This window comes from Gammaproteobacteria bacterium (assembly GCA_029862005.1).
Taxonomy (GTDB): Bacteria; Pseudomonadota; Gammaproteobacteria.
Genome location: JAOTYD010000002.1, coordinates 1 through 115,343, shown reverse-complemented (window position 1 = coordinate 115,343; position 115,343 = coordinate 1). Strand labels below are relative to the sequence as shown.

General features: G+C 53.7%; 107 protein-coding genes and 1 tRNA gene (1 of these 108 running past the window's edge). 48 read left to right on the top strand and 60 right to left on the bottom strand.

From position 1 onward, the window contains the following. Together OES20_02180 and OES20_02175 are read left to right on the top strand one after the other, a co-directional pair. Positions 1 to 497, top strand: partial view of a helix-turn-helix transcriptional regulator gene (locus OES20_02180; GenBank protein MDH3633489.1) — the 3' portion only. 1 nt of this gene lie to the left of the window's left edge; 497 of the gene's 498 nt are visible here — the last part of the coding sequence; the start codon is cut by the window's left edge — 2 of its three bases fall inside, at positions 1 to 2; it ends in the stop codon at positions 495 to 497. Continuing rightward, complete coding sequence (locus OES20_02175) at positions 490 to 1,161, top strand: GGDEF domain-containing protein (GenBank protein MDH3633488.1); 672 nt, start codon at positions 490 to 492, stop codon at positions 1,159 to 1,161. The genes OES20_02180 and OES20_02175 overlap by 8 nt, the downstream gene beginning before the upstream one ends. A gap of 382 nt (positions 1,162 to 1,543) precedes the next feature. On the opposite strand, the gene ppa is transcribed toward OES20_02175, so the two are convergent. The 3 genes from ppa to OES20_02160 all read right to left on the bottom strand — a co-directional run bounded on the left by ppa (position 1,544) and on the right by OES20_02160 (position 5,627). After that, the gene (gene ppa / locus OES20_02170) at positions 1,544 to 2,080 is read right to left on the bottom strand and encodes an inorganic diphosphatase (GenBank protein ID MDH3633487.1); all 537 of its coding nucleotides are present in this window, start codon (positions 2,078 to 2,080) and stop codon (positions 1,544 to 1,546) included. A gap of 93 nt (positions 2,081 to 2,173) precedes the next feature. Further along, positions 2,174 to 3,433: a 6-phosphofructokinase gene (locus OES20_02165; GenBank protein MDH3633486.1), complete on the bottom strand. Its 1,260-nt coding sequence runs from the start codon at positions 3,431 to 3,433 to the stop codon at positions 2,174 to 2,176. 187 nt (positions 3,434 to 3,620) lie between these two features. After that, entirely contained in the window at positions 3,621 to 5,627 is a 2,007-nt protein-coding gene (locus tag OES20_02160) for a sodium-translocating pyrophosphatase (GenBank protein ID MDH3633485.1), read from the bottom strand. 203 nt (positions 5,628 to 5,830) lie between these two features. Here OES20_02160 and mrdA point away from each other — a divergent pair, with 203 nt between their 5' ends. The 8 genes from mrdA to lipA all read left to right on the top strand — a co-directional run bounded on the left by mrdA (position 5,831) and on the right by lipA (position 13,760). Then, positions 5,831 to 7,678, top strand: a complete 1,848-nt coding sequence (gene mrdA, locus OES20_02155; GenBank protein MDH3633484.1) for a penicillin-binding protein 2 — start codon at positions 5,831 to 5,833, stop codon at positions 7,676 to 7,678. Then, positions 7,675 to 8,796, top strand: coding sequence for a rod shape-determining protein RodA (gene rodA, locus OES20_02150; protein MDH3633483.1), 1,122 nt, complete (start codon positions 7,675 to 7,677; stop codon positions 8,794 to 8,796). Before mrdA ends, rodA begins: the two co-directional genes overlap by 4 nt. After that, positions 8,796 to 9,791 (top strand): lytic murein transglycosylase B, encoded by a 996-nt coding sequence (gene mltB / locus OES20_02145; GenBank protein MDH3633482.1) that lies wholly within the window; start codon positions 8,796 to 8,798, stop codon positions 9,789 to 9,791. Before rodA ends, mltB begins: the two co-directional genes overlap by 1 nt. Further along, the gene (locus OES20_02140) at positions 9,788 to 10,579 is read left to right on the top strand and encodes a septal ring lytic transglycosylase RlpA family protein (GenBank protein ID MDH3633481.1); all 792 of its coding nucleotides are present in this window, start codon (positions 9,788 to 9,790) and stop codon (positions 10,577 to 10,579) included. Before mltB ends, OES20_02140 begins: the two co-directional genes overlap by 4 nt. A 71-nt stretch (positions 10,580 to 10,650) precedes the next feature. Then, on the top strand, positions 10,651 to 11,790 hold the full coding sequence (locus OES20_02135) for a D-alanyl-D-alanine carboxypeptidase (protein MDH3633480.1): 1,140 nt from the start codon (positions 10,651 to 10,653) through the stop codon (positions 11,788 to 11,790). Next, on the top strand, positions 11,790 to 12,077 hold the full coding sequence (locus tag OES20_02130) for a DUF493 domain-containing protein (GenBank protein ID MDH3633479.1): 288 nt from the start codon (positions 11,790 to 11,792) through the stop codon (positions 12,075 to 12,077). Before OES20_02135 ends, OES20_02130 begins: the two co-directional genes overlap by 1 nt. Before the next feature lie 185 nt (positions 12,078 to 12,262). After that, on the top strand, positions 12,263 to 12,838 hold the full coding sequence (gene lipB, locus OES20_02125; GenBank protein MDH3633478.1) for a lipoyl(octanoyl) transferase LipB: 576 nt from the start codon (positions 12,263 to 12,265) through the stop codon (positions 12,836 to 12,838). Beyond that, the gene (lipA, locus tag OES20_02120; GenBank protein MDH3633477.1) at positions 12,807 to 13,760 is read left to right on the top strand and encodes a lipoyl synthase; all 954 of its coding nucleotides are present in this window, start codon (positions 12,807 to 12,809) and stop codon (positions 13,758 to 13,760) included. Before lipB ends, lipA begins: the two co-directional genes overlap by 32 nt. A gap of 453 nt (positions 13,761 to 14,213) precedes the next feature. On the opposite strand, the gene nadE is transcribed toward lipA, so the two are convergent. The 3 genes from nadE to OES20_02105 are packed head-to-tail and all read right to left on the bottom strand — an operon-like array spanning position 14,214 to position 16,833. Then, on the bottom strand, positions 14,214 to 15,044 hold the full coding sequence (gene nadE, locus OES20_02115; protein ID MDH3633476.1) for an ammonia-dependent NAD(+) synthetase: 831 nt from the start codon (positions 15,042 to 15,044) through the stop codon (positions 14,214 to 14,216). A gap of 8 nt (positions 15,045 to 15,052) precedes the next feature. Further along, entirely contained in the window at positions 15,053 to 16,096 is a 1,044-nt protein-coding gene (locus tag OES20_02110; protein ID MDH3633475.1) for an aldo/keto reductase, read from the bottom strand. After that, positions 16,096 to 16,833 carry an outer membrane protein assembly factor BamD gene (locus tag OES20_02105; protein MDH3633474.1) on the bottom strand — a complete coding sequence of 246 codons (738 nt, stop codon included), beginning with the start codon at positions 16,831 to 16,833 and terminating at the stop codon, positions 16,096 to 16,098. Before OES20_02105 ends, OES20_02110 begins: the two co-directional genes overlap by 1 nt. A gap of 62 nt (positions 16,834 to 16,895) precedes the next feature. On the opposite strand from OES20_02105, the gene rluD reads away from it, so the two are divergent. The 5 genes from rluD to OES20_02080 all read left to right on the top strand — a co-directional run bounded on the left by rluD (position 16,896) and on the right by OES20_02080 (position 24,085). Further along, entirely contained in the window at positions 16,896 to 17,840 is a 945-nt protein-coding gene (rluD, locus tag OES20_02100) for a 23S rRNA pseudouridine(1911/1915/1917) synthase RluD (protein MDH3633473.1), read from the top strand. Next, positions 17,836 to 18,561, top strand: a complete 726-nt coding sequence (gene pgeF / locus OES20_02095; protein MDH3633472.1) for a peptidoglycan editing factor PgeF — start codon at positions 17,836 to 17,838, stop codon at positions 18,559 to 18,561. Before rluD ends, pgeF begins: the two co-directional genes overlap by 5 nt. An 80-nt stretch (positions 18,562 to 18,641) precedes the next feature. Then, positions 18,642 to 21,230, top strand: a complete 2,589-nt coding sequence (gene clpB, locus OES20_02090; protein ID MDH3633471.1) for an ATP-dependent chaperone ClpB — start codon at positions 18,642 to 18,644, stop codon at positions 21,228 to 21,230. 110 nt (positions 21,231 to 21,340) lie between these two features. Continuing rightward, positions 21,341 to 23,752: a protein kinase gene (locus OES20_02085; GenBank protein MDH3633470.1), complete on the top strand. Its 2,412-nt coding sequence runs from the start codon at positions 21,341 to 21,343 to the stop codon at positions 23,750 to 23,752. 18 nt (positions 23,753 to 23,770) lie between these two features. Continuing rightward, positions 23,771 to 24,085, top strand: coding sequence for a BolA/IbaG family iron-sulfur metabolism protein (locus OES20_02080; GenBank protein MDH3633469.1), 315 nt, complete (start codon positions 23,771 to 23,773; stop codon positions 24,083 to 24,085). Positions 24,086 to 24,094: 9 nt separating this feature from the next. On the opposite strand, the gene OES20_02075 is transcribed toward OES20_02080, so the two are convergent. Then, a complete protein-coding gene (locus OES20_02075; protein ID MDH3633468.1) occupies positions 24,095 to 24,874 on the bottom strand; it encodes a hypothetical protein in 780 nt (259 codons plus the stop codon). 39 nt (positions 24,875 to 24,913) lie between these two features. Here OES20_02075 and OES20_02070 point away from each other — a divergent pair, with 39 nt between their 5' ends. From OES20_02070 to OES20_02050, 5 genes are all read left to right on the top strand, one after another. Next, positions 24,914 to 25,663 carry a hypothetical protein gene (locus OES20_02070; GenBank protein ID MDH3633467.1) on the top strand — a complete coding sequence of 250 codons (750 nt, stop codon included), beginning with the start codon at positions 24,914 to 24,916 and terminating at the stop codon, positions 25,661 to 25,663. Positions 25,664 to 25,811: 148 nt separating this feature from the next. Then, positions 25,812 to 26,117, top strand: a complete 306-nt coding sequence (locus OES20_02065; GenBank protein ID MDH3633466.1) for a zinc ribbon domain-containing protein — start codon at positions 25,812 to 25,814, stop codon at positions 26,115 to 26,117. A gap of 59 nt (positions 26,118 to 26,176) precedes the next feature. Continuing rightward, positions 26,177 to 27,955 carry an aspartate--tRNA ligase gene (gene aspS, locus OES20_02060; GenBank protein ID MDH3633465.1) on the top strand — a complete coding sequence of 593 codons (1,779 nt, stop codon included), beginning with the start codon at positions 26,177 to 26,179 and terminating at the stop codon, positions 27,953 to 27,955. A gap of 64 nt (positions 27,956 to 28,019) precedes the next feature. After that, positions 28,020 to 29,114, top strand: a complete 1,095-nt coding sequence (nadA, locus tag OES20_02055) for a quinolinate synthase NadA (GenBank protein ID MDH3633464.1) — start codon at positions 28,020 to 28,022, stop codon at positions 29,112 to 29,114. A 42-nt stretch (positions 29,115 to 29,156) separates the two neighbouring features. Continuing rightward, positions 29,157 to 30,299 (top strand): homoserine O-acetyltransferase, encoded by a 1,143-nt coding sequence (locus OES20_02050; GenBank protein ID MDH3633463.1) that lies wholly within the window; start codon positions 29,157 to 29,159, stop codon positions 30,297 to 30,299. Positions 30,300 to 30,501: 202 nt separating this feature from the next. Here the strand turns inward: OES20_02050 and OES20_02045 are convergent, their stop codons facing one another. From OES20_02045 to ppk2, 4 genes are all read right to left on the bottom strand, one after another. After that, entirely contained in the window at positions 30,502 to 31,476 is a 975-nt protein-coding gene (locus OES20_02045; protein ID MDH3633462.1) for a GGDEF domain-containing protein, read from the bottom strand. A 133-nt stretch (positions 31,477 to 31,609) separates the two neighbouring features. After that, entirely contained in the window at positions 31,610 to 31,933 is a 324-nt protein-coding gene (locus OES20_02040; protein ID MDH3633461.1) for a ferredoxin family protein, read from the bottom strand. Between the two features lie 86 nt (positions 31,934 to 32,019). Continuing rightward, entirely contained in the window at positions 32,020 to 34,590 is a 2,571-nt protein-coding gene (mutS, locus tag OES20_02035) for a DNA mismatch repair protein MutS (GenBank protein ID MDH3633460.1), read from the bottom strand. 68 nt (positions 34,591 to 34,658) lie between these two features. Then, positions 34,659 to 35,627 (bottom strand): polyphosphate kinase 2, encoded by a 969-nt coding sequence (gene ppk2 / locus OES20_02030; protein MDH3633459.1) that lies wholly within the window; start codon positions 35,625 to 35,627, stop codon positions 34,659 to 34,661. A 117-nt stretch (positions 35,628 to 35,744) separates the two neighbouring features. On the opposite strand from ppk2, the gene OES20_02025 reads away from it, so the two are divergent. Then, positions 35,745 to 36,233 carry a CinA family protein gene (locus tag OES20_02025; protein MDH3633458.1) on the top strand — a complete coding sequence of 163 codons (489 nt, stop codon included), beginning with the start codon at positions 35,745 to 35,747 and terminating at the stop codon, positions 36,231 to 36,233. A gap of 7 nt (positions 36,234 to 36,240) precedes the next feature. Here OES20_02025 and OES20_02020 read toward each other — a convergent pair whose 3' ends face one another. The 3 genes from OES20_02020 to OES20_02010 are packed head-to-tail and all read right to left on the bottom strand — an operon-like array spanning position 36,241 to position 41,170. Beyond that, a complete protein-coding gene (locus OES20_02020) occupies positions 36,241 to 37,428 on the bottom strand; it encodes a cation:proton antiporter (GenBank protein MDH3633457.1) in 1,188 nt (395 codons plus the stop codon). 4 nt (positions 37,429 to 37,432) lie between these two features. Then, positions 37,433 to 40,384 (bottom strand): molybdopterin-dependent oxidoreductase, encoded by a 2,952-nt coding sequence (locus tag OES20_02015; protein MDH3633456.1) that lies wholly within the window; start codon positions 40,382 to 40,384, stop codon positions 37,433 to 37,435. A 3-nt stretch (positions 40,385 to 40,387) separates the two neighbouring features. Continuing rightward, the gene (locus OES20_02010) at positions 40,388 to 41,170 is read right to left on the bottom strand and encodes a hypothetical protein (protein MDH3633455.1); all 783 of its coding nucleotides are present in this window, start codon (positions 41,168 to 41,170) and stop codon (positions 40,388 to 40,390) included. 244 nt (positions 41,171 to 41,414) lie between these two features. On the opposite strand from OES20_02010, the gene recA reads away from it, so the two are divergent. The 3 genes from recA (at position 41,415) to alaS (ending at position 45,815) form a co-directional block, all read left to right on the top strand. After that, complete coding sequence (gene recA / locus OES20_02005) at positions 41,415 to 42,485, top strand: recombinase RecA (GenBank protein ID MDH3633454.1); 1,071 nt, start codon at positions 41,415 to 41,417, stop codon at positions 42,483 to 42,485. Positions 42,486 to 42,709: 224 nt separating this feature from the next. After that, the gene (locus tag OES20_02000) at positions 42,710 to 43,156 is read left to right on the top strand and encodes a recombination regulator RecX (protein MDH3633453.1); all 447 of its coding nucleotides are present in this window, start codon (positions 42,710 to 42,712) and stop codon (positions 43,154 to 43,156) included. Positions 43,157 to 43,211: 55 nt separating this feature from the next. Continuing rightward, on the top strand, positions 43,212 to 45,815 hold the full coding sequence (gene alaS, locus OES20_01995; protein MDH3633452.1) for an alanine--tRNA ligase: 2,604 nt from the start codon (positions 43,212 to 43,214) through the stop codon (positions 45,813 to 45,815). 5 nt (positions 45,816 to 45,820) lie between these two features. Here alaS and OES20_01990 read toward each other — a convergent pair whose 3' ends face one another. Then, positions 45,821 to 46,606, bottom strand: a complete 786-nt coding sequence (locus OES20_01990) for a sulfite exporter TauE/SafE family protein (protein ID MDH3633451.1) — start codon at positions 46,604 to 46,606, stop codon at positions 45,821 to 45,823. Positions 46,607 to 46,746: 140 nt separating this feature from the next. Here OES20_01990 and OES20_01985 point away from each other — a divergent pair, with 140 nt between their 5' ends. The 3 genes from OES20_01985 to OES20_01975 all read left to right on the top strand — a co-directional run bounded on the left by OES20_01985 (position 46,747) and on the right by OES20_01975 (position 48,515). Continuing rightward, positions 46,747 to 47,976, top strand: a complete 1,230-nt coding sequence (locus OES20_01985; GenBank protein MDH3633450.1) for an aspartate kinase — start codon at positions 46,747 to 46,749, stop codon at positions 47,974 to 47,976. Between the two features lie 143 nt (positions 47,977 to 48,119). Beyond that, positions 48,120 to 48,320: a carbon storage regulator CsrA gene (gene csrA / locus OES20_01980; GenBank protein MDH3633449.1), complete on the top strand. Its 201-nt coding sequence runs from the start codon at positions 48,120 to 48,122 to the stop codon at positions 48,318 to 48,320. A 104-nt stretch (positions 48,321 to 48,424) separates the two neighbouring features. Beyond that, positions 48,425 to 48,515 (top strand) — tRNA-Ser (locus OES20_01975). Positions 48,516 to 48,722: 207 nt separating this feature from the next. Here the strand turns inward: OES20_01975 and OES20_01970 are convergent. The 3 genes from OES20_01970 to OES20_01960 form a co-directional block, all read right to left on the bottom strand. Then, positions 48,723 to 49,598: an OmpA family protein gene (locus tag OES20_01970; GenBank protein MDH3633448.1), complete on the bottom strand. Its 876-nt coding sequence runs from the start codon at positions 49,596 to 49,598 to the stop codon at positions 48,723 to 48,725. A gap of 147 nt (positions 49,599 to 49,745) precedes the next feature. Beyond that, positions 49,746 to 50,534, bottom strand: a complete 789-nt coding sequence (locus OES20_01965; GenBank protein MDH3633447.1) for a CHAD domain-containing protein — start codon at positions 50,532 to 50,534, stop codon at positions 49,746 to 49,748. Positions 50,535 to 50,584: 50 nt separating this feature from the next. Continuing rightward, complete coding sequence (locus tag OES20_01960; GenBank protein MDH3633446.1) at positions 50,585 to 52,351, bottom strand: Na/Pi cotransporter family protein; 1,767 nt, start codon at positions 52,349 to 52,351, stop codon at positions 50,585 to 50,587. 91 nt (positions 52,352 to 52,442) lie between these two features. On the opposite strand from OES20_01960, the gene OES20_01955 reads away from it, so the two are divergent. The 3 genes from OES20_01955 to OES20_01945 are packed head-to-tail and all read left to right on the top strand — an operon-like array spanning position 52,443 to position 53,871. Further along, positions 52,443 to 52,943, top strand: a complete 501-nt coding sequence (locus tag OES20_01955) for a Crp/Fnr family transcriptional regulator (protein MDH3633445.1) — start codon at positions 52,443 to 52,445, stop codon at positions 52,941 to 52,943. A gap of 36 nt (positions 52,944 to 52,979) precedes the next feature. Further along, positions 52,980 to 53,372, top strand: coding sequence for a hypothetical protein (locus OES20_01950; GenBank protein ID MDH3633444.1), 393 nt, complete (start codon positions 52,980 to 52,982; stop codon positions 53,370 to 53,372). A 49-nt stretch (positions 53,373 to 53,421) separates the two neighbouring features. After that, on the top strand, positions 53,422 to 53,871 hold the full coding sequence (locus tag OES20_01945) for a GNAT family N-acetyltransferase (protein MDH3633443.1): 450 nt from the start codon (positions 53,422 to 53,424) through the stop codon (positions 53,869 to 53,871). A gap of 10 nt (positions 53,872 to 53,881) precedes the next feature. Here OES20_01945 and OES20_01940 read toward each other — a convergent pair whose 3' ends face one another. The 3 genes from OES20_01940 to OES20_01930 all read right to left on the bottom strand — a co-directional run bounded on the left by OES20_01940 (position 53,882) and on the right by OES20_01930 (position 57,541). Continuing rightward, a complete protein-coding gene (locus OES20_01940; GenBank protein ID MDH3633442.1) occupies positions 53,882 to 55,471 on the bottom strand; it encodes an ABC transporter permease subunit in 1,590 nt (529 codons plus the stop codon). Next, entirely contained in the window at positions 55,471 to 56,505 is a 1,035-nt protein-coding gene (locus tag OES20_01935; protein MDH3633441.1) for a glycine betaine/L-proline ABC transporter ATP-binding protein, read from the bottom strand. Before OES20_01935 ends, OES20_01940 begins: the two co-directional genes overlap by 1 nt. Positions 56,506 to 56,581: 76 nt before the next feature. Beyond that, entirely contained in the window at positions 56,582 to 57,541 is a 960-nt protein-coding gene (locus OES20_01930; GenBank protein ID MDH3633440.1) for an amino acid-binding protein, read from the bottom strand. A 277-nt stretch (positions 57,542 to 57,818) separates the two neighbouring features. On the opposite strand from OES20_01930, the gene OES20_01925 reads away from it, so the two are divergent. Next, on the top strand, positions 57,819 to 59,069 hold the full coding sequence (locus OES20_01925; GenBank protein MDH3633439.1) for a Zn-dependent hydrolase: 1,251 nt from the start codon (positions 57,819 to 57,821) through the stop codon (positions 59,067 to 59,069). A gap of 89 nt (positions 59,070 to 59,158) precedes the next feature. Here OES20_01925 and speB read toward each other — a convergent pair whose 3' ends face one another. Continuing rightward, complete coding sequence (gene speB / locus OES20_01920; protein ID MDH3633438.1) at positions 59,159 to 60,124, bottom strand: agmatinase; 966 nt, start codon at positions 60,122 to 60,124, stop codon at positions 59,159 to 59,161. A 129-nt stretch (positions 60,125 to 60,253) separates the two neighbouring features. Between speB and OES20_01915 the strand changes: the two genes are divergently transcribed. Beyond that, positions 60,254 to 61,255, top strand: a complete 1,002-nt coding sequence (locus OES20_01915; protein MDH3633437.1) for an alpha/beta fold hydrolase — start codon at positions 60,254 to 60,256, stop codon at positions 61,253 to 61,255. 35 nt (positions 61,256 to 61,290) lie between these two features. Here OES20_01915 and OES20_01910 read toward each other — a convergent pair whose 3' ends face one another. After that, entirely contained in the window at positions 61,291 to 61,686 is a 396-nt protein-coding gene (locus OES20_01910) for a VOC family protein (GenBank protein ID MDH3633436.1), read from the bottom strand. A gap of 423 nt (positions 61,687 to 62,109) precedes the next feature. Between OES20_01910 and OES20_01905 the strand changes: the two genes are divergently transcribed. Then, positions 62,110 to 64,242: an ATP-binding protein gene (locus OES20_01905; protein MDH3633435.1), complete on the top strand. Its 2,133-nt coding sequence runs from the start codon at positions 62,110 to 62,112 to the stop codon at positions 64,240 to 64,242. Positions 64,243 to 64,367: 125 nt separating this feature from the next. Here the strand turns inward: OES20_01905 and OES20_01900 are convergent, their stop codons facing one another. From OES20_01900 to dinB, 3 genes are all read right to left on the bottom strand, one after another. Further along, a complete protein-coding gene (locus tag OES20_01900; protein ID MDH3633434.1) occupies positions 64,368 to 65,084 on the bottom strand; it encodes a sulfite exporter TauE/SafE family protein in 717 nt (238 codons plus the stop codon). A 113-nt stretch (positions 65,085 to 65,197) separates the two neighbouring features. Then, entirely contained in the window at positions 65,198 to 65,386 is a 189-nt protein-coding gene (locus OES20_01895) for a hypothetical protein (GenBank protein ID MDH3633433.1), read from the bottom strand. A 137-nt stretch (positions 65,387 to 65,523) separates the two neighbouring features. Next, on the bottom strand, positions 65,524 to 66,600 hold the full coding sequence (gene dinB, locus OES20_01890; GenBank protein ID MDH3633432.1) for a DNA polymerase IV: 1,077 nt from the start codon (positions 66,598 to 66,600) through the stop codon (positions 65,524 to 65,526). Between the two features lie 67 nt (positions 66,601 to 66,667). On the opposite strand from dinB, the gene OES20_01885 reads away from it, so the two are divergent. From OES20_01885 to OES20_01875, 3 genes are all read left to right on the top strand, one after another. Further along, positions 66,668 to 67,381, top strand: a complete 714-nt coding sequence (locus tag OES20_01885; GenBank protein MDH3633431.1) for an alanyl-tRNA editing protein — start codon at positions 66,668 to 66,670, stop codon at positions 67,379 to 67,381. A gap of 100 nt (positions 67,382 to 67,481) precedes the next feature. Beyond that, positions 67,482 to 68,699: a ChaN family lipoprotein gene (locus OES20_01880; protein ID MDH3633430.1), complete on the top strand. Its 1,218-nt coding sequence runs from the start codon at positions 67,482 to 67,484 to the stop codon at positions 68,697 to 68,699. A gap of 52 nt (positions 68,700 to 68,751) precedes the next feature. Next, positions 68,752 to 70,689 carry a M1 family aminopeptidase gene (locus OES20_01875; protein MDH3633429.1) on the top strand — a complete coding sequence of 646 codons (1,938 nt, stop codon included), beginning with the start codon at positions 68,752 to 68,754 and terminating at the stop codon, positions 70,687 to 70,689. Here the strand turns inward: OES20_01875 and OES20_01870 are convergent. Continuing rightward, positions 70,666 to 71,862 carry a Rieske 2Fe-2S domain-containing protein gene (locus OES20_01870; GenBank protein MDH3633428.1) on the bottom strand — a complete coding sequence of 399 codons (1,197 nt, stop codon included), beginning with the start codon at positions 71,860 to 71,862 and terminating at the stop codon, positions 70,666 to 70,668. The two genes, OES20_01875 and OES20_01870, sit on opposite strands and share 24 nt — an antisense overlap. Positions 71,863 to 71,995: 133 nt before the next feature. Here OES20_01870 and OES20_01865 point away from each other — a divergent pair, with 133 nt between their 5' ends. After that, complete coding sequence (locus tag OES20_01865) at positions 71,996 to 72,925, top strand: LysR substrate-binding domain-containing protein (protein MDH3633427.1); 930 nt, start codon at positions 71,996 to 71,998, stop codon at positions 72,923 to 72,925. On the opposite strand, the gene OES20_01860 is transcribed toward OES20_01865, so the two are convergent. The 7 genes from OES20_01860 to mazG all read right to left on the bottom strand — a co-directional run bounded on the left by OES20_01860 (position 72,894) and on the right by mazG (position 78,641). Further along, a complete protein-coding gene (locus tag OES20_01860; protein ID MDH3633426.1) occupies positions 72,894 to 74,333 on the bottom strand; it encodes an HDOD domain-containing protein in 1,440 nt (479 codons plus the stop codon). The genes OES20_01865 and OES20_01860 overlap by 32 nt on opposite strands. A 6-nt stretch (positions 74,334 to 74,339) precedes the next feature. After that, positions 74,340 to 74,909, bottom strand: coding sequence for a PilZ domain-containing protein (locus OES20_01855; GenBank protein MDH3633425.1), 570 nt, complete (start codon positions 74,907 to 74,909; stop codon positions 74,340 to 74,342). An 8-nt stretch (positions 74,910 to 74,917) separates the two neighbouring features. After that, positions 74,918 to 75,829 (bottom strand): flagellar motor protein MotB, encoded by a 912-nt coding sequence (locus OES20_01850; protein MDH3633424.1) that lies wholly within the window; start codon positions 75,827 to 75,829, stop codon positions 74,918 to 74,920. A gap of 10 nt (positions 75,830 to 75,839) precedes the next feature. Beyond that, positions 75,840 to 76,595, bottom strand: coding sequence for a MotA/TolQ/ExbB proton channel family protein (locus tag OES20_01845; protein MDH3633423.1), 756 nt, complete (start codon positions 76,593 to 76,595; stop codon positions 75,840 to 75,842). Positions 76,596 to 76,758: 163 nt separating this feature from the next. Next, positions 76,759 to 77,265, bottom strand: coding sequence for a hypothetical protein (locus OES20_01840; GenBank protein ID MDH3633422.1), 507 nt, complete (start codon positions 77,263 to 77,265; stop codon positions 76,759 to 76,761). Next, positions 77,255 to 77,842, bottom strand: coding sequence for a TetR/AcrR family transcriptional regulator (locus OES20_01835; GenBank protein ID MDH3633421.1), 588 nt, complete (start codon positions 77,840 to 77,842; stop codon positions 77,255 to 77,257). Before OES20_01835 ends, OES20_01840 begins: the two co-directional genes overlap by 11 nt. A gap of 10 nt (positions 77,843 to 77,852) precedes the next feature. Continuing rightward, positions 77,853 to 78,641 (bottom strand): nucleoside triphosphate pyrophosphohydrolase, encoded by a 789-nt coding sequence (gene mazG, locus OES20_01830; GenBank protein ID MDH3633420.1) that lies wholly within the window; start codon positions 78,639 to 78,641, stop codon positions 77,853 to 77,855. A 75-nt stretch (positions 78,642 to 78,716) separates the two neighbouring features. Between mazG and OES20_01825 the strand changes: the two genes are divergently transcribed. Together OES20_01825 and OES20_01820 are read left to right on the top strand one after the other, a co-directional pair. Continuing rightward, the gene (locus tag OES20_01825) at positions 78,717 to 79,712 is read left to right on the top strand and encodes a phosphotransferase (GenBank protein MDH3633419.1); all 996 of its coding nucleotides are present in this window, start codon (positions 78,717 to 78,719) and stop codon (positions 79,710 to 79,712) included. Between the two features lie 7 nt (positions 79,713 to 79,719). Continuing rightward, complete coding sequence (locus OES20_01820; protein MDH3633418.1) at positions 79,720 to 80,361, top strand: nucleotidyltransferase family protein; 642 nt, start codon at positions 79,720 to 79,722, stop codon at positions 80,359 to 80,361. Between the two features lie 91 nt (positions 80,362 to 80,452). Here the strand turns inward: OES20_01820 and OES20_01815 are convergent, their stop codons facing one another. The 18 genes from OES20_01815 to metG all read right to left on the bottom strand — a co-directional run bounded on the left by OES20_01815 (position 80,453) and on the right by metG (position 100,158). Next, positions 80,453 to 80,818 (bottom strand): DUF4019 domain-containing protein, encoded by a 366-nt coding sequence (locus OES20_01815; protein MDH3633417.1) that lies wholly within the window; start codon positions 80,816 to 80,818, stop codon positions 80,453 to 80,455. Positions 80,819 to 80,929: 111 nt separating this feature from the next. Next, positions 80,930 to 82,615 carry a Na/Pi cotransporter family protein gene (locus OES20_01810; GenBank protein MDH3633416.1) on the bottom strand — a complete coding sequence of 562 codons (1,686 nt, stop codon included), beginning with the start codon at positions 82,613 to 82,615 and terminating at the stop codon, positions 80,930 to 80,932. 316 nt (positions 82,616 to 82,931) lie between these two features. Continuing rightward, a complete protein-coding gene (gene nadC, locus OES20_01805; GenBank protein ID MDH3633415.1) occupies positions 82,932 to 83,759 on the bottom strand; it encodes a carboxylating nicotinate-nucleotide diphosphorylase in 828 nt (275 codons plus the stop codon). Between the two features lie 3 nt (positions 83,760 to 83,762). Then, complete coding sequence (locus OES20_01800) at positions 83,763 to 85,484, bottom strand: chloride channel protein (GenBank protein MDH3633414.1); 1,722 nt, start codon at positions 85,482 to 85,484, stop codon at positions 83,763 to 83,765. Between the two features lie 19 nt (positions 85,485 to 85,503). After that, positions 85,504 to 86,973 (bottom strand): aldehyde dehydrogenase, encoded by a 1,470-nt coding sequence (locus tag OES20_01795; protein ID MDH3633413.1) that lies wholly within the window; start codon positions 86,971 to 86,973, stop codon positions 85,504 to 85,506. A gap of 9 nt (positions 86,974 to 86,982) precedes the next feature. Next, positions 86,983 to 88,587 (bottom strand): 5-guanidino-2-oxopentanoate decarboxylase, encoded by a 1,605-nt coding sequence (locus OES20_01790; GenBank protein MDH3633412.1) that lies wholly within the window; start codon positions 88,585 to 88,587, stop codon positions 86,983 to 86,985. A gap of 9 nt (positions 88,588 to 88,596) precedes the next feature. Continuing rightward, entirely contained in the window at positions 88,597 to 89,685 is a 1,089-nt protein-coding gene (gene leuB, locus OES20_01785; GenBank protein MDH3633411.1) for a 3-isopropylmalate dehydrogenase, read from the bottom strand. Positions 89,686 to 89,748: 63 nt separating this feature from the next. Further along, complete coding sequence (locus tag OES20_01780; protein ID MDH3633410.1) at positions 89,749 to 90,165, bottom strand: DUF1841 family protein; 417 nt, start codon at positions 90,163 to 90,165, stop codon at positions 89,749 to 89,751. Between the two features lie 2 nt (positions 90,166 to 90,167). Further along, positions 90,168 to 90,812 (bottom strand): endonuclease III, encoded by a 645-nt coding sequence (gene nth, locus OES20_01775; GenBank protein MDH3633409.1) that lies wholly within the window; start codon positions 90,810 to 90,812, stop codon positions 90,168 to 90,170. Further along, positions 90,809 to 91,483, bottom strand: a complete 675-nt coding sequence (locus OES20_01770) for an electron transport complex subunit E (protein MDH3633408.1) — start codon at positions 91,481 to 91,483, stop codon at positions 90,809 to 90,811. Before OES20_01770 ends, nth begins: the two co-directional genes overlap by 4 nt. Positions 91,484 to 91,493: 10 nt before the next feature. Then, positions 91,494 to 92,114, bottom strand: coding sequence for an electron transport complex subunit RsxG (rsxG, locus tag OES20_01765; GenBank protein MDH3633407.1), 621 nt, complete (start codon positions 92,112 to 92,114; stop codon positions 91,494 to 91,496). Next, positions 92,111 to 93,133 (bottom strand): electron transport complex subunit RsxD, encoded by a 1,023-nt coding sequence (gene rsxD / locus OES20_01760; GenBank protein ID MDH3633406.1) that lies wholly within the window; start codon positions 93,131 to 93,133, stop codon positions 92,111 to 92,113. Before rsxD ends, rsxG begins: the two co-directional genes overlap by 4 nt. Next, positions 93,130 to 94,683 (bottom strand): electron transport complex subunit RsxC, encoded by a 1,554-nt coding sequence (rsxC, locus tag OES20_01755; GenBank protein MDH3633405.1) that lies wholly within the window; start codon positions 94,681 to 94,683, stop codon positions 93,130 to 93,132. Before rsxC ends, rsxD begins: the two co-directional genes overlap by 4 nt. Then, the gene (gene rsxB, locus OES20_01750; GenBank protein MDH3633404.1) at positions 94,676 to 95,236 is read right to left on the bottom strand and encodes an electron transport complex subunit RsxB; all 561 of its coding nucleotides are present in this window, start codon (positions 95,234 to 95,236) and stop codon (positions 94,676 to 94,678) included. Before rsxB ends, rsxC begins: the two co-directional genes overlap by 8 nt. A gap of 2 nt (positions 95,237 to 95,238) precedes the next feature. Further along, positions 95,239 to 95,820 (bottom strand): electron transport complex subunit RsxA, encoded by a 582-nt coding sequence (gene rsxA, locus OES20_01745; GenBank protein ID MDH3633403.1) that lies wholly within the window; start codon positions 95,818 to 95,820, stop codon positions 95,239 to 95,241. Between the two features lie 97 nt (positions 95,821 to 95,917). Beyond that, positions 95,918 to 96,874 (bottom strand): FHA domain-containing protein, encoded by a 957-nt coding sequence (locus tag OES20_01740; GenBank protein ID MDH3633402.1) that lies wholly within the window; start codon positions 96,872 to 96,874, stop codon positions 95,918 to 95,920. Further along, positions 96,862 to 98,124 carry a serine protease gene (locus OES20_01735; GenBank protein MDH3633401.1) on the bottom strand — a complete coding sequence of 421 codons (1,263 nt, stop codon included), beginning with the start codon at positions 98,122 to 98,124 and terminating at the stop codon, positions 96,862 to 96,864. The genes OES20_01740 and OES20_01735 overlap by 13 nt, the downstream gene beginning before the upstream one ends. Beyond that, positions 98,125 to 100,158 (bottom strand): methionine--tRNA ligase, encoded by a 2,034-nt coding sequence (gene metG / locus OES20_01730; protein ID MDH3633400.1) that lies wholly within the window; start codon positions 100,156 to 100,158, stop codon positions 98,125 to 98,127. A 149-nt stretch (positions 100,159 to 100,307) separates the two neighbouring features. Here metG and apbC point away from each other — a divergent pair, with 149 nt between their 5' ends. Further along, entirely contained in the window at positions 100,308 to 101,396 is a 1,089-nt protein-coding gene (apbC, locus tag OES20_01725) for an iron-sulfur cluster carrier protein ApbC (protein MDH3633399.1), read from the top strand. A 59-nt stretch (positions 101,397 to 101,455) separates the two neighbouring features. Here the strand turns inward: apbC and OES20_01720 are convergent, their stop codons facing one another. Genes OES20_01720 through OES20_01710 form a run of 3 tightly spaced genes read right to left on the bottom strand, consistent with a single transcriptional unit; the run spans position 101,456 to position 103,330 of the window. Continuing rightward, a complete protein-coding gene (locus OES20_01720) occupies positions 101,456 to 102,301 on the bottom strand; it encodes a pirin family protein (protein ID MDH3633398.1) in 846 nt (281 codons plus the stop codon). A gap of 10 nt (positions 102,302 to 102,311) precedes the next feature. Further along, positions 102,312 to 102,923 (bottom strand): NAD(P)H-dependent oxidoreductase, encoded by a 612-nt coding sequence (locus tag OES20_01715; protein ID MDH3633397.1) that lies wholly within the window; start codon positions 102,921 to 102,923, stop codon positions 102,312 to 102,314. Between the two features lie 2 nt (positions 102,924 to 102,925). Next, positions 102,926 to 103,330 (bottom strand): DoxX family protein, encoded by a 405-nt coding sequence (locus tag OES20_01710; protein MDH3633396.1) that lies wholly within the window; start codon positions 103,328 to 103,330, stop codon positions 102,926 to 102,928. A gap of 99 nt (positions 103,331 to 103,429) precedes the next feature. Between OES20_01710 and OES20_01705 the strand changes: the two genes are divergently transcribed. After that, on the top strand, positions 103,430 to 104,323 hold the full coding sequence (locus OES20_01705) for a LysR family transcriptional regulator (GenBank protein MDH3633395.1): 894 nt from the start codon (positions 103,430 to 103,432) through the stop codon (positions 104,321 to 104,323). Here OES20_01705 and OES20_01700 read toward each other — a convergent pair. Further along, positions 104,293 to 106,605 (bottom strand): response regulator, encoded by a 2,313-nt coding sequence (locus OES20_01700; GenBank protein ID MDH3633394.1) that lies wholly within the window; start codon positions 106,603 to 106,605, stop codon positions 104,293 to 104,295. The genes OES20_01705 and OES20_01700 overlap by 31 nt on opposite strands. A 226-nt stretch (positions 106,606 to 106,831) precedes the next feature. Here OES20_01700 and dcd point away from each other — a divergent pair, with 226 nt between their 5' ends. Then, a complete protein-coding gene (gene dcd, locus OES20_01695) occupies positions 106,832 to 107,398 on the top strand; it encodes a dCTP deaminase (protein MDH3633393.1) in 567 nt (188 codons plus the stop codon). A gap of 58 nt (positions 107,399 to 107,456) precedes the next feature. Here the strand turns inward: dcd and OES20_01690 are convergent, their stop codons facing one another. Then, complete coding sequence (locus tag OES20_01690; protein ID MDH3633392.1) at positions 107,457 to 108,110, bottom strand: HAD-IB family hydrolase; 654 nt, start codon at positions 108,108 to 108,110, stop codon at positions 107,457 to 107,459. Positions 108,111 to 108,202: 92 nt separating this feature from the next. Here OES20_01690 and OES20_01685 point away from each other — a divergent pair, with 92 nt between their 5' ends. Together OES20_01685 and ptsP are read left to right on the top strand one after the other, a co-directional pair. Then, positions 108,203 to 108,694 carry an RNA pyrophosphohydrolase gene (locus OES20_01685; protein ID MDH3633391.1) on the top strand — a complete coding sequence of 164 codons (492 nt, stop codon included), beginning with the start codon at positions 108,203 to 108,205 and terminating at the stop codon, positions 108,692 to 108,694. Positions 108,695 to 108,726: 32 nt separating this feature from the next. Then, the gene (ptsP, locus tag OES20_01680) at positions 108,727 to 110,979 is read left to right on the top strand and encodes a phosphoenolpyruvate--protein phosphotransferase (protein MDH3633390.1); all 2,253 of its coding nucleotides are present in this window, start codon (positions 108,727 to 108,729) and stop codon (positions 110,977 to 110,979) included. A gap of 109 nt (positions 110,980 to 111,088) precedes the next feature. Here the strand turns inward: ptsP and OES20_01675 are convergent, their stop codons facing one another. Continuing rightward, positions 111,089 to 111,511 carry a CopD family protein gene (locus OES20_01675; GenBank protein ID MDH3633389.1) on the bottom strand — a complete coding sequence of 141 codons (423 nt, stop codon included), beginning with the start codon at positions 111,509 to 111,511 and terminating at the stop codon, positions 111,089 to 111,091. Positions 111,512 to 111,628: 117 nt separating this feature from the next. Here OES20_01675 and argC point away from each other — a divergent pair, with 117 nt between their 5' ends. The 4 genes from argC to erpA all read left to right on the top strand — a co-directional run bounded on the left by argC (position 111,629) and on the right by erpA (position 114,273). After that, positions 111,629 to 112,657, top strand: a complete 1,029-nt coding sequence (gene argC / locus OES20_01670) for an N-acetyl-gamma-glutamyl-phosphate reductase (protein MDH3633388.1) — start codon at positions 111,629 to 111,631, stop codon at positions 112,655 to 112,657. Continuing rightward, positions 112,654 to 113,379, top strand: coding sequence for a hypothetical protein (locus tag OES20_01665; GenBank protein ID MDH3633387.1), 726 nt, complete (start codon positions 112,654 to 112,656; stop codon positions 113,377 to 113,379). Before argC ends, OES20_01665 begins: the two co-directional genes overlap by 4 nt. Continuing rightward, on the top strand, positions 113,380 to 113,838 hold the full coding sequence (locus OES20_01660) for a polymer-forming cytoskeletal protein (protein ID MDH3633386.1): 459 nt from the start codon (positions 113,380 to 113,382) through the stop codon (positions 113,836 to 113,838). 81 nt (positions 113,839 to 113,919) lie between these two features. Beyond that, on the top strand, positions 113,920 to 114,273 hold the full coding sequence (gene erpA / locus OES20_01655) for an iron-sulfur cluster insertion protein ErpA (GenBank protein ID MDH3633385.1): 354 nt from the start codon (positions 113,920 to 113,922) through the stop codon (positions 114,271 to 114,273). Positions 114,274 to 114,283: 10 nt separating this feature from the next. On the opposite strand, the gene OES20_01650 is transcribed toward erpA, so the two are convergent. Together OES20_01650 and OES20_01645 are read right to left on the bottom strand one after the other, a co-directional pair. Continuing rightward, positions 114,284 to 115,081, bottom strand: coding sequence for a HEAT repeat domain-containing protein (locus OES20_01650; GenBank protein MDH3633384.1), 798 nt, complete (start codon positions 115,079 to 115,081; stop codon positions 114,284 to 114,286). Between the two features lie 66 nt (positions 115,082 to 115,147). Next, a partial coding sequence (locus OES20_01645; GenBank protein MDH3633383.1) for a hypothetical protein occupies positions 115,148 to 115,343 on the bottom strand: 196 nt, incomplete at its 5' end.

Here is a 115,343-nt window from a genome sequence, read left to right as displayed (position 1 = left end):
TGTTAAAGCCTGAGAAATATGATCCGCTTAAACGATCGGTAGGCCATGTGCTCGATATTATCGGGGAAGGATGGTCGATCCTGATTATACGCGAGGCTTTTCTCGGAACGCGGCGCTTCGAAGAATTTCAGGGACGCCTGGGAATTGCAAGAAACATCCTCACCGCCCGGTTGAAAAAGCTTTGTGCCAACGAGATCCTCGACCGGGTACCCGTCAAGGAAGGTGCCAAGCGCCACGAATACATACTGACCAGGAAGGGAAAAGAGATGATGCCCTTGCTGGTCGCACTAACCCAATGGGGTGATAAGTGGGTATTCGGTGAAGATAATAAACCGGTCATTTTCCTTGATCGGGAGCAGGGCCAGCCGATACCTCAAGTGCAGGTTTACTCTGCCCGGGGTGAAGCATTAAAACCACGCGACGTTATGATAAAAGCGGGCCCGGGCGCAACACCTGAAGCAAGGGAGCGCATCGAAGAACTGAATAAAGATGAGTGATTCCGATCCCAAGCCACTCGAGTGCCCTGTCGGCGAAGCCAGCTGCGAATGGCTGGATGAAATCGAAAGGCTGCGTAACCAGATAGAGGAACTATCCGAACTGGTGTCTACCGATGCCTTGACCGGGTTGTTTAACTTTCGCCACTTCAAAACCATATTGCAGGCCGAAATGGATCGCTCCAAGCGCAGCGGGATTCCAACCAGCCTGGTGTTAGTCGATCTTGATCACTTCAAGGCGGTTAACGATACCTATGGCCATGAAATTGGAAACCGCGCGCTGAAGCATGTTGCATCAATTCTCACCGGCGATGTGCGCACCACGGACATCGTTTGCCGTTATGGCGGTGAAGAGTTTGCAGTGATTTTCCCCGAGACACATCTCAATCTCGCGGTAAAGGTTGCCGACCGCATTCGCCAACATGTTAGCGAGAGTCCGCTACCAATTGATGATGGCGAAATCAGGCTGACCGCCAGCATGGGTGCAAGTGTATACATGAAAACCAGCATTCTTGATCTCGTTGATTTTGTCGATTCGGTGGACAAGTATCTCTATGAAGCAAAGCAATCGGGTCGAAATTGTATCTGCCATATCGACTACACCGAATTGCGCAAGGTCACCGAGGTCGGCTATGACGAGCGCGCCATGCTCTTCGGCAAAGACTAACTGCACCAACATCCTTGAATCCCCTGAAAACAGCCTTCTTACGGCGCGGTCACCGGTATTGTCTCGCGGGATCGCCGTAAATACGTCCGTGTAGGCTCGCGTGCGACATCTCTGTCGCACAGCGTCCCGCGAGACAATACCGGCGCCCACGCCTCAAGATCTCTGCCAATCCGGGGATAAAGCCTGCAAAAGTGTAGCGCGGCAGGGATGCCGTGGTCCGACACATCGGGCGACAAGCGATTCCATGGATGGACCAACTGGCGCTTGCGCCAGTTGGGAGCGCCTTTTGCAGGCTTTATCCCCGGATTGGCATGGGCGGTATTGCAAACGTTTGCGCTGATTGAAGTTTGCTCTTGAAAGCCCTCGATCAGAGTTGAGGCGACTAGGGGGACTCGGTGTTGTAGCGCTCGATGGAGTCGAGGATTTCGCGCCTGGCTTCGTCGGTATCGACCCAGCCGTCGATTTCAACCCACTTACCGGATTCGAGGTCCTTGTAGTGGTCGAAGAAATGCGCGATCGAATCAAGCAACGACCTTGGCAGGTCATGCACGCTGCTCATATTCGAATACAGGTTCGACAGCTTGTCGATGGGTACCGCAATGATTTTAGAGTCCTTGCCGGCTTCGTCGGTCATGCAGAGCATGCCCAACGGCCTGACGCGAATAACCGAACCACTGATGACCGGGATCGGGGTTACCACGAGAACGTCGACCGGGTCGCCGTCCTCGGATAGCGTTTGCGGAATGTACCCGTAATTGCAGGGATAGTGCATCGACGTACCCATGAAACGATCAACAAACATGGCACCGGTATCTTTATCGACTTCATACTTGACCGGATCGCTATGCGACGGTATTTCGATGATGACGTTGACGTCATCGGGCACGTTGCTGCCGCTGCTAACCCGGTCCAGTATCATGTTTTTGTTATCTGGTGATAAGGCATGAAATTATAACCAACCGTGCATGTTATGACATCCGGGTCTGCCATCTATTGCAATAACCTGCGCATTTTACTGAAGATCGAAAGCACCGAGTTTTTTATCGACCAGCTGGTTTTGCAATACGACGTAGCGTGGCATCCCGCGTTCGTCGTAATCGGGGTATGCTTCACCCTGAATCAGGGGATAGAGATAGTCGCGACATTTCCGGGTTATTCCAAAACCGTCCTCGGTGATGAAATCGAGGGGCATTGTTTTTTCAACATTAGCTACATCGGCCAGTGCCGCGCTGCCGACCTGCCATTGGTACGGGTCGTTCGAAATCCGTTCGATCGTCGGCATGATCGCATTTTTGCCCGCCAGCGCCATTTCCACACCAGCCTGACCTAATGCATAAGCCTGTTCCAGATCGCTGGTCGAAGCGATATGGCGCGCGGCGCGCTGCAGGTAATCGGCCACCGCCCAATGGAACTTGTAACCCAGTGCCTCCTTGACAATATTGGCAACGACCGGGGCCACGCCGCCAAGCTGCGCATGTCCGAAAGCGTCGCGGGTACCCTGTTCGGCGAGAAAACTGCCGTCGGCATTACGCGCACCTTCCGAGACCACGACCGTGCAATAACCATGGGTTTCTACTTTTTCCTGTACCGCCTGAACAAACCTGTCGTGATCGAAATCCACCTCGGGAAACAGCACCAGTACCGGTATATCGTAATCTTCGATCAATCCGCCTGCGGCCGCGATCCAACCGGCGTGACGTCCCATGACCTCCAGGATAAATACCTTGGTTGATGTTTTAGCCATCGATCTCACGTCAAATGAAGCCTCCAGGGCCGAAATCGCGATGTACTTGGCGACGGAGCCAAATCCCGGGCAATTGTCGGTGATCGGCAGATCGTTATCCACGGTTTTGGGTATATGGATTGCCTGTACCGGAAAGCCCATGGTTTCGGATAGCTGCGACACCTTGAAACAGGTGTCAGCCGAGTCACCGCCGCCATTGTAAAAGAAATAGCCGATATCGTGCGCCCTGAACACTTCGATCAGGCGTTCGTATTCGCGTCTATTTTCTTCGAGGCTTTTGAGCTTGAAACGGCAAGAACCGAACGCGCCCGAGGGTGTTTTTTTGAGCGCTGCTATATCGGCATCGGATTCGCGCGAGGTGTCGATGAGTTCTTCACTCAACGCGCCAATGATTCCGTTACGGCCGGCAAATACGGTACCGATTTTATCGTTGTGCTGGCGACAGGTTTCGATGACGCCACAGGCACTGGCGTTGATTACCGACGTAACACCGCCGGACTGTGCGTAAAATGCGTTCTTGGCACTCATGTTATTATTTCCACCTGATTCTGGTTTTGCTCTCTTTCCGCGCGGGAGTTCGATGAATCCAACACCGCGGATCAATTACGATAACTGCAGAATACTGCAAAAATCCTTAAAAAACATTTATCCTGAGGGGATATAAAAAGGGTAGTGCGAGCACTACCCTTTAATCCGGTAACTGTGTGATATCGGGTCAGCCCAGAAGCGGTGCAATAACCAGGCTGACGATTGCCATGACGTTGATGAGGATGTTCATTGAAGGTCCTGACGTGTCTTTGAAGGGGTCTCCAACGGTGTCCCCGACCACAGCCGCGGCGTGGGTATCGGTACCCTTGCCACCCAGATTACCCTTTTCGATAAACTTCTTGGCGTTGTCCCAGGCACCGCCGGCATTCGCCATCATCAGCGCCATCAAGACGCAGCTCAACAAGCCACCCGCAAGCATGCCACCCAACGCTTCGGCGCCAATGGTGAAACCTACCAGCGGCGGGGCGCTCACCGCGATAACACCGGGAACAATCATCTTTTTAAGTGCCGCAGTAGTCGCGATATCGACACATTGCGCGGTGTCGGGCTCGGCCTTGCCTTCGAGCAAGCCATCGATCTCTTTGAATTGACGGCGGATCTCCTTGATCATTTCGAAGGCTGCGTCACCGACTGCGGTCATCGTCAGTGAGGCAATGATGAAAGGAATGACCCCACCGATAAACAGACCGATCAAGACTTCCGGATTATTCAGCACGAGCTCGAAATTCTCGACATTGACCGACACGGTTTCGATGTAAGCGGTGATAATTGCAAGCGCCGCCAGCGCCGCTGCCCCGATCGCGAATCCCTTGCCGATCGCGGCCGTAGTATTACCCAGTTCATCTAACGAATCGGTTATCTTGCGCGTGTCTTCACCAAGACCCGCCATCTCGGCAATGCCGCCTGCGTTGTCGGCGACCGGACCATAAGCATCAATTGCCATAGTGATCCCGACCGTGGCGAGCATACCGACCGCCGCGATCCCGACGCCGTAAAGACCTGAAAACTCGCTGGCGACCCAGATAATGCCGCAAATCGTCAGTATCGGAACCGCTACCGACTGCATGCCTACTGCAAGGCCACTGATCATTACGGTCGCGGCTCCGGTTTCCCCGGACTTTGCGATATGTTCTACCGGTTTGCCGGCGGTATAGTACTCGGTGACCAGGCCGATGATAATGCCGCCCACCGCACCGGCCAGCACGGCAACCCAGATTCCACTGCTGAGGTCCAGCATTAATATCAGAAAGTAGGCCAGGACGATAAACAGTATCGAAGATCCCATGGTACCCATGCGCAAGGCTTTCTCGGGCGACTTTCCGGAATTGATCTTGACGATCATTATGCCGCCGATTGAGCACAACAGTCCCAGCGAAGCCAACGCCAGCGGTAAATTCATCATCGCTGCCTGGCCACCCAATTTTGCGGCTACGCTAACCGTCAAGGTTGACGCAATCGCGATGGACGCGATCATCGAATTGCAGTAAGACTCGAAGATATCGGAACCCATGCCGGCGACATCGCCAACGTTATCGCCGACGTTGTCGGCTATAACACCCGGATTACGCGGATCGTCTTCCGGGATTCCGGCTTCGATCTTGCCCACCAGGTCGGCACCGACATCGGCGCTCTTGGTGAAAATACCGCCACCAACACGTGAGAACAGTGCGACCACGGATGCGCCCATGGCAAAACCATGGATGGCGTGGATTGATTCGAGATCACCCGAAAACATAAAGAATACGATGCCAAGGCCAAGTAAGCCCAGCGATGCGACGGCAAGACCCATGATCGAGCCGCCGAAGAAGGCGACGGTCAGAGCCGCGGCGGCGCCCTCGTTGTGCGCTGCCGTGGTGGTTCTCACATTAGCGCGGGTTGCGGTGTTCATGCCGATGAAACCAGCCGTACCCGAAGCCAGTGCACCGAGCAGAAAACAAAATGCCGTTTTCCAGCCGAGGAAGATCCACAACAGGACGATTAATACTGCGGCAAATATCACCAGCATCTTGTATTCACGTTTCATGAATACCATGGCGCCGAGGTGGATTTGATTGCCGATATCTACGACCTTGCCTTCGCCTTCAGGATGTTTCTTGACGGCGGCATAGATCATCGCGGCCGCGACCAGACCAAAGGCGCCGAAAAGCGGCGGCAACAGGTTAGCTAACTCCATACGGTTTCCCCAAATTTCGTATTTATTTTTAGAGATTACCGCCCCGATATATAACGGTACGGTAAAAAAACGCGTGAATGATATCGGTTTTTATCCACATAATGAAACTTCTTTACATATTTCCGCCGCTTTTTTTGTTATTTTTCTGCTATTGTCGACACATCCACCAATGATCCGCAGTCCCAAAGGTTAAATCCGTTTCAATGTCGAAGCGAGAGCAGTTAAAAGACGATTACCTTGAAAGCCGTTTGATTCGACGCCGCCTGGTGTTGTCGGCGATTTTTATCGTGATTTTACTAAGCCTGGTACTGGGAAGGTTATACGTACTGCAGATCGTCGAGCATGAGCACTTTTCGACCCTTTCAGACAGTAATCGCGTTCGCATCAAGGCATTGCCGCCGACGCGAGGCTTGATTTTTGATCGCCATGGCGTGGTCATGGCCAATAACCTGCCTGCCTATCGGCTCGAGATCATCCGTGAGCAGGTAGAAGACCTGGATAGCACGTTACAGCAGTTGAAACAGTATGTTGAGTACAGCGACCAGGACCTGAAACGATTCAAACAGTCTTTAAAACGCCGCCGACCCTTCGAGAGTATCCCACTACGCTTGAATCTTAAAGACGAAGAGGTGGCCAGGTTGGCGGTTAATCTGCACCGCTTCGAAGGGGTTGAGATCAATGCCCGCCTGACCCGTCATTACCCGCAAGGTGAACATGCCGTGCATGCGCTTGGATATGTTGGTCGTATCGACGAAAGAGATCTGGCCGAAGTTGATGGAATCGATTATGCCGGTACCACGCATATCGGCAAGCTTGGCTTGGAAAAATTCTACGAACATGAGCTGCACGGTTCAGTCGGAGTGCAACATGTCGAGGTTAATGCCAATGGCCGCACCCTGCGCGTGTTGGACGAAACTCCGCCGCTCCAGGGTAACAACCTGCACCTGACCATTGACTCCGGCTTGCAGAAGGTCGCCGAGGAGGCTTTCGGGGACCAAACGGGTGCGGTGGTTGCAATCGACCCGAACAATGGCGAGATTCTCGCGCTGGTGTCGATGCCGGTTTTCGATCCCAATCTGTTCGTCAACGGTATCAGTTTCAGCAAGTACAATGAATTGCGCGATTCACATCGACGCCCCCTGTTTAACCGTGCGCTTTCGGGGCAATACCCTCCGGGATCCACGACCAAGCCTTTCTATGGATTAGCAGGGCTTGAATCGGCGCTCGCGAAAAAGGAAGAAGAAACCTATTGCATTGGATTCTATAAGCTTCCCAACGAAGAGCGCAGGTATCGTGACTGGAAAAAGCAGGGGCACGGTCTTATGAATCTGACCGATGCGATTACCCAGTCCTGCGATGTCTATTTCTATGATCTCGCCTTTCGGCTCGGAATAGATCGCATGTCTTCATTCCTGGGCGAGTTCGGATTCGGGATTAAAACGGGCGTGGACAGTACCGGGGAACGTAATGGCATATTACCGTCAAGAGAATGGAAAAGGGGCCATGACGGTATGCCCTGGTTTCCGGGTGAGACCCTGATTACCGGCATTGGCCAGGGGTATCTGCTGGTGACGCCGCTTCAGCTCGCTAATTCCATCGCCGCTTTTTCTGTCAGGGGAACCCGGTATCAACCTCACCTGGTCAGGTCGGTTGAAAAGGTTCCAGAATACAATCGCGTCGAAATTGCGAACCGCGTGGTGGGTCAATACGAGCTAAAAAGGGGGCACAACTGGGAGCATATTCACAAGGCCATGATCAACGTTGTGCATGGATTGCGCGGAACAGCCCACGGCATCGGCCAGGGCATTGAGTACAAGGTGGCCGGGAAAACCGGTACCGCACAGGTGTTTGAAGTGGCGCAGGACGAAGAATACGACGAGGAAACCGTGCTTGAAAAACTGCGTGATCATGCGCTGTTCATCAGTTATGCACCCGCGGATAATCCACAGATTGCCGTCGCCGTGATTGTCGAGAATGGCGGTCACGGCAGCTCGGTGGCTGCCCCGATAGCGCGACGTATCATGGACGCCTACCTGTTGGAGAAGTTATGAACCAGGCACTGGATTCCGACACGACTTCGATAACGCGGCGTGTGCTGGACGCGCTGAGGCTGGATCCTATATTGCTGTCGTTGCTGGTTATTCTGGCCCTGTTCGGCAGCATGGTGTTGTATAGCGCCAGTGGATCCGACCATGCCGTCGTGATTCGTCAAATGACCCGGATCGTGGTCGCACTTTTACTACTGCTGGCTGTTGCGAATATACCGCTGCGAATGATTCGAAAGATTTCGATCTGGTTATACGTCGCGGGTGTTGCGATGTTGCTCGCCGTCATGTTCTATGGCGAAGTAGGCAAGGGCGCGCAGCGCTGGCTGGACCTCGGTTTAATTCGCTTTCAACCCTCGGAGATCCTGAAGCTTGCGGTACCCATGATCGTTGCGACCTATCTGGCCAATCGAGTCCTGCCGGTTGGTTTGAAGGAGCTCGTGGTTTCGTCGATACTGGTATTAATTCCGGTGATACTGATAGCGAGGCAACCCGATCTCGGAACTGCTATCCTGGTTGCCAGCGCCGGTTTTTTCGTACTGTTTCTTGCCGGCGTTCGTTGGAAGGTCATGATCAGCCTGGGCGTATTGTTTTCATTGATGGCGCCCCTGCTGTGGAAGTTTGCATTACGCGACTACCAGCGGGATCGGATTGTTACCCTGCTGGATCCCGAGAGCGATCCCCTCGGATCGGGTTATCATATTATTCAGTCAAAGATTGCGATTGGCTCGGGTGGTGTTTATGGTAAGGGTTGGTTAAATGGCACACAGTCACAACTGGACTTCATTCCAGAGCGTTCCACCGACTTTATTTTTTCGGTATTTGGTGAAGAGTTTGGATTCTTTGGCAGCATTGTCCTGATATTGATCTATGTGGCAATTATCTTCCGTGGGCTTTATATTGCGGCGAATTCCACGGAGAATTTCGGACGACTGCTCGCTGGTGCACTGAGCCTGACATTTTTTGTTTACCTGTTCGTAAATACAGGTATGGTAGCCGGCATGCTGCCCGTGGTGGGGGTGCCGTTACCGTTGATCAGCTACGGTGGTACTTCGATGGTGACTCTGATGATGGGCTTTGGTTTAATTATGTCAATTCGATCGGCAAAGCGATTCCTGGTTTGATGAAAAAAATACTAATTATCATCGTTTTATTTGTGACTCCCGCGGTGTCAGCGCTCGAAATACCGGGTGGTGATTACCGCGATCGGGACGACGTAGTTGCCTTTGTCAAACGTATCGCCGCGGAAACCAGCTATAGCGAACAGGAACTTGTGGATTTGTTTGCCCAGGTAAAGAAGCAGTCCCATTTGTTTGAAAAACTGGATCGGCCCGCAGAAAAGGAACTCGAGTGGTATCAGTACCGCGGTATTTTCGTCAAGGACAAACGTATCGAACAGGGTGCCAAATTCTGGCTCGAGCATCGCGAACTTCTTGCCGAGGTCAGTGAAAAAACCGGGGTACCCGCAGAGATAATCGTTGCGATTATTGGTGTGGAAACTTTTTATGGTACCTATAAGGGAAAAGATCCCGTGTTCGACAGCCTGGTTACGCTGGCATTTGACTATCCTCGGCGGGCCTCGTTTTTCATTCGCGAACTGGAGGAGTTTCTGTTGCTTTCCAAGGAGCAGGGGTTTAACGCGCGCGCGCTGCGAGGATCCTATGCCGGTGCGATGGGTGTGCCGCAATTCATTGCTTCGAGCTATCGTAACTACGCGATCGATTTTGACGAGGATGGACAGACCAATTTGTTTGACAGCATTCCTGATATAGCTGGCAGTATTGCAAACTATTTTGTCAGACACGGATGGCAGCGTGATGGACGCGTCGCACGGCCGCTTGTAGTCAGCGCAAACAATACCGTAGATAGCCTCGAGCCCGGTGTGAAAACTGACTACAAGTGGGCACAGTTAAAACAGAGCGGCCTGACGTCTACATTCGATATCACCGAGGAGACACCGGTAGCCCTGGTCAGGCTGCAACAAAAAGATCGCCCGGAATACTGGGCAGGATTCCAGAATTTTTATGTCATAACGCGTTACAATCATAGCGAACTATACGCGATGGCCGTATACCAACTCGCCAAACTTATCAGTCGGGAGTTTAAAAAGTTGATATGACGCGATTTCTCGTTTTTCTGTTACCGGTAATTTTTACGCTTGGCGCCTGTACCTTCGGGGTGCCGATCAGCAATCAGGCGGGCGTGCAGGACTCCGGGGTTCCGAAAACAACCCGGTCGGAGCAGGGAAACCCGTCATCCTACGTTGTTTTTGGCAAACGCTACCGTGTGCTCGATAGCGCCGATGGCTTCAGGCAGCGTGGTGTCGCCTCCTGGTATGGGACCAAGTTTCATGGTCGTCCGACCTCCAGCGGCGAAGTCTATAACATGCATGCCATGACGGCGGCACACAAGACGCTGCCAATACCGGTTTATGTGCATGTCAAAAACCTGGATAACGGTCGCTCGATTGTCGTTCGGGTTAATGACAGGGGCCCGTTTATCGATGGTCGAATAATCGACCTGTCCTACGCGGCGGCGAAAAAGCTGGGTGTCGACGGACCCGGTACCGCCCATGTCGAGATAAGCGCGCTGGCTCCCGGCGAAAGTAAACCCACCAGCATAGTACGCAGTATCCCGTTGACCGATGAAGCGGATACGAATATCCCCTTATACGTTCAAATGGGTTCTTTCGCTAATCCCGTGAACGCAAATAACCTGGTTCGGAATCTGATAGATGCTAACGAATCCACGGCGCAAGTGTCACGCCAGCAGACCAATAGCGGGCTCTTTTATCGGGTCCGGGTTGGACCCCTGTACGACATCGACGAGGCAAATGCAATCGTCAGACGTCTCAAGATAAAGGGTTTTCAAACCGCTCGCATCGTAGTGGCGGACGCTTCCGAATAAACCTTGTGAGCAATGTCAGCGATCGATACAATCGCGTCTCGTTACAAGCCTGTTGTAAATACTAAGCTAATATGAAAATCGTCACGCTCTTGTTATCTGTTATTGCGTCGCTCTATTCCGCGTCAGGCTGGGCCGTCGCAAAACCCATACCGGATCCCCCGGCAATCAATGCGACAAGCTATATCCTGATCGATTTTGAATCGGGTAGAGTGCTGGCGGAGAATAATCCGGACGAACATATTGAGCCGGCCAGCATTACCAAGTTGATGACGGCTTACCTGGTAGACAAGGCTATCGCCGATGGCGACATCTCCCTGGACGACATGGTTACCATCAGCGAGAAGGCCTGGCGTATGAAAGGGTCCAAAATGTTTGTAGAGGTGGGCAAGCAGGTATCGGTTGAAGACTTGCTTAAAGGATTGATCATACAGTCAGGCAATGATGCCAGCGTGGCACTGGCCGAACATGTTGCCGGCTCGGAATCGGCCTTCGCAGGTTACATGAATCACCAGGCACAGTTACTTGGAATGACCAACAGCAATTTTGTTAACTCGACCGGATGGCCGCATAAAGATCATTACAGCAGTGCGCGCGATATCGCGGTATTAACCCAGACGGTTATCCGGGAGTTTCCGGAATCTTACCGGTTTTATAAAGAACGCGAGTTCACCTTCAATGAAATAAGGCAGTTTAATCGAAATCGACTGCTGTGGCGTGATGAAACGATAGACGGGGTGAAGACCGGCCATACCGAGGCAGCCGGGTTTTGCCTGGTGGCTTCGGCCGAGCGTGAAGAAATGCGGCTGATCTCCGTGGTGCTGGGTGCCGAATCGGACAAGGCGCGGACACAAAGCAGCCAGTCGCTTTTGAATTACGGCTTCCGGTATTTCGAAACGCATCAACTATATCGTGCCGAAGAGGTGCTTAAGACAGCGAGAGTCTGGTACGGGGAGCAGGAGCAGGTCAGCATGGGCGTGGGTAGGGATATCCATATAACGATTCCGCGGGGACGTTACGGGGATCTCGATGCTGCGATGGAAATCGACCGCGAAATTTCAGCACCTATTGCTCAAGGACAGCAACTCGGCCAGGTCAGCATAAAACTCGATGATGAACTGGTTCTGTCGGAGAACATCGTCGCGATGCAGAATGTGGCAGCAGGCAGTTTCTTTGTCAGGGCGCTGGACAGCATCAAGTTAATGTTCCGCTGATGAGCCGAGACCCGGGCGCCGGCGAATCTGCGCTGGCACTAATCGATTACCCCAGTCGGTTTCCACTCAAGGTGTTTGGCAAGCAAACCGATGATTTTGAAACTATTGTGCTGGCGTTGATCAGGTCAAAATGCCCCCAGGCAGAGCATATCGAAGTTCGTCGACGTGTCAGCAAAGGCGGGAAGTACCAGGCATTGACGCTCACTTTCACCGTTTATAGCCAACAACAGTTGGAACAGATATACCAGGACCTGTATGACTGCGAAGCGGTCGTAATGTCACTTTAGGATACAGCGCGGCGGTTGTATTTGCAGCGCCATGACTCGATTTCTTTCAAAATGCTGAATGACTCTCGTGTACACTCAAGGGTGTGGATTCTTGTCAAACTTGTTCGCTGCAGGTGACGATCTTGCCAAAGCCTATCGCAGTCAAGTACCTGGGCAGGTCTGATTACCAGAGGACCTGGGATTCGATGAGGGAGTTCACCAATCGGCGAAATCCGGAAACCCCTGATGAACTCTGGATCGTCGAGCATGCCCCGGTTTTCACCCAGGGTTTGAACGGGCGTGCCGAACACCTGCTGAATCCCGGTGATATTCCGGTTGTGCAGGTTGATCGGGGTGGCCAGATTACCTACCACGGACCGGGACAGTTGGTGCTTTACTGCCTGCTCGATATCACGCGGCTCGGCCTCGGCGTTAAAGGGCTGGTCGCCAGGATCGAAAAATCTGTCATTGATTTACTCGAGCATTACCAGTTAGCGTCACACACTCGCAAAGGAGCGCCGGGTGTTTATGTTGGTAAAGCCAAGATTGCCGCGCTTGGATTGCGCATACGAAAAGGATGTTGTTATCATGGCCTGAGTTTAAACGTGGATATGGATCTCGAGCCGTTTGCACGGATCAATCCCTGTGGATACTCGGGCCTTGCGGTCACGCAATTGAGTGACCTGGGTGTCACCGATGGGGTCGAGCAGGTGGGCCAAACACTGGCCGGCATACTTATTGGGAATTTAAGTGAAAAAGAACCAGGTTATTCAGGGCGTTAAGCTCAAGGGTGCCGACAAGGTGGCTCGTATACCGATCAAGGTTGTACCGTCCAGAACGGTGCAGCGTAAGCCGCCGTGGATACGTGCCAAGGCACCCACCGGGGACCGGGTCAGGCAGCTTAAAGCGCGCTTGCGCGAGAACAGCCTGTTTACGGTGTGCGAAGAGGCATCCTGTCCCAATCTCGGCGAGTGTTTTTCCAAGGGTACCGCCACTTTTATGATCATGGGTGATATCTGTACCCGGCGTTGCCCGTTCTGCGATGTCGGTCATGGCCGGCCGAATCCGCTGGATCGGGATGAACCGGCAAACCTGGCTCGGACGATTTGCGACATGGGACTGCGCTATGTCGTCATCACGTCGGTCGACCGGGATGATTTACGCGATGGGGGTGCGCAGCATTTCGTCGATTGCATTCATGAAACGCGCAAGCTGAATCCCGAAATCAAGATTGAGATTTTAACCCCGGACTTCCGTGGCCGCATGGATGTTGCCCTCGAAATTATGACTCAGGCGCCGCCAGACGTGTTCAATCACAACCTCGAATCGGTGCCCTCGCTGTATCGCAAAATTCGTCCGGGATCCGATTACGAGTGGTCGCTGGACCTGCTGCAAAAGTTCAAGCAACTGCACGCGCAGGTACCAACCAAGTCCGGGTTGATGCTTGGCCTCGGTGAAGAGATTGACGAGGTCAAGCAGGTCTTGCGCGATCTGCGCGCACATGACGTGAACATGCTGACCCTGGGTCAGTATCTGCAGCCCAGCCTGGATCATCTCGCCGTGGAACGCTTCGTCACACCGCAAGAGTTCGACGAGCTTGGTGCCTATGCCGAATCGATCGGCTTCGAGCAGGTCGCCAGCGGCCCGATGGTGCGCTCCTCCTACCACGCCGACCTGCAGGCCGAATCCGTCCTCAACGCTTAATTCTTTAGCTTCGAAACGCCACCTCGGGGAGAAGCTCACAAAAGACGCTGCCAACCGGCGCAAGCGCCGGTTGGTCCATCCATGGAATCGCTTGGAGCGCGGCGTCCCTGCCGCGCTACACTTTTGTGAGCTTCTCCCCGGGGTGGCCTGCAAATTTATAGACCCGTAATATTAGTCGTCCGATGTCCAAGAAAATTACTAAGTGATAGAAACAATGCGGAAGGCAACCGCAGAAGCCCCTCGCAACGTAAAGGCTGGGTGCCGAAAACGCATCGAATTTAAAGGGTCAGGCCGCATGGATGCGGCCTGTGGCGAGTCGAGACACGGATGTCGAGTCTCGCCTTGCCGTTTAAATTCGATGCGTTTTCGGGAAGCCGTAGGCCACCCAGCCAGTTGCGAGGGGCTTCTGCGGTTGCCGTTTATTGGAAAGCTCGTGCGCGGGACGATCGTTGATTATTGGTCGTAGATGGTGGCGATGGGCTGGCGCTTGTGGGCGGTGGTCAGGAAGATGTGGATGAGGCGATGCTCGGCGACGGGATCGATTTTTTTACCCTCGAGGAAATCGTCGATCTGGTCGTAGCTCAAGCCGAGAGCCTCCTCATCGGGCTTGGACGGTGCAAGTGACTCGAGATCCGCGGTCGGGATCTTGGTGATGATTTGTTCGGGTGCGCCGAGTTCCGCAGCCAGCTGTCGCACCTGGCGCTTGTTGAGCCCAAACAATGGCACCATGTCGCAGGCACCATCACCGTACTTGGTATAGAAACCAGTTACGTTTTCGGCGGAGTGATCTGTACCGAGCACCAGTCCTTCGAGCAGGCCGGCGATTTCATATTGCGCGATCATGCGCATGCGCGCCTTGACGTTACCCTTGACGAAGTCCTGCTTGGCAGATGTTTGGTCCGCCAATCCTTGTTCGGCCAGGGCCTCCAGGATTGACGCGTGGATAGCGTCGGTGCCGGGCTGGATGTTGACCGTTACGCTATGACTGGGCTTAAGGAAGTCAAGTGCCAGCTGTGCGTCGGTTTCGTCGGCCTGGGTTGCATAAGGCAGGCGAACCGCGATGAATCGATATTGGGCGTTATCCTGGTTGAGTTCGTCAATCGCAATTTGTGCCAGGCGGCCACAGGTGCAGGAATCGACACCGCCACTGATTCCCAGCACCAGTGTTTTATGGCCACTGAGTTCTAGTTGGTATTTGATAAAATCGACCCGTCGTCGGATTTCAAATTGGACATCGATTTCAGGCAGTACCTGCATTTCAGCAACAATGTCAGCTTGGTTCATCGTTTTTGCTAAAAAGGTATTGGATGGAGACGGTATACAGACTGGATATCTTCCAGCACTTCTTCACCGAGTTCAAGCTCGGCAGCCCCCAGATTTACACCCAGTTGGTCGATACTGGTAGCGCCGATAATACTTGATGTCACGAAAGGTCGCTGGTTGCAGAAGGCAATTGCCATCTGCGCGGGATCGATGCCGTGTTTTCGGGCAATCGAAACATAGACATCGACGACTGTCCAGGTATTGTCATTAACGCGACCATACATATCGGGAGTGATTGTCATGCGCGAGCCTTTCGGCCTGATGCCTTTTTGGTATTTTCCAGTCAGCATGCCACAGGCCAGCGGTGAATAGGGTAAAAGTCCGACTTTTTCGTGATGTGAAAGCTCCGCCAGATCGAGGTCATGGGTGCGATACATCAGGCTATATTCGTTTTGCAGCGAAACAACGCGCGGGAAACCATTGGCATCTGCGATTTTTAGAAATTGACAGGTTCCCCAGCAGGTCTCGTTGGAAAGACCTATGGTACGCACCTTACCTGTGGCGACCAGCTCCCCCAGGTATTCCAGGGTCGTAAAAATGTGATCCAGGGTTTCCTGACTATCCTGCTTGGTTGGATCAAAGCGCCAATTCTGGCGGAAGTGATAGTGACCTCGATTTGGCCAGTGTAATTGATACAGGTCGATGTAGTCGGTTTGCAATCGTCTCAGGCTGCCCTCGATGCTGACGCGTATTTTCTGCGGGCTTATTGCAATACCATCCTGGACGTCGGCGTTCCCTTTTCCCGCTACCTTGCTCGCCAGAATGACCCGGTCGCGTTTTCCCGAGGCCTGCAACCAGTTTCCGATTATTTCTTCGGTTTTGCCCGTCGTTTTCGCAGTCATGGGAATCGCCGGGTACAGTTCCGCGGTATCAATGAAATTAACGCCGTGATCGAGCGCGTAATCAATCTGGGCATGCCCGTCGGCTTCAGTATTTTGTGTGCCCCAGGTCATCGAGCCCAGGCAAATCTCGCTGACGTGGATATCGCTGTGACCGAGTTGCCGGTACTCCATCAGGAATCCTGGTTGTAGTTTAAATCGATTATTCTCTGGGTATCACGTGCGAGTTCGTCGAGTTCAAGTGCCTGGTAAGCCTTGAGCTGTAGCTCGAGGGTTGATTTGATCACGCTTGCGCCCTGGTAGTTTTGCAGAATAAATCTGGTTCGGTTGGCAACAGCAACCCATGCATCTCGCGTCGCGTAGTAGCTGGCAACCCGAAAATCGGCTCTGGCTAGCTCGTTGCGCAGAAAAATCATGCGCCGACCCGAATCTTCCGCGTATATGCTATCGGGAAAGCGTTGCACCAGGAGCCTGAAATCATTGTATGCAGTCAGCAAGAGGCTCTTGTCGAATTCCGACAGGTCACGCTCGGACAGTACATCGAGGATCGTGCCACCGCGTTCGAAATTGACGAGTCCTTTAAGATAATAGGCATAATCAACGGCCGGGTTACGCGGATGCAGCTTGATAAAGCGATCAATCGCGGTGATCGCGGAATCTGGCTCATTGAATTTATAGTAGGCGTAAGCGACGTCGATTTGCGCCTGGGTTGCGTGCTTACCAAATGGATATCTCGATTCCAGGGTCTCGTAGTACTCGATCGAGGTCAGGTAGTTGCCTTTGTTGAGTTCCGCGCGGGCTTCAAGATAAAACCTTTCCGCGTTCCATTCCGCGGTGGGGTCTATTTCCTCTTTGGCTGTGCCACAGGCAACCAAGGATAGTGCGAGAAGGGTGTAAGTAATGAAACGCATTGAGTTAGTTTGTTAAGATCCGGGGGGCTTGTCGAGCGAAAAACGGGTAGTATAACCAGCGCATGAAATTAATTCAGCAAAGTTTCCAGATTGGAAAGCAACAGGCTGGGAACCGCCTGGACAACGCCCTGCACCGACTACTTCCCGAATACTCGCGCGCCCGGATTCAGTCCTGGATCCAGCAGGGATTTGTCTCTGTTAATGATGAACTCTGTAAATCCAGGCAAAAGGTTGTCGACGGTGACCTGGTAGACCTCGATGTTCCCGAGCAGATCAGAATCTCCGATCGGCCGCAGGCCGTCGACTTCGAAATTCTGTACCAGGATGAAGATATTATCGTGGTCAATAAACCGGCCAACCTGGTCGTGCATCCTGCTGCCGGTCATCTGGATGGGACCCTGGTTAACGGGCTACTCGCGCATGAGTCGAGGCTTGGACAATTGCCGCGTGCCGGTATTGTGCATCGACTGGATAAGGATACCACGGGGGTCATGGTGGTTGCCCGCAACCTGACGGCGCATAGTTGGCTGATCGAGCAACTGCAACAGCGCCTGATAAAGCGTGAATACGTGGCCATTGCCCAGGGCGTTGTAACTGCAGGTCGAAGTATCGACGCCAGCATCGGTCGCCACCCTCAGAACCGCAAAAAAATGTCGGTACAGGCGGGCGGCAAGCCAGCGATCACGCATTTTCAGGTTGCGCGCAAGTTTAATCACTACAGCTTGATAAAAATACAGCTCGAAACCGGACGTACTCACCAGATTCGGGTCCATATGGCATATATCAACTATCCGTTACTCGGAGACCGCGTGTATGGAGGTCGGCAGCGCATCCCGGCCGGTATCCACGAGGCCTTGCGGCCCGTGATCCGGGACTTTAGCCGACAGGCCCTGCACGCTGAACGGCTGAGTTTCGAGCATCCGCGCAGCCACGAGCCGGTCAGCTTCGAGGCGCCCTTGCCGGGGGATTTCGAAAACTTGCTGGAGTCACTGATTCAGTATGATTAAATTGATAGAGCCGGGCTGGAGTGCACCTGCCACTGTCCGCGCCGTTACCACGACGCGTGCCGGTGGTTTCAGTCTGACTCCTTTTGACAGTCTCAACCTGGCACTGCATGTGGGTGACAATCCCGATCATGTTGCGCAAAATCGCGTGTTGCTGCAGCAGGTGCTGGACCTTCCGGCCGAACCCTGCTGGATTAACCAGACCCATGGCATTCATGCCGTTACACTGGAGCAGGGCGGCAGCCGAGACGCCGATGCCGCGATCACGCGCCAGCCTGGAACCGTCGCAGTAGTGATGACGGCAGATTGCCTGCCGATCCTGGTTTGTAATCGTGATGGCACCGAGGTTGCCGCGATACATGCCGGTTGGCGTGGCCTGCGGGCAGGAGTGATTCAGGCGACGCTTGCGAGCATGGCGTCCGTGAATGAGCAGCTGTTGGCCTGGATAGGACCGGGTATTTCGCAGGACAATTTTGAAGTGGGTGAAGAAGTTCGCACGGCGTTTGTCGATTCGATAGCTCGTGCGGAAGGCTTTTTTCACGCAAATCGTGCGGGGCACTGGCTATGTGACCTCGCAGGTCTCGCCGAGTCTGTATTGCTGGCTCAGGGTGTCAGCGAGGTTTGTCGTGATCCCGGTTGCACCTACCGTGACGCCGATCGATTTTTTTCGTACCGTCGAAATACGACTACCGGCCGCCTCGCATCTTTGATATGGATCACATAATCAGTGCGGCGCCGGGGTTGAAAAACAGGTTGTTAATCTTATTTAACCCCAATGTTTATAATGTTTAGAGGACTGAATCAATGCGTATGGATCGCTTGACCAGTAAATTTCAGGAAGCCCTGTCTGATGCACAGTCGATCGCTGTCGGTCGCGACCACCAGTTTATAGAGCCAGTGCACCTGATGATCGCTTTGCTCGATCAGCAGGGTGGATCGGTGCGTCCGATGTTCACGCATGCAGGGATTAATATTAATCTGCTGCGCTCACAACTGGGCGAGCTGCTGGAAAAGTTGCCAAGCGTTGAAGGGGCTGGTGGTGAGCTGCATATTTCAAATGCACTCGGTAAGTTGCTGAATGTCACCGACAAGCTCGCACAGGAGCGTAAAGACCAGTTTATCTCCAGCGAACTGTTCGTGCTGGCGGCGATGGAGGACAAAGGACCATTAAGCGACCTGTTAAAATCTGCGGGCGCCAGCAAGCAGGCGCTGGCCGCGGCAGTGGATGCGATTCGGGGAGGCCAGTCGGTAAACGACGCCAATGCCGAGGATCAGCGCATGGCCCTCGAAAAATACACCATCGATCTAACCGAGCGCGCCGAGCAGGGTAAGCTCGACCCGGTTATCGGGCGTGACGAGGAAATTAGACGTGCGATCCAGGTTTTACAGCGTCGCACCAAGAATAACCCGGTCCTGATTGGTGAGCCTGGCGTAGGCAAAACCGCAATCGTCGAGGGACTCGCGCAGCGCATTATTAACGGCGAAGTCCCCGAGGGGCTCAAGCACAAGCGCGTGCTTTCGCTGGACATGGGGTCCCTGATAGCGGGCGCCAAGTTTCGCGGTGAGTTTGAAGAACGCCTTAAAGCGGTACTCCATGACCTTGCCAAGCAAGAAGGCCAGATCATTCTGTTTATCGATGAGCTGCACACCATGGTTGGTGCCGGTAAGGCGGAGGGCGCGATGGATGCCGGTAACATGCTTAAACCTGCCTTGGCGCGCGGTGAATTGCATTGTATTGGCGCTACCACGCTGGATGAATACCGTCAGTACCTTGAGAAAGATGCGGCGCTTGAGCGGCGCTTCCAGAAAGTGCTGGTGCTGGAGCCGAGCGTCGAGGATACGATTGCCATACTGCGGGGGCTCAAAGAGCGCTACGAAGTTCACCATGGTGTCGATATCACCGATCCGGCGATCGTTGCGGCGGCGACACTTTCCTATCGCTATATCGCGGATCGGCAGTTACCGGACAAGGCGATTGACCTGATCGACGAGGCGGCCAGCCGAATTCGCATGGAAATAGACTCCAAGCCGGAAGACATGGATCGCCTTGAAAGACGTTTAATCCAGCTCAAGATCGAGCAGGAAGCACTGAAAAAGGAAAGTGACGCGGCGAGTGTGAAACGTCGTACGATCCTCGAGGACGAGATCGGAAAACTCGAGCGTGAATATTCCGATCTGGACGAAGTCTGGAAGGCTGAAAAGGCAGCACTGCAGGGCGCTACCCATATCAAGGAGTCGCTTGAGCGAGCCCGGCTTGATCTCGAAACCGCACAGCGGGCGGGGGATCTTGCACGCATGTCCGAGTTACAGTATGGACGTATTCCCGAGCTCGAAAAACAGCTCGATCAAGCCGTTAATGCGGAAGCGCAGGACATGAAACTGTTGATCAATAAAGTCGGTGAAGAGGAAATCGCATCGATCGTGTCGCGCTGGACCGGGATCCCGGTGGCGAAGATGCTCGGATCTGAGCGCGAGAAACTGCTTAACATGGAAACCATGTTGAGTGAACGCGTGATCGGTCAGGGAGAAGCGGTAAAGGCCGTATCGGATGCAATCAGACGATCACGCGCGGGACTGTCAGACCCGGCGCGACCGAATGGTTCGTTTCTGTTTCTCGGGCCAACCGGGGTCGGTAAAACAGAATTAACCAAGGCCCTGACCAGTTTCCTGTTCGATACCGAGGACGCCATGATCCGTATCGATATGTCGGAGTTCATGGAAAAACATAGCGTTGCACGCCTGGTGGGTGCTCCCCCCGGGTATGTCGGGTACGAAGAAGGCGGATACCTGACCGAGGCAGTGCGGCGTCGACCCTACTCGGTAATCCTGCTGGACGAGATCGAGAAAGCGCATCCGGATGTTTTCAATATTCTGTTGCAGGTACTGGATGACGGCCGGCTCACGGATGGCCAGGGACGCACGGTTGACTTTCGCAATTGCGTCATCGTCATGACCTCGAATCTCGGCTCGACCGAGATCCAGGCCATGGCGGGTGAACAGAACTATGAACAAATCAAGCAGGCCGTGATGGCGCAGGTGTCAAATCATTTCAGGCCCGAATTCATCAATCGTATCGATGAATCGGTCGTTTTCCACTCTTTAACCCGGGAGCAGATCAGGGCTATCGCGCAGATTCAGTTGCAGGCATTAGCCGAGCGTCTGAAAGAGAAGGACATGGATATTTCATTTAGCGATGCGGCACTGGATATGCTTGGTGAGCTCGGTTTCGACCCGGTATATGGTGCACGACCATTGAAGCGCGAAATTCAGCAGGCGATTGAAAACCCGATTGCGATGTCGATCCTGGCCGGAGATTTTGTGGCTGGTGAACAGATTTCGGTCGACATCGGCGACGGGCAGCAGTTCAGCTTTAGCAAACAGCGCCTGCATTAAAAACTGGTGCGTGATAAATAAGATTAAGCTAGCCTCTTTAGGCAATTTTACAGCTATAATCCTGTCGTAAAGTTAGTATTTGCGCAGATCTAAGACGAAATTATAAAAACATGGCGGTGTTAGGCTCAATTCTTTTCAAAAGAACGCTGAAACAATTTCTGGATTGTGATGATCTGGAGAGTGATAAAGGCGTTGCGCTGGTTGAAAAGCTGCGTCAATCCTCGAAGGATTCGCTGGAGCATTTGATTCAGGTGATCCCGGAAACCTCTGGCGTACACCAGGCCATGTTGACCGAGATTTGCCTGGAGAATGCCGAGGGCAGTAACGAAGAGCTGTTTCTGCGAAGCCTCGATAGCGACGCCACCAAGATTCGGTCAACCGCGGCCTCGATACTCTCAAAGTCAGAACAGGTCAATCCCAGCAAACTGTTCAAGAAACTGCATGAATCCGATGCTTCGAAAACCGAAGTGATCGATATTCTTGCCTTTCAGCGCGAGCGGATCAAACCCGAGCAGATTATATCCAACGCCCTCAAGCTGGATAAAACTCACGCCGAGCAATTACTCAAGCTGGCGCCCGATTCTCTGATCCCTCTGGACCTGGAGGTGCTGCACATTGAACCCGAGTCGATCGGCAGCCCGTCGGTTAAAATAATGTTGTTGCGTTATTTTGCGCAGGTAGACCAGGCACCCGTGGCGCAACAGATTGCAAAGTTTTTAACGGATGAAAACAAGACGGTCGTGATCGAAGCGCTGAAAGCGCTGAAAAACCTGCCGGTCAAGTTTGATGCGTCGGTATTGTTGCCTTTTGTCGAATCCATGTCAGACGTCGAGCGCGAAATGGCAATCGAGGTATTACAGGTACAGGCCGATGCTGAACTGGTGCCAAAGCTGGCGCCCTGGACCTGCGGCAAATCAGACAGTATTCGCGAGCTTTTCATCAAGCTTTTCGTCAAGTATGTCACGCCCGAAGGCCTCGAAAATTTTTTAAAACTGCTCGAGCAGCAGGAATGGTGGGGCAAGGAGCAATCTCTGAAATGTTTGCAAAAGTTAGGCAATGAACAGCTTTATAACGCGGCCGACGGTCTAACCAGTCACGAAAACGAATTTATTCGCGAACAGGCGCAGCGATTTGCGGCACAAAATATCGACTCATCGGATCTCGAGCAGCTGTGGGAAAACGCGTTGCATGAAAACTGGCAGGTACGCGATGGCGCGATAGCGTCCATTGGCAGAACAAACAAACGCGAATCGGTTGATATCCTGAGAAAAGTCATTAAAAAATGGCCCGAATCGGCGCCCGCGGTGTTAAAAGCGATCGGTGATCTCGGATTTAGCAAAGGACTTGAAATTGCTTTTGCCTGCCTGCGGATGCCCGAGGCGCTGGTACAGCGGGAAGCGCTCGAAGCGATCGGCAAACTCACGTCCAAGCGACATGCAAAGACCGTGCGCGACAAGTTGATGCAAAAAGTTCCAACTTTACAGGCTACGGTACGCGATACTGCTGGAGAAGTTGTCAATCGATTAACTGATGAATTCGGATTACCCCGGCTCAATGTTGACCAGGCAACTTATTTCGATACCCGCCTGATCAAGTTTGAAGATACCCAGTCAGTCGATCAGGGCGGCCAGAAGACCAATGCTGCGCAGGTAGCAGAAGTAGCGCCACCGCAGGTTCTAAACATCGAGGACTTCAAGAAGGGGGACCTGTGGCTGGATCGATATCTTATCGACAAGGAAATCGGGCGTGGCGCGATGGGGCGGGTCATGCTGGCCATGGACGAAATGGTCGGTGAACCCCTGATTTTGAAATTTATGCATCCTGAGCTGACCGCGGAGGAATCATCCCGTGAACGATTCCTGCGGGAAGTAAAATATTCGCGCAGGGTAAGTCATCCCAACGTCATTCGTATCCATGACATGTTGTCCAAGGACAACCTGAGTGCAATATCAATGGAGTATTTTGATAGCAAGGGAATCGATGACTATCTCAAGGAAAAAAAGTATTTTGAACCCGATGAGGGTCTCGATATTCTGTTGCAGGTTGCCAACGGCATGGCCGCAGCACATAATCAGGAAGTTATCCATCGTGATTTAAAACCAAGTAACATACTCATGAATGACGAAGGCCTGGTCAAGGTCGTCGATTTCGGTATTGCCTCCGCGTCATCCAATACCGACTCGACCCTGACCAAGACCGGGTCAATTATCGGAACGCCGGCCTACCTGTCACCGGAGCGTGCCAAGGGGCAGGAAGCCGATCATCGCAGCGATATTTACGCGCTGGGCATCATTGCCTACGGTATGTTTACCGGGCAGCTTCCCTATACCGGCGAGCCCATGTCGCTGCTGTTCCAACACCTCGAGGGTAAAGCCATTCCGGTGTATGAGCTCAGGCAGGAAGTGGGTAAGCCTATCAGCCAGCTGGTTCAGAAACTGATGGCTGTTGAGCTCGAAGATCGATTTCAGACGATGGAAGAGGTCGCTGAAGCGATCAAAAATGTACAGCAGAAAATGAAATAAGCTACGGGTTTAAAGCATATGTCAATCCAGGCCACTATCGAGCGCAAACTAGCCAGTGAATTTGATGCCGATTTTCTGCAGGTCGAGAATGAAAGCCACAGGCATAATGTCGCCCCGGGCTCGGAATCGCACTTCAAGGTTACGATCGTCAGCGATGTGTTCAACGATCAAATTCTGATCAAGCGTCACCGTATGGTCAACCAGGCCCTGCAGCAGGAAATGCAGCAGATCCATGCACTGGCACTGCATACGCTGACCCCGGATGAATGGAAGTCACGCGCGGGTAAAGTGGTTGACTCTCCAAAATGCCGCGGCGGCGGAAAAAACCAGTAGCTTTGAATTCTAGATAACTCCCCGGCCCACCGGATTAGTGTTGTAAATCACGGATAGCACGCCCACCAGATTAAATCCAAGGCGTTGTGACAGACTGGTCGCATGTTCTATATTCTGCGTCATATCGCGGCCGGGTTGGGGAGAGCAAATTCCATAAGCGATTGTATTTTCAAGTCCTTTAACCGGCAGACACAAGGTTTGACCGTCAAACACCAGTCGCAGGTCCCGGTAGAAGCGCTTGAAGTCATGTTCGCTATCGATGATCAGGTTGTAAGCGAGGGCACCTCGCCACGTAAGCAGTCGGTAGAGCTTGTCGATGCTCTCTTTCTCAAGCAGCCAGGCAGGTGATTGCGAGCCGTTAAAGATATCCACGAGAACCAGGTCATAGCTTTGCTCGCAATCTGTAATGAAGCGGGCTGCATCATCATAAACATAGTCGAGCCCTGTCCGTACAGGCGGCAGGATTTCCTTTTTCAATAGCTGCTCGATCAACTCGGCATCGATGTCGACCGTGGTAATTTCGGAATGGGGGTAATGATGGTTAAGGAAATACAGCAATGATCCGGCCGCGGTACCAAGCATCAGGATTCGTTCGGGTTCGGGGATGAAGAGCAGTACTGCCATCAGGTGTTCGAGATTCTTGAGTTCGAGGCGGTGGGGGTTTTCCAGGTTAACCATGCTTTGTAGTGCATTGTCTCTGCTGCGCAGTTCTACACGTCCCTGGTGGTAACACACGTCGATAGAATTTTGGGCCGTTACGATCTTGAAATTTTCAAATTTCTCTACCATATTCTATCCATCACACTGATTACTGCCGGGTCTCGTGCCTTGTTACGATTTACCAAACCATTACTGATTACCAAGCTAAAAGCAACCGCGATTCACATGAGTTTAAGTCTCGTGGTTTTTGTTTACCTGGTTTACCAGATTTATTACAACTGGTATCCAGAACCCTATTTTTCAGTCGACGGCGGTTGGCAGGGAATTCGCCTGGTGGCGGCGGTTGATCTGGTTTTAGGACCCTTCATTACTTTCCTGATATTTGATCTGAGCAAGAGTCGCAAAGAAATTGTATTTGACCTGGTGACGATCATGGTGATCCAGTTTGGCGCACTTGCCTACGGTGTCTATGCGACCTATAGCCAGCGACCGGTGGCAATTGTCCTTATCGATGAATACGTCATCACAGCGATAATGGAGCATTATGGTGGCAGCTTGAGTTCTGAAAACATACTGAAACAGTATAGTGACGAAAAACCACCAATTGTTTACGCTCATCTCGAGCAAAATGCTGAGGTGATCGCCGAGATAAATCGAATCAAGATCGAGGAAAAGATACTTGAGCACGCCCAGCTCAATCTCTACCGATCGCAACCGCAACTGAAAGAGGCTTTAAAAGAGCGGCAGGAACTGTTTTACGAGCGCATGGAATTCTACGAGGCCACGGATAAATACGATACCTGGTTACAGCAGAATCAAAAAACCAGGGAAGAAGTTCTGGTTGCGCGGTTTGATGGCCGCTATGGGGCAGTCTGGCTGGTATTTGATCTGGAAGGCAAGTATTTGTCTTATTTTTGATCAATTGACGTCTTAGCCGTGCCCGGGCAGGGTATAGGTTGGTTCTCATGTTGGAAATTACTCCAGACTATTATAAAATCCCGTGCCTTTTCGAAAGATTTGGGTTGCTGCTATAACCGACTCGCGGGATAGTATTTCGGAGATATCGATGCCAATTTACGAATATGTTTGTAATGCGTGCGGCCATGAACTTGACGCACTGCAGAAAATGAGCGATCCGCCGCTTAGTAACTGTCCTGCCTGCGAAAAAGAAGCGCTGAAAAAGAAAATCTCTGCGCCAGGTTTCCGGTTGAGCGGTTCAGGTTGGTACGAGACCGACTTTAAATCCGACAAGCAGAAGAATTTATCGAAAGCGGACAGCACGGACAAGGATTCATCGGGCAAATCGTCGGATAAAACATCGGCGAAACCAGATGGCAAGGAAAAGGCATCCAGTAAAGAGGCCACAGCCTGAAAAATGGTTCGGCGACCACGCCGGGCGTTGCCTAATTTAATCTATTCGGATAAGTCAATATGCGCACGCATTATTGTGGTGAGCTCAATCAGCAATCTATCGATCAGGTGATCAGCGTATGCGGCTGGGTCAATCGCCGCCGTGACCACGGCGGGGTAATCTTTGTTGATTTACGCGACAAAAAGGGGATTTTGCAGGTTGTTTTTGATCCTGATGACGCGGCCATGTTTACGCAGGCCGAAACACTACGCAACGAATTTGTACTCAGGGTTGAGGGAAAGCTTCGCATCCGGCCCGAAGGCACCAACAATCCAGAGATGGCTACCGGCGAAGTCGAATTACTGGCGCATAAACTGGAAATCCTGAATGCATCCGAAACCCCGCCTTTCCAGCTCGACGACGAGGACGTTCACGACGACAACCGTTTAAAGTATCGTTATGTTGACCTGCGTAGGCCGGAAATGCAGTACCGTATGCAGTTGCGCGCGCAGGTGACGCGCTTTTTACGCGGCTGGCTGGAAGACAACGAATACCTCGACATTGAAACCCCGATGTTGACCCGGGCAACACCGGAAGGTGCGCGTGACTACCTGGTGCCAAGTCGCACGCATCCCGGTGCGTTTTTTGCACTACCGCAATCGCCACAACTGTTCAAGCAGCTACTTATGATGTCGGGTATGGATCGCTATTACCAGATTGTTCGCTGCTTCCGCGACGAGGATTTACGCGCTGATCGACAGCCCGAATTTACACAACTGGATCTAGAGACCTCTTTCATGGATGAAGATCAGATCATGGCGCAGATGGAGACCATGATGCGCGGCCTGTTCACCGAGGTGCTCTCGGCCGAGGTCGAGGGCGAATTTCCGCGTATGTCCTGGGCAGAGGCAATGGAACGCTTTGGCTCGGATAAGCCCGATTTGCGCATCAAGCTGGAGCTGCGAACCATTTCCGATGTACTCGAAAAAGTTGAGTTCAAGGTATTTTCTGGTCCGGCAAATGATCCCGAGGGCAGGGTAGCGGCGTTACGCGTGCCGGCAGGTAACGAGTTGACGCGTAAAGAAATCGATGACTACACCAGTTATGTGGGTCAGTACGGCGCTAAAGGGCTGGCTTACATAAAATGTAACGATGTTTCCCAGGGGCGGGAAGGCCTGCAATCGCCGATCCTCAAATTCCTGCCCGATGATGCAATACAGGTTATTCTCGAGCGTACCGGTGCCCAGTCGGGTGATCTGATTTTCTTTGGCGCCGACAAGGCGAGCGTGGTGAATGAGTCACTGGGCGCTTTGCGCCTGAAGGTCGGGCAGGACCGTGACCTGGTCGAAGCTGGCTGGCGCTTCCTGTGGGTGGTTGATTTCCCGATGTTCGAACATGACGGGAGCGAAAACCGCTGGAGTGCTCTCCATCACCCGTTTACAGCACCGGCCACCGATAACCCCGACGAGCTCGAGGCGGATCCGGGTGGGATGTTGTCGCGCGCCTACGATATGGTATTGAACGGAACCGAACTCGGTGGCGGTTCGATACGTATACATAACCTTGACATGCAGCATCGAGTCTTCAAGTTACTTGGAATAGAAAAACAGGAGGCAGAAGAGAAGTTCGGCTTTCTACTCACCGCGCTGAAATACGGCTGCCCGCCGCATGGCGGGATTGCTTTCGGGCTTGATCGCCTGGTCATGCTAATGGCAGGCGCGAACTCGATTCGCGACGTCATGGCATTTCCCAAGACGCAAACGGCTGCCTGCCTGCTGACCCGGGCGCCTGCCGAGGTGAGCGAACGGCAGCTACGCGAGCTATCGATTCGGTTGCGCAAGCCCCAGGGCGAGCAATAGCGTCGTTGGCAGCAGATGCTGCAGGTGATAGACTTTTTGATTCGTCTGACAAATAGTATCAATAATGGCCGCTGCCGCAATCGATCTGCAACCCTACGCGTCCCTGAACGACAAGGATTGTGATAAGCGCATCATCCGTGCCAAGGAGGCGCTGGGTGATCGTGTGGTTATTCTCGGTCATCATTACCAGCGTGATGAGATATTCAAGCACGCAGATTTCTCAGGCGATTCGCTAAAACTATCGCGCCAGGCGGCTGACTCGAAGGCTGAGTACATCGTCTTTTGCGGCGTGCACTTCATGGCGGAAGTGGCAGATATCATCTCGCGTCCCGAACAGGTTTCCATTCTGCCGGATTTGTCAGCCGGCTGCTCAATGGCCGATATGGCCGATCTGGAACAGGTTCAGCGTGCCTGGGACGAATTGAACACGGTACTGGACGCGGATGAATGCATTACCCCGGTGACTTATATCAATTCAGCGGCAAACCTGAAATCTTTTTGTGGTCAGCATAGGGGTATTGTCTGCACCTCCACCAACGCGCAGAAAATTCTCGACTGGTCGTTCGAGCGCCGCGAGAAGGTATTATTTTTCCCGGATCAGCATCTCGGCAGAAACACGGGTTACAGGATGGGGATCCCGCTCGAAGAAATGGTGGTCTGGGATTATGGCCTGCCGATGGGGGGTTTGACCGCGGAGCAGATCAAGGGGGCCAGGATGATACTCTGGAAGGGATTTTGCTCGGTGCACCAGATGTTCAAACCCGAGCAGATCGAAAGCTTTCGCCGCGAGTTTCCGGATGGCTTCGTCATATCTCATCCCGAGGCCAGTTTCGAGGTCTGCCAGATGTCGGATTATGTCGGATCGACCGAATACATTATCAGGACGATCACCGAGGCCGAGCCGGGTACGCAATGGCTGGTTGGAACAGAGCTGAATCTGGTCAATCGATTGCACCAGACGCTGGCCAGCGAAAACAAGACGGTACAATTCATGTCGCCCATTGTGTGCATGTGCTCGACCATGTTTCGTATCGATCCCCAGCACTTGGCGTGGGTGCTCGAGAACCTGGTCGAAGGGAATATTGTTAATCAAATCTCGGTACCAGAAGACGTTGCGAACAATGCACGCATTGCGCTGCAACGAATGTTGGATATCTAAAACACCCCTGCCCACAGGATAATAAGATACAGGGCCGCGCTTATGGCAGACGAAGAAAACGCGTATAGCTTTGCGACCAAGGCCACCCGGCAGCAAACACTGAAACTGGACGAAACCGGTTTCAGCATGTGGCGTGGCGGTAACCTGCCCGAGGTAACGCTGGCCTTCGAATCCTGGGGAACCCTTTCAGCAGCAGCAGATAACGCAATACTGATATTTACCGGCCTGTCGCCGAGCGCGCATGCCGCATCGTCCGACGAGGATTCGTCACCGGGATGGTGGGAATACATGATAGGGCCGGGCAAGGCGATCGATACCAATCGATTTTACGTGGTTTGTGCCAATACCCTCGGCGGATGTTACGGCAGTACCGGGCCGGGATCGATCAATCCTGAAACCGATGAAAACTACGGCGCCGATTTCCCGGATGTGACCGTAGAGGATATTGCGAGCTCCGGGTACTACCTGATGCGCGAGCTCGGTGTCGAAAAACTGCATGCCGCGGTAGGCTCGTCAATGGGCGGCATGTCTTCAATCGCATATGCGATGCAGTATCCAGGCAATATCGGGTACCTGGTATCGATCTCGGCAGCTACGCAGGCGCTGCCATTGACGATTGCACTGCGCTCCCTGCAACGTGAAATTATTCGCAGCGATCCCGCCTGGAACGGGGGGCAGTATACCCTGGACAGCAAGCCGCTGGTGGGCATGTCACTGGCACGCAAGTTGGGTCTGGTGTCTTACCGGGCCGCGGACGAATGGAATTCCAAGTTTGATCGCAGTCGCCTGCCGGCTGAAAAGCTTACCGGCGAGCGTTTCGAACGCGAATTCGAGATCGAGAACTACCTCGAGTACAACGCACAAAAATTCATCAATAGTTTTGATCCCAATAGTTACCTGTACTTGTCGCGCGCGATGGACTGGTTCGATATTGCCGAACATGGCGACTCGATTAGTGACGGGATGTCAAAAATCAAGGTTAACAAGGCGCTCGTAGTAGGAGTGACTACGGATATCCTGTTTCCTTCCAGGCAGCAAAAGGAGATCGCTGACATTATGCGGGAGACCGGAACAGATGTTGACTATGTGGAAATCGATTCGGCCAACGGTCACGATGCATTCCTGATTGACGACGAACAGTTTTCCCCCGTGGTCAAAAAATTCCTCGACGAATCTGTCGCGTAATTATCACCCCCGCGCAAGCCGGGGATCTTGCCGCAATTCGCAATTTCAAACGGGGGCGTCCATTCAATCTCAGCCAAGATAAGTTGCTGCAAGGGTGGGTGGAAAACATTTTTGACGGGCAAAAATGTATTCCACCCGCAACAACTGGCGTCGGTGTGTTAATCGGGTCGGGAAAACTGGTCAGGTTATGGGAGGGCGTTTCCTAGAAGAGTTCGACGCTGGGGGAGCTGGGTGCCTTTACAGCCGGTATCAATTCTTTTTCGAGCAACTCCTGGTAGCTATGCACCGCGTTGCGCGTGCTTGTCTTGCAGTAATAGAGTGCATTATCGGCCTGGCCAATTAGCTCATCTATCGAAAGGTGTTTGTCGAACTCGGTAAATCCGATACTGACTGTTACCTGTTCGACATTCGGGAAATCATGACTGGCGATTTTTTCTCTGAAGCGCTCCAGCGATTGTTGCGCCTGTTCGGTTGTGATATCCATGAGCACCATCGCGAACTCTTCACCACCATAGCGAAACAGCAGATCATTTTCGCGGAACGAATCGGTCATCAGTTGCGCCAGTATCAACAATACCTCGTCACCGAACAGGTGTCCCAGGCTGTCATTAATCGATTTGAAACGATCTATGTCCAGCATGACGAATACCGAGGGTGATAAATTTATCGCGCGCCGTCTGTGATTGCTGGAACGGTCCAGCAGTTGCAGTATCTTCTCGTTGAATGCACGCCGGTTATAGAGACCAGTCAGCGCGTCACGGTAGGTGCCCTGAAGCATTTGCAACTGGTGGCAATAAAAATGAAACAGGAACTGCAGGTATTCCTCTTCGATCAGCTTGTCAGGCTCGCTGGATTTGACGAGCAGCACGAAATGCTTGGTGGACAGGGGTTTGTAGCTGCAAAACCAGCCCCCGGTTTTGCTGTCGTAGTACCAGCTCCCGTGATCTGATGCCCCGAATTCGCGCTCCAGGGTGGCAACAATGGGCTCGGAAATATTCTGGTCGAGACCGCCACTTGGGGTCAGACGGTTCCAGCGGTTATCGCTGTGCTCAAAAACCTCGATTTCTATTTCATTTGCATGGCCCGGCGCAATCTGTTGCCGAAATGCCTCGTATAAAAGTTCAGGATCGTTAATCTTCGCAAGTGCGTAAAAAGAATAGTAATTGCATTCTGCCATGATGCCCTTCCGCCCGAACTCGGAGGTTTGAGAAAAACTTGCGAGAAAGTTTCTGGATCAGTCGTTAGCCGATTTTAGAGACGGGTCTGATCAAAGTCAAAACCTAGCCCCGGCTCGCAGGCGGGAGAAGTGGTTAGCGTTCCAGGTACTGAAGTTTATCGGGCACACCTTCCCATTCAGCGGCATCGTCAGGTGGCGGTTTACTGGCGGTAATGACCGGCCATTGCTGGGACAGTTCTTCGTTCAGTTCAAGAAATTGTTCCTGGCCCTCGGGGATATCATCTTCGGAAACGATCGCTTCAATCGGACATTCCGGTTCGCACAGGGTGCAGTCAATGCACTCTTCAGGATCGATGACGAGGAAGTTGGGTCCTTCGTGAAAGCAATCGACCGGGCATACATCGACACAGTCCATGTATTTACATCTGATGCAGTTTTCAAGAACAATGAATGTCATTGTTTACCCCTTGGGTTACCCGTTTTAGCGAAAGTGCAGTTTAAATTGGCGCCCGCAAAAATCAAGCGGGTTAGCGTATTTATGGTTTATGATCCGGTCAGGCTTTTCAGGCGGTAAATCAGTTCCAGCGCCTGTTTGGGACTCAACTCATCAGGATCGATGGACTCGAGCTCGGCAATCAAAGCATGCGATGACGTTTCCTCGGTCGGAACAGCCGCGGTAAATAAATCTCCCTGCGCCTGTGTCGATTGCTGCTCGAGCAAGTGGAGTTTATGGCGTGCCAGCTTTATCGCCTGCACGGGGATGCCGGCGAGGCGTGCAACCTGCAGTCCGTAACTCTGGTTTGCCGGGCCTGGTTTTACGCTGTGCATGAAAATAATATCGTCACCATGCTCGACCGCATCCAGGTGAACGTTTTTAATGTTCTGATAGTGCTCGGGTAGCTGGGTTAACTCGAAGTAATGAGTGGCAAACAGGGTCAACGCGTTTGATTTCTGTGCCAGGTGATCAGCACAGGCCCAGGCCAGAGCCAGGCCGTCAAAGGTACTGGTGCCGCGCCCGATCTCATCCATCAGAACCAGGCTGTTGGCACTGGCATTGTTCAGAATGTTTGCCGCCTCGGTCATTTCCACCATGAATGTCGAGCGTCCACTGGAAAGGTCATCGCTGGCACCGATACGGGTAAATACCTGGTCGATCGGGCCGAGCAGCGCCTTGCGGGCGGGCACGTAGCTACCCATGTAGGCAAGGATTACGATCAGGGCGGTTTGTCGCATATAGGTTGATTTGCCACCCATGTTGGGGCCGGTAATCAGAAGCATGCTGGTATCTTCATCGAGATGCAGATCATTGGCGATAAATGGCTGTTCGAGCACCTGTTCCACCACCGGGTGTCTACCGGCTTCGATTTCGAGCAGCCGGGCATCGGTTAGTTCGGGTGCACTCCAGTCGTGCGCGTTCGCACCGACCGAAAAGCAGTTCAGCACATCCAGTTGCGCCAGTGCCAGTGCGCATTGCTGCAGTTCGGGCAGGTTTTCCACGAGCTGTTTCAACAATGCCTCGTAGAGATACTTTTCCCGTGCCAGGGCGCGTTCGCGCGCGCTCAGCACCTTGTCCTCGAATGCCTTGAGCTCGGGCGTGATGTAGCGTTCAACGGCTTTCAGGGTTTGTCGTCGGACGTAGTCGTCCGGTACTCCGTCACTCTGCGATTTGCTGACTTCAATGTAAAATCCATGGACGCGGTTATAAGCGACCTTGAGCGAGTTGATACCCGTCTTTTGCTGCTCCTGCGACTCCAGATCGAGCAGGAACTGATCAGCATTGGCGCTGAGCGCTCGCAATTCATCGAGCTCGGGATCAAATCCTGTTTTGATAACACCGCCATCTCGAATCAACAGGGGCGGCTCATCGATAATCGCGGCATCGAGCAGTGCCACGACCTCGGGATGAGTGCTGATGCCTGTTGACAGTTGCTGTAGTAAGGGGCTGTCGAGTCTCCCCAGCTGTTGCTGCAATGCTGGTAATGCCTGCAGGGTCGATGCCAGGGTCGACAGGTCGCGAGGTCGGGCCGATAGCAGCGCAATCCGGGCCAGGACCCGTTCGATATCGCCGATTTCGACGAGAGTCTCGCGCAGGATTTCAAATTCCTGGTTATCGAGCAGGGTCGCGACGGCGTGATGGCGTTGACGCACCTGGTTCTGATCGCGCAGGGGTTTCTGTATCCAGCGTGTCAGTTCGCGATGCCCCATCGTGGTACTGCAGAAATTGATCACGTTGAACAGGCTGTTTTGCGGCGATTGTTCGCTGAATGAACGGATCAGCTCGAGGTTGCGGCGGCTGTTGGCGTCGATCAGCAGCAAATCGCTGACGGCTTCGTAACGCAACGGCTGCAGATGATTGATCTCGGTTCTAAGCGTGTCGTTGACATACTGCAACAGGCAACCGGCTGCACTGATGGCGATGCTAGATTCGACAATGCCGAACCCTTGCAGGCTGGCGGTACGGTATTGCTCGCACAGTAACCGCGTCGCGGTATCCAGCTCGAAATGCCAGGGTGGCATCGCGTGGGCCTGTTGCATGTAGATCGAATCGAGTGGCAGCAGCTGATCTTCGCAGTAAATGATTTCGGCGGGATTGAGTCGCGCAACTTCACTGCTCAGCAATTCGTCGCTATCAAGTTCGCTCAAACTGAAACGGCCCGAGCTGATTTCGAGGGCCGCCAGTCCCCAACCCGAAGGCTGTCGATAAATACAGCACAGCAGGTTTTCAATACGATCCTGCAACAGCGCTTCGTCGGTCAAAGTGCCGGGCGTCACCACGCGCACGACCTTGCGCTCGACCGGGCCTTTGCTGGCGGCTGGATCACCGATTTGTTCACAAATGGCGACAGATTCCCCTTTTCTCACCAGTTTGCCGAGGTAGCTGTCGACGGCGTGATAAGGTACCCCGCACATCGGTATCGGCTCACCGCTGGATTGGCCGCGCCGGGTCAGGGTAATATCCAGCAGACCTGCGGCCTTGCGTGCATCCTCGTAAAACAGCTCGTAGAAATCGCCCATACGATAAAACAGCAGTGTTTCGGGATGATCGGCCTTGATGCGCAGGTATTGCTGCATCATGGGGGTGTGTGGCTTCAGGCTTGATTCTAGTTGACCCATATAGGGGAGGTTACATTTCTCAGCTTAAAAAACTGGTCAATTATATAAGCCCGATGGTGTGTGACAAACTAAGATTTCTTTTTCGAGCGCCGTTGCTTCGGATGCAGGCTCTTGCCGAGAATGTGTTCGCTTTTGGCGATGGCATGATCACTGGATGTGACGATAAAAGGATCGGGCTCTCCCACCGTTTCCAAATCCTTGTCATCGTAATTTAATGACGCCAGGAAATGTCGCATGCAATTAAGGCGAGCGCGTTTTTTATCGTCGGATTTGATGATCGTCCAGGGCGCATCGGCGGTATCCGTGTAAAAGAACATCGCTTCCTTGGCTTCGGTGTAGTCATCCCACTTGTCAATCGAGGCCTGGTCGATCGGGGATAGTTTCCATTGCTTGAGCGGATCGCTCTTGCGGGATTCAAATCGACTGCGTTGTTCGTCCTGCGTAACCGAGAACCAGTACTTGAACAACAGGATGCCGGAACGAACCAGCATGCGTTCGATTTCCGGACATTGGCGCATGAATTCAAGATAAGCCCCCGGGTCACAAAATCCCATAACGCGTTCGACCCCGGCACGGTTGTACCAGGAACGGTCGAGCAGAACGATTTCCCCGGCCGAAGGCAGATGCTTGATATAGCGTTGAAAATACCATTGCGTCTGTTCGGCTACCGTGGGTTTCTCCAACGCAACCACACGTGCACCCCGCGGATTGAGGTGTTCCATGAAGCGCTTTATCGCGCCGCCCTTGCCGGCCGCATCGCGGCCTTCAAATAAAATTACAATCTTTTTGCCGGAATCCTTCACCCATCGTTGTACCTTGAGTAACTCGACCTGCAACAGGGCTTTTTCTTTTTCGTATTCAGACTTTTTAATCCTGTCCTCGTACGGATACATGCCATTTTCAAACCTGCGAATAACGTCCATGCGCTCCATTTCGTGCTGCGCAATGCTGTTGTCTTGAATCGAGGGGGTTTCAAATTGTAAGCTGTCGGCAGCTTCCAGTGCGGAGGCCGGGCCAGGTTTCAGGGATTCATTCATGTCGTTAGTCGTCTTATTGTGTTTGGCGGCATTATATCACTGCCCAATTGATAAACCATATCGGGCAGCGGACAGTTGATGCAGGTCACGAGTTTCACGTTACGATATAATGCCGGCATGAGTGGAGATAAGGTAGCGCTGGTTCAGCAGCTGGCAGAGCAGCTATTGAAGCGTCAACAGAAAGTTTGTACCGCTGAATCCTGTACCGGTGGACTGATTGCCAAAACCTTGACCGACCTGGCGGGCAGTTCGGACTGGTTCGAGCGTGGTTTCGTGACCTACAGCAACGCGGCAAAAAATGAAATGTTAGGGGTGCCGGCGTCGATTATCGAGGACTATGGTGCCGTCAGCGAACCGGTTGCAACCGCGATGGCGCGCGGTGCGCTGGACCACAGTCGTGCCAGCCTCGCGGTTGCGGTTACCGGGATAGCGGGTCCTGGGGGCGGTAGCGATGAAAAACCGGTGGGTACAGTCTGGATAGCGGTAGCTTCGGACGACGAACTTATTGCCAATCGGTACCAGTTCGGCGGTAACCGCGAGGCGGTCCGTGCGGCGACCCTGGTCGCGGCACTCGAGGGTTTGATCGACCTGGTTGACTCGGACTAGTTACGTATCAGCGGCTATCCTCGACCGAGTGCCGGATGGCGAGGCGTGTGAACACCGGGCCGATAACCTCGAACACTACCGTTGATGCGATCACGACCGGCAGCATGATCTGTCGATACTCGGGGAATTGATTCGATGCCACCAGCGCCATGCCGATTGCAACACCGGCCTGGGGCAGTAGTGCAACGCCCATCCACAACTGATGATCCTGCCCTGATTTGCCCAGGTAGCCGCCGATCCAGGCGCCCAGGTACTTGCCCATTGTACGGCATAGAATATAAACCCCGCCGGTGAGCCCGAGCACGGCAAGCGCACCGAGTTCGAGTGATGCCCCGGCGAGCACGAAAAAAATAATCATGAACAACGATTCGATATCTTCAATTGCATGAAACGGATATTCGTGATGACGAGCCAGGTTGGCGATTACTGCGCCCATAACGATTGCCGCGATCAGGAAAGAAACGTTCAACCACAGGGCGATGCCGCCGCACAGGAAAACAATACCCAGTGCCTCGACCAGCATCGGTCTGCCATCCTTGATGCGACCGGTCAGGTAAGCAGCAGGCAGACCGACTGCGATACCCACCAGTACAGCCCCACCCAGTTCCCAGGTCACGAGCCCGATGAAAGTGGACTCGCCGGCAACACCATTTAAAGAGGTTACAACAGCCATACCGACACCGAACAGTAATAGTGCCCAGACATCGTCGAGTACAACGATCAACAATAGCAATTCGCTGAACCTGTTTTTTACACCTGATTCCTGCACCACGTCGAGGACGGCCGCTGGTGCCGTGGCCGCGGCGAAACAGCCAAGCAGCATCGCGATCTCGATGGCCACGCCCATCGCGATCATACCCAGGCAGACCACGAGCGCCGGTAAAAGCGCGGCACAGATTGAAATCGAGAACGAGATACCGGTGTGGCCTTTTAACGCGGAGCGGGTTAGTTTCCCTCCTAACAGGAAACCCACCATCAGCAGGGTCATTTCGGCGATGAGACCGAAGCGGTCTACCAGCAGCCCGGGAACCAGGTCCAGAAGATCTTCGCCGATAATCGCGCCAAACAGCAGCAGCAGGGTGGCGCGAGGTAGAAACGACCTTTGCGCGACGGTTGACAACAGCAGGCCGACCAGAAAGATTCCGCCCAGGGCCAGCAGGAACTGTGACGATATATCGAGATGTGTCGAATCCATGGAATTAGTGCGTTGCCTTTTCCACCCGGCACAGGTGGGTTTTCAGGTTGGCCTGCTGTGAAACCGGATCAAGCCGGATCCCGGTTAAGTGGTTGACGCTCGCGCCGGGGTGATAGGGTTGTTGCTCATCCCAGCCGATCGGGATGAAAATACAGTTGGGGCGGATCCCACGATGGATCCAGGCTCGCAGGGTAATCTTGCCGTTCTCGGTGATCACTGAAACCGGGTCCCCGTCCCTAATATCCAGCGTTGCGGCCTTATGGGGGTGGATCTGGCAGTACAGCTCGGGCCACATTTCCTGGGCCTGCCAGTAATAATGTGTCCAGGAGTGAAAGTGGGGTGCGGCCGGACGCCCGGTTACGAGCTCGGTATCAAAGGCTGCGTCATGGGTGACAGGCTCGTCAACGATATGACCTGGATATACCAGGGTCTCCTCGCTGAAAAAACTCGAAACTTTTGCAGTCGTATCGTATTTTATGTGCGGCAGGCTGACCAGCTGTTCGGCCTCGGTGTAGAACTCGGGTAAAGCTGATAGTCCCATGGCCGAAAATTTCTGTTCCAGCTGAGGGGTCCAGAATTCAAGCTTACCGCTCGTGGTCGGGTAACTCAGATTTGCCCCTGGATCGCGGCGCATCGCCTCGGTCACGTAAACCGGATCGATCTCACCCGGCCCGCCCTCGAAGCGGGGTAATCGTACCGTCCGATTGGGTCGGCTGGTCAGCTCCGCGGTGGTTGCGGCAGCAAGGTCCGCGGTGGCAGTTACGAGTACTTCGTCCCAGAGTTTACGGGGATCTTTGTAGTCATCTTTTAATACATCATCGAAGCCGAATTTCTTACCCAGTTCGATCCAGAACCAGTGATCGGAGCGGGCCTCGCCGGGCGGGTCGATAAACTTGTCGTTCCAGACAATGCGTCGATCCTCGGCAAATCGCGTCGTGCCGCCTTTTTCGATTCCGCTTGCCATCGGTAACACGTAGTCGGCGAAACGCGAAGTCGCATTCTTGAACAATTCGAGGTGCACCACCAGGTCGAGTGCCTGTATCGACTGGCGGGCACGATTTTGATTCGGCCATTGCGCCAGTGGATTATTACTCGTGATCAGCGCCTTGATCGGGTAGGGCGTGCCGTTGAGCATCGCCTCCATCCAGGCGGAGGGATTCTTGCTTATCGCTGCGCGCACATCGGCCTTGCGGTGAGCGGGAATCTGTGGTGGCTGCCAGTTCATTTCGGAGGATACATTGAAATAACCACCGCCACGACGCCCCCAATTGCCGGTCATTGCCGCGAGGAACATGAAGACGCGGTTGGTCTGTGCCGAATTGGTATGCTGGTTAACGCCACGACTCAGGAAAATCATGCAGCCGTCGGCTTGTGCGATGGTGCGGGCCAGCATTTCGAGCTGGCCGACTTCGAGGTCGGTAACCTGAGCCGCCCATTCAAGGTCATAATATTTATCTTTTACGTAATCACGCCACTCGTGCCAGCCGACGATCCAGCGTTCGCAGAATGCCTGGTCGTGGAGATCGTGCTCGAACAGGTAATGGATGATGCCGAGGCCAAGCGCCATATCGGTCCCCGAGCGAATCGGTAACCAGGCATCGGCCTTGCTGGCGGTCGGGGTCAGACGGGGATCGACGACAATCATTTTCGCACGATGCTTTATGCGCCAGTCGTTTAGCATGCCGAAGTTTACCGGACGGGTTTCGGCCTGGTTGTCGCCGATGTAAACATAGGCCTCGGCGCTGCCGATATCTTGCTCGGTATAAACGCTTGCCATGACGCCGGTGCCCTGCGTCAGGCTCAGCGCGAGTCCCTTGCCCAGGTCGCAATAGGGCTCGGTAGCGGCCACGTTTGCGGTACCCCAGAGCCCGGCGAATAGTGGCAGCGCGCCGATTATATTGAGCACGCCGGTGCGTGAACCCGACTGGATCGCGAGCGCATCGCTCCCGTACTGATCGCGTACCGCGGATAGTTTGTGCGCAATCTCGCTCAGGGCCTGGTCCCAGCTGATCGGCCGAAACGAATCGCTGCCGCGCACGCCGACACGTTTCAGCGGCGTCACCAGCCGGTGGGGATTATTGTAAAGCTGCAGCGACATCTGCGATTTTGGGCAAACGCGACCCTGGAATACCGGGTCTTCTTCGTTGCCGTAGATATTGAGCACCTCGTTACCGCGCAGGTGATACTTTACCGGACAGCCGTTGAAACAGATGTTGCAGCCTCCCGGGACAATGCGCTCCTCCTGTTGCAGCAGCAGGTTTTTCTGCGAACGGCGATACGAGCCCCGTGCGACCTGAGTCTGCAGACTTGCCCGGCTTTGATGGTCATGCATCAGGGCCGGGGTGCTTTGTTCATTTGCGTCGGCATCGCTCTGCGCCCCGTCAACCAGGCGTTTGAGATAAATCGTTGCCGGTTGTTGCAGGAAGTGGTCGGTATCGAGAATCTCTCGTTGTTCTTGCTGTACACTGATAAGCAGCGCTGCGCGCGTGCCGAAACTGATGGCGCGCGTTGGGCATACGAAGGCGCAGGCAGGTCCCAGTTCCTGATCTCTGCGTTCGGCGCATAGATCACACTTTACCGCATGGTGTTGCTCGGCATTATAGCCAATCGCACCGTAAGGGCAGGACAATGCGCACTCGCCGCAACCGGTGCAGCGGTTTTCGTCAATCGCGACCACACCCGTGACCGGATCCTTGGAGATTGCCTTCGGGTAGACCGGGCAGGCGCGCAGGCAGGCCGGACGTTCGCACTGCTGACAGGTGACGGTCAGAAAATCCAGCCTGGCCTGGGATGTTTGAGCGCTATCGCTGTGCTGTTCATCAAACCACATCACCCGGTTACGATAACTGTTGGGACCGAGCGCATTGGTTTGCTTGCAGGCAGCTTCGCAGCTCTTGCAGCCGGTGCAGCGTTCGAGATCGATCATCAGCGCTAACTGGGTTGAAACGTCGGTCATCGGTTAACCGCCCCAGTCGGTGATATACCACCAGTCGATGGGTCCACCTTCGGCAGCATACCCGGCAAAAAACAGGACCACGACGATGTGCGAGATCAGGCCGAGGTAAAAACCGAGCGCTGCCAGCATGTGAATGCGCCGCGACCAGCTGAGCCCTATCCCGGCGCTGGCGCGTGTGCCCACCATGCGGGCCTCGCGCTCGGCCAGCACCAGGTACCTGGTGCTTTTCCACGGTTTACGCAACCAGTGCTTCAGGGCGGGTGAGAACAGTGCTTCGTCGGCAGCGGGATCGATGCTTTCCAGCAACCGGATCTTGGTGTCGATGATATTCTGCAACGCGGTTTTATCGAGGTTAACGGGCGCACTGAATCCCGAGGCGACACTGCTGCGGGCAAACAGCAGGCTGAACCCACGTGAGAAGAAGGCCCGCAGTAAACTCCCCTGCAGGACGAGAAACGCCATCAGCAACAGGATAAGCCCGGGTGGCGTCAACCAGTTGCCCGCGGCGACATGGATGAAAATCAGGCAGCTTCCGAGTGACGTGGCGAGGATGTGACCGATAAACCAGGCGGGCGGGTTGTTGGCAAATCCGGAACGCTTCATGATAACAAAAGCGAGTGGTGCCAGTAACAGCAGTGCGCCCAGCGCGCCGCACAGCTGCGCCAGCGGAGATCCCGGGGTGGGCGCACCGGACCACAGCAGCGTGAGCGCCGCCACAACGGTTACGAGCGCGGCCAGTATCACGATACTGCGAGCGGAAATATCGGGGCGGTTAGTGTTTTCCACGCGAATTCCAGTCGGGTTTGCTAAAGACTATCGTTGCATTCCGCCCGGTTCAACCTATTGCGGTAAATTCCTGTTTTATCTTTTATTTCATAGTGGCTCACGCTATGAGCCACTATGAAATTATAATGCGCATTATGTTTTCGCACGGCATGATTGGAAATTGACGATAAATTGAAAAGTTCTCTTTATGTTCTCGTTGGACTGTGTGATAATCCGGCAACTCAAATCCAAAGGTAGGTAGCAAATGGACGACAATAAGCAAAAAGCACTCACCGCAGCACTGGGTCAAATTGAAAAGCAATTTGGCAAGGGATCCGTCATGCGACTGGGTGATGCCGGGGTCGATACGACCATGGGTGTGATATCAACCGGGTCCCTGTCACTGGATGTTGCCCTGGGTATCGGCGGTTTGCCGCGTGGCCGGGTCGTCGAGGTCTATGGGCCCGAATCTTCCGGTAAAACTACATTGGCTTTGCAGGTCATTGCCGAGTGTCAGAAAAACGGTGGCACCGCTGCATTTGTCGATGCAGAGCACGCGCTGGATCCGACTTATGCCGATAAACTGGGCGTCAATATTGATGACTTGCTGGTATCACAGCCGGACACCGGTGAACAGGCACTCGAAATAACCGATATGTTGGTGCGCTCGGGTGCGGTCGAAGTTGTTGTCGTTGACTCGGTCGCTGCATTGACACCAAAGGCGGAAATCGAGGGCGATATGGGCGATTCGCACATGGGACTGCAGGCTCGTTTGATGTCCCAGGCACTGCGCAAGCTTACCGCGAATATCAAGCGCTCCAATACCATGGTTATTTTTATCAATCAAATTCGTATGAAGATCGGTGTCATGTTTGGTAACCCGGAAACCACAACCGGTGGCAATGCGCTAAAGTTTTATGCCTCAGTGCGCCTCGACATACGACGCATTGGGGCGATCAAGCGGGGAGACGAGGTGATTGGTAACGAAACCCGCGTTAAAGTCGTCAAGAACAAGGTAGCACCACCATTCAAGCAATGTGAATTCGAGATTCTCTATGGCGAAGGTTCATCCCGTGAAGGTGAACTTATCGACCTCGGCGTGAAGCACGGCATGATTGAAAAAGCCGGTGCCTGGTACAGCTATAATGACGAGCGTATCGGCCAGGGTAAAGACAACGTACGTATTTTCCTCAAGGAACACACCGAAATGGCGGATGAAATCGATCAGCGTTTGCGCACCGAGTTGTTACCCAAACCCAAAACTGTCGACCCAATTGACAGCGAAGCAACAGACTCTAACCCAGAAGTCGAACCCGAAATGGTGGAAATTTCCTAGCCTACCTATCCCCTCCACCCTTATGTTGCAAGCTGGCAGTGCCCTCGGAGAGTATTTTCTCCGAGGGTTTTTTTTATTTGATGTCTTTTCCCGCGATCGCAGCGTTGAATTCGTGCCGGGGCGCCGGCCCGGTCGAACCACGAGTATTTTTTGTACACTCAGGTTCTCCGTGCGAATTCGCCTTGCGCTCGCGAAAAAATCCAATCAAATACAACATATCTGTTATGGCTGAAAATAAGAATCATACGAGTATTCGCAAGACCGCGATGGATCTGCTCGCCCGGCGTGAGCATTCTGAACATGAATTGCGTCAAAAACTGAAAGCCCGTGGTCATGACGCCGATGCGATCGACGAAGTACTGCAGGGATTAAAGCAGGACCACTTGTTGTCTGATGCTCGGTTTACCGAAGCTTACGTCAGCCACCGATTTAACGCGGGTGTCGGCCCATTAAAAATTCGTTACGAATTACGTCAAAAAGGAATCGCAGACGCACTTGCCGACGAGTTTCTTGAACCGATGTCCGATTGCTGGGATCAATTAATGCTGCAACAACGCATACGCAAGTATGGAGAAACGATACCAACAGACTATGCCACGCGCATGAAGCAGGCGCGTTTTTTACAAAATAGGGGTTTTTCTCCCGAGTCAGTCATGCGATTATTTCGATAGTACGCTCGGATGATTCCGAGCGTTATTTATTGAAGCGATATCTGACCGAAGTTAAATGACAACCAGTGCCGAATTAAGAGACAAGTTTCTCAAGTATTTCGAAGCGCACGGACACACCATCGTGCCATCAGGCCCATTGGTGCCGGGCAACGATCCGACGCTGTTGTTTACCAATTCAGGCATGGTGCAATTCAAGGATGTATTCCTCGGCAGTGAAAAACGAAATTACACCCGTGCCACGACCTCGCAGCGTTGTGTGCGTGCGGGCGGCAAACACAACGATCTTGAAAACGTTGGCTACACTGCCCGACACCACACCTTTTTTGAAATGCTGGGTAACTTTAGTTTCGGTGAATATTTTAAAAAGGATGCGATCCACTACGCCTGGGATTTCCTGACCAATGTTATCGGCTTACCCGCGGAAAAACTCTGGGTTACCGTTTATGCCGATGATGACGAGGCCGCAACAATATGGCTTGAGGATATCAAAGTGGACCCTGAAAGATTCACTCGCATCGGTACTTCAGATAATTTCTGGTCTATGGGTGATACTGGTCCCTGCGGTCCCTGCAGCGAGATTTTCTACGACCACGGACCCGAAATCGAGGGTGGGCCACCGGGTACGCCCGAGGAAGATGGTGATCGATACATCGAAATCTGGAACCTGGTTTTCATGCAATATAACCGGGACCAACACGGCAATATGGAGCCGCTGCCGCGACCGTCGGTTGATACCGGGATGGGGCTCGAACGCCTCGCGGCAATCATGCAGCAGGTGCACAATAATTATGATATTGACCTGTTCCAGTCTTTAATAAAAGCCGCTGCCAAATTGACCGGCACCAGGGACCTGGAGAACAAATCCTTGCGCGTTATCGCAGACCATATTCGTTCCTGCGCGTTCCTGGTTGTCGATGGCGTCTTGCCCTCCAACGAAGGACGCGGCTACGTGCTGCGACGAATCATTCGTCGTGCGGCGCGACATGGCCACCAGCTTGGTTGCAAGAAGCCTTTCTTCTATAAATTGGTGGAGACTCTCGATAGCGCAATGGGAGACGCTTATCCGGAGCTTAGCCAAAACCGTGGGCATGTCGAACGCGTGCTGCAAAAAGAGGAAGAACGCTTTGCCGAAACCCTGGAGCAGGGCATGCGAATTCTTGGGGATGCGATCGGCAAAATGAAGGGCGACACGATTGACGGTAAAACAGTTTTCAAGCTTTACGATACCTACGGCTTTCCGGTCGATTTAACCGCCGACGTGGCGCGCGAGGAAGGTTTCGGCATTGACCAGGCTGGTTTCGATGTCGAGATGAAAGCACAACGCGAACGCGCGCGCGCCTCGAGTCAATTCAGCGCAATCGGCAAGCAATTTAAGCTCGATACCTATCCAGCGACAAAATTTCTCGGTTATGATAAATCGACAGCTAGCTCCAGTATCGTTGCTATTCTGCAAAATGATGAAGCCATCGATCAACTCGAAAACGGAGACCAGGCAGTTGTCATTCTGAAGCAGACGCCATTTTACGCCGAGTCCGGCGGCCAGGTCGGCGATATCGGCAGTCTGAGCCTGGGTAAAAATACCGAGTTCAAGGTTAGCGATACGCAGAAACAAAACGATGTTTACCTTCATATTGGCTCACTGATAACCGGTGAGTTGAGTGTAGGTAACAGGGTCAAGGCGCAAATCGATGAAAATCATCGGCGCGCCGTCATGCTCAATCATTCGGCGACGCACTTGATGCATGCGGCGTTAAGAAAAGTCCTCGGAGAACATGTTCAGCAGAAAGGTTCACTGGTTGATGCCGATAAGCTGCGCTTTGATTTTTCGCACTATCAACCTGTCGAGCATGAGCAGATTGTCGCGATAGAAACCATTGTCAACAATGAAATACGTGGCAACCTGGAAACCAGGGCCGAGTCCATGGATATGGAAGCCGCAAAAAAATCCGGTGCCATCGCGCTGTTCGGCGAAAAATATGGCGACGTGGTGCGCGTGCTGAAAATCGGATCCGATTCGATCGAGCTTTGTGGCGGTACCCACGTACCACGTGCCGGCGATATTGGATTGTTCAAGATCATACTCGAAACCGGTATTGCCTCCGGCATACGTCGTATCGAGGCAGTAACCGGTGAAGCCGCGGTCAGGCGCTTCATTGACAGTGAAGATAAACTAGATACCGCAGCGCACACATTAAAGGCGAGCCGGGACGAGCTGTTGCCTCGAATCGAGCAGTTACAGGCGAATAACCGGTCGCTGGAAAAACAGCTCGAGGCCCTTAAGTCAAAATTGGCTTCGCAGACAGGGGGTGACCTGGCATCTCAGGCGCAAGAGATCAAGGGCGTTAAAGTACTTGCCGTCAAACTCGATGGTGCCAACATTAAAACGCTGCGCGACACGGTTGATCAACTTAAAAACAAGCTGGGTGCTGCAGCGGTAGTGCTCGCCAGTAGCGAAGACGATAAAGTGTCGATCATCGCGGGCGTGACCAAGGCTGAATCGAAACGTATCAGCGCCGGTGATCTGGCCAATATGGTGGCCGAGCAATGTGGTGGCCGTGGCGGCGGCCGGCCGGACATGGCCCAGGCCGGGGGCAATCAGCCTGAAAATCTTCCCGCGGCACTCGAATCGGTATTGCCCTGGATTGAAAGCAAACTCTAGCCCTGTTAACCGGATAATCCCGGGACAAGGTTTGTTTCAGACAAAAACTGGTAAATCAATACAATCGCCAGGATCAGCAACAATTTACGCAGAATGGCCTGGTAAGTACCGACATCGATGCGTGACCGCAAACGTTGTCCTAGCTGCAGTGCAATGACAGCAGCGACTGCCAGCGGCGCCGTTTCAAGCATTAACCTGAAACCGACGAGCCCCGCGACTGCAAGCACGACGATCTGTGAAGCCTTGCCAACCAGGAAGCATGAGTTCAGTGCAGGCACCATGGTCGAACGGGGAGTTTCCAGCGAGAGGAAGTAAACAATTAAAACGGCGACCATGACATTGGTGGTACCCGCCGCCAGACCAGCAATCAATCCAAAAATCGCCATCGCCAGCATGGCGTTGTCGATGAGCCATGGTTTTGGAATGCGCAGGTTATTCCACAGGTATAACAGGATTAATGCCGCCAGCACGATGCGAAACGGAGCGGGATCGAGGGCTGCCAGAACGACGGTGCCGGCGAGTGATCCGATAAAGGTAAAGAAAACCAGCGGCCAAAACTGTCGCGTGTTTTTCAGGGAGGATTTGCTATTGAAAATACTGGCGATGTTGACTGCCATGGTCGGTAGCAAGGTGATCAGTATTGCACTGCGCACGTCCATCATCGTGGCAAGAATCGGCGTTGCTACCATTGGAAAGCCAAGTCCCAGGGTACCGTGGATCAGCCCTGCGAAAAGCAATGCGGCGGTGATGGCTAGTAATACGGGCCAATCAAACTGGAGCAATGAAAACATAGGTGGATATTACAGGGTAATGGTAGAGGTTGAATTCTATTAGTGATCGCGCGCGATGACGAATATCGTTATACAAATGTATCCATATTTCCTATAATCCGCGGTCTTTTTTTCAACCCGGCGAGTCCAGTCGAAAGACAATGTCACTACTGGTGCAAAAATTTGGCGGTACTTCGGTAGGCTCGATAGAGCGCATCAAGGCCGTCGCCGACAAGGTGATCTCGTACCGTGACGCGGGTAATGACATGGTGGTCGTGGTTTCGGCGATGGGTGGAGAGACCAATCGGCTGGTAGAACTTGCCCGGCAGGTCGATCCGCAGGCGCGCGGACGCGAACTCGATGTGCTGCTGACGACCGGTGAACAGGTCACGATAGCGCTGCTGGCAATGGCATTGGAAAAACGAGGTTACCCGGCGCGCTCGTACACCGGTGGCCAGGCCAGGATCATGACCGATAGTGCGCACAACAAGGCCCGCATAAAATCGATTGATAATGTCAAAATGACCGATGACCTCAAACAAGGACGTATTGTCGTGGTTGCCGGATTCCAGGGGATCGACGAACACAACAACATAACAACGCTGGGACGCGGTGGCTCGGACACGACCGGCGTGGCACTGGCCGCTGCACTGAAAGCCGACGAATGCCAGGTCTTCACCGACGTTGATGGTGTTTACACGACTGACCCGCGGGTGGTGCCACAAGCACGCCGACTGGACACCATCACCTTTGAAGAAATGCTGGAAATGGCGAGCCTCGGTTCGAAAGTGCTGCAAATTCGAGCGGTCGAATTCGCACAAAAATACCAGGTACCGTTGCGCGTGCTCTCGTCATTCGGAGCGGGCGATGGCACCTTGATAACCACAGAATATGGTACGGATAAAACTATGGAACAAGCTTTGATATCGGGCATCGCGTTTAATCGCGACGAAGCCCAGTTAACCATTAACGGTGTATCCGATACGCCTGGCGTTGCTTACCAGATACTCGGCCCGATCTCCGATGCCAATATCGAAGTCGACATGATCGTTCAAAACGTCGGTGCAGATGGTACGACCGACTTTACTTTTACGGTTCATCGGGATGATTTCGATACTGCACTGGAATCACTCGAAGAGACGGCGAAGCGAATGAAAGCCCGGGAGGTTTCCGGAAACAACAGGATCGTCAAGATCTCGATCGTCGGTGTCGGCATGCGCTCGCACGCGGGAATTGCGAGCCAGATGTTCGAGATTCTGGCGAATGAAGGTATCAATATTCTGATGATTTCAACCTCCGAAATTAAAATTTCGGTGGTTGTGGATGAAAAATACCTCGAGCTTGGCGTGCGCGCCCTGCACGAAGGCTTCGATCTGAAAACAAAGCCATAAAATATTTCAACTAGCTTCGCTCAACTCAGATGGGTTAAACTTGTCGTTGGTTCGGAGAAAAGACCATAAAAACAATAAAAAAGACGGTATCTGTCTAAGGAGACAGGATTAGATTACTGTTATACAGATTGGGAGAGATAGGAATGCTGATATTAACTCGGCGTGTCGGGGAAACCTTAATGATTGGAGACGAAGTTACGGTAACTGTGCTCGGCGTTAAGGGAAACCAGGTAAGGATTGGGGTAAATGCGCCTCGTGAAGTGGCGGTGCATCGTGAGGAAATCTACGATCGTATCAAGGCGGAGGAAGGGCAGGAAGAATTGGGAAATACAGCCGAAGGATAATTTTCGGCTCCAATTGAAACGAGCTTCATCGTTTCCATAGAATTAAAGACTTTGCAATAGCCTTGTTAATTTGGCTATTGCATTGTAATTTATACGCAAGATTCGGAGAGATGGCTGAGTGGTCGAAAGCGCTCCCCTGCTAAGGGAGTATACGTTAATAGCGTATCGAGGGTTCGAATCCCTCTCTCTCCGCCAGCCATTAAAAAGGGCCCCTGCAAGGGACCCTTTTTAATGGCTGGTGAAAAGTTAAGGTCAGATTCAACCCTCTGGTTCGACAAATCGCGTCAGGCCTCTCACACACATCCATGTTCTGCCCGACACTATAGAGCTAATTTTATCGATTTTGATCCGTAATAATTGGAGATCAAAAAGGGAAGAGTAAAAACTCTTCCCTACAGTCGATTATTTGATTATATGGAGTTCCACGCGTCGGTTCATTGCACGTCCTGCAGAGGTAGAATTATCGCCAATTGGACTGTCTTCGCCATAACCTTTAGCTCTCATGCGATTAGCTGAAACACCAGATGACCGCAGGTATGCCATAACAGATTCAGCACGTTTTTGAGACAAGTTCTGATTGAAACTCGATTCACCTCTGTCGTCGGTATATCCCGCGACTTCCACATTGACATCGCCGTTCCTGATCAGTGTTTCGGCAACCTGGTCTAGCACGCTCCTGGATGCCCCGGTAATTTCATCTGAGCCGGTTACAAAATTGACACCTTCAAGCACGAATGATTTTTTAAGCTCACACCCATTTGCATCGACACTTGCCCCCGGTTTTGAATCGGGACATTGATCTTTCAGGTCTGCGATACCGTCGTTGTCGGTGTCTTTAGGCGCAGTTGACGCTATAATTATTTTACAGCCTGAGCTATCCACTGCTACACCGGATGCTGTACCGGGACAATTGTCAGCCGAATCCATAATTCCATCTTTATCCGAATCCTTTGCGCAGCCTTTCGCATCGACTATGACGCCAGCCGGAGTAGCGGGGCATTTATCGCTAGCATCGGCAATTCCGTCCTGATCGGCATCAGTAACTTTTGCTTCCTCGACACCTTCACATTTCGGTATCGCGATTTCGGCCCTCCAGTGACTGGTTCTTATACATTCTCCACGGCTATTGAGAATTAACTCGCCATCTTTGTCGTGAACATATCCCAAATCTGCCTTATCGTGAGCCTGCAACGGGGCATGGAATATGCCAGCCAGTGCGAACAGACAAACCAGTCCATTTAAATTTTGCATGTAAATACCCTTTTTAGCCGATTTCATGTTTTCCTCCGGCGACAATTTATTGAAAAGTTTATAAGTCAACCGCATTCGGTCGCTCATCAATGCAACACTAATTAGCTTTGGCTGGTGTGACAAGAGCTCGTGACGATTTTTAACAGTTCTTAACATTTGCCCTTGCTTCGATTATTAGTTGCTCTGGTGCCATTGTTTGAACTTGTTCAGGTAAATTCTCGCCGATCCCAGCAGTAACTTGTCCTGTTTCCTCATAACCGTAATCGCGTGGTCCGCTTCTGTTTCAACTCCATTGAGAACTTGCAGTATCTCTGCCGCGATGACTCGGTCATGCCAATCACCCAGCAGTTGTTCCAGTATCTTTATCTGTTTCAGTTCACTTTCGTCCAAGGTATGGCCGGGGCAGAATTGAAATGCATCCAGTTTATGGTGGTACCGCTTCAGCAGTATTCGTTTTTTATGCCACAGGTCTGCGGTCATGCGTGGCCTAGTGCTCATGATCTGGGACAAAAGCACATTTAGTATCATGGGTTTTTCGCGCAGGATGGCTCTTTCCGAAATGGCCATGGACCGGATGGTAGGTACTCTTACCCGGGTATGAGTATCAGCCTGAAGCGATCTTTTGAGCAACCGGTAGTCGTTTCTGGTTTTCACTCGCAATGCGCTGATCAGGTTTTTTTTATCCACCAGGCTTATTTCGTCGAGTTCCTGGATTAAATGCACGACGATATGCCCGTCCCGAATAACGCCGATCGACTTTGCCAATGAACGGTAGGGCTTGATCAGTTTCCTGGTTTTCAGCGCGGGATCGACGTCGTTAAGGAAGTAGTACAGCGCCGTAAGCCGCTTCATCCCGACTCGAAAATCGTGGACCGCCTCTTCTTCGGCGGTGATGCGAATAACTTGGAGGTCCCGATTGAGCTGGCGAATGAGTTTACCGCGATATTTATCCAGGCAATTCATTTCTATCAAATCCTTGTTATCCTGTCGGGGAACATCTCTGTATTGGCTGCTTAACTCGCAATCGCCATATCGGCATCTTCGTCGACGTCCTGGAAATTGTCTCGCTGTAAATATAAAAGCGAGGAAACCTCGACCAGGTTGCGTGCGATATGGATGGCGATCGCGCTATCGTTCATTAAGGATGTCGCCATTTCGGCGTTGATCAGGTGTTCACGCACAAGTCGGTCGATCGTACCATTCATTAACACATCATATTTATCCAGGTGATCGCTCAAGTTCCTGGCCTTGGCTAAATGTTTCTGGTCCCGTTTTACCAACCTGGCCTTGCGCGATAGACGCAGGATCTTGAAGATCAATTTGCGCAAGTTATTATATTCGGCACGAATGTATTCATTATCGGAATTTAAATATCGATTCATATTGGTATGTAACGGTTTAATATCCTTGACAATTTCAACTAGCATGCGGTCGGCACGCAAGATACTCCTGATGGCCATGATCTTGTCTTCATCCAGGTCAAATTTGCCCTGTAGCTGGTTCGCATACTCGACGATCTTGCCGTAAATGTTCTTGAATTTATTGTAATAAACGGCGTCCACGTCCAGGTCAAACTGATGAATATTCTCGATAATCTGTTTTATCTTTTTGTCCGATTCGAATTCCTCACGGTGCACGTGTAACCCGTGGGTTATCACCTTGAAGGCTGTTTTTTCGAGTAGTCGCAGGGATTCGTCAAGCAGGGCTTTCAAACCTGTTTGCGGATAACTGAGCGAGGACTTATCGAGAAAATGGGGTTGCTCGATCACGACTGTCTTCGCTACTTCTTCCGGAACCATGCGCACAACGATTCGAGCGATCATCGGTATAAACTGGATCATCACAACCGTATTACAAATATTGAAAGTCGTATGAAACAGTGCCAGAGCCACCGGAATAGCCGCTGCCTGGGCGAAAGGTGAGGCACCCTCCAGGGTCTCGACAGCGAAACCGATGCCGTGAATGATGGGTAAAAACAGAACCAGCATCCAAACCACGCCGAAGATGTTAAATATAAGATGGGCGCGGGCGGTTCGTTTGGCCCGGTAGTTCGCTACCAGCGCCGCCAGGTTGGCCGTAATGGTAGTCCCGATATTCTCACCCAATACCATCGCGGCGGCCATGTCGAACGGAATCCAGCCTTCGAAACACATGATAATCGTGATCGCCATGGTTGCACTCGAAGATTGAATGACCACGGTTAACAAGGTGCCTATAAACAAAAACAGTAGAATCGACAGGTAACCCTTACTGGTATAGTCACTGAGAAAGGCAAGCGCTTCGGGACTGGATTTGATATCGGGCACCGAATTTTTCAGGTATTGCAGGCCGATAAAAAGAATCGCAAAACCGACGATGAAGTAACCCCAATGCCTGAGATTTTTTTGCTTACTCAGGCTGAATAGAAATCCAAGGCCTACCAATGGCAACGCGATAGCTGCCATGTTGACCTTGAAACCCAATAGGGAAATCAACCAGGCAGTAACCGTGGTGCCGATGTTTGCACCCATGATGACACCGATGGATTCTGTCAGCGAAAGCAGCGAGGCATTGGCAAAACTGACCACCATTAATGTCGTCGCGGAGGAAGACTGGATGACGGCAGTAATGGTAAATCCGGTGAGCACCGCAAACAGTGGATTAGACGTTGCGCTTGCCAGAATATTTCTCATTCGATCGCCGGCTATCTCCATTAGTGCATCGCTCATGACCTTCATGCCGTATAAAAACAATCCGAGCGAACCCAGCAAGGTCAAAAAATCGAAAAGTTTGTATTCCATCAGTAAAACTGGCTTCGTTTTTTATTGTCTAACATCAACAGAAACGGACAAATAATCCGTATGATACATAAATATAGCCAGAGGTGATGTGATGGATATTCTGGATGCAGGTAAAACGATCGAAACGCTCGGGCTCCCCTACCTGCGGGAGCTATCCACTTTCGGTGCGCTTTCCGATGAGTTCATCGTTGATTTGCTAAATAATGGTGTTGTCAAGCGCTATGCCAAGGGCGAGTATATTGCCCGTCTGAATCAGGTTGCCGCAGAATTCCAGGTGGTGCTACAGGGTAAGTTCGCATTTTACAAACACAGTGAGGAAAGTGATGTTCTGACCCGCTATTTCTGCGCAGGCGATCAGGTGGGTTTTGATTTGATGATCGGGCTGATTCCCCACAATGGCATAGATGTTGCCACTGAAGAAAGTTTAATTCTGGATATCAGCAGTGAACAATTCTATGACCTGCATGTAAACTTCCCCGCTGATTTCGGATTGCTGATGATCAACCTGGCACGTGAACTCGCGCGTGAAATCGCACTGCTCGAGGATGTCATCGGCAAGGGCACGGGCTGGATAGCCGAGACGGGAACCTGATGACTGTCATAGTGCCGTAACCGGCGAGGAAAAATAATGAAGCGCTACAGTTTAGTCCTGGTAGCACTGTTGTATATACCCGCACTGGGTGCGCAGCAGGTAGCCGAACCTTCGCCGATAGGCTACGCGACCATCGAGGAGGCTTTTAATATGTTAAAGGCGGATCCCGGTGCCGGTATGAAGGAACATGAGGGCTGGACAATATTCAATCAAAAGGGTGACGGCAAGTACATACTCTGGTCGTTTACGCCGGCAGATCACCCGGCCCACCCCAGCGTGATACGCAGGGAAGTGGTCAAAAAAGAGGGCGAGATCTTCATCAAGATGGATGCGCTCTGTGACTCCAACCAGCTGGATTGCGATCTGCTGATCGACCAGTTTAAAAAGATAAACGAGCGCATCAGGCAGGATTGGGCCGGGAGCTCCTAGCGTCATACATTTGTTCAAACCGATTTCACGATAGTCAGGAGCTGCCCGTTTGACTGGAATTCGAAAAGCCGCGAAATCCGATTTACCCGAAATCGAAACCTGTGCGTCCGACGCATACGCGATATATGTTGATCGTATCGGCCGCGAACCGGCGCCGATGGTAGCGGATTTCGCCAGCGCGATCATAAAAGAGCAACTGTATATCGCACTGGAAAATGGACAGCTTGCCGGTTTCGTCGTTTTCTATCCGCAACGGGACCACGTGCACCTGGAAAATGTCGCGGTGAGCCCTGAATTTCAGAAACGCGGTATTGGCTCAAGATTGATCGAGTTTGTGGAACAACAGGCGAGGGCCGAAGGTTATTGCCGGCTCGAGTTATACACCAATGCGAAGATGACCGAAAACCTGGAGCTTTACCCTAGGCTCGGTTACCAACAGTTTGACCGCCGCCTCGAGGACGGCTTCGACCGGGTTTACTTCAGCAAGGTCCTCGACTGAAACCGTCTCGCTATAATTCCTGGTCCTTACGGCGGAATGCACCCTGTACGATACGGTCGATGACCATGGCGACAAATAGTATCGCGAAGCCGCCGAGCAAACCCGGCCCCTTGGCCGCGTACTGCAGCGCCTCGAGGATGACCTTGCCAAGGCCGCCACCACCGATCAACGAGATAATAACCACCATCGACAGGCACATCAGGATGGTCTGGTTGACGCCGGTCATAATCGATGGCAGGGCGAGCGGCACCTCCACGTCTTTCAGTAACTGAAAGCGCGAGGCGCCAAATGCGACCGCTGCTTCCTTGATCGAATCTGGCACACCGCGCACGCCGAGCGAGGTCAGGCGGATCACCGGCGGCATGCCGAAGATGATGGTCGCCAGAATACCCGGCGGATTACCGGTGCCGAAAAACGCGATGATCGGAATCAGGTAAACAAAGGCCGGCAGCGTCTGCATCAGGTCGAGTACCGGCTCGGCGGCATTGTAGGCGCGCCGGGACTTGCCGAACCAGATACCGAGCGGAATGCCGAAGAGAACACAGATAAACACGGCGGCGCCGACCAGCGCAACGGTCTCCATTGCGATCGCCCAATAGCCAAGCAACGCGATATAGGCCAGCGAGGCCGCGGTAAAAATCGCGACCCTCGGCCCGGCAGCGCGCCACGCAACCACGCAGATGACCAGCATTACCACCGGCCAGGGTGTGCCGATCAGGGCCAGGCTGAGCGCGTCGAGCACCCAGCGCACGCTGGCGGTGATACCGTCGAAGGCGCCGGCGCCCGCGACCGCGGCATTATCGATCTTCTGCTCGAGCCAGCCCGCGAGTTCGGTGAACAGCGTGGCCCTGTCTGAGTCGATAAAAATACTGGATACCTGTCTTTCCGGAAATTCATTAAGCACTTCGAGCGGGCTGTCGACGGTAAACTTGTAGATCGTCAGCGGTCCGATCAGAACCACCAGCACGATCCCAAGCAGAATGTTCTTCGGTTTGACGCCACTTTCGACTGTCTTGTGGTCGATTCGCCAGCGGCTGAATTGCTTCTCGTAGGCCGAGTTAGCGTAAAAACCCTGCAAACCCTTGAAGATCAGCATCATCACGATACCACCGATGAGAATGCTCAGGGCCTCGGCGCTCGCGGCCTGCCCCAGGGTTTCGCTCTTTTCCGCGGCATTACCGATGTTTTCCGCGAGCTTTTCGAAGCGGCTTGGGTCGGCGCCCTCCAGTTTCGCTGCCTCGGCGCGTTCTAGAAAGCCGGCGGCGCGCTCTCGCTGCTTCTCCGCACGATCGAAAAACTCGGCTCCGGGGTCACCCCACCAGCCGCGGCCGATTTGTACCCAGGCGATCATTTCGAGGATCAGGAATCCCCAGAACATGCCCCAGACCGCACGCGATGCAGACCAGATCGGACCGAGAACCGCGGCAAAGATATTGAAGGTGTTGGGTAACAGGCCGGTGGAGGAGTGAATGCGATGGAACTGCGTAGCGTAATAGTCACCGTTTTTTCCGGCGAATTCCGCGATCGACGCGTCGAGACTCGCGTGGTCGACCTCGATATCCGAGGCGGCGATGACGGATGCGGTGCTTTCGTCGTTCATTATTCTTTACCCCCCTGAATACCGCGCAACAGCCGCGGCTTGGTCACGATACCGACATCCCGGCCGTCCGCGGTGATGACGATTGGCAGATCGGTTCCGACCGCGTGATCGATCAACTGGTCCAGGTCGGCGCCTTCGTCGGCCCGTGGTGCGCCCTCAAGACTGCCATCGTAGCTCTCCATTGGCTCGAGTATCGAGTGTGCCTTGACCAGCTTGAGCTTGGAAATGCCCTGCACGAATTCGCGCACGTAATCGTCGGCCGGGTTCATGACGATTTCTTCCGGCGTGCCGATCTGTACGATGACGCCATCCTTCATGATCGCGATGCGATGGCCGATGCGAATCGCCTCGTCGAGATCGTGGGTGATGAACAGCGTGGTTTTCTGCAACTCCGCGACCAGCGCCTTGAACTGATCCTGCAGCTGCATGCGAATCAGCGGATCGAGTGCCGAAAACGGCTCGTCCATCAACAACACCTCGGGGTCGGAGGCCAGTGCGCGCGCGATGCCGACACGCTGCTGCATGCCGCCCGAAAGTTCCTTCGGCAGGCGGTCCTCGTAGCCAACGAGATCGACCAGCTGGAGTGCATGATCGGACACCGCCCAGCGCTTGGATTTCGCCACGCCACGAATTTCAAGCGGGTAGCCGACATTGTCACGTACCGAGCGGTGCGGCATTAGTGCCATGTGCTGGAATACCATACCGATATGGTTGGCGCGCAGTTCTCGCAGGGCAGACTGGTTAAGGCTCGAGACGTCCCGCCCTAGCAGCTCGATCGATCCGGAGGTCGGCTCGATCAGGCGGTTGACATGACGCACCAGCGTGGATTTGCCGGAACCAGACAATCCCATGATGCAAAAGATTTCGCCGCGCGATACTTCGAAGGTGGCGTCCTGTACGCCTATGACGCAACCGAAACGCTCGAGCACTTCGGGTTTACCGATGCCCTCGTCGCGAATCGCCTTAATCGCGGCGTCGGCCTGGTCCCCGAAGACTTTCCAAACACCCTCTGCCTTGACAACCGTTTCCGACATGTGGCGGTCCTCCCCCTGAAATAAAAACGGCCGCCGGTACATCGCCGGCGGCTCGATTATTGAGTGATTTTCTGGCCTAGTTGGTGAGCCAGCCCAGGACTGCGTCCTCGTTATTTTTAACCCAGTCCTTGGCATACGCGGCCGGATCTTTCTTGTCGATGACGAGCGCGTAGGTCATTTCCGATACCTGGTCGGTCGTAAGCTTCATGTTTCTGAACAGCTTGGCCACCTCGGGTTGCTCCTTTTCGATTGCCTTGGCGTAGTGCAGATGCAAATAGGCGGTATCCCATGCGGTTCCAGCCGTCGAAACATCGAGCCAGGCCGGGTCGTCGGTGGGCTGCACGACTTTCCACTTGGACGCATCATAGGCCGGTTCTTCGAGTACCTGCATCTCGTGCAGGACGAAGACGTAATGCGGCGTGTAGCAGAAGCCTACCCACGGTTTGCCCGCTTTGATCGCGTTGTCGAGGTTGGCGTAGGCCAGCGTCTCGTCGCTTTCGGTCAGCTCGAAAGTCTGGTCGTAGCCATAGGACTTGGCGCGGATTTTCTCGACGTTGGTCGAAGCCCAACCCGGCGCACCGATCCAGACTTCGCCCCTGCCGTCACCGTCGGTGTCAAACAGCGCCGCAACATCGGGGTTGGTCAGATCATCGATAGACTTGACACCGTGTTTGTCGGCAATACCTTTCGGCACGCACATGCCCTGAAATGCAGCAACACCGTTTTTATTGAAGGCAACAGTACCTTTATCTTTGACGAAGGTATTGTGCAGGTTTTGCTGGTTCGGCATCCATACTTCCGGGTGCGCGTGCATGGCGCCCGAATCCATCGCCTCGAACACGATCGGGTTGGTGCCGTTTTGCAGCTCGACCTCGAGGCCAAGGTTTTCTTCGATTACGACTTTAAGAACATTCGCGGTTGCAGCTACAGATGGCCAGTTTGGCACGCCGATGACAACGTCGGCAGCAGTTGCAATGCTTGACATTCCCATGCTGGCAGCGACAAGCGCGCCTGTCAGGGCTTTATTCAGTTTCATTATGACTAACTCCTCGGTTTATTTATTAAGTACCGAAATTTGTATCCGTTTTTATTAACGACGGCTTAATGAAGCCTGATTTGTTAGACGGACTAAATATCAGCGGATCGATAGTAACTTCATGTTTTCCGCAAGTAAACATTAAAAAATGCTCAAAGTCAGCGGCTTTCACGCCGACATTAGCTCTTTATCCCTAGTATTGACCTGCTATTCGACTAGTGACAGGCTAGCGACAATAAATACGATTTTACCAAAGAGAATCGGCCGAGGTTTGGTGATGAGTGAAACTGAACAGCTGCGTATTGATGGTCAACGCCTGTGGGACAGCATCATGGCAATGGGCGAGATCGGGCCGGGCCAGCAGGGTGGCTCCTGTCGTCTTGCGCTAACCGACGAAGACCGCGACGGGCGTGATTTGTTTGTTCGCTGGTGCGAAGAGATTGGATGCCGCATCAGTATCGACGACATGGGCAATATTTTTGCACGGCGTGACGGACGCAATAATGAACTGCCGCCGATAGTCGCCGGCAGCCATCTCGATACCCAGCCCCACGGGGGTAAATTCGATGGTATCTTTGGCGTTCTTGCAGCGCTCGAAGTATTGCGCACGCTGCATGATAACGACGTGACGACCGAGGCACCGGTCGAGGTTGTCATGTGGACCAACGAGGAGGGATCGCGCTTTGCGCCGGCTATGATTGCTTCCGGTGTCTACGCCGGGGTATTCGAAAAAGATTACGCCTGGTCGATATCTGACAGTGATGGCAACAGCCTGGGTGACGAATTGAAGCGTATCGGCTACCTGGGCGAACTTCCCTGTGGTCAAAATCCCATCGGTGCCCTTTTCGAGGCCCATATCGAACAGGGCCCCATACTCGAGGCGGACAACCACCAGATCGGGATCGTCACCGGCGGTCAGGGGCAGCACTGGTACGACGTTACGCTCAAGGGCCAGGATTCGCACGCCGGTTCTACGCCGATGACGGGTCGGCGCGATGCGCTCGTGGCGGCTGCTGAAATTGTCACGATGGTGCACACGCTGGCGTTAAAGTTTGCGCCGCATGCGGTCAGCACGGTCGGTGAAATGTCGGTGCAGCCGAACTCCCGCAATACGATTCCCGGCGAGGTCTTCATGACCATCGATATTCGTAATCCTTATACGGAGGTACTGGCTAAGATGGCTGACCAACTCGCTACCAGCGTCGCGGCGATTGCCGAACGGCACGGCGTTGAATGCGAATTCAGCGAAATCTGGGAAAAACCACCGGTCCATTTTGATTCGGACTGTATCGCCGCGGTCGAGCATGCAGCCGTCAGGCTAGGTTACAGCCATCAGCACATTGTGTCAGGTGCTGGTCATGACGCCTGCCAGGTTTGCCTGGTGGCGCCGACCTCGATGATATTTGTGCCCTGTGCCGGCGGACTTAGCCACAATGAGCAGGAAAGCGCCGCGCCCGAAGACCTCGAGGCTGGTGGCAATGTATTACTGCACGCGATGCTGGCGCTTGCCAATAAAACGGATGCATAGAGAGTATTACAGTTTGTCCAGGTCGCCGTGGCCGGTCAGCTCTACCGTTTTCATTGTTACCGATACTCTTGCTGTGGCAATGGTCGAATTTAGCGTTGACTCACTTTTTCGGCCAGCAGGCACAGGATTTCGAACATTATCGTTACCGCGACCAGTGCCGTATTGCCCGACATGTCAAAGGGGGGAGAAACTTCGACCACGTCGCCGCCAACAAGATTTAGGCCACGCAAACCGCGGATCATCTGCTGTGCATCATAGGTCGTGATACCACCGATCTCGGGGGTTCCGGTGCCGGGCGCGTACACCGGGTCCAGCGCATCGACATCAAAACTGATATAAGTCTTGCCATCACCAACCACGCGGCGGGCTTCGGCGATAACCGCTGCGATTCCCATCTCGGTGTATTCCTCGATTTCAATGACGCGAATACCCTGGTCGAGCCCCCATTGCTTGTCCTTATCGCTGTAAAGTGCGCCGCGGATTCCGATCTGCACGGTGCGTTTGGGATCGAGCAGGCCTTCCTCGATTGCACGCCGGAACGGGGTACCGTGAGTGTATTTCGATTCGCCGAAGTAACGATCCCAGGTATCGGTATGCGCGTCGAAATGCACCATGCCGACGGGTTCCTCGCGGCATAGCGCGCGCATCACCGGCAGCGTGATCAGGTGATCACCGCCGGCGCTCAATGGCAGGATGCCCTGATCGACCACGGTCGCATAATATTTTTCCACGCGTGCCAGTGTATCGCCGATATCGACCGGATTGACCGGTGAGTCGCCGAGATCGGCGCAGTTGCATAGATGAAAGGGCTTGATCCCGGTCGCATGGTGGACGTTGCGTGCCATCGTCGACAGGTCGCGAATCTGGCGTGGCCCGTGTCTTGCCCCGGCGCGGTTGGTGGTACCACCATCCCAGGGAACCCCGATCAGTCCGATATCGACCTCGCCGGCGTCACGTGGATCGACGTAGGGCAGGCGCATGAAGGTTGCAATGCCGGCAAAGCGTGGCAGGTCATTGCCGGAGATGGGTTTGTATGATTCGGGTTTGCTGGTCATCGATTCGAGTAACACGGTAATTTTGCAGGCCCCAGTATAAATTTAAAGTTGCCGAAGCAAAGTGTTTTTGTCTTAATCCCTATATCGTGGATCCCGCTAACTCAAACTAACAGGAAAACTGGAGTCCAGTTGACACACGAACACGGGTACAGGGCCCCTCGCCATCTGCGCAATGCACATCTGCAAACGGTGCTCAACAGCCAGGGACCGCGCAAGCTACGGGCCCGATACCTATCGAAACGCCTGGAGTCCGAGAAACTGATTCTGCAGGCCGATGATGGCACACGCTTGCTGGCAGAATTTGACCGTGCTGCTAACGGTTGCTCGGTGCTGGTGATTCTGCTGCATGGCTGGGAAGGCTGTAGCCGTTCTTCTTACATGGTTACCACGGCCGCGAGCCTGCTGGCGCAGGGTTTCGACGTTTTGCGTGTCAATCTGCGCGACCATGGAGATTCGCATCATCTGAACCGCGAACTGTTCAATTCGACACGTTCACCGGAAGTGGCCAGCGCATTGCTGGAATTCGTTGACAATCATACCTACGATCATGTTTTTCTAGCCGGATTCTCACTGGGTGCGAGCTTTGCGTTGCGGATTGCAGCCGATTCGGGCTCTGGGATTGGTCTCGATGCGAGCATTGCAGTTTGTCCACCAACGGATCCGGCGCGTGCAATGGATGCCCTCAATAACGGCTTTTTTGCCTACGAACGCTATTTCTTCAGGCGCTGGTACAGGTCGCTGCAGTACAAGCTGCAGCATTTTCCGGATCTCGATTACGGCGCGGAACTTGTGACCGCTAAATCACTGGACGATCTGAACCGGATTTTTATTCCACGGCATACAGTTTACAGTAATGTTGACGACTATTTTGCGGCCTATGCCCTCGTGGGTGATCGTCTCTCTGCGATGGCCATGCCGGCCTACCTGATCGCGGCAGAGGATGATCCGATCATTCCGGTTGACGACCTCAAGCGCATTGATCCGGTTGAAAATTTGCAGGTCGAGACCTACCGTCATGGCGGTCATTGTGGATTCATCGAAAACCTGGCCGCACACAGCTGGGTTGAGGGTCGAATCATTCAAATAATACAGGCGCAGCTTTCAAAGGTAGGTTTTCGCAAAACCGGGTAAGCCGCTCACCATGGCTCCGTGATTGGGCAAGCGCGCTATTGATAGTGGCCATGTCGTTGCAATACTTCGATTTCGTAACCGTCCGGATCGGTGACAAAAAAGAAACGCGCGAGCAGGTTATTTTCGGGAGCAAACTCGACAATGTCGGTAGGTTCGATTCCGAGTTCGGTTAATCGTTCGTGTTCGTTATCAAGGTCATCAACACACATGGCCACATGCCCATAACCATTGCCGTGCTTATAGGCGGTGGTCCTGCCCTTGTTAAGCGTCAGCTCGATTTCCATATCGTTTTCATCGTTGCGCAGATAAACCAGGGCAAATTCATCAAAGTCAAGTTCGTGCGAAGTCTTGAGACCAAAGGCCTGCTGGTAAAAAGATTTTGACCGATCAAGATCGAGCACGCGAATCATGGTGTGAATAATTTTTGCCACAGCTGCACCTTGATAAATTAAAAAATGGCCACCAGTATATCCGGCAAACTCACGTGGAGGTTAGTAATATAAGGGGTACCAGGGGAACAAACAGGATTTTCAGAGAGGGTATTTCGGCTTGAAGTAATTGGCAAATTCGTATGTCAATAATAGTTGCCAGCCAATTTTATAGCCTAGGATCAAATGACTTTTCCGGTTAGGCGAGTTCCCGAAATTCAGTGCATATCCCGGTCATATGTTCTATAACTTCAAATAGTTACCTCATGTGATTATTGTTACTTGGATGACCGGCTCGTGTAATATATTTGTCCATTCATGAAACTGCGAACGCTAATCTTCGGAGCCCTGCTACTGGTATCTATCTTTCCAGTGGGCATCCTCGCGTATTGGCACCATCAAACAGCTGTCAACAATGAATTCTCCGTGGTTGAAAATCAGCACAAGGTCATTGCCAGGAATTTAACCATTGCACTGGACCGATATGCCACCGATTTACGGTCGGCGTTTCAACTTACCACCGACAATTTGCAGAACAAGGAAAAACTAAAGGGATTGGAATGGCACCTTGGCGAGCTGTATTTTCATCACGTCTGTTCGATTGATGCAACTGGAAAAATACAGCAACTTCAGTGTGCGCTGGCCTGTCCTCAGGGTCAGCAATTTTCTGAAACAGTGCTTTCCTCATTAAAAGACACGTTTGGGGCGGCCGCAGATGACCCGGGTAGTATTCAATTCAGCAGTATTACCCACAATCCAAAAATCCAGCCAGCAATCTATCTGGTCAGAAAAATGACAGACGGGAACACTGCCATCGGGGAGGTTTCAACCCAGTATTTTATTGAGCTGCAAAGGGCGGTTGCATTCGGCGAAAAAGGTCACGCGGCCATTGTCGATAGCAAGGGCAGTGTGATCGCACACCCGAAGCAAGACTGGATGGACTCGATGAAAGACCTTTCCAGGATCTCCGTGGTGCAAAAAATGATGGCCGGCGAAAATGGTGTAACCCAGTTTTATTCACCCGCAGTAAAGGCTGACATGGTCGCAGGATTTAACGTCGTGCCGGGCGTGGGCTGGGGCGTTATGGTTCCGCAACCGCAATCAGAAATATTTCAGGATGCGCAAAGTATTTCGAAGGCCGCTCTGACCATAGCGATACTGGGAATTTTTGTCGCCGCATTCCTCAGCTGGTGGATTTCCGGCATACTTTCGCATCCAATGCAGGTTATGGCCGACACTGCCCAGTCCGTCGCGCAGGGGGATTTATCATCGAAAGTAAACCTTTCTTCCGACCTGCGACCCCTCGAAATCCGAAAGCTTGAGAAATCTTTTAACCGGATGATCGACGATGTCGGGAGAAAAAATACGGTACTGGTTAACCTGGCTCACGAAGCAATCAGTTCGAGCAACCATAAATCGGCATTTATATCTTCCCTGAACCATGAACTTCGTACGCCAATGAATTCCGTTTTGGGATTCGCGCAAATGATGGAAATGAATGCCGCGGAACCCCTGACGGAAGACCAGAAATCCGCGGTCGAGCACATACTGAGGAACGGTAACCACCTGCTGGAACTGATCGACCAGATGCTGGAATTAAATGAGATTGAAGCCGGAACCTTGCCCCTTAACATGGAGGATATCCCGGCTCGCGACGTTTTTGATGAAAGCCTCTACCTGATCCGGGCACGGGCAGACCAGGAAGGGGTCAGTGTCATCGATAAGACCGCGGACGAACATCTTCCGCTGCTGTTTACCGATAGCACCCGGCTGATACAGGTGCTGATCAACCTTATGACCAATGCTGTCAAGTATAATCGCAGGGGCGGCACGGTCACGTTAAGCTGTGAGCAACTACCCGAACACATGTTTCGTATCAGTATTACCGATAATGGGATCGGAATACCCCCGGAGCAACAGGCCAGCCTGTTCCAGCCATTCGAGCGCCTGGGCCATGAACTGGGTCAGATCGATGGCACCGGTATTGGCCTGAGTATCACCAGGCAGATCGTCGAGATTCTGGGAGGACAGATAGGCTTCGAGAGTTCCGTGAACAAGGGCAGCACTTTCTGGGTGGACATTCCCATGAGTATCAAACAAGCGTCGATGCAAAAGGCGGTCAAGGCGAAAGATGCTGCAAATGCGGACGAGAAAGACAGCAACGATAATGGCCCGGTTCGCACGCTCCTCTATATCGAAGACAACCCGGACAGCCTGCATCTGGTGGAGGCGATTGTCAGTCAATTCGGAAATATCCGCATGCTAACCGCCGAAAACGCTACCGTTGGATACGACCTTTCCACGAGTCAGCAACCGGATTTAATCCTGATGGATATCAACCTGCCGGGCATGAATGGCATGCAGGCCCTGAAACGCTTGCAACAAACCCGTGAAACCAAGGACATACCCGTGATCGCCGTCACTTCCAACACGATGCCGAAAGATGTGGAAGCGGGCCTCAAGGCCGGGTTCGCGGCCTACATTACCAAGCCGATAAAAGTATCGGAGTTCATTCAAACTATCGATCAAACGCTTAACGACGCCGGGCATTTTGGCTAGGGGAAATTTTCACCTATAATCCCGGTCGGCCATTGTTCGCTGAATTCGAGTATCTACTTCTCAACCGTAGTTATGGAACAGCATATCCCGTGGTCACACCAAAGGCCAGGCCAGGGGTGGCATTGTCAGGCAAGCGTGAGGTAAATCATGCGCAGTGCCAACACCGTCAACGCCCACTTGAGTATTCTGCGAAACAGGGCCTCCGGAATTTTATAGCGGATATGTGTGCCGAGGAGGGCGCCAAGGATTACGGCGGCCGACATGCCGATAATGATTTGCCAGTAGCTGATAAAGGAAAAACCGAGCAGGGCAAACAGCACGACTTTTATCAGGTGGGTGAAAGTCATCATCAACGCGGCAGTGACCACGAGTGCATCGCGTTGCAGGCCCTTGCGTAATAGCGCCGCCTGGCCCATCGGGCCGGTTGCGCCAACCATCACGCTTAGCCCGGTCTGAACTGCACCGATCAACACGAATTCCCCCTTGAGCGGTTTTTTGAATTCCAGTTTGGGTCCCCAGATCGTGAACAGGATATAGGCCGCGATAATCAGTGGCGTATATTCGAGATTGATTTCACGGGTAATGCCCGCAGCGAAAAGGCCACCGACAACCGAGCCCGAAATAAATGCCAGCACGAACTCCCAGTGCAGAAAACGCAGGCCAAACAGGGCCCGGCTCGAGTTGGAAAATAGCTGTACGATACCGTGAACCGGTACGATCGCTGCTGCCGGTATGAAGCCCGGCATGATTGCGATCAACATCATGCCCCCGCCGATTCCCGTGATCGCGGTCAGCGTCGAAGTGCCGAACGCAATCAGAATCAACAGGATTTCGTTATTCATCAGTAGTTTGCGCCAGGTGTTCGGAATGGCGCTGTCTGATGAAAAATCTACCGCTTGCCCGACTCTGAACTGGCTCAGGAGGGAACGGTCTCAACGACCGTAATCGATGGTTGCTAGTTATAGCCGAGAATCACGACTCGCTCGATGCCGTTTTCATCCACATTGTCGCGTTCGATATCTTCCAGACCATGCTGTTCTTTGTTGACGAATCGAGGATCGCCGTAGTACGAATTCTCCGGCGATCTGGCCCAGGGTGACGAAATCAGTGATTCGAATGGAGGAGCCTGTGTTTTATTGCTCATGTGTCCTAGCCTTATCTACAATAAGTTAGCTGTGTTTATTCCTAACTTACCTTAAATGGCGATCATAACTATCTGATAAATAAAAACAAGAGTAAATAATTAATTTTTTTACCAAGTTGGCGCTGTCGGTGGCGATCTCACCCGTCAAACAGGTCCATCTGGCCTCCGCTATCAGTCAGGTCGAGCAGGCGCACGCCGAGACCCAGCAGGCGCACCGGCACTTTAGCGCGCAGCCAGGCTTCCTCGCACAGCATTGCGTAGTCGCCATAGTTGGGCGCGGTCAACTGCCGTTCGACCGTGGTTTGATTGAAATCGAAAAACTTCATTTTGACGAAGCAGTTGTGAATGCGGTAATCGTCATCGAGCCTCTGCAGCCTGGTCTGCAATGAATCGATCAGGGCGGGAATTTTTTGCAGGCAACTTTCGAGGTCAGGCAGGTCTTGATCGTAGGTGTGCTCGACACTGACCGATTTTCGTCGCCACTCGGAAACCACGGCGCGGTTATCGATACCATGTGCGAGCTTGTGAATATGCTCGCCAAACTGGCCGAATTCCTGCACGAACTGGAAAATATCGTAGGCACGCACGTCACCACAGGTTTTGACACCCTTTTGCTCCAGGCGCTGGGCGGTAACCTTGCCGACACCCCAGATTCGATCGACCGGAAGCCGTTGTAGAAAATCGTCGACCTGTTGCGGGGTTACGACATACTGTCCATTGGGTTTATTCATGTCGCTGGCAACCTTGGCGATGAATTTGTTCGGCGCGATCCCGGCGGATACAGTGATACCGATCTTGTCCGCGATCCGCTCGCGGATTTCCTGTGCAATCAGCGTAGCGCTGCCGCGACAGTGCTTGCAGTCGGAGACATCGAGAAAAGCCTCGTCGAGCGATAACGGTTCGACTAAATTGGTGTACTCGCTGAATATTTCATGCATCTGGCGAGATGCTTCCCGGTATACGGACATACGCCCGGGAACCAGGATCAACTGTGGACAGCGCTTGACTGCAGTCGCGCTCGCCATGGCGGAACGCACCCCGAACTTGCGCGCCTCGTAGCTCGCAGTAGCGATTACGCCGCGCCGGGTCGCGCTGCCGCCAACCGCGATCGGTTTACCCTTGAGTCCCGGATTGTCGCGCACTTCGACCGCGGCATAAAAACAGTCGGCGTCTATATGAATAATCTTGCGGCTGGGCTGGGGGACAGAATTCACAGTTTATCGACTTGCTTCGTGGTTGCGGGTAGGTAAGAATCACCGCAGAGCAGGCAGGGCCAAAACGATGACGGAAAAAGTATTTTATCAAGACAGCTACCAGAAAACACTCAGCAGCGAGGTAGTCGAGGTTCTCGACCATGGCGTGATTCTCGCGGCGACGATATTTTATCCGCTCGGCGGCGGCCAGCCAGGTGACACCGGGTGCCTGACGATTAACCGGCGCGAATACCGGGTTGTCGATACGCGCTATGCCGATGATCGGCATAATATTGTTCATATCCTCGAAGACGAGGATACAGGCGCGATTCGTGCCGGAGACAAGGTCGATATGGAAATCGACTGGGAGCGCCGACATCGCCTGATGCGCATGCATACCAGCATGCACCTGGTGTGTTCACTGATCAGTGCCCAGGCCACGGGCGGTGCGGTTGGCGAAACCGAAAGCAGACTCGATTTTGATCTGCAAGGGCAGGTGGTTGACAAGGAGCAGCTGACCGCGGACTTGAATGCTTTGGTCGACAAGGCGATACCGGTTAGCGTGGGCGCAATAACCGATGCGGAGCTTGATCAAAAGCCCGAGCTGGTCCGTACCATGTCGGTACAACCACCGCGCGGACACGGAACGGTGCGGACCATTACGATCGAAAATACCGATTACCAGCCGTGTGGGGGGACTCATGTACGCAATACCGCCGAGATTGGCGAGCTTCTTGTCACCGGCCTTAAGAACAAGGGCAGGCAAAACAAGCGCATTAGCCTGGCGCTGGTCAAACCCTAATTCGCTCAGGTATGTCCCAAACTAGCCTGCTGATCTGTGTGCAGCATATATCCGTATTCACCGGACAATTCGTTAACGAAATCCCGGGAGTGGTAACCGGATGAATATCTTTGCCAGGATTTGTGTTGTTACTGGCTGTCTGCTGTTGTCCCCTTTCAGCCAGGTGTGGGCCGTGGAGGCCAGCGACAGCTGCGATCATCTCATCGCACAGTGGCTCGATCCCGCCAGCGGAGAAACCCTGGCAAGTGATGTGGTGTTCAAACGTCTCGAAAAATCCCGCATTGTCCTGTTAGGCGAGTCCCATACGACCCGGGAACACCATCGCTGGCAGCAATACACGCTCTCGGCATTGCATTCACGTAACAGCAACATGGTGCTTGGCTTTGAAATGCTGCCACGCAGCAAGCAAGCGGCACTGGATGCCTGGAGTGCGGGCAAGTTGAGCGAAAAGGAATTTCTTGAGCAGTCCGACTGGCAAAAAATCTGGGGCTACGATGCCGGTTTATACTTGCCCTTACTGCATTTCGCACGTCTCAATCGCTTGCCGACAATCGCCCTGAATATCGATCGGGAACTGGTATCCCGTGTGGGTGAAAAAGGCTGGCAGGGGCTGCCCGAGGCAGAGCGTTCAGGCCTGTCGGATCCCGCGCCGGCCAGCAATGAATACCGCGAATTGCTGGCACAGCTGTATGCCTACAAGCAGAGCCTGGGCAACGAGGTAGGCCAGGACAAGGCAATTGAACCGGATCTGGAAGAGGTGCTGCAAAGTGATGCGTTTTCGAATTTCGTCGATGCGCAGCTGACCTGGGATCGGGCCATGGCCGAAGAGCTGGCGGCGGCGCATCGCCGCGATCCCGCAGCGCTCGTGGTCGGAATCGTCGGCAGAGGTCATCTCGAATACGGGTATGGCATTCCGCACCAGCTTGCCGACATGGGCATCGACGATGTGGACGTGCTGCTGCCGATTGATTCCAGCGATGGCTGCGATTCTCTGCCGGCGGACCTGGCGCACGCGGTGTTCGTGGTTGCAACGGAAACCGATGGACCTGTTCCGCAAGGGCCGCGCCTGGGGGTCATGATCGAAAGCGGCGATAACGGGGTGCGGGTAATGCAGGTGGTCGCAGATAGTGTTGCTGCGAAAAGCGGCATTCTTGAAGGTGATGTCATACAGTCAGCGGCCGGCTTTAAAACGGCCACCAACGCAGAACTGATCGAGATCATCCAGCGCCAGGCGCCGGGAACCTGGCTGCCGTTAACGCTACTTCGCGGCGACAAAACGATCGCATTGCAGGCCAGGTTCCCGCAAAGTTTTGAATAAACTCGGTTTTCGCATACTCGCGGTCTTACTCTGTTATTCGAGTAGCCATGCGATGGCACAATTCTCGAGCCCGCTGACCGAGCACTCGATCGACGTCTTACTTGAGACGGATACGGCAGAAATCCTGATTAAAGACAGGCTACTGGTGAGTGGCAGGGACAACTTCCGGTTTCGACTTGCGCCGTGGCTCAGCATTGAAAACCTGCTGCTCGATGGGCGGAAAATTACCGTCCTAAGGCAGGGGCAAGAGTACCTGGTGCAGCTTCCAGCTGGCGTTCAGCACGAACTCAGGTTTACGCTGCGCGGCGCCGTGCCGGTGCGGGGGTCGCAGCAGCAATCTGCACCCGGTGTTTTCAGCAGCGGTGGCAGCGATGGTTTTTTCCTGCCGGGATACGATGCCTGGATTCCGTGGGACGAGACCGGACGCATAAAATATCGGCTGACGATAACAGTACCGTCCGGGCAACGGGCGGTTGCGACCGGAAAGCTCATAAGCGATCAAAATACCGACGATGGATATGAAGCCGAGTTTGCTTCGATTGCCGCGGGTGAGCCGCCGTCGCTGTTTGCGGGGCCATACCAGGTACAGGAGAAACGCGGTCTCGGGTTACGCTTACGTACCTACTTTCACGAGGAGTTAACCCCGCTGGCCGACAGCTACCTGAATGCGGCCGATGGATATATTCAGCGTTACCAGCAAACCATCGGCGATTATCCTTACCACGACTTTCATATTATCTCGGCACCGATACCGGTGGGGCTGGGTTTTCCCAGCCTGACTTATGTCGGTCGACAGGTGATCCCACTGCCGTTCATGCGCACGCGCTCATTGGCGCACGAGGTATTACACAACTGGTGGGGGAGCGGGGTCGCGGTCGATTATGAAAGCGGCAACTGGGCTGAAGGATTGACCACTTACCTGGCCGATTACGCGCTTGCCGTCGATCAGGGCGCCGAAGCGGCACAGAGCATGCGTATCAAATGGTTACGTGATTACGCTGCGCTTCCCGCCGAGCGTGACCGGCCGGTTACGGCTTTCACCTCGAAACAGCACCAGGCTTCACAGGTGATCGGATATAACAAGGTCGCCTTTATTTTTCACATGTTGAAACTGGAAATCGGTGCGGTTGCTTTTGATCAGGGTTTGCGTGGATTCTGGGAAAAGCACAAACATACAACGGCCGCGTGGCGGGATCTGCAGGCGGCCTTCGAACGCGCGTCAAATCGGGATCTCGGCTGGTTTTTTGGGCAATGGCTGCTGCGCGCTGGCGCGCCACGACTGAGTTTAGGTGCACATAGCGTAACCCAGGATGACGCAGGATATCGTACTCGCATAGAAATATTACAGCCGGTTACCGGCTACCGTTTCAAGTTACCGCTGGTGCTGGCAACGGTCGACGGTAACCAGCAACACGAAATAACCGTTAGTGAAACCTTGACACGCGTCGAGTTCGTCACGCCGGCAAAACCGCTCTACCTACAGGCCGACCCTGGCAGCGATATCTTTCGGCGCCTGCATCAGAACGAGGCACCCCCTATTCTGCGCGATGTCACGCTGAACGCGACAAGCCGCACGCTGATTGCGTCTGTGGATGACGTTTTTTTGCAGACGGCGAAGCGCCTGGCGTCAAGGCTTATGGATACCCGGCCAGTTTTTGAGAACCTGGCTGCGGCGCAACAGCCAGGTCACCCGCTGTTGCTGGTTACCACCGACGACAGGCTGTCGGAGCAGCTGAAACTGCTGCGACTGGAGCGACCACCCGGCTTACCGCGGGGAGCCTATTCGGCAGAGGTCTGGACCACGCGCCGTGCTGACGGAGCGCCGGTACTTGTGGTCTCAGCCACCAGTGCCGACGAGCTGGAATCGTTGCTGCGACCGCTACCCCATTACGGCGGTCAGAGTTACGTATTATTCGAGGCGGGCCGTGCAGCAAGCCGCGGTATCTGGCCGATTACGCGTGGCGCGCTATTCCGCGATCTTGCTCCCTGAAGCCTGGGCCGCCTTTAACTTGCGTGCGACCCACTGGTGAAAGTGATGGGTCGGTTTATCCATCGCTGGCGAAAATACGCCGCCATTGTAGCCCGGTGACCGGCGACCGCGCTGCATCCCCTCGACCGCGTCGATATCTTCACTGAATACAACCCGCCATGATTCGAGGGTGGCGTTGCGGCTTGCCGCGTGTTCGTCGGAAAGCGCCTCGTCGCCAACGTAGTAAAGGCGCAGGTGCTCTACGGACCTGTCGCAGGCCCGGGGTTCGATAATCATCGCGAATGCATGGTCGGCCTGTATCCCGAGCAGAACGTTTGGGTAAAACGAAACATACTCGGCCTGTTCGAGTTTTTCCTGCGGCCACTCGGGAAAGCGCGGCAACGCGGTGCCGGCCTGGTCGTACAGGCGGTAGGCATTACTGCCTTGTCCGCCAAAGTCACCGCCATACATGATGTGATAGTGGTCCTCGAGGCGGGAATAGGTGTTCAAGCCGGGGTGAATCCACGGCAGGTGGTAGCTTTCGCAATAATTTTCTACCGCCAGCTTCCAGTTCGAGTTCACCTCGATTTTCATACCCTTGCCGTTGGCCGCGGTTCTTAATCGATCCAGACCGGTAGAACCCAGAAAGGTATCCCATTTGGCGGTTAGCGGTTTGATATAATCCTCGAAGTCGGGCGCGTCACCGGAAAGATTGATAAAAACCACGTCCATCCACACGGTCGAGCGCACCGGTTTTAATCCATGGTCGCAATGTTTGAAGCCGTCTGATTTTTGTTGTCCGATTCCACCCAGGTGGGGGGTGCCCTTGAGTTCTCCATCAAGATTGTAGGACCAGGAGTGGTACTTGCAACGCAACGCGCCCTGGACTTCCATTTCATCGTGCACGAGGATCATACCGCGGTGGCTGCAGACATTATGGAATACCTTGATCTCATCCTGCTTATTGCGCAGGATGACCAGTGGCAGACCCATGAAGTCGACCGGTTTGACATAGCCCTTCTTCGGCAGGTCACTCGCAAACCAGAGACCCGCCCAGCTTTTGCCGAGCACATGATCGCGTTCATGGGCCAGGAATTCATTGCTGGTATAAGCCTGGTTGGGCAGTCCGTTTGCCTTTTCGATTGGCTGCAGGATCGCGTCAAGAGTGATGGTCGGTGCCGTAGTCTGGTTCATGGGTATTATCCTCAATATCAAGCCCGGTACAAGAACGGGCACTTCCAAAAGTAAACATTGCGCCGATTAGACCGTTTTGGCAATATTAAAAAACTTCAATTTGACTTTACTTTAAGTAAACTGTCTCTGTTCCATGGCGCGTCGATATTATCAACTACCCAGTCTCACCGGGCTCAACACTTTTGATGCCTGTGCCCGGAATGGCAGTTTTACCGCTGCGGCTGCCGAACTCGGTGTCACGCTGGGTGCGGTAAGCCGCCAGGTAAAGGCACTCGAAACCGAGCTGGATTGTGCGCTATTTCTGCGGCTGCACCGCGGTGTCGAACTCACCGCCGAGGGAATCGACCTGTTCCAGGTGCTGAGTTCGAGCTTTCAACAAATCGGCAGGCTTTGCCAGGAATTCAGAAACCGGGCAAAGAGCCTGGATGTCACTATTGCCGCCACGACTGCTTTTGCCTCGCTGTGGTTGATGCCGCGTCTTGGTGGCTTCTGGCAGCAGTACCGTGATATCAATTTGAACCATGCCATATCGGATAACCCGGGTGACAGTGGGTTTGTCAACGCCGACATCCGAATTCGCTACGGCGATGGTCGATGGCGTGGTGAACGGGCGCTGAAATTGTTTGACGACCGGATCTACCCGGTTTGTGGGCGTGGTTTTGCCGAACATCACGAGCTTTTACGGCCACCGGATTTACTGCAGTTCCCGTTGCTTCAACTGGACAATGTCGACCCGGCATGGACTGGATGGGGCGCCTGGATGGTGCAGTGGAACTGTGATATTTCACAGGCAAATTTTCGGCGTTTCAACAATTATGTCGTCGCGCTACAGGCTGCCGAGGAGAACCAGGGTATTGTTCTGGGGTGGCATTCGCAAGTCGAGGCCCTGATTCGAAGCGGCAAGCTGGTTCGCATCGGCGAAATGGAAATCCCGGCACCGGGTTCTTTTTACCTTACCTGGGATGAAACTCGTCCACTGTCCGACGCGGCCCAGCGTCTGCGCGACTGGCTGGTCGAGACGGGTCGAGAATTTACCGAGCCCGGGAATCGCGCCGTCGTTTAACCAGGTAAGTTAATGCCTGGCTGGTCAGCTTGATGGCAGACTTGAATTGCTCATAAGTCTTTTTATCAAGCCGGGTAACGCCCTGGGCGCGATCGCCAAATATCATGCCAACCGGCTTATTGGCGACAAACATCGACATCAGGAAAAAGCTTTCGTGCAGAAAGCTCGCCTTAAACCGGGTCGGCAGTGCGGATTCGTACTTGTCATAGTTGTCAGGCTCGACCCACAAGGACTGCTGTTTTCCAAGCAATTTTTTAAGCACGCTCTCCCGCTTGATATCGATGACCAGTGTTCGGATCGGGGAATGCTCGTCTATTCCCCTGCCGACGCGCGTCCCGAGCCTGGTTTTGTCTTTCGACAGCAGCATCAGTACTACCCGCGTGAGGTGTAAATCGTCGTGTAAGTGATTGAGCAGCAGATCCAGCAGTTGTGCCTGGGTGGGTTGCGAGGTTTTTAGCAAGGCTCTAACGCGGCCTTCGAATTCATCTCCCCCGGATTCTCGATCTTCAACTACGTCAGGTGCCGGTTGCTCGGTCGTGTCCAGATCGGGCAGCATGATCAGACGCGCCGCGGCCGGTAATACGTCATCAAACGGGCTGTTACGCGCGCACTCGATTGCGACTGCCTGTAAATGCTTGTCGAAGCCGTCGAGTGACTGGTTTAAATAGGCTGCACAGACTTCCTCGGTTGCTTTCATCGACGAGTGATACCAGCCCACCTCGGCCTGGTGGGAAACATCAGCAGCGAGCTGAATCAGGCGTGCCTTGCGACCGGACGGTATATTCTCGTCGAGCGACTCTGTAACCAGCTCAGGTAGATACGATTTTGTCGCGTACTGGCGCCCGAGTTCGTGGAAATCGAAACCGAAAACCGGTTTGGCACTGTTGGCCTCGATCCCCAGCTCTCGAAACCTGGCCTGGTACTGTTGGTAACGCTCGTAATCAAACAGGCAGGCACAATACTCACCAATGTTGTGCAGTAAGGCGGCGCTGCGTATCTCGTTGACGGCCTTAATTCCCTGCAAGCCAATGAAGCGATCCAGTTGGGCCAGTAGATGAAGGGTGCGGCTCATCAGCTGGTGGTAACTCTGCCGCCGCAAGGCATCCGGGTGCGTTTCATTGAGTACCTTATGCTGCATTACGAGGTCGGCAATGGCACTGTCGCCGAGCAGACTCAGTGCCGCGTGAACCGATTCGACCGGATTTTTACCACTATTTCGCAGCTTGCCGTTGACCTCGTGGTATAGCGACACGCTGAGGCCGGGATCGAGCACGATAATATCGGCCAGATCCCGCACGGTTTTGCTGTCGTCTTCGAGGATTTCGAGCGCCTGGCGGTGAAAGACTTCGAGCGCCGGTATAAATTCATGATGATCCGATAGCCACGAGCGCGCTGCTTGTTCGGTCATTGTCGTCTAGCTCGCCTGTGAGCTGCCCAGTGATTCCATTTGCTTGCCGTGTACATGCTTAATCAGGATTTCGCGATCGGCTTCGTGCAGGTGTTCGAAATCCAGTGAAACCCGATTATTACCCTGGTCGTCTCCCTGGTCTTTTTCGATCTTTACAACACGGGCAATGATGACAAGCCTGAAGCCCGAGGGCAATAGTTTTAACTTCAGTTCTACCAGCGCATCCTGCTCCGGAACCTGGTCGTCACAATAGGCGATACCCTGGGCACTGAGGTTTACCGATTTCTGTGCCATCGCGTGGTCGTTGTCGTCACCGACGAGCTTGTTGGTAAGGCGTTCGATCTGTTTTTCCAGCACCGCGAGATAACGTCCCAGTTCCGGCATTTTGCTATCGATCTTGTGGCGATCGGCGATATGCTGTTCGATTTGAAAATTGAAGTTATTGCGAATCGAAAACGCGTGTTCGTTTTCCCAGAAGTCTTCGAGGCGTGCGTCGATTTCTGCGTTGCCAATCTGCTCTACCGCGAGTGAGGCCTCGTCGTTAATCCGATAATAGCGTCGTCTTTCGTTGGTCATGGTCGAGCCTAGCCATCGGGTGGTTGAACATAATCGACATTGAGTGCAGGGGAGTCTCCCGCAATCGCACTCAGGTTGCCATGCAGTACGCTAATTTCTACACGACGGTTCTTGGCGCGATTTTCCCAGCTGTCGTTGGGCACGATGGGTTCATTGTCGGCGAGTGCCCGGATTTCCATGCGCTCGGGATCAACGTCACCTTCCTGAATGAAATAATGCACCACGCTCGCCGCGCGCGCCGCTGACAGGTCCCAGTTGGAGCGAAACCTCTGCGTCTCGATCGGGATGTCATCGGTATGCCCGGCGATGACAAAGTGTCCATCGCGTTGATTGAGGACGTTGGCAATCAATTTGAGTATGGGCAGGAATCCTTGCTGGAGTTCTGCGTACCCGGAGCCGAAGGAACCGCGCTCACGAATTCGTATCAGTACCCGGTCGTTAAAGGCTTCAATTTCGAGCAGTCCATCACCGATTGCTTCGGCCAGCTCATCCTGCAGCTCTTCGGCTTCTGCCTGGGCTTCGCGTTGTGCTTTTTGCTGGGCGATCGCCTCGGCTTCGGCTTCGCCCATCGCGCCGTCGTTGCGTGATTTTGAATCACTATAGTCGAGGTTGGTCTTGGTGTCGTCGGTGGTCTTTTCGCGCATGATCTCGAGTGGCGTGACCTCGGTCGGTTTGCCGGGGCTGTATTGCTTGGCGATAACGCTAGTGCCTTTCGGAATTTCAGTAGCCTTGACGATGCGTTGAACGCCGAATGCCAGCTTCATCGCGCCGGCAACCTGCTTGTACTTGAGTACATCCATTTCCGCAAACGACAGTAACAATACGAAAAAACACATCAACAGGGCCATCATGTCGGCGAAGGTTGCGAGCCAGGGAGGTAGGCCTTCCTCGCAGGGAGGGCAATCGCATTCTTCGCTCATCGCGTAGCTCCTATTCTTCTTCCTGGCGTTTGCTTTCCGGGAGGTATGCGTTCAGCAATTGCTTCAGAACCCGTGGATTAGTGCCTTCCTGGATGCCGTTAATTGACTCCAGGATCAGGTCCTTGTTGAGTTTTTCATAGCCGCTGATCAGCACCAGTTTTTCTGACAGTGGTGAGGCAAACGCGTTGGCGATAATTGCACCGTAAAGGGTGGTTAACAGTGCGACCGCCATCGCAGGACCGATGGCAGCGGGATCGGACATATTAGCCAACATTTGCACCAGGCCGATCAGGGTTCCGATCATGCCCATCGCCGGTGCGTAGACGGCCATCGCTTTGAACATATCAGCGCCCACGGTATGGCGTTCGATCGACATGTTGATATCCTTGGCCAGCAGTCCCTTTACCACCTCGGGGGCATGTCCATCGATACAGAGCCCGATACCGCGTTCCAGGAAGTCATTGCCGATCTCGCGGCCTTCGAGTGCGAGGATGCCTTCCTTGCGTGCAACGTTGGCGAGCTCGACCGACTCGTCGATCAGGTTCTGTGGTGCATCGAGTTTGTAAAAGAAACCTTTCAGGCCTATTTTGAAAGATCCGAGGAAATTGCCGATAGTGACACGCATCAGGGTCACGGCGAAGGTTCCGCCGACAACAATCAGTAGCGAGGGGGCATTGACGAACAGGACAAACGGCCCGCCCAGGCTTATAGCGGTTGCGATGATGACGTAGGCCAGTATGAATCCAACGATTGTTGCGATGTCCACCCAGTTGCTCCTGCTTGCTAACCTGTGATCGAGTAAATAGGGTCTAGTGCAGAGTTGTGACTCTACCCGTATAGCTTTATCGGTCACGGGGGCGAAATCTTTAGTCGCAAAATGGGATTAAATGGGAGAATTGACACCTTTTAGAGCATCTTTTCAGACGGCGTCATGCCTGCTGCAGTCGGGGCAGGTGAAGTTGCCTCAATTCGACGAGGTTGCGGCGCGCGAGCCAGCACAAAGCGTCTCCGGCATCCAGTTCGAACCAGGCCTTGCTTGTACCGAGACGGAAACTGTAACCCCAGGTATCCATATCGATGAACATGCGTTCACGCCCAAACCCACTGATCTCATCTGCCAGCAGGATTTGCAGGTAGCAAACCGCGCTTTCCTCGGCGTCGTCACTGCCCGCGTCGGTATCGAGTCCGGGTCGTCGGGCCGGGTCGAGGCAGATATAGTGGCAGGCTTCGTGCAGAATCGAATGGATCGGCGTGTCGCTGCGGGCGTATAGCAGGTTACCTTTGAGGCCGGCTTCTTCCTCCCCCCAGTAGCTGTAGGGAATGGGCTCAGCATCCTTGCAGTGGTTTAGTTGCAAACCGAACCTGGTCAGTAGCAGGCAGAGTTCGGCGATTTCGATATCGGCAAGGCGCAATACGTCTGGACGATCAGTCGCCATAAACCTGCAGCAGTTTGGCAATGGTTTGTTGTAAGCGCCACCATTCCTCGGTTTTGTACTGCTGCGACTGGTTGCGGGTACGAATGATCAGGTAATTGATGGCAGCGCCAAAAACACCGAGCGCACCGCCGATGTCGATATTCGGCTGATGGTAGAATGCGCGCACGCGTTTTACCAGTTCCATACCACGCTCACTGCGGATGCGTGCCAGGGCATTGGTCAGGTTGTTTTGCGCCGACATTTCCCAGGCCATGATTTCAAGCGTTAGCGGGCGCGCTTCCAGTGCCGCGACATAACGATTCAACAGGCGCTGCAGGAAATCGGGTAGCGCGATGGCGCTGCACTCGGCGGATGTTTCGGTGATGATTTCATCCATCTCCCACCACAGCGTCGTGGTCTCTGCGAACGCCAGCAGTAATTCATCAAATCCGCCGAAATATCGATAAATCAATACCTTGTCGCAACCTGCCCGGCGCGCAATAGCGTTTACGCCAACCGCTGGATAACCCTGCTCGAGTAAAATCGAACCCACGGCATCAAGGATTCGCTGCTCGGTTTTCAGCCTGTTCCGCGTCATATTTTACCTTTCATCCGACACTGTTCTTGGATTCCTGCCAGAACTGCTCCATGCGTTCGAGTTGTTGCTGGTCCATTTCAATACCGGCATTCGCCATTTGCTGTTGTACGTAGGCAAAGCGGCGCAGGAATTTTCGGTTTGTGTTGCGCAGCGACATCTCAGCGTTGACCCTGGCATGGCGGGCAAGATTTACGCAAACGAACATCAGGTCTCCAATCTCGTCACTGATGGCATCACGGTCGCCAGAGTTGAAAGCATGCCTCAACTCCGCCAGCTCCTCTTCGAGTTTATCGAAAACGGAATTTATGTCGGGCCAGTCGAAGCCGAAACCGGCGGCATCATTCTGTATCTGGCGGGCACGGTAAATGGCCGAGTTCGTGCCCGGGTCACTACCCAGTTCCGTCTTTGCCTGCGCCTGCGCCGATTTTTCCTGTTGCTTGAGCGCCTGCCACTGTTGAGACAGGGTTTCTTCACTGAGTATCTGGTCACGGGTTTCACCGAAGACGTGCGGATGACGGCGCAGCATTTTGTCGGTGATCCCCTGGGCGACATCATCGAACGTGAACTGACCCTTTTCTTCAGCGATACGTGCATGAAATACAATATTGAACAGCAGATCACCCAATTCCTCCTTCAGGTTCTGGGTGTCGTCGCGCTCGATTGCGTCAAGTAATTCATGGGTTTCGTCGAGCGTGTAGCCAGCGATGGAGGCGCTGGTCTGACGAATATCCCAGGGACAGCCATTATCAGGGTGACGCAGATCCCTCATTACCTGCAGCAGGTTTTCGATTGTACTCATCAGTTCTATTGCGTTCGGGTAATTAAAAACCAGATAATACCGGCCTTTTAACAGAATCGCAGCCGCAACCGTCAAATGAGCGACAGATCGAAACATTTAAAACAATGGCTGGATAAACTCGGCTATCGGGATTACAGCCTGGACCGGGCTTCGGAGGATGCCAGTTTTCGTTCTTATCTCAGGCTGAAGGCAGGCGATGGGACGCTCATTGTTATGGATGCGCCACCGCAGAAGGAATCCTGCGAGCCGTTTATTACGGTGGCAAAAAAACTACGCGCTGCCGGATTGAACGCGCCCGAGATTATTGCCTGCAATCTCGATGCGGGGTTCCTGTTGCTGACCGATTTCGGTCGCGATGACTACCTCTCGCAACTAAACCCGGAAACCCAGAGATCGCTTTACACGGAAGCGCTCGCGGCCTTGCTGGTGATGCAAACCTCGATTAGCGCCGATGATTTGCCGCCCTATGATGAAGCGCTGTTAAACCAGGAGATGGATCTTTTTCACGACTGGTTTCTGCAGAAGCTGCAGGGTATTTCTCTCGACCAGCAGCAACAGGCGAACTGGCATTCGGTCAAGCAGACCCTGATAGAAAATGCCCTGGCCCAGCCGCAGGTGTTCGTGCACCGGGACTACCATTCACGTAACCTGATGAAAGTCGACACGCAAAATCCCGGGATCCTGGATTTCCAGGACGCGGTGAAAGGACCGGTTACCTATGACCTGGTTTCACTGCTGCGAGATTGCTATATCGCCTGGCCCCCGCAGCGTGTCGATCAACTGGCACTGGATTACTACGAGCTTGCACGTGCCAATGCGCTGGTTGATGTCGAGGCAGCACAATTCAGGCGCTGGTTTAACCTGATGGGACTGCAGCGCCATCTGAAGGCGATCGGGATATTCTCGCGTCTCAATATCCGGGACGGAAAGTCCCGCTACCTCGAAGATATTCCGCGCACGCTCGAATACGTGAAGCAGGTCAGTGCCGGGGAAAATTCGATGGCGGGCTTATTCTCAATCATCGAGCAGCTCAACCTGAGTCAGCGGATCGCAGCGCAGATGACGCGGTGAAAAATCCATGAAAGTAATGATCCTGGCCGCCGGACGAGGTGAACGTTTACGCCCGCTGACGGATACCGTTCCGAAGCCCCTGCTCGAGGTGCGGGGCAGGCCGCTTATCGAGCACCATCTCGAAGCCCTGTCGAGGGCGGGATTCGAGGAAATTGTTATCAATCTCAGCTGGCTGGGAAACCAGGTTCGCGATCATCTCGGTACCGGTTCAGATTTCAATCTTGCGATCGAGTACAGTGACGAGTCGGGAGCCCTCGAGACTGCAGGCGGAATACTGCAGGCATTGCCGTTACTGGGCGAGCGTTTTATCGTCGTCAACGCGGACATTTATACCGACTATGATTTTGCCAGACTGAAACGAACAGACAGCAAGGCGCACCTGGTGCTGGTCGAGAATCCGCAACATAATCCTGACGGGGATTTCAGCCTGGTCGAATCAATGGTCGGTAATGACAGCCCGACGCGTTACACGTTCAGCGGAATTTCTCAGTATCACCGCAGCTTCTTTGACGGGCTGGTGCCGGGTAGGCAGGCGCTCGCACCGCTATTGCATGCGGCGGCGAAGCAGCAACAGATCACAGGAGAACTTTTTACCGGAGTCTGGTCCGATATCGGCACGCTCGAACGCCTGCAAGCGTTGAACGTTTAAAAAAAGAACCGCCCGTTCGTAGTAAAGCTAACCCCTTTCGCCGTAAACATCCTGGTTTCACTATCGAATGCTATGAGGATCGGTGCCGGCGTTAGCGGACGTAGTAACCTGAAACGCGCCAGTGGTTTCCGTCAAGCATCGGGGTAACGGTTTCGATCGCGCTTTCTTTAAATTTAAACGTGGTTTGATACTGGAGGACCACGTATTCACCGTCCGGAGCACCCGGCAGGCTGGTGGCGTAGGTTGCCGATACCAGCTTGCGACTGATCATGCTACCGAGGGGCTTGCGCGCGGCGCCGATAGCCTGCAGCCAGTGATCAGCACCGACCTGCTGTTTAAACAATGTCGCGGCTTGGTTCCAGGATTCAAGGTACTGCTGGCCATCGACCAGCGCGAGCCATTTCCCCGCAGCCTGGTCTGCGTCACGTTCTTTTTCGTCGGCTGCATAACTATTCATCGATGCCAGCATGAGGAGCAGTAAAAAGCAATTTCTGAGAATGGTTTTCATCAATTGGGTCTCAATTTCTATCAGCAGAATAATTCGCGGTGTAATCAGGGCAATCAGCGCCTAGCCGCTGGTTGAAGGTTTCAGCGGCCTGTCGACACGGGGTAGAGCGATATCGCTTGATTTGCTGCGACGCAGGCGACTGCTACGTAAATGGCCTGCCTCTTCCAGAATCGGGTAGGCGACCGCGGCCTGATAGGAGTTGATGCGCCTGAGGTCGCGCAGTATGTCGAGCTGCATGGCGCTCAGCTGCGAATCATAGCTGGCATCGTCACGAATCTTCTGCAGGTGGTTCATCACCGCCTTTTTTTCACGCTTGATGAACTTGTATTTCCCGGCAAGCAATTTTCGCGCCGTCGCAATATCGCTCGACGCGAAAACGCTAAATGATAGTTGAAATCCCGATAGCACCGGTTGGTAGAGGCTATCAACATCCTCGCGATCCTGTGGCGACATCTGGTTGCCAGGAACCAGTTTCTTGCGCAGGATGTTGCGAATCAGGTCGCCTGAAATAATGTCACCGATATGTTCCAGGTTGGTCGCAAAACTCAGGATTTCATTACAGCGACGGCTTTCCTTTTCACCGAGTGTCTCACGCGCCAGCGCGGTCAGGTAACGTTTCACATTATCGTAATACTGGTTGACTAATCGATCCATCTTGCGGGTACGCTTGGCCAGCAGGCGATCATTCGTCTTGAGCGCCGTAAAAGTATTGCGAAACATGCGCTCAACCACTTCTCCCATACGCAATATCTCGCGCTCGGCGTTGACCAGGGCCACCAGCGGCGTTTCGAAGGCGCTCCGGTCGAGCTCCCTGGGCTCCATCTCGTCAGTTTCCACCTTGTCCTCGGGGATCATGCGCGCGGTGAGTGTAACCATGGGATTGATCAGGGGCAGGAAAACGATCGCCAGCGCAATATTGAAAAGCATGTGAAAGTTTGCAATCTGGCGAGCATCGCTAAATTCCAGCGAGCCGAGTTGGGTGGCGATCATGCCGATGAAAGGCAATACAATCACGACGCCGCAAATTCTGAACAGCAGATTGCCCAGCGGTGGTTGTCTGGCCGTACGGTTGGCACCGAGCGTGGCGATAAATGGCGGTATCGCGCCGCCGATATTGGCGCCCAGCACCAGGCTCAGGGCGACCGTGATATCCAGCGAATTAGTGCTTGTGAGTGCGATCACGAGTAGTACCGTTGCCAGGCTCGAATGCGATGCCCAGGCGATAATCGCGGCGAAGATCACGGCCAGCACCAGGTCTTCACCGAGGGCGATAAATATCTGCTGGATGATGACGGATTCGCGCATCGGCAGTGATGCCGCTACGATCAGTTTAAGCGCCAGCAACATCATGCCGACCCCGAGCAACAGGCGTCCGATATCGCGCAGTCGCCCTCCCGGCGAATAGGTGAACAAGGCAACGCCAAGCGCAATTAATATCGGCGACAGGGCCGATAAATCGAAAGTCAGAATTTGCGCAACCAGCGTAGTGCCGACATCGGCACCGAGCAGGATTGCGAGGGCTGCTGCAGTGGTGAGGAGTCCCTGGCCGCTGAATGATGACGTTAACAAGGCGGTAGCGCTGCTGCTTTGCAGTAGCATGGTCACGCCAATACCGGATAGAAAGGCTTTGAAACGATTATTAAGGCTGGCCCCGAGGGCGCTGCGGATTTCGCTGCCCCAGCTTTCGGATATGCCGATTCGCACCATGCGCAGACCCCAAAGCAGGAGGGCTACACCACCTATCAGGTTGATCAGGATACCACTTCCGTTTATACCGAAACTCCTGCGTTCAAGGTTTATCTGGCGACTCTAGGTTACTGTTAACACTAAATAATAGCAGAGGAATTAAAAAAAGATCAGGGTGCTATCTCAATCGGTTCCGGTTAATGCAGGTATGACACGGACCTTAGACAAACGGCGGTCGAATACGAAATTGTTTTTGTCAACGCCAGCTATAGGTTTCTTGGATACCGGAATTTTCGCTAGAAAGTCTGGGTAACATATCGATAATCCTACGCTTTGCCGTTCGCAAAAGCAATCCTGCAGACCACGGGTTGACTGGCTAGCGATAGCGCAGGGAGAAGTCGATGGCGCGCAGGTTTTTGGTCAATGAGCCGATTGATACATAATTGACCCCGGTGGTGGCGATCTCGACGACTGATTCCAGGTCGATATTTCCCGATGCCTCGAGTTCGATGCGACCTTTATTGAGTTCGACCGCCTGCTTCGTCTCGGCAATGGAGAAGTTATCCAGCAGGCTGCGGTCGACCCCGGCGTCGATCGCCTGTTGCAATTGTGCCAGGTTTTCGATCTCAACCTCGAGCAACTTCTCTGGATGCATCTGCCTGGCGCGGGCGACCGTTTTTGCAATGCTACCCGAGGCGGCGAGGTGGTTTTCCTTGATCAGGAAAGCATCGAAAAGGCCGATGCGATGATTACTGCCGCCCCCGCATACCACGGCATATTTCTGGCCGAAGCGTAGTTGTGGGATGGTTTTGCGGGTGTCGAGAATTTTGCAATCGGTATGTTTAATTTTATCGACGTAGCTTCGAGTCAGGGTTGCAGTCCCGGAAAGTGTCTGTAAAAAATTCAGTGCGCTGCGTTCCGCGGTAAGCAAACCCCGCGCAGGCCCCGAAACCTCACAGACAACCGTATTTGCGTTCAAACGATCACCGTCTTGCGCATGCCACTGGATATTGATCCTCTCATCGCATTGTCGAAACACTTCGTCGAACCACTGGCAACCACAGAGTATTGCGTCTTCGCGCACCAGCAGTTCGGTATCGAGACAGGTCTCTGCGTCGATCAACTCGGCACTGATGTCACCGCTACCGACGTCTTCGTCGAGCGCATTAGCGGCCTGGTTGATAATCAGTTGATATAGATCCATTGCTTATACCTCGTACTCTTCACGACGTAACTCCTGGGCTGCGTCGAGGTAGGCGTTGATTACCACAGCCTCGGGAACGGCACCCAGATAACGACCACTCTTACTATCAACCACCGCTATCGCTTCTCCGATATAGCTGCGCATGGTTTCCATCGCCTCCCAGATGCTGGTGTTCTCGTGAAACTCGGTACTCTGCTGACGTACGATCGAGTCGACACTCGTGTGATCATCCTGTCCGTGCAGTTGATGCTGAAATACCAGTCCCAGGTAGCGGTTGTCATCGCCAACGATCACCGCTGTTGCGGTCGATTTGGCGGCCATCTGTTCCCCCAGTACAGCGAGGTCAGCATTGTTCGAAACCACGGGAAGTGAATCGATGGCGAAGGCTGCGACCCTCTGATGCATTAGATAAGCGCGTTCGCGGCCCATCGATAGATCGATACCACGCGCCAGGAGTTGGTTATCGTACAGGGAGCGCCCGTACCATCGGAAAGCGATCAGATTGGAAAACACGATTGCAACCATCGCTGCAATCGTTATTTCGTAACTGCGGGTGAATTCGAACACAAACAGCAGCGCGGTCATCGGTGCTCCTATCACCGGGCTCATGACCGCAACCATGCCACATACCGCGTACGCCGATAGCCCGGAGTAATCACTTAGCAACAATTCCGGCACCAACAGTGCGAACAGGGCGCCAAACAGGACGCCAATCAGCAGCGCGGGAAAAATGACACCGCCGGCAAAACCGAAGCCGATGCAAATCACAGTGACCAGTAGCTTTGATACCAGAATCAATAGCAGGGAATCGGCACTATAAGTGCCGCCCAACGACGCCAGGCGGAACACCTCTTGTCCCGCACCGAGAACCTCGGGTACCTGCAGCGCTACCAGCGAGACGATGAATCCCGCTAACATCGGCTTTAATGCTGCGGGCACTTTAATCCGCGATGACAAGTTTGCAGTCTGTTGCAGTAACTTCATAAACACGACAGCTAGGACTCCGCAAGCAATACCCTCGATTGCAAACAGGACGAACTCGACCCCCCGGAAACTGCTGGTAAAGTCGATTAAAAATAACGGCGGATGCTCGAATATCACGTTAGCGACCAGGTAACCGCAGGCGCTGGCAACCGTCACCGCGGCAAACATGCGCAGCGAGTAATGCCGCAGAATCACTTCATGAGTGAAGATAAGGGCAGCGATCGGTGCGTTGAACGCCGTTGATATCGCCGCGGCTACGCCGCAGGCAATCGCGATATTGCGCACATCGCGCAATCCGAAGGGCAGGCGGTTACAGATCTGACCTACCAGAGTGCCGAGGTATACCAGGGGGCCGTACTGCCCGACCGAGGCGCCGCAACCCAGGGACAGGATTGCAGCCACGGTCGTGGTCACTCCGGATACCGGCGAAGGCAGGCGCTCTTTCAACTGGACCGCGTAAATGGTATCGGGGGGTCCGATGGAGTCATGCTGGGTAACACCGAATTGCAAGATAAGGCCGACGACCAGGCCGCCGATAGTCAGTACCGCGATTGTGATTAACCAGAGATTGCCGCTGTCTATTTGGGCACGGCTTGAATGACTGATGTAGAGAATATTGGTTAGATACTGAACCAGTTCGACGAAGCCGATGGTTGCAAACGACGTGATCAACCCAACGATCAGGCCTACCAGCGAAATTGCCAGCATGCGCTGGATGGTTTGCTGGGATCCGAATTTCATTCTGGAATCAGCCGGCGATTCAGAAAGGTGCTTGAATTTCGCGCGCGGTACTTAACCACACACTCTTGGTCTGCAGAAATTCACGCATTCCTTCCCAGCCGTTTTCGCGGCCATACCCGCTCTGTTTGTAACCCCCTACGGGTGACTGGGTGCAGGCGTCGAAGTAGTTGTTGATGTATACAGTTCCCGCTTCCAGCCGGTCGGCAAGATCGAGCGCCCGTCGATGGTCCTCGGTCCAGATGCCGGCAGCGAGGCCGAAGTTTGAATCGTTCGCTATTTGCAGTGCTTCGTCGTCGTTGTCAAACCGCATCACAGCGAGAACTGGCCCGAACACCTCGTCTCGTGCGAGCGGCATGTCGGGCGTTACGTCGGTAAAAATCGTGGGTTCGATAAACCAGCCGGTGGCGCCTCCCGGATTGACCGCGTTACCGCCGCAGGCCAGCCTGGCGCCGCTTTGTCGGGCGCGCTCGATATGCGCAAGTACGCGTTCGAAATGCGTTTTATTGGCAATGGGTCCGACGCTGGTGTCCGCGGCATTGGGATCGCCGAGTTTGGCGCGCGCCGCAACCTCGAGCAGTTTTTCGACAAAGGCATCGTAAATCCCGGCCTGCAACAGCAGCCGTGACCCGGCAATGCAGCTTTGCCCGGCAGGCGGGAAAATCCCGCCGCAGACACCGTGTACGGTGTCTGCCAGGCGGGCGTCATCGAATACCAGTTGTGGTGATTTACCGCCCAGTTCCATGGTGACGCTTTTAACCGTTCTGGCGCCGAGACCCGCAACACGAGCACCGCCTTCGATCGAACCGGTAAAACTGATCTTGCGGACCAGTTCATGGGTGACCAGGGGTTCGCCCACCTCGGTGCCGAATCCAGTGACGGTATTGATGACGCCGGTCGGTAAATCGGCATCTTCGAATGCCTTCATCAGCTCCAGCGTCGAAGCCGAGGCGTACTCGGATGGTTTTAGCACGATCGTGTTGCCGGTCGCGAGCGCAGGTGCCAGTTTCCAGATCGCGATCAACAGCGGGGAGTTCCAGGCGGTTATCGCGGCGACCACGCCGAATGGTTCATGCCGGGTATAGTTCAGTATCTCGCTGCGCCCGGTCGGAATGACCGAACCTTCCAGCTTGTCTGCCATGCCCGCGTAATAATAAAAACTATCGATCAACCAGCCGCCAAGACCGGGATGGATATCAACGCGACGCTTGCCATTGTCGCGCGTTTCGATTTCGGCGAGACGATCGGCATGCTTTGCGACCACGTCCCCAAGCCGCCTTACCATGATACCGCGCTCGGCCGGGCTCATGCGCCCCCAGGGGCCTTCATGATGCGCTCGCCAGGCTGCCTGGACCGCGATATCCACGTCTTTTTCATTGCAGCGCGGGATTTGCGCCCAGACTTTACCCGTATAGGGATTTTCACTATCGAAATACTCCCCGCTCGTGGGTTCCAGCCATTTGCCATCGGCATAGTATGAGTAGCTTTCCATGTAACGACTCTAGTTCAACCAGGGATCGAATTCTTTAACTTCGATCAGCGTAGGGCGACTGGCTGCAAACGCCGCGTTCACCGCATCGGTTAAGCCTTGTGCGCTGTCAACCTTGAGCGCATGGCAGCCGCAGGCCTGTGCCAGTGCGATGAAGTCCGGATTGATCCCGGTAACGCCAACCAGTTCGATCTCACGTCGCTTCATATCGTCCTGGATTTGTTTTAAACCGTCGTTGTTCCACAGGATGATGGGCAGCGCCAGTTCGAGTTCCGCCGCGGTTACCAGTTCCTGTACCGTGAACATGAAACCGCCGTCACCGGCGAAGGTGACGACGGGTGCCTCCGGTAACGCGAGCTTGGCACCGATGGCATCGGGCAGTCCGCAACCCAGCGTGCAGTAACCGGCCGGGTAATGCCAGAGCCTTGGCCTGGATACGTTAAACGCAAATGAACCGGTATAAACCAGCTGGCAGATATCGCCCATGACCACAGTATCGTCGGGCAAGACGGCGCGCAGGATGTCGAGCGTCTTGCAATGCCGAATCTCGCTTGCGGTTAAATTGTTGCGAATTTCCTGGCGCAAAGCGGCTACCTCGGCAACGGTCTCGGCGCGTGTTTTGACATCACCCAGCTGACGGGTGATTGCCTCGGTACTCGCCCTGGCGCCGCCGATAATGGCAACCTCAGCCGGGTAAAGATCATTCATTTTGCGCGGATCGAGATCGATGCGGACAATCTTGCCGTTGATTTCGAGGGTTTCGACGAAACTGTCGACTTCAGATAGTTCGGTACCTACCGCGAGTACGACATCGGCATTCTTGAGATATTTCTGGACTTCCCCGCGCACCGTACCGGCACTCAGCGAAAGCGGATGTGAATCATCGATAATGCCTTTGCCGGCGTTACTGCCGATGACAGCCGCCCCGAGTTTTTCCGCGATTTCAGTAATCGCATCGCCGGCTAACCATGCCCCACCACCAACGCAGATCATCGGCTGTTTAGCGGCGCGTAACAGCTCACAGGCACGTTGTATTTTCTTCGCCGTTGGTGCCGGGCGTTCGGGTAGTTCAATGGCTTGCCAGTCGCCGTTAGCCGGCATCGCCAGCACATCAATCGGAATAGCGATGTGGACCGGGCGCGGGCGCTCGCTCGAAAACACGGAAAAAGCTTTAGCAATCAGGCCCGGAACTTCCTCGGGCGTCATCGCGGTCGCGGAAAATGCCGTTAGCGGAGCGGTAGCGTCGGTAAGGCCGGGGACTTCGTGCAGGCAACCCCATCCTTTACCGAGCGTATAGCTGGCGCAATCACTGGAAAGCAGTAAAACGGGAATGCTGTCGGCATAAGCCTGGCCGATTGCAGTGAGCGCATTAGTAACGCCGGGCCCGGAAATGACCAACGCAACCCCGGGTCGACCCGAAGCCCGCGCGTAGCCGTCGGCCATAAAACCGGCGCCCTGTTCATTGCGTGCCTGTACGTGGCGGATCTTGCTCTGGTTAAGGCCCCTGCAGAATTCCAGGGTGTGTACCCCAGGTATGCCGAATAGCGTATCGACGCCGTAGGCTTCGAGTAGTTTTATCGTTGCCTCGCCGACATTGAGTTCGCTGCTGTCGTTCATTGTCACTCTCTAGTTTAAAGCAGAAATAATTTTTTCACCGATCTGGTCGGTGCTGGCATTGCCGCCAAGGTCTGCACTCATGACACCCGCCTGCAGGCAGCGGTCGACTGCGTTTTCGATTCGCTGCGCCAGGTCTTTGCGCTGCATACTGTATTCAAACAGCATTGCCACGCTCAAAATAGTGCCGATCGGATTGGCAATGCCCTGGCCGGCGATATCGGGCGCGGTGCCGTGCACCGGCTCGTATATTGCCGGCCTGCCGGGGTTCAGTCCATGTAATGAGGCCGAGGGTAGCATGCCCAGCGAGCCTGCATAACTCGCGACCAGGTCCGACGCCAGGTCGCCAAATATATTGTCGGCGATGACAACATCGAACGTGGTCGGACGCTGCATCATTTGATAAAGCGCATTATCGGCATATAAATGTTCGAGTTCGATATGGGGGTAGTCAGCACCCACTTCACTGACGATTCGGCGCCACAGAATCCCGCTTTCCATGACGTTTGACTTGTCGATAGAGGTGACCTTAGCGCGCCTTGATCCGGCGACTTCGAATCCCGTCACCGCCAAACGCCTGATCTCTCCGCTGGTATAAAAGTTCGCGTCGTAGGCCTGGAAACTGCCGTCTGCAAGTTCATCAATACCCCGCGGGGTACCGTAAGGCAAACCACCGCAGAGTTCCCGCAGTACCAGGACATCCGCGCCGGCAACATTTTCCGGCTTGAATGGTGTGCGTGACAGCAGCGATTCGTAAGCGCGCGACGGGCGCAGGCAGGCGTAGGTTTCGAGCTCCTCGCGCATGCGCATCAGGCCGTCGCGCTCGGCCGGGGTCGCGCCTGGTGGCGGCAGGTTATCCCATTTGGCGCCGCCGGCTGCACCGATTAACAATGCGTTTGATTGTTTCGCGGCGGCGACGGTTTCATCGCGGCAAAAGGTGCCGTACTTGTCCCAGGCGGCACCGTGCAGCAAGTCGTGATTAATCTCGACATCGATCTGTTCGAGCTGGCAAAGTCTTTCAAAAACGCGCAGCGCTACCGACACCACTTCCGGCCCGATACCGTCCCCGGGTAGTACCAGTAGTCTGAATGGATTAGCCATACGATTAGCCCAGCTCGTCAGGTCGCTAGCTTATAGCCGAATTCGTGCGAGGTAAATCCGGATTTACAACTTTTGCAAACAGTCGAGATAGGCGCTCTCGTCAGGCTCCTGGTTATTGCGCTGTGCGTTCCAGAGCGCCTGCCCGAGACACTCCATCATGGCGTGCTCAGCCTGATGCTGCCCTTTGTTGGAAAGCAGCTTTTGATGAATGGCCCTGATCCCCGGGGGGCGATCTATTGTGGTCTGTTCGCGCAGTGCGATATGCATGCCCATGTGCAGGAAGGGATTTGTCTGACCCTGATCCGGCGTAAATTCCTGCTGCTTGATTTCGTCGTCGACTTCAAGCAGCGCGTGGTACTCGGGGTGAATCTCGATGACCTCGGCAATCATGGCTTGCATCGGTTCGAGCAGCTCTTGCCGCTGCATTTTTTGCCATACATCGAGGTAAACCTGGCGTACTTCATCGCGCGACTGAAACATGCTCAATTCTCCAACTCAATGTTTTTCTGCTTGAATTCGCACAGGTCCTCGATAACGCAGCTTCCGCAGCGTGGCTTGCGCGCGATGCAGGTATAGCGACCGTGTAGTATCAGCCAGTGATGAGCGTCCAGCTTGAACTCGTCTGGAACGAACTTGAGCAGTTTCTTTTCCACCACGAGCACATCCTTGCCTGGCGCGATGCCGGTGCGATTGGAGACACGGAAGATATGCGTATCGACTGCAATCGTCGGGTGACGGAAAGCGACGTTTAATACGACGTTTGCTGTTTTACGTCCAACGCCTGGCAGCGCTTCCAGTGCAGCCCGATCTTCAGGCACCTGCGAGTTGTGTTGATCGATCAGGATCCGGCAGGTTGCAATGATGTTTTTTGCTTTGGAATTAAACAGTCCGATGGACTTGATGTATCGTTTCACGCCAGCTTCACCGAGTGCAAGCATCTGCTCCGGGGTGTTCGCTTTCGGGTACAGTTGTGTGGTGACCTTGTTGACGCTGACATCGGTCGCCTGCGCCGACAGCAGGACTGAAATCAACAGCTCGAAATTTGAACCGTATTCGAGTTCTGAACGCGGTTGCTTGATGTGCTCGCGCAGACGCGAAAAGATTTCGTAACGCTTTTGCGGATTCATACCGTGCCGGGTACCGGTTCGATCGTCTCCTGTTTCTCCTGGGGGCGTGCATCCAGCCAGTTCTTGGCGACAATTAGGATCGCCAGGCCGAAAAAGGCCCCGGGCGGTAATACCGCGAGCAGAAATCCGGGATAGTCCTCGTTAAATTCGATTGTCAGCATCTGGGCACCCTCACCAAACATGAGATCAGCGTTAGCGAACAGGGTGCCAAAGCCGATAATCTCGCGCAGCGCTCCCAGTAATGCCAGTACCAGCAGGAAGCCGAGCCCCATCATCAGGCCATCGAGTGCGGCAGGACCCACGGCGTTACGCGAAGCGAAGCCTTCCGCGCGTCCGATGATCGCGCAGTTGGTGACGATAAGCGGGATGAATATGCCGAGCACCAGGTAGAGTTCGTAGAACAGGGCTTGCATCGACAGTTCGATAATCGTTACCAACGACGCGATGATTAACACGAAAACCGGGAGGCGAACTTCCTTGCGTACGAAACCGCGGATTAGCGAAACAATCGTATTCGACAGCACCAGGGTAATCAGGGTGGCGATGCCGAGGCCAATTCCGTTAACAGCGGTGCTGGTCACCGCGAGCAAGGGGCAAAGTCCGAGCAATTGTACCAGCGCAACATTATTGCCCCAGAGCCCGTTTTGTGTGATTTCGCGTTTGTTCGTCATTTCATGCCGGTCAGTTAAAAATCATATCAGCGTTTTGTTGATAGTACAGCAGTGTGTTTCGTACTGCCGCAATCACGGCACGCGGTGTAATGGTTGCGCCGGTAAACTGATCGAACTCACCGCCGTCACGTTTTACACGCCAACCGGATCGTCCGGGATTGGTCAGTGATTTGCCGTCGAAACTTTTGATCCATGGCGATTTCCTGATTTCGACGGCGTCACCAAGCCCGGGTGTTTCAGCATGCTTGATGACGCGAACGCCGGCCAGCTTGCCGCTACTGTAGACACCGACGAGGAGATGTAACTTGCCGTTGTAGCCGTTGGGCGCGATGCTATTGAAAATAGCCGCGACCGGTTCTCCACCAAGGCGAGCGCGGTAAACAATCGAGACTGTGTCAGTACCGAGCAACGTGGACGAGGGTAGTTCCAGCGTGTCCGCTACAATATCGTTGTCGAGCTTGTCGCTGGGTAACAGCGCATGCAGATTACGCAACAGCACCTGGCGCTCGTTTTCGATAATACTTTCCCTTGTGCTGTACTCGGTGAGCGCGACCAGGGAGGTACCGGCGACTGCAAATACCCACAGGAATATGCCCGAAATCAGAATCTGCCGACGGCTGATCGTGATCATTTTTCGCCATACACCCGCGGCTGGGTGTAATAGTCGATGAGCGGCACGCACATGTTCGCCAGTAGTACCGCAAAAGCGACCCCATCGGGATATCCGCCCCAGACGCGGATGACATAGATCAGAATTCCAATCAGCAAGCCATAGTAAATGCGACCCCTATCGGTGGTTGCCGCGGTGACCGGGTCGGTGGCGATGAAAAAGGCCCCGATCACGACGGCACCCGAGAGCAATTGAAAAACCGGTGAGGTATAGATTTCGGGGTCAAGCAGGTAGAACAGCAGCGACATTGCGAGTACGGCGCCGAGCAGCGCGGTCGGAATATGCCAGCGAATAGTGCGGGTAAATAGTAACCATAATCCGCCGACAAACCACCAGAACGCTATCCATTCCCACCCCTTGCCGCCATACTCGCCGAATACCGGTGACAGTCGGATTTCACTCACCGTGATACCCTGCGCAACGGCGGTTTTGACCTGGTCCAATGGGGTTGCCGAACTCAGCGCATCCCACTGTTGAATATCGGCGCCGCCGAAACTGTAGGCAAGCGCATCCATCAGGCCTAGATTTTCGCCGCTGACGGAGCCTGGTAAATACCAGGTGGTCATTTCCCGTGGGAAGGAAATCAACAACACCACGTAACCGACCATTGCCGGGTTGAAAGGATTGAATCCGAGCCCACCGTACAGATGTTTCCCGGCCACCATGGTGAAACCGATTCCAACCAGTACCAGCCACCAGGGGGAGTGCATCGGCAGGCAGAGCGCAAACAACCATGCCGCCACCACCGCGCTGAAATCAGTTAGGTGCGGCATGACGGGTTTTGCGCGTAATTTCAGAATGCCTGCCTCGAAAGCCAGCGCTAGCAGCACCGCAAGACAAATGTTAATGATGACCCCGGGTCCGAAATACCAGGCATAAGCAAACGTGCCTGGAAGCAGGGCGATGATGACCTGGATCATCAGGCGTTTAAGCGTATTTCCCTGGGCGACGTAAGGGGAGGAAACGACGACGCTGGTCACTGCGAATCTTCCTGAACCGCTTTCTTGCGCGCCTTAACTCTGTCAAGTGCTGCCTGGACTGGGTCCGCGCTGCCTGTTGTCTCACCGGATTGGGCCTTTCTTTTTTCTAGGGCCTCGCGTTTCAAACGACGTCGTTCTTCGTCTTGCTGTTTTTTCAGCAGCAGTCGTTTTTCCCGGAACTCAAAGCGTCGGCGCGCGTGATCCGATTTAATCTGCATCTTACGCGCCGCACGAATTTCACTTTTGGCGGCCCGGTAATACTGGACCAGGGGGATTCTGCTCGGGCATACCGTGGAGCAGCAACCACATTCGATACAGTCAAACAGGTGAAACTCCTGGGTACGGTCGTAGGCTTTGGCGCGTGCATGCCAGTAAAGCTGTTGGGGTAACAATTGTGCCGGGCAAACCTCGGTACATTTGCCACACCGGATACATTCATCGTGATGCCCCGGCGATTTTGGAATCGTTTCCTCGCGCATCACCATAATGCAGTTGCTGGCTTTGACGATTGGGACCTCGCCACCGGATAACGAAAATCCCATCATCGAGCCGCCCATAACCAGGTGTCTGCTTGCGCTGTCGCGGTAACCACCGGCAAGCCCGATCAGGTGGCTGATGGGAGTACCCAGTCGAACTTCCCAGTTGCCGGGTTGACTGATATTGTCGCCAGTGATCGTGACGATCCGGGAAATCAGCGGCCGGCCCTGTTCGAGGAATTGAGTGATAGCGACGCAGGTACCGACATTCTGACATAAGAGACCGATGTCAAAGGCTAGCTGGCCGTGGGGTACTTCCTGGCCCGTCAGGATCTGGACCAGCTGTTTCTCACCACCCGAAGGGTAAATCGTCGGGATCGATACTATTTCAGTGTCGGGAAGTGGATGCTGTGCCAGGGCTTGTCGCATGGCAGCGATTGCTTCGGGCTTGTTGTCCTCGATGCCAATATATGTGGTTTGCGGTGACAGGATTTGCTGCAGATAACCACTACCGCGAACAATTTCCGCCGCGCGGTGGCGCATCAAGATATCGTCGCAGGTAATGTAGGGCTCGCATTCGGCCCCGTTGATGATCAGGATTTCGATTCCCTGGGCTTTGCCGCGTAAAAGCTTAGGTGTAGTCGGAAAAGCAGCACCGCCGAGCCCGACGATACCGGCCCGACAAATCTGTTCGATTAATGCTTCGGGCGCCAGGCTTTCGGGGTCGTTGATGGCGGGATCGAGCGCCTGGTCTTCGCCATCGACATCAATCACGATGCAGGTATCAGCCTGTCCCGAGGGATGCGCAATTGGGTGACTTTCGATCGCGCTGATCTTCCCCGAGGTGGGAGCGTGTACCGCGGCGCAAATCAACGAGGAAGCGGCGGCGATAGTCTGTCCCTGCAGTACCCGGTCACCCACCTTGACTACCGGTTTGTTGGGATCACCGATGTGTTGACGCAACGGCAGGAACAGACGTTCAGGTAAACTGGCCTGCTGCAATCCGCGATTGAGCGACTCGGCTTTATGCCCGTCGAGCCGAAGACCGCCATGAAAATGGTGCAGTTTAAGCATCCTGAACCAGTTCCAGCTGGTCTGGCGGTGCAGGCCATTTCCAGTCGTCGATGGTTTGCCTGGCAGGAATCATGTCGATGCAATCGACCGGGCAAGGTGGCAGGCAGAGTTTACAGCCGGTGCATTCGTCGGCAATCACGGTGTGCATGTGCTTGGCCGCGCCGAGAATAGCGTCCACCGGACAGGCCTGGATACAAAGCGTGCAACCAATACAGGTTTGTTCGTCAATTACGGCTACCAGTGGAACATCGAGGTGCTCACCGTGCTCGGCGTTGAGTTCGAGCACCTCGGTATCGAGCAGGTCGGCAAGCGCGACAATGGTTGCTTGCCCACCGGGCGGGCACTGATTGATCGGGGCTTCGCCGTTGGCGATAGCCTCTGCATAAGGTCGGCATCCCGCATAGGTGCATTGTCCGCATTGTGTCTGTGGCAACAGCGCGTCGATTTGATCGACGACCGGGTTACCTTCGACCTTGAAGCGGATCGCTGCGTAACCCAGTATCAGGCCGAACAGCCCAGCCATCAGGCTGATGGTGAGAATCGCTAGCAACACGGTTAAGCCTTAACCAATCCGCTGAGCCCCATGAAAGCCAGCGACATGAGTCCGGCGGTAACCAGTCCTATCGCCGAACCCCTGAAAGGTACTGGTACGTCGGCAACATTGATGCGCTCGCGCATGGCGGCAAATAATATCAATACCAGCGAAAATCCAAGCGCTGCGCCAAAACCGAAGATTACCGATTCGAGGAAACTATTCTGTTCCTGGACGTTAATCAGCGCTACGCCCAGCACCGCGCAGTTCGTGGTTATCAGGGGTAAAAAAATGCCGAGCACGTTGTACAGCAGGGGACTGGTTTTGTGCACGACCATTTCGGTGAAATTGACGACAGCGGCAATTGCGATAATGAAGCCGATCGTGCGCAGGTACTCGAGGCCCAGCGGTGCCAGGATCCAGCTGTTGATCAGATAACTCATCACGGCCGATAACGTCAGTACAAAAGTTGTCGCGGCACTCATACCGATCGCCGTTTCCACCTTGCGTGAGACGCCCATGAACGGACAAAGTCCGAGGAATTTCACTAACACGATGTTATTGACAAACACGGTGCCGATTAGCAGTAACAGGTATCCTGACATGAGCGAATTATAAGGCCTGGGACTATTGAAAAATACCGAAATTGACTGAGGTCTTTATTGCACCTGGTGATCGTGCGTTGACCGTTGCGAGAGTCGATCAGTCGGCGAATTCGCCAGGTTCGAGTTTCCCGGCCTGCTCGATGAAGTGCTCGACAGCGATAGTTTTTTTCAGGTGCCAGTTTAGCGAACTGAGGTTGTTCTGGTACCTGGCTGCCGAACTGAAATCATCCAGCATGGCGCGCACCTCGGGGCTTTGCAGGATCGAGGGTAGCGCGATAGGGCTGGCAATCAGGATCGCCAGTATGATGCTTCGGCTGTGTTTTAAATGTGAAATATGGATCAGGTAAAGTGCAACCGCAGCGGGAATGATCAGCAGGTGCCAGCCAAACCGGAATACCGTTTGCGGCCAGTCCGCGGAGAACAGGTAGCCCAGTTCGCTGGCAAAGATCGTCATGAAATAATAAAGCAGGTACACCAGGCATACCGAAGTCACCAGTTGCTTGATTTCCCATCGATTGACCAACAGGCGTTCCAGTATCGATAGCGCGAGCACGAAACCGCCAATGGTCAGTACGTTCTCCCGCAACACGTATTTGAACATTTCACTCCATTTAAAGGTGATATAGGAATTGAGAAAGAACTCCAGACCGCCAATAAAAAGGCAAGTCAACACGAGAATTACCGCCCAGTAGGCATGCCCGAAAAGTTGGCTGCGCCGACTCTTGCCGGGCAGGGGTCGAGTCGCGGAAACCGCTTGGTCGCGCGACAGCAATTGCATCTGAACACGACCGAGTTCAATGTTCAGGGGTAGCTTCTCGGTTACCAGTGAGTCTACCTGCCGTTTGTCGACACGGGTTGGATTTACCTCGGTCAGGTTGACCAGCTCGAGCGAGCTTTCGCCGCAGCAAATTATCTTCAGGTGGTGTGGTGCAACGGTTGGATCCGAGAGGATAATGTCGTTATCCAGCGCGCGCCCGATCGTTGTCACCTCGCTGTTGATTTGCTCGTAGCGGTGTAATCCACGGGTGCTGATTTCGAGTATCAGGGCTTCCATTCGGTTTGCTCCAGGAATCTTTTAATCAGCGGTAAGGTCGATTTGTAATCGACGCCTGTCATGATCAGGGTAATAAAAAATCCCTTGTTGCGGTGTCCAGTCAGCGCCGCGGTGAAAAGGACATCGCTCATGCCCTTGTATTCGACGTACTCGCGCCGGCACAGATTACTTTTCAATTCCTGCGACGCCACTTCAACGAACCAGGTCTGGCAATTAAAGTTGCTGACGATATCCCGATCGATTTTCGAGTCGATTTGATCCTTGTTCAGGTTTTCGTAGAGATTATAAAACTGGATCGGGTTGAGATCTTTCGATTCAAGCCAGAAATACTCGTAGATCAATTCGCCGACGAACTTGTTGTCTTCATCGAGATAAACATGATTTTTATTAGCGCAGCGAATTTGATAGCGCTTGTAGCGGGCAATGGCGCTCAGCTTGGCACTGTTATCCCAGCACCGTACGGTCGGCGAGATGATACCCGGCAGCTTGAACTGGCGCAGATCGAGTTTAGGCCAGTCTCCCTGCATCAGTTGTTCTATGTAATTGGTTTCGTAAGCCAGTACCTGCTGCGCAACCTCGCGTTTCAGATTGGTCTCTGTATCGAAAGCCCCGGTTGCCGATTGTTCGATTAGTTCGTTCAAAAAGCGGGACGGTACGATAAAGCTGATGTCATTGCGTGCCGTGGCAACGTTTATGCCGATGACTTCGCCCTGGTCGTTGAAGGTAGGACCGCCGCTCATGCCGGGATTGAGACTGCCCGAGAAAAGGATGCGACTATCGTCGGTCTGGTTCAGAATGCCGCCGTTGGTGCCAACTGCAATACTCAGTCCGAGATCCAGCGGATTACCCATGGCGTATATCGGCGCACCTCGTGGCGGCAGCGGGCTCATCTTGATGGCTTCACCGATTGGCTTTTCAGCACCCAGCAGCGCCAGGTCGCGGGCGACATCCAGCCCCAGCAGTTTTAGCTCGCCTTCCTGCCCGTCGTTGCCGATGAATGAAATGTAAAACAGCTCGGGTTCGAGGATAACCTGGCCGATGACATGGTAATTTGTGGCTACCTGGCTGCCGTCACCGACAATAAATCCCGATCCAATACTCGATTTTTTCCCGGTTTCGCGATTCAGTACCCGCACCTGGAACACGCGATCCTGGTTGAGCTGGTAGATTTTCTTGGAATCCATCGCGGCCACGGGCGGCGCGACCAGGCCCGCGAGCAAGACACTGACGGCAATTAGACGTGACAACAACTAGCTGACTCGCATTCCTGGTTTGGCGCCCGAGTCCGGGCTCAGGATGTAAAGCTCGGTCTCGCCGGAACCGGCCGCCAGCACCATGCCTTCGGAAATGCCAAAACGCATTTTACGTGGCGCCAGGTTGGCAACCATCACCGTGAGCTTTCCTTCCAGGTCCTCTGGTTGATAGGCATTGCTAAGCCCGGCAAACACGTTACGGGTTTCGCTGCCGATATCGAGCGTGAGCTGTAGCAACTTGTCGGACTTGTCGACGCGTTTCGCGGCGACGATTCTTGCAATCCGGAAATCGAGCCGTGCGAAATCGTCATAATGGATCTCCGGCGCAATGGCTTCGATCGACGGATCTGCCGAACCCTGCTGTATTTTCTGTTCGGTTGCCAGATCCGCTTTGGTGGCCTCGATCATGCGCTCGATAAATACCGGTTCGATTCGGGTCATCAGGGGCTTGAAACGATTGATACTATGGTCCAGCAGGTTATCGCCGAGATTTGCCCAGTTGAGATTTTCGACATTGAGGAATGCCTCGGCCTCGGCGGACAGCCGGGGTAAAACGGGTTTCAGAAGTATGATTAACTGGCGAAAACAGTTCAGGCCGATGCTGCAGACATCCTGCACCTCTGACGCGCGATCGGGATCCTTGATGGTCACCCAGGGCTGTTTTTCGTCGATGTACTGATTGACCTTATCGGCGAGCGCCATGATGTCGCGCATGGCCTTGCCGAATTCGCGGTTTTCGTAGTATTCGGCGATGGTTTCTGCAGCCGACATAAATTGCTGGCTCAAGTCGTCACTGCTGAGTTTTTTAACCAGCTTGCTGTCGAAACGCTTATTAATGAAGCCCGCGCAGCGGCTCGCGATGTTCACCAGTTTACCCACCAGGTCGGAATTGACGCGCGTGGTGAAATCCTCGAGATTGAGATCGATATCGTCGATCCCGGCCCCGAGTTTAGCGGCAAAATAATAACGCAGGTACTCCGGATTGAGGTGCTCGAGATAGGTGCGCGCCATGATGAATGTGCCGCGCGACTTGGACATCTTTTGGCCGTCCACGGTCAGGAAGCCGTGGCAGTAGACAGCGCTCGGCATGCGGAAACCGGCACCATGCAGCATCGCCGGCCAGAACATCGTATGAAAGCGGGCGATGTCCTTGCCAAGGAAATGATACAACTCGGTGGTACTGTCGGCGTTCCAGTAGAAATCAAAGTCGTGTCCGGTCGCTTCGCACCAGTTCTTGAAACTGGCCATGTAGCCGATCGGCGCGTCCAGCCAGACGTAAAAATACTTGCCCGGCGCATCCGGTATCTCGAAGCCCCAGTAAGGCGCATTGCGAGAAATGTCCCAGTCCTTGAGCCCCTCATCCAACCATTCGTTCATCTTGTTGGCGATTTCGGTTTGCACGTGCCCTTCGGCGAACCAGTTCTTGAGCATCTCCTCGAAATCTTCAAGCTTGAAGAAATATTGTTCCGAATCCTTTTCGACCGGTGTTTCGCCACTGACGACCGATACCGGATTCTTGAGTTCGGTGGGATCGTAGGTAGCACCACAGTTCTCACAATTATCACCATACTGTCCGCCTGCTCCACAGTTTGGACAGTCGCCCTTGATGAATCGATCCGGCAAAAACATTTCCGCAACCGGATCATAGGCCTGTGAAATCACGCGCGTGCGAATATGCCCGGCATCTCGCAATTGGGTATAGATATACTCGGCGAAAAAACGATTTTCTTCCGAGTGGGTGCTGTAGTAATTGTCGAATGCAACCCCGAAATCTGAAAAGTCCTGCAGGTGTTCCTTGTGCATACGTTCGATCAAGGCTTCCGGGGTAGTCCCCTCGGCCTGTGCGCGCAGCATGATCGGTGTACCGTGCGCATCATCCGCGCACACGTAAATGCATTCGTGTCCACGCAGCTTTTGAAAGCGCGCCCAGATGTCGGTTTGCACGTACTCGAGCATATGGCCGATATGGATCGGACCATTGGCGTAGGGTAGCGCGCTGGTGACCAAGATCTGGCGGGGTTTGGAACTCATCGAATGGGCTGGCCTGGTTAAAGCAGCGTATTTTAGGTGTTAGAGTACAACTCTGTATAGAACATTCACATAAAAACTAAGTGATATTTATTGACCGGCTCGGGTAAAATGCGCGCTCGGCACTGAAACCTCGACGCAGACAAACACACATGGCAATTGATAAATCGCAGATTGAAGCAAAACTGGGCCAGGTGATAGATCCCTACATGGAAACCGACCTGGTCACGAGCAAGGCCGTCAAATCGATCGAGCAATTCGGGGACAACTGGACAATACAGATCCAGCTTGGCTACCCGGCAGCGGGCTATTTCGATACCCTGAAGCAGGAAATCCTGAAGACGTTAAGCGAAATCGAGGGTATTGGCGAAGTCGAGGTAAACGTTACCAACCAGGTTAAATCGCACGCGGTACAGCAGAATCTGAAACCGCTGGCGGGTATCAAGAACGTGATTGCGGTTGCCTCCGGCAAGGGCGGTGTCGGCAAATCCACAACCGCGGTTAACCTGGCACTTGCACTGCAGGCAGAAGGCGCTAGCGTGGGCATTCTCGATGCCGATATCTATGGACCCAGTATCCCGCGCATGCTCGGTTGCAAGGGGCAGCCCGAATCCTCAGACGGCAAAAGCCTCGAGCCCATGATTGGGCATGGCATTCAATCGATGTCGATTGGCTACCTGGTCGAGGAAGATACCCCGATGATCTGGCGCGGGCCGATGGTTACCCAGGCGCTCGAACAATTACTCAATGACACTCGCTGGAATGACGTCGATTACCTGATTATCGATTTGCCACCCGGCACCGGTGATATTCAACTGACGCTGGCACAGCGCATTCCGGTCAGCGGCGCGGTAATCGTTACGACCCCACAGGACATCGCGCTGCTCGATGCGCGCAAGGGATTGAAGATGTTCGAAAAAGTTGAAGTACCGGTGCTCGGGATTATTGAAAACATGAGTATCCACATCTGTAGCCAGTGCGGACATAGCGAACACATTTTTGGTGAAGGCGGCGGTGCGCGCATGTCGGAAGAGCACGGTGTCGATTTGCTCGGCTCGCTGCCGCTCGATATCCATATTCGCGAGCAGGCGGATAGCGGCAATCCCACCGTGGCCGCGATGGCCGATAGCCAGATTTCGACGATCTACCGCGAAGTTGCGCGCAGGACCGCGGCCAAGCTCGCCACCAAGGCGCGCGATCACTCCGCTGCATTCCCCAACATCGTCATCCAGAACAACTGATCCTTCGCTCCCGCCTCTACATTAGTCCGGAGGTGGCTTGCCGAAAGCTGGGAATGAGCTTAGAAGTTGCCGCTCTGGTAATCGATGAAGGCCTGCCGCAGCTCGGGCGCGGTATTCATGACAAACGGGCCGGCACGTGCCACTGATTCGTTGAGTGGTTTACCCGCAATCAACAGGAAGCGACTTTCCTGATCCCCCGCAAGCAACGAGACCAGGTCGCCTTTGCCAAGCACTGCCAGTTGATCACGGCCGAGCCTGAGTTGATCTTCAGCGTTGTCTTCGAGCTCCAGCTCGCCTTGAATGACGTAGACAAAGGCATTGTGGTCAGTAGCCAGGCTCTCATCGAAGCGGGCGCCCGGTTGTAAAATCACGTCAAAATAAACCGGTTCAGTCAGCGGCTGGCTGACCGGACCCGTCGTACCCTGCGCGGTAACACCGCTGATCACCTTGACTGTGGCGCCATCCCTGGATTCGGTCGGAATATTCGCGGCATCATGCTCCTGGTAAGCTGGCTTGTCCATTTTGTGCTCACCAGGCAGATTGATCCAGAGCTGGAAGCCTTCGAGCAGGCCATCCTGTTGCTCCGGCATTTCAGAATGCACGATACCCCGGCCTGCCGTCATCCACTGTATGCCACCGGGTTCGATGACGCCTTCATTGCCGGCGTTATCCTTGTGACGCATGCGACCGTTGAGCAGGTAGGTTACGGTTTCAAAGCCTCGATGCGGGTGGGGCGGAAAGCCGGCGATATAATCGTCGGGATCATCCGAACGGAAGGCATCAAGCAGCAGGAAAGGATCGAGGTCCATCAATGCGGGTTGCCCGATAACGCGCACTAAATCCACCCCTGCGCCGTCGGTTGTTGCCTGACCGGTAATCACCTGTTGAACTTTTCGTGTACTCATGAGCTTGCTCCTAGGCTGCCAGGGCCGGATACTTTTGTTCAATTTCCGATATCGCCCTGGCAAAGCTGGCCTCGGCATCGACGTTCATCTGGTCGGCGCCGATGATACTGATATCGTCGATGCCGATGAAACCAAATACCTGCCTCAAATATCCGCTGACAAAGTCTACCGGGCTCTCAAGTGGCACGCCACCCGTGGTAATAATGATATCCACGCGTTTATCCTCGAGTAGCCCCACGGGCCCATTACTGCTATAGCGAAAAGTGACGCCGGCGCGGCATACCAGGTCGATCCAGGCTTTAAGAGTTGCTGGAACGCCGAAGTTATACATCGGTGTTGTCAACACGATATGGTCAGCCCACCTGAGTTCGTCGATGAGCTGGTCCGAAAACGCCAGTCGCGCCGACTGGTTGGTGTCACGATCGTCCACTGCGGTAAAATTAGCCGCTACCCAGTGATGATCTATGAAAGACAGATCCTGGTTCAGGTCTCGAACACGTGTTTCAATCGGAAGAACGTCCTGTTGCAGCTGTCCCAGCAAGCGGTCACCCAGTTTTCGACTGCTTGAATCCGCAGGGTTGGCGCTGGCATCGAGTCTTAAAATTCGTTTCGAACGATGCATGATTAAACCCCCCGTAGTTTCAGTCCAGGATTGAGGGCCCAGTCCCCCGGACCCTGTGCAATCAATACCAGGAATCCACCGATAAGACCGATATTTTTCATGAATAGAATCATTTGCATCTGCTGGCTGAAGTCACTATGGAACAATAAACTGGCCAGCAACGTAAAACCCGCTAGCATCAGGGCGACAACTCGAGTTTGGAAGCCCACCAGGATCGCGATTCCACCCACTATCTCGAGCGCAATCACTGCTGGCAGCAGCAGGCCGGGCAGGCCTGCCGATTCCATATAAGCCTGGGTGCCCGTATAACCGGCGCCGAGTTTGCTGAATCCGGCCATGATAAAGACCACCGCCAGCATGATTCGGCCGGTAAGCATGGAAATGTTGGTTAAATTTTTAGAATTCATTTTACTTGCCTCGTAGTCGTTGATATGGGTATTATTATTGTTCTAAATTATTAATAAACATCGAAATTATTAAAACAATGTTCCGAAATTGAGAACAATATGAATCGACTGGAAGAACTTGAAGCATTTGTTGCGGTGGTTGATTTTCAGGGCTTCAGTAATGCGAGCGACAAACTTGGCCTTGCCAAGTCGATGGTGAGCCGACGCGTCAGCGAGCTCGAGCGGCGGCTTGGCGTACAATTATTGCAACGCACGACAAGACGCCAGTCACTAACCGATGCAGGTCGTGAATTTTATCAGCGGGCGACCCAGATACTCGACGACCTGCATGAGGCAGAGCAGGTCGTTGCCGATTCGCAGTGCGAGATCTCGGGAAAAATAAGGCTTGCGCTGCCGCTTGGCTTCGGTGTCAGGCAATTGGCGCAGCCCATCGCCGATTTCCTGGAACAACATCCCGATATCGAGATTGATATTGACCTCAATGATCGCCAGGTCGACCTGGTGCAGGACAATATCGACCTGGCGATACGGATCGGTGACCTGCAGGACTCGAGCCTGATTGCGCGTAAACTTGCGAGCGTCCATTTGGCTACCTGTGCGAGTTCTGAATACCTGAAAAAGCATGGAGAGCCCCGTCACCCGGCTGAACTGGCACAGCACGAAGTACTCGTGTACAGCAATGTTGCCGTGGGTCGGCAATGGTTTTACCAGAAAGAAGGCAAGCAGGTCAGTCCGAGGATGAAATATCGTCTCAGTGCAAACAATGGCGAGTTTCTGGCGGCAGTTGCAAGCTACGGCCATGCAATTGTAAGCGGTCCCCTCGCGTTTCTGCAGGATTATATCGAAGCGGGTCAACTGGTCTCGATACTGAACAGCTATCCGCGCCCTGAAGTTGGCATGTACGCGGTTTATCCCCCGGGTCGCCTGGTCTCGAGAAGAGTCAAGGTTTTCAGCGACACGCTCTATGCATACTTTCGGAAGCGTGCTTTCTGACCGGTGGATTTACGGTTGTCCAGTTTCGCCGGGGGGAAATATCGATCAAGCAGGGCGACCAGTTGTTTTTTGACAAAAGGCTTGGCGATGTAGTCGTTCATTCCAGCCTCGATGCAGGCTACGCGGTCGCCGTCCTGGGTGTTGGCAGTGATTGCCACGATCGGGATGCAGCCGGTTTCCGGGTCCAGCTCGCGAATTCGTAGTGTGGCTTCATATCCGTCCATTTCCGGCATCTGAATATCCATGAAAATCAGGTCAAAATGTTTTGTTTTAACCGCCTCGAGTGCTTCGAGGCCATTGGTGGCAGTTTCAACCTGATAACCGATGCTGTCGAGCATGCGCTCGACCACGATTAGGTTTACCGGCACATCGTCAACTACCAGTATGCGCAGCTGAGCGCCGGTCTGATCGGCCCGAAACTGCTGACCGGGTAGGATCGTAATGGTATCGTCGCGATCTTCGTCGAGCAGGTCCGGGTCGATGCGCGGCAGCGAGATTTCGAACCAGAACTGACTACCTGTGCCCTCGGTACTGGAAACCCCGATATCGCCGCCCATGGTTTCAACTATTTTTCGACAGATTGCAAGACCGAGTCCGGTGCCGCCGAATTTGCGCGAGGTTGACGCATCGACCTGGGTAAAGCTCTTGAACAGCTTGCCGATCGAATCGGACGGAATGCCGGTGCCGGTATCGGTGATTTCGGTTCGCAGCCTGGGATTCTGATCCTCGCCACCGACGCGCATAACCTTGATCGAGACAGAGCCCTCTTGGGTAAACTTGATCGCGTTGCCAACCAGGTTCACCATAACCTGGCGTAACCGGCCGTAATCGCCGATGTAACTGGCGTGCCCGTCGGGCTCGATCTGGTAGCTGAGTTCCAGGCCTTTCTCCCTGGCCTGGGGATTCAGTATGTCGACGACACCCGTAACCATGCTGGCGTACTCGAACTCCGCCTGTTCAAGTGTGATTCGACGCGCTTCCAGTCGCGAAAGGTCGAGAATATCGTTGATGATTCGCAACAGCGCAGTACCCGAATCCTGGATGATCTCGGCGTAATGTTTTTGCTGATCATCCAGGTCGCTATCGATCAACAGGTCCGTCATTCCGATCACGCCGTTCATCGGGGTGCGGATTTCGTGACTCATGATAGCGAGGAATTCTGATTTTGCACGGTTACTCTGTTCCGCGTCTTCCATGGCCTCGATCAGTTCCTGCTGGGCTTCATGCAGCACGGTAATATCCGATCCGGTGCCGCGATACCCGAGAAAACGGCCTTCGGCATCGAAGACGGGTTTGCCGCTAATCGAGAGCCATACACGGGTGCCATCCTCCTTGTCCCGCGGATGGATAAAATCGCGAAATGATTCCCGGTTTTCCAACGTTCTTATATGCTCGTTGAAGATTTCAAGTGGCATGTTGGGAATGCCGGTTTCAACGCGCGTTTTTCCGAGCAGCTTTTGCGGAGGCACGCCACTCACTGTCTCAAAACTCTCGGAGAAGTAACTGAAGCAGAGATTTTCATCCATCTCCCAGAACCAGTCGGAACCGGACTCGGCAAAGTCATGCAGCCGCTGCTCCTGGAATGCGACATCCGAGCGATGGCTTTCCCCGATTTCTCGCAGCGCGTCGTTGAGCAGGTCGATTGTTTCACCCAGTTCATCGCAGCGGGTATGAGATATGTGGCTTTCGTCAGCCCGCACCGGGTCGAGTTTAGCCTTCTTCAGGCTTTCGTGAATTTCCTCGAGCGGGTAAATCAGGTTGAAAACCACGTATATAAACACGATAGATCCGGCGGTTGCGCAAATGATCAGCGTCAGCCCCAGGATGCGAAAAAGAAATCGATTCAGTTCTTCATTGATTGCAGTGGCATCCATGCGCAGGGCAATGTTGTTTTCGATCCCGAGTTCCGCCCTAGAAAAATATATTTCGTACCTCGGTGTCTGACCCCCGAGATTAATATGGGAAGGTTGAGTTTCGCTCGTCATCAGCGCTAAGGATTCACCGGCTTTTACAAATAGATTTGCGTTGTTGTCGAGGGCGACCGCGCCCACCAGGCGAGAGTCCGACGCAATCAGGTTCACGAGATCGGTTGCGATTGCCGAACTGTCGTGGGTATGATGGGTTAACGCTGCCGATGCGGCAACCCGCGCCAGTTCTCGATAATTGCCGAACAACGACGACTTGTAACTGTGATAGGAGGGGATAACGATGATAAACTCGATCAGTATAATGGCCGCGAAGACAACCAGGAATAACCTGCGCGCGAGGCGAAAGCGCAACATCTGCCCCAGTTTCCTGAACCGTCGTGAAGATTTATGCTGAAATTGAGTTGAAACCACCATCATATTGTTATCGGCAAACCGTCGCAAAGCCTTAAAGCGCGTTAGCAGGGCTTTACCGGCAGTCGAGAGGGATTAATGAGTTTGCCGGGCCCGCGCCAAGGATCGAAACGCCATCGACGCCCGCACCCGGTAGCAGATATACTGCCACTTTTTCAGAGAAAAACCCGTGAGTATTAAATCAGACCGGTGGATACGGCACATGGCGGTGACAGAAGGGATGATCGAACCCTTCGAATCCGGGCAGATCCGGGAGTCCGGAAATGGTCGTATTATTTCCTACGGCACCTCGAGTTACGGCTACGATGTCCGCTGTGCTAACGAATTTAAAATTTTCACCAATATCAACTCGGCGATCGTCGACCCGAAGAATTTCGACGACGAAAGTTTCGTCGATCTGCAATCTGATGTCTGCATTATTCCGCCCAATTCGTTTGCGCTGGCACGCACCGTGGAATACTTCCGCATACCCCGCAGTGTGCTGACAATCTGTCTCGGCAAATCCACCTATGCGCGTTGCGGCATTATAGTTAACGTCACGCCACTGGAGCCAGAATGGGAGGGACACGTGACACTGGAATTTTCCAATACAACCCCTTTACCGGCGAAGATTTACGCCAATGAGGGGATTGCGCAAATGCTGTTCTACGAGTCCGATGAGGTTTGCGAAGTCTCGTACAAGGACCGGGGCGGCAAGTACCAGGGACAGAAAGGCGTGACCTTACCCAAAGCCTGATCGTGGTTTAAGCTTTTTCCAACTGGGTAGTTCGTATCGACAACCTGGAATTTGAAGGTCAAAGCAGGTCGATCATTTTCCAGTTCCTGGCTTGCGCGATGGCTTTCAGGTCCTCATCCGGATTGACCGCCACCGGTATATCAACCAGTTCGAGTAGCGAGATATCGTTAATCGAGTCGCTGTAAAAATAACTGCCATCGAGGTCATGATTGCTGTCGCTGAGCCACTCTTTTAAGACTGTGACCTTGCCCTCCTGGTAGGTGGGGGTACCGAGGAAGCGACCCGTGTAGCGGTTATCGATGATCTCGGGTTCGGTAGCCAGTACCGTCGGCACCCCGAGTATTTGCGCAATGGGTTCGGTAATGAACAGGTTGGTTGCACTGATTATGAGCAATTCATGGCTTCGGGAACGATGACTATCGAGTAAATTAGGGGTGCCGGGTGCAATGATCGGTTTAATCCATGTATCCACGTAGTCCTCGCGCCATGCATGCAGTTCCGCAATGGTGTAATGCGTCAGCGGCTCGAGTGCGAATTCGAGATAGCGATCACTGTCGAGCGTACCGCGCTGGTAATCGCGATAAAAATCCTCGTTGCGAGCACGGTATTCCTGCTCGTTGACGATTCCGGTTTTAACCATGTATTCCCCCCAGAGGTAGTCGCTATCACCGTTTACCAGGGTATGGTCAAGATCAAAAATTGCGAGTGTCATGCTTGAATTCCAATGTCTCAACTTGCTGCGTTCTGAATGTCTATGTCAGAATGGGCGGCCCAGATTCTATACGATTTAAGGTGACCAGCGAAATGATTGACCCGGATGGCTACCGCGCGAACGTCGGAATAATACTGTGCAATAGTGACGGACAGGTGATGTGGGCACGACGTATCGGGCAGGATGCATGGCAGTTTCCACAGGGCGGTATCGCCGTCGACGAAAACCCGATGGACGCCATGTATCGCGAGCTCTGGGAAGAAACCGGTCTGGAGTCCGACCACGTGTCGCTACTGGGTGCTACCGATAGCTGGTTGCGCTACAAGCTGCCAAAACGGTTGATGCGCCGCTGTGAGCCGCGCTGCATCGGCCAGAAGCAGCTCTGGTACCTGCTGCAACTCGAAGCCGATGAAGACAGTTTCAACCTGGGCGCATCCGGCTCACCCGAATTCGATCACTGGGAATGGGTTGAATACTGGTATCCGGTAGAAAACGTCGTCTTTTTCAAACGCCGCGTGTACCAGTGCGCGCTGGCACAACTCGAGTCCAGGTTACCGACGTCGGACGCAGCGACAGACGCCTGAACTTTATCTCCGGGGAATAAATATTGGCATCGATGATACACAGGTTGCAACGTATCGTTCAGGAGGTAAACCGGGCTCCTGATACCGATAGTGCCTTGCTGTTGATAACCGAAAGCCTGATACAGGACCTCAAGGCCCAGGCCTGTTCGATCTTCCTGGCCAAGGAAAGTGATCCCGGTGTGATGATTTTGAAGGCCAGTAATGGACTGAATCCTGCCATTATCGGCAAGGTAGAAAGAAAACTGGGACAGGGATTGATCGGCACCATTGCCGCCCGGGCCGAGGCGATGAACCTGCTCGATGCACCAAAGCACAAGAAATTTTTACTCGTCCCGGATTCGGGCGAAGTCGATTTCCCAGTTCTGCTCGGCGTGCCGATAATCGCTCATCGCGAGGTTCTGGGGGTCATCTCCGTGCAACGCGCGGAAAACGCATTTAATGAAGACGAGGAGGCTTTTTTAACAACGCTCGCTGCGCAACTCGCAACCTCGATCGAGCGCGCCGAGAGCAAGAGCCGCTTCAGCACCGAGTCACCTAGCCATATGATCAAAGGGGTTGCGGGCGCCCCGGGGATGGCGATAGGCGTCGCGATGTTGCTCAACCGCGGCGTTAATCTTGAATCGGTCCCGGACAAGAAAACCGACGACATCGATGGCGAATTGAAAAGCTTTCGGGAAGCGGTGCGCAAGGTTTGCGAAGAGCTGACCGAGCAGGCGGAAAAGATGCGTGCGACGCTACCGGAAGAAGAATGTGCACTGTTCCTGGCTTACGCACAGATGTTGACGGGTGGCTCCCTGATCGACGATACCGAGCAAGGCATCGAGGCAGGTAACTGGGCCCCGTCCAGCTGGCGGGACACGATCGAACAACATGCTTACGTGTTTACGCAGATGGAGGATCGATACCTGGCCGAGCGTGCAAACGATATCCGTGATCTTGGATTACGGGTGCTGCGCAAGTTGATGCTGGAGCAGAGTACTTACCTTGACTTTCCTGATCAAACCATACTGATTGGCGACGAAGTCACCGCCACCGACCTGGCTGACGTACCCCTCGAATGCCTTAGTGGCATTGTCTCTGCACATGGCAGCAGTTCCTCGCATGTCGCGATCCTCGCGCATGCGCTGGGTATTCCGGCGGTCATGGGTGTTCCGAATTTGCCGATCAAGCAGCTCGACGGGATCGACCTGGTTGTCGACGGTTATAACGGATCCGCGTTTATCAATCCGGACAAGTCGATACTCGACGAGTACAGCCAGTACATCGAGGAAGAAGCGGCGATCGAAAAGGACTTGCTAAGTCTCAAGGGCCAGCCCGCGGTGACAACCGACAAACACCAGGTCACGCTGATGGTCAATTCAGGATTAATGTCCGATCACACACCGTCGTTGCGCAGCGGTGCGGAAGGGGTGGGTTTGTATCGGACCGAAATCCCGTTTCAGATCCGCGATCGTTTCCCGAGCGAGGAAGAGCAGTACCTGATTTACCGCACCGTGCTGGAAACCTTCAAGGGAATGCCGGTCGCGCTGCGCACCCTCGACGTTGGTGGAGACAAGCCACTAAGCTATTTCCCGATTTACGAGGCTAACCCGTTTCTGGGCTGGCGCGGTGTTCGCATAACGCTGGATCATCCCGAGATTTTTGTGACCCAGGTGCGCGCCATGATTCGGGCAAATGTCGGTATCAATAATCTTGAGATTCTACTGCCGATGATCAGTAGTAGAAGTGAAGTGGACGAGTCGCTGGTGTTGATCAATCGCGTGCGCGCCGAAATCGAGGAGGAAGTGGGTGAAAAAATATGGCTCCCCAAAATCGGTGCGATGATAGAAGTGCCATCGGCGGTCTACCAGATTGAAGACATCTGTTCAGTGGTTGATTTTGTATCGATAGGCACCAACGATTTGACCCAGTACCTGCTTGCAGTTGATCGCAATAATGAAAATGTCGCCGACCTGTATTCGTCGCTGCATCCGTCGGTACTGAAAGCTATGTGCCAGATCGTGCAGGGTGCGTCGGTTAGCGATACCCCGGTAAGCGTTTGTGGCGAACTGGCGGGCGATCCACTCGGGGTGATGGCTTTACTGGGTATGGGAATTAACAGCCTGTCGATGAGTGTAGGCAGTCTGCTGCGCGCGAAGAAAGTGATTAGATCATTTAGCTACTCTGAATTGACAGAGTCCCTGCAGGAGGCACTTGCCCTGTCGGATGCATTCCTGGTGCGTGAAATGTACGCGGGCAAGCTGGAAGAACGTGGTCTTGGCGGCTTCATCAGGGCCGGTAAGTGAGGCCGCCAAAAGCGGCCTCATCCCGGAAAGTGCGAAGCACTTGTCCGGGATCTTGTTAGGGTGCTGCGATCTCAAGATTCGGGCCTGCCTGCGTAATCTGGCGCAAACCTCAGAACGGTTTGACCACGGCCAGGATGACCACGGCAAACAGCACCAGTACCGGTAACTCATTGAACCAACGGAACCAGACGTGCGAGCGCTGGTAGCGATTACTGGCAAAATCACGGATAATCTTGCCACAGTAAAAATGATAAGCGATCAACAGCACGACCAGGGCCAGTTTCAGATGAAGCCACCACGTCTGGGAAAAAGCTGCCCAGGCGTAGTCGAACAGCAACCAGAGCCCGAAAACTATCGTCAACAGCATCCATGGCGTGATGAATCGGTACAGTTTGGCTTCCATCAGCGCCAGGCGGGCTTTGACAGCTTCTTCTTCGGCCATCGCGTGGTTAACAAACAGGCGCGGCAGGTAAAATATGCCGGCAAACCAGGCCACCATGAATACAATATGAAATGCTTTGATCCAAATCATTAAAGAATCTCTTAGAAAGGTGTGCTAAATGACTGTAAACTGGCGCTTTTTATGTTGCCCAAATACGGTCTATGTATAATGCTGCGTCCATTTTAGCGACATGACCTGAACAATAGAATGATAAAGATTGGAATAATTGGTGGTACTGGGTATACCGGTGTGGAATTGATGCGTTTGCTGGCGCAGCATCCGCATGCCCGCGTAGAAGTTATAACCTCCCGCAGCGAGGCCGGTAATGCCGTTGCTGAACTGTTTCCGAATCTCCGCGGCCTGGTTGACCTGAATTTCAGTGAGCCCGCCGTGGATTCCTACCGGGACTGTGATCTCGTGTTTTTTGCGACACCCAATACAACCGCGATGAACCAGGCCGCGGAATTGCTTGCCGCCGGCATCAGGATTATTGACCTGGCAGCGGATTTCAGGATTAAGCATGTTCCGACCTGGGAACAATGGTACGGCGCGACCCATGCCTGTCCGGAGCTGGTTGACGAGGCTGTTTATGGCTTGCCCGAATTGAACCGCGAGGCGATTCGGGACGCGCGCCTGGTTGCGAACCCGGGCTGCTATCCGACCTCCGTTATACTCGCACTGATTCCGCTGCTGGTTAACCGCTTGATTGAACCCGGATCAATCATAGCCGATTGTAAATCGGGAACCAGCGGTGCCGGTCGTAATGCCAGTATCGGTAAGGGTTTCTGCGAAGTCACTGAATCCGTCAAGGCTTACGCGGTCTCCGGACATCGCCATCTGCCTGAAATAAAAGCAATCCTGCAAACTCTCGATGCGGAAGCCGATCTCGTATTTACTCCGCACCTGATGCCGATGATTCGCGGCATTCACGCGACCGTTTACGCCGATGCAAGGGATTCGGCGGACCCGGTGCAGAGCCTGTACGAGGATTATTACCGCAGCGAACCTTTTGTTGACGTGATGCCGGCGGGCGCGCATCCTGAGACCCGCAGCGTCCGCGGTTCCAATATCTGCCGCATAGCGGTACATTACCTAGAGGCTGCCAACAAGTATGTCGTGCTGTCGGTAGAGGACAATCTGGTAAAAGGTGCAGCCGGACAGGCAATCCAGAATATGAATCTGATGTTTGGCCTGGATGAAACTGCCGGGCTTGACGCCGTGGGGATGATGCCTTGAGTAGCCTGCATAAAGGATTTCAGGTCCGGCAACACCGGCCCTGGGTGGTTTGGCTCACGGTCGTATTGCTGGTTCTGATGATGGCGATGTTTTTTTACCTGGGTCGGGACTATCAATCCTATGAACTGGAGCAAGTGCAACTCGAGCGTGAAACCCTGGTCAGTCGCATTGCCGAGCTCGAAACTCGTAACCATAACCTGTTGCAGAAAAACGCACATCTCGACGGTAGCAGCAAGATCGAGCGTGATGCCTACGAACTCGCCAACCAGGAGTTGATAAAATTGCAGCAGGAGCTGTTGGCGCAAAAGGAAGAACTGGCGTTCTACCGTGGCATCGTGTCTCCCAAGGATGCCGCTTTAGGTGTTAACCTGCAGTCCTTCGTAATGCGAAAAAAGAACAGCCAGAACCAGTATAGTTATAAAATGATTCTGACCAAGAGCGGCAAAAGTACCAGGAAGATCAGTGGCGGCGCTGATGTCCGCATTCGTGGAGAGACGGCGGGTGGCGTCAGCGAGTTGAAATTAATTGACCTGGCCCTTGAAAATTCGGGGAAAGTCACCAAGTTTTCATTCAAGTACTTCCAGGTTTTTGAGGGTGACATAGCCCTGCCCGAAGATTTCGAGCCTTTCGAGGTTGAAATAGGCATCAAACCAACTACAAAGAAGGTAAAATCATTTTCGGAAACAATTTCATGGACGCAGGTACTGTCCGAAGGAGTATAAATGTTTGGTAGAAAGAAAGGTTTTAGCGCAGCTCGGATAGATACACTCGTCGGCCAGGGCACCGAGATTAACGGTGACCTCGTTTTTTCGGGTGGTCTGCATGTCGATGGCACTATTAATGGTAACGTGGTTGCCGAGCAAGGCAGTACCGCTATCCTCATCCTCAGTGAATTTGGTTGTATCGAGGGCGAAGTCAAGGTGCCCAACATGGTGCTTAATGGCGAGATCGTCGGTGACGTCTATGGCTCGACACGCGTCGAACTGGCGCCCAAATCGAGGATCAAGGGCAGCGTTTACTATAATCTGATCGAAATGGCGATCGGCGCCGAAGTCAATGGCGGCCTTGTGCACCAGCCCCAGGGTGAACAGTTGCCGAAGCGCCTCGAAGACAAATCGAACAATCGTGAAGGCAATAACAATCACGGCAGCAATAAGGTTGAACCGGTAGCCGATAATTAACTCTAAGTGGTATTATCGATCGCCTGAAGCGCAGTTTTAACGAGTAACGCTATGGAAGTAATCATCGACGCGAATTTTGGCATGGCACTGGGACCCGCTTCCGGTGACGTTCTGCTTGAATTTTCTGATTCCGCGGTCAACAAGCTCAAGGCGATCCAGGCCGAGGAAGGCAATCCCGACCTGATGCTGCGGGTGTCGGTCTATGGCGGCGGCTGCTCCGGATTTCAGTACACCTTTTCGCTCGACGAAGAAGTTAAACCGACTGATAAAACCGTTGCAAAAGACGGGGTTACGCTGATTATCGACCAGAAAAGCTACCAGTTGCTGGCAGGTTCCGAGGTCGACTATCGCGAGGGACTCGAAGGCGCGATGTTCGTTGTCAACAATCCGAATGCAACCTCGACCTGTGGTTGCGGCGCGTCGTTTTCGATTTAAACAGCAGCCCCTAACTATCCAGTTCGATCAAAATAGCTTCGGCGTTCGCCCGAATCGTCTCGTCCGGATCGTAGCGCGCCTGCATTAGATACGAAATTGCGCTTATGCCACCAATATCACCCAGCGCATTGACCGCGTGATGCCGGATCAGCGTATCCGGGTCGGATAAAAGTCCCGCCAACGCAGGCACCGCGGTTTCGCTCTCGAGCTCTGCGAGTGCCTCGATCGCAGCCACTCTGACTTTGCGGTATTCATCGTATAGATAAGGCTCGATACTGCTCACCACCGATTCATCTTCCTGTAGCGCCAGTGCCTCGAGCACTGCGATGCGCAATTGAGGATTGGAGTCGTTCAATGCTGCCGACAGCGCTGGAATGTTATGCTGATTGGTCATATCCCCCAGCGATTCAATCGCGGCGAGGCGGATCACCGGATCGTCGTTGGACAGCATCGGCGAAAGCTCACTGGAGGCTGTATCCGTGGATTGATTCTCCAGCGCTTCGATCCGGGCAAGCTCCGGGTAGAGAATCAGTGTCCAGTCCGCCGCTTGCGTTGCCGGCGGTGAATCAGTCATGGATTCGGGCTTATCCCGCTCGATCAGCAGCGATTCATCTAAATCGACCGATTCAGGTTGTTCGCGCTCGATACGGAAAGCGGTTTGCGGCTGGCTGATCGCCGTTAAATCCTGCTTGTCAGGTAGCCTGCCGCTTATTGGTGCCTCGCCCCGGTAGCTATCCGGAGCCAGCAGCAGCATCAGGCAGGCGACAATCGTGATAAACGTTAACGCTGTAGTTTTGACTGTGTCCATATCGGTTAATTTATACCAAAATAGATCCTCTCCCTTGCGGGAGAGGACTCGAAGTACCTATTAGAGCTAAATCACTTCAAAACAACTTTCGACTGCTGTTTTATTGCCATTTTCCTCCCTGGCAAGAATTTCAAACTTCCATTCGCCGGTTAGCGCGATATAACCATCGGGAATTGTCAATGAAGTTGGGCGAGGTTCGTCGTCATCAAAAGCCGGTAGTATGGTGCTCATAACTTCATCACCGTCGTCATTTTCAACCACT

What these genes read in the sequence shown, in the direction of transcription:
- OES20_01790 (MDH3633412.1), bottom strand. Translation starts at nt 88,587, where the DNA reads ATGAACGACAGCAGCGAACTCAATGTCGGCGAGGCAACGATAAAACTA.
- argC (MDH3633388.1), top strand. Translation starts at nt 111,629, where the DNA reads ATGATAAAGATTGGAATAATTGGTGGTACTGGGTATACCGGTGTGGAA.
- nth (MDH3633409.1), bottom strand. Translation starts at nt 90,812, where the DNA reads ATGAATCCGCAAAAGCGTTACGAAATCTTTTCGCGTCTGCGCGAGCAC.
- nadC (MDH3633415.1), bottom strand. Translation starts at nt 83,759, where the DNA reads ATGGATCTATATCAACTGATTATCAACCAGGCCGCTAATGCGCTCGAC.
- OES20_01720 (MDH3633398.1), bottom strand. Translation starts at nt 102,301, where the DNA reads ATGAGTACACGAAAAGTTCAACAGGTGATTACCGGTCAGGCAACAACC.
- OES20_01940 (MDH3633442.1), bottom strand. Translation starts at nt 55,471, where the DNA reads ATGAACGACGAAAGCACCGCATCCGTCATCGCCGCCTCGGATATCGAG.
- csrA (MDH3633449.1), top strand. Translation starts at nt 48,120, where the DNA reads ATGCTGATATTAACTCGGCGTGTCGGGGAAACCTTAATGATTGGAGAC.
- OES20_02165 (MDH3633486.1), bottom strand. Translation starts at nt 3,433, where the DNA reads ATGAGTGCCAAGAACGCATTTTACGCACAGTCCGGCGGTGTTACGTCG.
- OES20_02135 (MDH3633480.1), top strand. Translation starts at nt 10,651, where the DNA reads ATGAAAATCGTCACGCTCTTGTTATCTGTTATTGCGTCGCTCTATTCC.
- OES20_01840 (MDH3633422.1), bottom strand. Translation starts at nt 77,265, where the DNA reads ATGGCGACTGATCGTCCAGACGTATTGCGCCTTGCCGATATCGAAATC.
- OES20_02000 (MDH3633453.1), top strand. Translation starts at nt 42,710, where the DNA reads ATGGCTGAAAATAAGAATCATACGAGTATTCGCAAGACCGCGATGGAT.
- OES20_01675 (MDH3633389.1), bottom strand. Translation starts at nt 111,511, where the DNA reads ATGATTTGGATCAAAGCATTTCATATTGTATTCATGGTGGCCTGGTTT.
- OES20_01885 (MDH3633431.1), top strand. Translation starts at nt 66,668, where the DNA reads ATGACGGAAAAAGTATTTTATCAAGACAGCTACCAGAAAACACTCAGC.
- OES20_02110 (MDH3633475.1), bottom strand. Translation starts at nt 16,096, where the DNA reads ATGGAGTACCGGCAACTCGGTCACAGCGATATCCACGTCAGCGAGATT.
- mazG (MDH3633420.1), bottom strand. Translation starts at nt 78,641, where the DNA reads ATGAGTACAATCGAAAACCTGCTGCAGGTAATGAGGGATCTGCGTCAC.
- rodA (MDH3633483.1), top strand. Translation starts at nt 7,675, where the DNA reads ATGAACCAGGCACTGGATTCCGACACGACTTCGATAACGCGGCGTGTG.
- OES20_02020 (MDH3633457.1), bottom strand. Translation starts at nt 37,428, where the DNA reads ATGGATTCGACACATCTCGATATATCGTCACAGTTCCTGCTGGCCCTG.
- OES20_02175 (MDH3633488.1), top strand. Translation starts at nt 490, where the DNA reads ATGAGTGATTCCGATCCCAAGCCACTCGAGTGCCCTGTCGGCGAAGCC.
- OES20_01960 (MDH3633446.1), bottom strand. Translation starts at nt 52,351, where the DNA reads ATGGAATACAAACTTTTCGATTTTTTGACCTTGCTGGGTTCGCTCGGA.
- OES20_02160 (MDH3633485.1), bottom strand. Translation starts at nt 5,627, where the DNA reads ATGGAGTTAGCTAACCTGTTGCCGCCGCTTTTCGGCGCCTTTGGTCTG.
- OES20_01820 (MDH3633418.1), top strand. Translation starts at nt 79,720, where the DNA reads ATGAAAGTAATGATCCTGGCCGCCGGACGAGGTGAACGTTTACGCCCG.
- rsxA (MDH3633403.1), bottom strand. Translation starts at nt 95,820, where the DNA reads ATGTCAGGATACCTGTTACTGCTAATCGGCACCGTGTTTGTCAATAAC.
- OES20_01740 (MDH3633402.1), bottom strand. Translation starts at nt 96,874, where the DNA reads ATGGAAGCCCTGATACTCGAAATCAGCACCCGTGGATTACACCGCTAC.
- OES20_01685 (MDH3633391.1), top strand. Translation starts at nt 108,203, where the DNA reads ATGATTGACCCGGATGGCTACCGCGCGAACGTCGGAATAATACTGTGC.
- OES20_01880 (MDH3633430.1), top strand. Translation starts at nt 67,482, where the DNA reads ATGAATATCTTTGCCAGGATTTGTGTTGTTACTGGCTGTCTGCTGTTG.
- rsxC (MDH3633405.1), bottom strand. Translation starts at nt 94,683, where the DNA reads ATGCTTAAACTGCACCATTTTCATGGCGGTCTTCGGCTCGACGGGCAT.
- nadE (MDH3633476.1), bottom strand. Translation starts at nt 15,044, where the DNA reads ATGAACCAAGCTGACATTGTTGCTGAAATGCAGGTACTGCCTGAAATC.
- apbC (MDH3633399.1), top strand. Translation starts at nt 100,308, where the DNA reads ATGGCAATTGATAAATCGCAGATTGAAGCAAAACTGGGCCAGGTGATA.
- OES20_01660 (MDH3633386.1), top strand. Translation starts at nt 113,380, where the DNA reads ATGTTTGGTAGAAAGAAAGGTTTTAGCGCAGCTCGGATAGATACACTC.
- rsxG (MDH3633407.1), bottom strand. Translation starts at nt 92,114, where the DNA reads ATGATCACGATCAGCCGTCGGCAGATTCTGATTTCGGGCATATTCCTG.
- OES20_02065 (MDH3633466.1), top strand. Translation starts at nt 25,812, where the DNA reads ATGCCAATTTACGAATATGTTTGTAATGCGTGCGGCCATGAACTTGAC.
- OES20_01965 (MDH3633447.1), bottom strand. Translation starts at nt 50,534, where the DNA reads ATGAATTGCCTGGATAAATATCGCGGTAAACTCATTCGCCAGCTCAAT.
- OES20_01935 (MDH3633441.1), bottom strand. Translation starts at nt 56,505, where the DNA reads ATGTCGGAAACGGTTGTCAAGGCAGAGGGTGTTTGGAAAGTCTTCGGG.
- OES20_02050 (MDH3633463.1), top strand. Translation starts at nt 29,157, where the DNA reads ATGGCAGACGAAGAAAACGCGTATAGCTTTGCGACCAAGGCCACCCGG.
- OES20_01770 (MDH3633408.1), bottom strand. Translation starts at nt 91,483, where the DNA reads ATGACGAACAAACGCGAAATCACACAAAACGGGCTCTGGGGCAATAAT.
- OES20_01875 (MDH3633429.1), top strand. Translation starts at nt 68,752, where the DNA reads ATGGCACAATTCTCGAGCCCGCTGACCGAGCACTCGATCGACGTCTTA.
- OES20_01815 (MDH3633417.1), bottom strand. Translation starts at nt 80,818, where the DNA reads ATGAATAGTTATGCAGCCGACGAAAAAGAACGTGACGCAGACCAGGCT.
- recA (MDH3633454.1), top strand. Translation starts at nt 41,415, where the DNA reads ATGGACGACAATAAGCAAAAAGCACTCACCGCAGCACTGGGTCAAATT.
- aspS (MDH3633465.1), top strand. Translation starts at nt 26,177, where the DNA reads ATGCGCACGCATTATTGTGGTGAGCTCAATCAGCAATCTATCGATCAG.
- OES20_02015 (MDH3633456.1), bottom strand. Translation starts at nt 40,384, where the DNA reads ATGACCGACGTTTCAACCCAGTTAGCGCTGATGATCGATCTCGAACGC.
- rluD (MDH3633473.1), top strand. Translation starts at nt 16,896, where the DNA reads ATGAAATTAATTCAGCAAAGTTTCCAGATTGGAAAGCAACAGGCTGGG.
- OES20_01855 (MDH3633425.1), bottom strand. Translation starts at nt 74,909, where the DNA reads ATGACCAACGAAAGACGACGCTATTATCGGATTAACGACGAGGCCTCA.
- OES20_01950 (MDH3633444.1), top strand. Translation starts at nt 52,980, where the DNA reads ATGAAGCGCTACAGTTTAGTCCTGGTAGCACTGTTGTATATACCCGCA.
- OES20_01900 (MDH3633434.1), bottom strand. Translation starts at nt 65,084, where the DNA reads ATGAATAACGAAATCCTGTTGATTCTGATTGCGTTCGGCACTTCGACG.
- OES20_01800 (MDH3633414.1), bottom strand. Translation starts at nt 85,484, where the DNA reads ATGAAATTCGGATCCCAGCAAACCATCCAGCGCATGCTGGCAATTTCG.
- speB (MDH3633438.1), bottom strand. Translation starts at nt 60,124, where the DNA reads ATGACCAGCAAACCCGAATCATACAAACCCATCTCCGGCAATGACCTG.
- OES20_02075 (MDH3633468.1), bottom strand. Translation starts at nt 24,874, where the DNA reads ATGGTAGAGAAATTTGAAAATTTCAAGATCGTAACGGCCCAAAATTCT.
- OES20_01850 (MDH3633424.1), bottom strand. Translation starts at nt 75,829, where the DNA reads ATGAGCGAAGAATGCGATTGCCCTCCCTGCGAGGAAGGCCTACCTCCC.
- OES20_02140 (MDH3633481.1), top strand. Translation starts at nt 9,788, where the DNA reads ATGACGCGATTTCTCGTTTTTCTGTTACCGGTAATTTTTACGCTTGGC.
- OES20_01925 (MDH3633439.1), top strand. Translation starts at nt 57,819, where the DNA reads ATGAGTGAAACTGAACAGCTGCGTATTGATGGTCAACGCCTGTGGGAC.
- metG (MDH3633400.1), bottom strand. Translation starts at nt 100,158, where the DNA reads ATGAGTTCCAAACCCCGCCAGATCTTGGTCACCAGCGCGCTACCCTAC.
- OES20_01710 (MDH3633396.1), bottom strand. Translation starts at nt 103,330, where the DNA reads ATGAATTCTAAAAATTTAACCAACATTTCCATGCTTACCGGCCGAATC.
- OES20_01895 (MDH3633433.1), bottom strand. Translation starts at nt 65,386, where the DNA reads ATGAGCAATAAAACACAGGCTCCTCCATTCGAATCACTGATTTCGTCA.
- OES20_01795 (MDH3633413.1), bottom strand. Translation starts at nt 86,973, where the DNA reads ATGGAAAGCTACTCATACTATGCCGATGGCAAATGGCTGGAACCCACG.
- OES20_02080 (MDH3633469.1), top strand. Translation starts at nt 23,771, where the DNA reads ATGTCAATCCAGGCCACTATCGAGCGCAAACTAGCCAGTGAATTTGAT.
- OES20_02130 (MDH3633479.1), top strand. Translation starts at nt 11,790, where the DNA reads ATGAGCCGAGACCCGGGCGCCGGCGAATCTGCGCTGGCACTAATCGAT.
- mutS (MDH3633460.1), bottom strand. Translation starts at nt 34,590, where the DNA reads ATGGGTCAACTAGAATCAAGCCTGAAGCCACACACCCCCATGATGCAG.
- clpB (MDH3633471.1), top strand. Translation starts at nt 18,642, where the DNA reads ATGCGTATGGATCGCTTGACCAGTAAATTTCAGGAAGCCCTGTCTGAT.
- OES20_02025 (MDH3633458.1), top strand. Translation starts at nt 35,745, where the DNA reads ATGAGTGGAGATAAGGTAGCGCTGGTTCAGCAGCTGGCAGAGCAGCTA.
- mrdA (MDH3633484.1), top strand. Translation starts at nt 5,831, where the DNA reads ATGTCGAAGCGAGAGCAGTTAAAAGACGATTACCTTGAAAGCCGTTTG.
- alaS (MDH3633452.1), top strand. Translation starts at nt 43,212, where the DNA reads ATGACAACCAGTGCCGAATTAAGAGACAAGTTTCTCAAGTATTTCGAA.
- OES20_01865 (MDH3633427.1), top strand. Translation starts at nt 71,996, where the DNA reads ATGGCGCGTCGATATTATCAACTACCCAGTCTCACCGGGCTCAACACT.
- OES20_01715 (MDH3633397.1), bottom strand. Translation starts at nt 102,923, where the DNA reads ATGCATCGTTCGAAACGAATTTTAAGACTCGATGCCAGCGCCAACCCT.
- OES20_01955 (MDH3633445.1), top strand. Translation starts at nt 52,443, where the DNA reads ATGGATATTCTGGATGCAGGTAAAACGATCGAAACGCTCGGGCTCCCC.
- nadA (MDH3633464.1), top strand. Translation starts at nt 28,020, where the DNA reads ATGGCCGCTGCCGCAATCGATCTGCAACCCTACGCGTCCCTGAACGAC.
- OES20_01705 (MDH3633395.1), top strand. Translation starts at nt 103,430, where the DNA reads ATGAATCGACTGGAAGAACTTGAAGCATTTGTTGCGGTGGTTGATTTT.
- OES20_02045 (MDH3633462.1), bottom strand. Translation starts at nt 31,476, where the DNA reads ATGGCAGAATGCAATTACTATTCTTTTTACGCACTTGCGAAGATTAAC.
- OES20_01690 (MDH3633392.1), bottom strand. Translation starts at nt 108,110, where the DNA reads ATGACACTCGCAATTTTTGATCTTGACCATACCCTGGTAAACGGTGAT.
- OES20_01990 (MDH3633451.1), bottom strand. Translation starts at nt 46,606, where the DNA reads ATGTTTTCATTGCTCCAGTTTGATTGGCCCGTATTACTAGCCATCACC.
- OES20_01985 (MDH3633450.1), top strand. Translation starts at nt 46,747, where the DNA reads ATGTCACTACTGGTGCAAAAATTTGGCGGTACTTCGGTAGGCTCGATA.
- OES20_02105 (MDH3633474.1), bottom strand. Translation starts at nt 16,833, where the DNA reads ATGCGTTTCATTACTTACACCCTTCTCGCACTATCCTTGGTTGCCTGT.
- OES20_01860 (MDH3633426.1), bottom strand. Translation starts at nt 74,333, where the DNA reads ATGACCGAACAAGCAGCGCGCTCGTGGCTATCGGATCATCATGAATTT.
- mltB (MDH3633482.1), top strand. Translation starts at nt 8,796, where the DNA reads ATGAAAAAAATACTAATTATCATCGTTTTATTTGTGACTCCCGCGGTG.
- ppa (MDH3633487.1), bottom strand. Translation starts at nt 2,080, where the DNA reads ATGATACTGGACCGGGTTAGCAGCGGCAGCAACGTGCCCGATGACGTC.
- OES20_02040 (MDH3633461.1), bottom strand. Translation starts at nt 31,933, where the DNA reads ATGACATTCATTGTTCTTGAAAACTGCATCAGATGTAAATACATGGAC.
- OES20_01700 (MDH3633394.1), bottom strand. Translation starts at nt 106,605, where the DNA reads ATGTTGCGCTTTCGCCTCGCGCGCAGGTTATTCCTGGTTGTCTTCGCG.
- OES20_01650 (MDH3633384.1), bottom strand. Translation starts at nt 115,081, where the DNA reads ATGGACACAGTCAAAACTACAGCGTTAACGTTTATCACGATTGTCGCC.
- OES20_01930 (MDH3633440.1), bottom strand. Translation starts at nt 57,541, where the DNA reads ATGAAACTGAATAAAGCCCTGACAGGCGCGCTTGTCGCTGCCAGCATG.
- ppk2 (MDH3633459.1), bottom strand. Translation starts at nt 35,627, where the DNA reads ATGAATGAATCCCTGAAACCTGGCCCGGCCTCCGCACTGGAAGCTGCC.
- erpA (MDH3633385.1), top strand. Translation starts at nt 113,920, where the DNA reads ATGGCACTGGGACCCGCTTCCGGTGACGTTCTGCTTGAATTTTCTGAT.
- OES20_01835 (MDH3633421.1), bottom strand. Translation starts at nt 77,842, where the DNA reads ATGACGCGGAACAGGCTGAAAACCGAGCAGCGAATCCTTGATGCCGTG.
- leuB (MDH3633411.1), bottom strand. Translation starts at nt 89,685, where the DNA reads ATGGCTAATCCATTCAGACTACTGGTACTACCCGGGGACGGTATCGGG.
- OES20_01870 (MDH3633428.1), bottom strand. Translation starts at nt 71,862, where the DNA reads ATGAACCAGACTACGGCACCGACCATCACTCTTGACGCGATCCTGCAG.
- OES20_01970 (MDH3633448.1), bottom strand. Translation starts at nt 49,598, where the DNA reads ATGAAATCGGCTAAAAAGGGTATTTACATGCAAAATTTAAATGGACTG.
- ptsP (MDH3633390.1), top strand. Translation starts at nt 108,727, where the DNA reads ATGATACACAGGTTGCAACGTATCGTTCAGGAGGTAAACCGGGCTCCT.
- OES20_01825 (MDH3633419.1), top strand. Translation starts at nt 78,717, where the DNA reads ATGAGCGACAGATCGAAACATTTAAAACAATGGCTGGATAAACTCGGC.
- OES20_01780 (MDH3633410.1), bottom strand. Translation starts at nt 90,165, where the DNA reads ATGTTTCAGTCGCGCGATGAAGTACGCCAGGTTTACCTCGATGTATGG.
- lipB (MDH3633478.1), top strand. Translation starts at nt 12,263, where the DNA reads ATGAGGGAGTTCACCAATCGGCGAAATCCGGAAACCCCTGATGAACTC.
- OES20_02085 (MDH3633470.1), top strand. Translation starts at nt 21,341, where the DNA reads ATGGCGGTGTTAGGCTCAATTCTTTTCAAAAGAACGCTGAAACAATTT.